The sequence below is a fragment of the Nonomuraea sp. NPDC049709 genome, assembly GCF_040674815.1.
Classification (GTDB): Bacteria; Actinomycetota; Actinomycetes; order Streptosporangiales; family Streptosporangiaceae; genus Nonomuraea.
The window spans coordinates 1-113,349 of the sequence record NZ_JBFANM010000007.1; the positions used below are offsets into that span (position 1 = coordinate 1).

General features: G+C 70.2%; 105 protein-coding genes. 67 read left to right on the plus strand and 38 right to left on the minus strand.

From position 1 onward, the window contains the following. Window positions 1-468 (minus strand): helix-turn-helix domain-containing protein (locus AB0J69_RS08440; protein ID WP_364114305.1); only part of this gene is annotated, 468 nt, incomplete at its 3' end. A 62-nt stretch (window positions 469-530) separates the two neighbouring features. Between AB0J69_RS08440 and AB0J69_RS08445 the strand changes: the two genes are divergently transcribed. The 5 genes from AB0J69_RS08445 to AB0J69_RS08465 all read left to right on the plus strand — a co-directional run bounded on the left by AB0J69_RS08445 (window position 531) and on the right by AB0J69_RS08465 (window position 3,963). Further along, entirely contained in the window at window positions 531-1,328 is a 798-nt protein-coding gene (locus tag AB0J69_RS08445; RefSeq protein WP_364114307.1) for an ABC transporter permease, read from the plus strand. Further along, window positions 1,328-2,260 carry an ABC transporter ATP-binding protein gene (locus AB0J69_RS08450; RefSeq protein WP_364114309.1) on the plus strand — a complete coding sequence of 311 codons (933 nt, stop codon included), beginning with the start codon at window positions 1,328-1,330 and terminating at the stop codon, window positions 2,258-2,260. Before AB0J69_RS08445 ends, AB0J69_RS08450 begins: the two co-directional genes overlap by 1 nt. Then, window positions 2,257-2,388, plus strand: a complete 132-nt coding sequence (locus tag AB0J69_RS08455) for a hypothetical protein (protein ID WP_364114311.1) — start codon at window positions 2,257-2,259, stop codon at window positions 2,386-2,388. The genes AB0J69_RS08450 and AB0J69_RS08455 overlap by 4 nt, the downstream gene beginning before the upstream one ends. Beyond that, window positions 2,385-3,206 carry an ABC transporter permease gene (locus tag AB0J69_RS08460; protein ID WP_364114313.1) on the plus strand — a complete coding sequence of 274 codons (822 nt, stop codon included), beginning with the start codon at window positions 2,385-2,387 and terminating at the stop codon, window positions 3,204-3,206. The genes AB0J69_RS08455 and AB0J69_RS08460 overlap by 4 nt, the downstream gene beginning before the upstream one ends. An 82-nt stretch (window positions 3,207-3,288) precedes the next feature. Next, complete coding sequence (locus AB0J69_RS08465; protein WP_364114315.1) at window positions 3,289-3,963, plus strand: hypothetical protein; 675 nt, start codon at window positions 3,289-3,291, stop codon at window positions 3,961-3,963. Between the two features lie 151 nt (window positions 3,964-4,114). On the opposite strand, the gene AB0J69_RS08470 is transcribed toward AB0J69_RS08465, so the two are convergent. The 9 genes from AB0J69_RS08470 to AB0J69_RS08510 form a co-directional block, all read right to left on the minus strand. After that, complete coding sequence (locus AB0J69_RS08470; protein ID WP_364114317.1) at window positions 4,115-5,710, minus strand: FAD-dependent monooxygenase; 1,596 nt, start codon at window positions 5,708-5,710, stop codon at window positions 4,115-4,117. Window positions 5,711-5,832: 122 nt separating this feature from the next. After that, window positions 5,833-6,123 (minus strand): MTH1187 family thiamine-binding protein, encoded by a 291-nt coding sequence (locus AB0J69_RS08475; protein WP_364114319.1) that lies wholly within the window; start codon window positions 6,121-6,123, stop codon window positions 5,833-5,835. 134 nt (window positions 6,124-6,257) lie between these two features. Further along, on the minus strand, window positions 6,258-6,578 hold the full coding sequence (locus AB0J69_RS08480) for a hypothetical protein (RefSeq protein ID WP_364114321.1): 321 nt from the start codon (window positions 6,576-6,578) through the stop codon (window positions 6,258-6,260). Between the two features lie 10 nt (window positions 6,579-6,588). Further along, window positions 6,589-7,266, minus strand: a complete 678-nt coding sequence (locus tag AB0J69_RS08485; RefSeq protein ID WP_364114323.1) for a uracil-DNA glycosylase — start codon at window positions 7,264-7,266, stop codon at window positions 6,589-6,591. Between the two features lie 69 nt (window positions 7,267-7,335). Beyond that, window positions 7,336-8,739: a M1 family metallopeptidase gene (locus tag AB0J69_RS08490; RefSeq protein ID WP_364114325.1), complete on the minus strand. Its 1,404-nt coding sequence runs from the start codon at window positions 8,737-8,739 to the stop codon at window positions 7,336-7,338. An 84-nt stretch (window positions 8,740-8,823) separates the two neighbouring features. Beyond that, window positions 8,824-9,723 (minus strand): carbohydrate ABC transporter permease, encoded by a 900-nt coding sequence (locus AB0J69_RS08495; protein ID WP_364114327.1) that lies wholly within the window; start codon window positions 9,721-9,723, stop codon window positions 8,824-8,826. Further along, window positions 9,720-11,096 carry an ABC transporter permease subunit gene (locus AB0J69_RS08500; protein WP_364114329.1) on the minus strand — a complete coding sequence of 459 codons (1,377 nt, stop codon included), beginning with the start codon at window positions 11,094-11,096 and terminating at the stop codon, window positions 9,720-9,722. Before AB0J69_RS08500 ends, AB0J69_RS08495 begins: the two co-directional genes overlap by 4 nt. 12 nt (window positions 11,097-11,108) lie before the next feature. Beyond that, window positions 11,109-12,431: an ABC transporter substrate-binding protein gene (locus AB0J69_RS08505; protein ID WP_364114331.1), complete on the minus strand. Its 1,323-nt coding sequence runs from the start codon at window positions 12,429-12,431 to the stop codon at window positions 11,109-11,111. A gap of 7 nt (window positions 12,432-12,438) precedes the next feature. Next, complete coding sequence (locus AB0J69_RS08510) at window positions 12,439-13,686, minus strand: ABC transporter substrate-binding protein (protein WP_364114333.1); 1,248 nt, start codon at window positions 13,684-13,686, stop codon at window positions 12,439-12,441. A 131-nt stretch (window positions 13,687-13,817) separates the two neighbouring features. On the opposite strand from AB0J69_RS08510, the gene AB0J69_RS08515 reads away from it, so the two are divergent. Genes AB0J69_RS08515 through AB0J69_RS08525 form a run of 3 tightly spaced genes read left to right on the plus strand, consistent with a single transcriptional unit; the run spans window position 13,818 to window position 17,313 of the window. Continuing rightward, window positions 13,818-14,324, plus strand: coding sequence for a PadR family transcriptional regulator (locus tag AB0J69_RS08515; protein WP_364114335.1), 507 nt, complete (start codon window positions 13,818-13,820; stop codon window positions 14,322-14,324). Further along, a complete protein-coding gene (locus tag AB0J69_RS08520) occupies window positions 14,321-15,049 on the plus strand; it encodes an ABC transporter ATP-binding protein (RefSeq protein WP_364114337.1) in 729 nt (242 codons plus the stop codon). Before AB0J69_RS08515 ends, AB0J69_RS08520 begins: the two co-directional genes overlap by 4 nt. Beyond that, on the plus strand, window positions 15,046-17,313 hold the full coding sequence (locus tag AB0J69_RS08525) for an FtsX-like permease family protein (RefSeq protein WP_364114339.1): 2,268 nt from the start codon (window positions 15,046-15,048) through the stop codon (window positions 17,311-17,313). The genes AB0J69_RS08520 and AB0J69_RS08525 overlap by 4 nt, the downstream gene beginning before the upstream one ends. Here the strand turns inward: AB0J69_RS08525 and treS are convergent. Then, window positions 17,300-19,015: a maltose alpha-D-glucosyltransferase gene (treS, locus tag AB0J69_RS08530; protein WP_364114341.1), complete on the minus strand. Its 1,716-nt coding sequence runs from the start codon at window positions 19,013-19,015 to the stop codon at window positions 17,300-17,302. The genes AB0J69_RS08525 and treS overlap by 14 nt on opposite strands. A gap of 263 nt (window positions 19,016-19,278) precedes the next feature. After that, a complete protein-coding gene (locus AB0J69_RS08535) occupies window positions 19,279-20,913 on the minus strand; it encodes an asparagine synthetase B family protein (RefSeq protein WP_364114343.1) in 1,635 nt (544 codons plus the stop codon). Between the two features lie 71 nt (window positions 20,914-20,984). Between AB0J69_RS08535 and AB0J69_RS08540 the strand changes: the two genes are divergently transcribed. The 5 genes from AB0J69_RS08540 to AB0J69_RS08560 all read left to right on the plus strand — a co-directional run bounded on the left by AB0J69_RS08540 (window position 20,985) and on the right by AB0J69_RS08560 (window position 26,759). Beyond that, complete coding sequence (locus AB0J69_RS08540) at window positions 20,985-22,829, plus strand: hypothetical protein (RefSeq protein ID WP_364114345.1); 1,845 nt, start codon at window positions 20,985-20,987, stop codon at window positions 22,827-22,829. Between the two features lie 10 nt (window positions 22,830-22,839). Continuing rightward, a complete protein-coding gene (locus AB0J69_RS08545; RefSeq protein ID WP_364114347.1) occupies window positions 22,840-23,463 on the plus strand; it encodes an anticodon-binding protein in 624 nt (207 codons plus the stop codon). A 124-nt stretch (window positions 23,464-23,587) separates the two neighbouring features. After that, window positions 23,588-24,970, plus strand: a complete 1,383-nt coding sequence (lysA, locus tag AB0J69_RS08550; protein ID WP_364114349.1) for a diaminopimelate decarboxylase — start codon at window positions 23,588-23,590, stop codon at window positions 24,968-24,970. After that, on the plus strand, window positions 24,967-26,256 hold the full coding sequence (locus tag AB0J69_RS08555; protein ID WP_364114351.1) for a homoserine dehydrogenase: 1,290 nt from the start codon (window positions 24,967-24,969) through the stop codon (window positions 26,254-26,256). The genes lysA and AB0J69_RS08555 overlap by 4 nt, the downstream gene beginning before the upstream one ends. Window positions 26,257-26,297: 41 nt before the next feature. Further along, a complete protein-coding gene (locus AB0J69_RS08560; RefSeq protein ID WP_364114353.1) occupies window positions 26,298-26,759 on the plus strand; it encodes a hypothetical protein in 462 nt (153 codons plus the stop codon). 355 nt (window positions 26,760-27,114) lie between these two features. Here the strand turns inward: AB0J69_RS08560 and AB0J69_RS08565 are convergent, their stop codons facing one another. The 4 genes from AB0J69_RS08565 to AB0J69_RS08580 are packed head-to-tail and all read right to left on the minus strand — an operon-like array spanning window position 27,115 to window position 32,724. Continuing rightward, on the minus strand, window positions 27,115-28,794 hold the full coding sequence (locus AB0J69_RS08565) for a glycosyltransferase (protein WP_364114355.1): 1,680 nt from the start codon (window positions 28,792-28,794) through the stop codon (window positions 27,115-27,117). A 5-nt stretch (window positions 28,795-28,799) separates the two neighbouring features. Further along, the gene (locus AB0J69_RS08570; protein WP_364114357.1) at window positions 28,800-30,767 is read right to left on the minus strand and encodes a glycosyltransferase; all 1,968 of its coding nucleotides are present in this window, start codon (window positions 30,765-30,767) and stop codon (window positions 28,800-28,802) included. Continuing rightward, on the minus strand, window positions 30,764-32,266 hold the full coding sequence (locus AB0J69_RS08575; protein ID WP_364114359.1) for a glycosyltransferase: 1,503 nt from the start codon (window positions 32,264-32,266) through the stop codon (window positions 30,764-30,766). The genes AB0J69_RS08570 and AB0J69_RS08575 overlap by 4 nt, the downstream gene beginning before the upstream one ends. Further along, window positions 32,263-32,724, minus strand: a complete 462-nt coding sequence (locus tag AB0J69_RS08580) for a hypothetical protein (protein ID WP_364114361.1) — start codon at window positions 32,722-32,724, stop codon at window positions 32,263-32,265. The genes AB0J69_RS08575 and AB0J69_RS08580 overlap by 4 nt, the downstream gene beginning before the upstream one ends. A gap of 226 nt (window positions 32,725-32,950) precedes the next feature. On the opposite strand from AB0J69_RS08580, the gene AB0J69_RS08585 reads away from it, so the two are divergent. Together AB0J69_RS08585 and AB0J69_RS08590 are read left to right on the plus strand one after the other, a co-directional pair. Next, window positions 32,951-34,024 (plus strand): family 2 glycosyl transferase, encoded by a 1,074-nt coding sequence (locus AB0J69_RS08585; RefSeq protein ID WP_364114363.1) that lies wholly within the window; start codon window positions 32,951-32,953, stop codon window positions 34,022-34,024. Next, window positions 34,021-35,673 (plus strand): glycosyltransferase, encoded by a 1,653-nt coding sequence (locus AB0J69_RS08590; protein ID WP_364114365.1) that lies wholly within the window; start codon window positions 34,021-34,023, stop codon window positions 35,671-35,673. Before AB0J69_RS08585 ends, AB0J69_RS08590 begins: the two co-directional genes overlap by 4 nt. 55 nt (window positions 35,674-35,728) lie before the next feature. Here the strand turns inward: AB0J69_RS08590 and AB0J69_RS08595 are convergent, their stop codons facing one another. Next, on the minus strand, window positions 35,729-37,129 hold the full coding sequence (locus AB0J69_RS08595; protein WP_364114367.1) for a glycosyltransferase: 1,401 nt from the start codon (window positions 37,127-37,129) through the stop codon (window positions 35,729-35,731). A gap of 240 nt (window positions 37,130-37,369) precedes the next feature. Here AB0J69_RS08595 and thrC point away from each other — a divergent pair, with 240 nt between their 5' ends. The 5 genes from thrC to AB0J69_RS08620 all read left to right on the plus strand — a co-directional run bounded on the left by thrC (window position 37,370) and on the right by AB0J69_RS08620 (window position 44,009). Further along, a complete protein-coding gene (thrC, locus tag AB0J69_RS08600) occupies window positions 37,370-38,428 on the plus strand; it encodes a threonine synthase (RefSeq protein WP_364114369.1) in 1,059 nt (352 codons plus the stop codon). Between the two features lie 28 nt (window positions 38,429-38,456). Then, a complete protein-coding gene (gene thrB, locus AB0J69_RS08605; protein WP_364114371.1) occupies window positions 38,457-39,359 on the plus strand; it encodes a homoserine kinase in 903 nt (300 codons plus the stop codon). A gap of 456 nt (window positions 39,360-39,815) precedes the next feature. Next, on the plus strand, window positions 39,816-41,897 hold the full coding sequence (gene rho / locus AB0J69_RS08610; RefSeq protein ID WP_364114373.1) for a transcription termination factor Rho: 2,082 nt from the start codon (window positions 39,816-39,818) through the stop codon (window positions 41,895-41,897). 153 nt (window positions 41,898-42,050) lie between these two features. Then, window positions 42,051-43,316, plus strand: a complete 1,266-nt coding sequence (locus AB0J69_RS08615) for a sensor domain-containing protein (protein ID WP_364114375.1) — start codon at window positions 42,051-42,053, stop codon at window positions 43,314-43,316. 57 nt (window positions 43,317-43,373) lie between these two features. After that, on the plus strand, window positions 43,374-44,009 hold the full coding sequence (locus AB0J69_RS08620; protein WP_364114377.1) for a response regulator transcription factor: 636 nt from the start codon (window positions 43,374-43,376) through the stop codon (window positions 44,007-44,009). A 3-nt stretch (window positions 44,010-44,012) separates the two neighbouring features. On the opposite strand, the gene AB0J69_RS08625 is transcribed toward AB0J69_RS08620, so the two are convergent. Further along, entirely contained in the window at window positions 44,013-45,050 is a 1,038-nt protein-coding gene (locus AB0J69_RS08625) for a hypothetical protein (protein WP_364114379.1), read from the minus strand. 208 nt (window positions 45,051-45,258) lie between these two features. Between AB0J69_RS08625 and rpmE the strand changes: the two genes are divergently transcribed. The 19 genes from rpmE to AB0J69_RS08720 all read left to right on the plus strand — a co-directional run bounded on the left by rpmE (window position 45,259) and on the right by AB0J69_RS08720 (window position 61,959). After that, on the plus strand, window positions 45,259-45,477 hold the full coding sequence (gene rpmE / locus AB0J69_RS08630; protein ID WP_106248153.1) for a 50S ribosomal protein L31: 219 nt from the start codon (window positions 45,259-45,261) through the stop codon (window positions 45,475-45,477). Between the two features lie 86 nt (window positions 45,478-45,563). After that, the gene (gene prfA / locus AB0J69_RS08635) at window positions 45,564-46,616 is read left to right on the plus strand and encodes a peptide chain release factor 1 (protein ID WP_364114381.1); all 1,053 of its coding nucleotides are present in this window, start codon (window positions 45,564-45,566) and stop codon (window positions 46,614-46,616) included. Further along, entirely contained in the window at window positions 46,613-47,467 is an 855-nt protein-coding gene (gene prmC, locus AB0J69_RS08640) for a peptide chain release factor N(5)-glutamine methyltransferase (RefSeq protein ID WP_364114383.1), read from the plus strand. Before prfA ends, prmC begins: the two co-directional genes overlap by 4 nt. Before the next feature lie 123 nt (window positions 47,468-47,590). Beyond that, window positions 47,591-48,238: an L-threonylcarbamoyladenylate synthase gene (locus tag AB0J69_RS08645; RefSeq protein WP_364114385.1), complete on the plus strand. Its 648-nt coding sequence runs from the start codon at window positions 47,591-47,593 to the stop codon at window positions 48,236-48,238. 88 nt (window positions 48,239-48,326) lie between these two features. After that, a complete protein-coding gene (locus AB0J69_RS08650) occupies window positions 48,327-50,597 on the plus strand; it encodes a hypothetical protein (protein ID WP_364114387.1) in 2,271 nt (756 codons plus the stop codon). Beyond that, window positions 50,597-50,974: a hypothetical protein gene (locus tag AB0J69_RS08655; protein WP_364114389.1), complete on the plus strand. Its 378-nt coding sequence runs from the start codon at window positions 50,597-50,599 to the stop codon at window positions 50,972-50,974. The genes AB0J69_RS08650 and AB0J69_RS08655 overlap by 1 nt, the downstream gene beginning before the upstream one ends. Before the next feature lie 63 nt (window positions 50,975-51,037). Beyond that, on the plus strand, window positions 51,038-52,303 hold the full coding sequence (gene glyA / locus AB0J69_RS08660) for a serine hydroxymethyltransferase (RefSeq protein ID WP_364114391.1): 1,266 nt from the start codon (window positions 51,038-51,040) through the stop codon (window positions 52,301-52,303). Window positions 52,304-52,360: 57 nt separating this feature from the next. Beyond that, a complete protein-coding gene (locus AB0J69_RS08665) occupies window positions 52,361-53,653 on the plus strand; it encodes an MraY family glycosyltransferase (protein WP_364114393.1) in 1,293 nt (430 codons plus the stop codon). A 130-nt stretch (window positions 53,654-53,783) separates the two neighbouring features. Then, window positions 53,784-54,206, plus strand: coding sequence for a hypothetical protein (locus tag AB0J69_RS08670; RefSeq protein ID WP_364114395.1), 423 nt, complete (start codon window positions 53,784-53,786; stop codon window positions 54,204-54,206). A gap of 65 nt (window positions 54,207-54,271) precedes the next feature. Further along, a complete protein-coding gene (locus AB0J69_RS08675; protein ID WP_364114397.1) occupies window positions 54,272-54,487 on the plus strand; it encodes an AtpZ/AtpI family protein in 216 nt (71 codons plus the stop codon). Between the two features lie 67 nt (window positions 54,488-54,554). Further along, window positions 54,555-55,349, plus strand: a complete 795-nt coding sequence (gene atpB / locus AB0J69_RS08680; protein ID WP_364114399.1) for a F0F1 ATP synthase subunit A — start codon at window positions 54,555-54,557, stop codon at window positions 55,347-55,349. 72 nt (window positions 55,350-55,421) lie between these two features. Continuing rightward, window positions 55,422-55,652 carry an ATP synthase F0 subunit C gene (gene atpE / locus AB0J69_RS08685; protein ID WP_103955992.1) on the plus strand — a complete coding sequence of 77 codons (231 nt, stop codon included), beginning with the start codon at window positions 55,422-55,424 and terminating at the stop codon, window positions 55,650-55,652. 34 nt (window positions 55,653-55,686) lie between these two features. Further along, window positions 55,687-56,241, plus strand: a complete 555-nt coding sequence (locus AB0J69_RS08690; protein ID WP_364114401.1) for a F0F1 ATP synthase subunit B — start codon at window positions 55,687-55,689, stop codon at window positions 56,239-56,241. After that, entirely contained in the window at window positions 56,241-57,050 is an 810-nt protein-coding gene (locus AB0J69_RS08695; protein ID WP_364114403.1) for a F0F1 ATP synthase subunit delta, read from the plus strand. Before AB0J69_RS08690 ends, AB0J69_RS08695 begins: the two co-directional genes overlap by 1 nt. A 23-nt stretch (window positions 57,051-57,073) precedes the next feature. After that, window positions 57,074-58,723 (plus strand): F0F1 ATP synthase subunit alpha, encoded by a 1,650-nt coding sequence (gene atpA / locus AB0J69_RS08700; protein ID WP_364114405.1) that lies wholly within the window; start codon window positions 57,074-57,076, stop codon window positions 58,721-58,723. 3 nt (window positions 58,724-58,726) lie between these two features. Beyond that, entirely contained in the window at window positions 58,727-59,629 is a 903-nt protein-coding gene (locus AB0J69_RS08705) for a F0F1 ATP synthase subunit gamma (RefSeq protein WP_364114407.1), read from the plus strand. A 1-nt stretch (window position 59,630) separates the two neighbouring features. Next, the gene (gene atpD, locus AB0J69_RS08710; protein WP_364114409.1) at window positions 59,631-61,079 is read left to right on the plus strand and encodes a F0F1 ATP synthase subunit beta; all 1,449 of its coding nucleotides are present in this window, start codon (window positions 59,631-59,633) and stop codon (window positions 61,077-61,079) included. Window positions 61,080-61,148: 69 nt separating this feature from the next. Next, window positions 61,149-61,550, plus strand: coding sequence for a F0F1 ATP synthase subunit epsilon (locus AB0J69_RS08715; RefSeq protein ID WP_364114411.1), 402 nt, complete (start codon window positions 61,149-61,151; stop codon window positions 61,548-61,550). A 28-nt stretch (window positions 61,551-61,578) separates the two neighbouring features. Further along, entirely contained in the window at window positions 61,579-61,959 is a 381-nt protein-coding gene (locus tag AB0J69_RS08720; RefSeq protein WP_364114413.1) for a DUF2550 domain-containing protein, read from the plus strand. Between the two features lie 46 nt (window positions 61,960-62,005). On the opposite strand, the gene AB0J69_RS08725 is transcribed toward AB0J69_RS08720, so the two are convergent. After that, window positions 62,006-62,596 (minus strand): cob(I)yrinic acid a,c-diamide adenosyltransferase, encoded by a 591-nt coding sequence (locus AB0J69_RS08725; protein ID WP_364114415.1) that lies wholly within the window; start codon window positions 62,594-62,596, stop codon window positions 62,006-62,008. A gap of 127 nt (window positions 62,597-62,723) precedes the next feature. Here AB0J69_RS08725 and AB0J69_RS08730 point away from each other — a divergent pair, with 127 nt between their 5' ends. The 4 genes from AB0J69_RS08730 (at window position 62,724) to AB0J69_RS08745 (ending at window position 66,311) form a co-directional block, all read left to right on the plus strand. Further along, window positions 62,724-63,620, plus strand: a complete 897-nt coding sequence (locus AB0J69_RS08730) for an ATP-binding cassette domain-containing protein (RefSeq protein WP_364114417.1) — start codon at window positions 62,724-62,726, stop codon at window positions 63,618-63,620. Next, window positions 63,617-64,726: an ABC transporter permease gene (locus AB0J69_RS08735; RefSeq protein ID WP_364114419.1), complete on the plus strand. Its 1,110-nt coding sequence runs from the start codon at window positions 63,617-63,619 to the stop codon at window positions 64,724-64,726. The genes AB0J69_RS08730 and AB0J69_RS08735 overlap by 4 nt, the downstream gene beginning before the upstream one ends. A 15-nt stretch (window positions 64,727-64,741) precedes the next feature. Next, window positions 64,742-65,914, plus strand: coding sequence for a histidine kinase (locus tag AB0J69_RS08740; protein ID WP_364114421.1), 1,173 nt, complete (start codon window positions 64,742-64,744; stop codon window positions 65,912-65,914). A gap of 79 nt (window positions 65,915-65,993) precedes the next feature. Continuing rightward, the gene (locus AB0J69_RS08745; protein WP_138666574.1) at window positions 65,994-66,311 is read left to right on the plus strand and encodes an STAS domain-containing protein; all 318 of its coding nucleotides are present in this window, start codon (window positions 65,994-65,996) and stop codon (window positions 66,309-66,311) included. A gap of 127 nt (window positions 66,312-66,438) precedes the next feature. Here AB0J69_RS08745 and AB0J69_RS08750 read toward each other — a convergent pair whose 3' ends face one another. From AB0J69_RS08750 to nucS, 3 genes are all read right to left on the minus strand, one after another. Further along, complete coding sequence (locus AB0J69_RS08750; RefSeq protein ID WP_364114423.1) at window positions 66,439-66,981, minus strand: TetR/AcrR family transcriptional regulator; 543 nt, start codon at window positions 66,979-66,981, stop codon at window positions 66,439-66,441. A 144-nt stretch (window positions 66,982-67,125) separates the two neighbouring features. After that, a complete protein-coding gene (locus tag AB0J69_RS08755; protein ID WP_364114425.1) occupies window positions 67,126-68,598 on the minus strand; it encodes an aldehyde dehydrogenase family protein in 1,473 nt (490 codons plus the stop codon). Window positions 68,599-68,825: 227 nt separating this feature from the next. Next, complete coding sequence (gene nucS, locus AB0J69_RS08760; RefSeq protein ID WP_364114427.1) at window positions 68,826-69,488, minus strand: endonuclease NucS; 663 nt, start codon at window positions 69,486-69,488, stop codon at window positions 68,826-68,828. A 36-nt stretch (window positions 69,489-69,524) separates the two neighbouring features. On the opposite strand from nucS, the gene AB0J69_RS08765 reads away from it, so the two are divergent. The 6 genes from AB0J69_RS08765 (at window position 69,525) to AB0J69_RS08790 (ending at window position 76,683) form a co-directional block, all read left to right on the plus strand. After that, complete coding sequence (locus AB0J69_RS08765; RefSeq protein ID WP_364114429.1) at window positions 69,525-70,979, plus strand: 3-hydroxybutyryl-CoA dehydrogenase; 1,455 nt, start codon at window positions 69,525-69,527, stop codon at window positions 70,977-70,979. Further along, window positions 70,976-71,266 (plus strand): ATP/GTP-binding protein, encoded by a 291-nt coding sequence (locus tag AB0J69_RS08770; RefSeq protein WP_364114431.1) that lies wholly within the window; start codon window positions 70,976-70,978, stop codon window positions 71,264-71,266. Before AB0J69_RS08765 ends, AB0J69_RS08770 begins: the two co-directional genes overlap by 4 nt. 11 nt (window positions 71,267-71,277) lie before the next feature. Further along, window positions 71,278-71,982: an alpha/beta fold hydrolase gene (locus AB0J69_RS08775; protein WP_364114730.1), complete on the plus strand. Its 705-nt coding sequence runs from the start codon at window positions 71,278-71,280 to the stop codon at window positions 71,980-71,982. A gap of 263 nt (window positions 71,983-72,245) precedes the next feature. Continuing rightward, complete coding sequence (locus tag AB0J69_RS08780; RefSeq protein WP_364114433.1) at window positions 72,246-75,422, plus strand: LamG-like jellyroll fold domain-containing protein; 3,177 nt, start codon at window positions 72,246-72,248, stop codon at window positions 75,420-75,422. Between the two features lie 202 nt (window positions 75,423-75,624). Further along, window positions 75,625-75,813, plus strand: coding sequence for a hypothetical protein (locus tag AB0J69_RS08785; protein WP_364114435.1), 189 nt, complete (start codon window positions 75,625-75,627; stop codon window positions 75,811-75,813). Between the two features lie 111 nt (window positions 75,814-75,924). Next, window positions 75,925-76,683 carry an SDR family NAD(P)-dependent oxidoreductase gene (locus AB0J69_RS08790; protein WP_364114437.1) on the plus strand — a complete coding sequence of 253 codons (759 nt, stop codon included), beginning with the start codon at window positions 75,925-75,927 and terminating at the stop codon, window positions 76,681-76,683. Here AB0J69_RS08790 and AB0J69_RS08795 read toward each other — a convergent pair whose 3' ends face one another. Next, entirely contained in the window at window positions 76,684-77,109 is a 426-nt protein-coding gene (locus AB0J69_RS08795) for a CAP domain-containing protein (RefSeq protein ID WP_364114439.1), read from the minus strand. A gap of 188 nt (window positions 77,110-77,297) precedes the next feature. Here AB0J69_RS08795 and AB0J69_RS08800 point away from each other — a divergent pair, with 188 nt between their 5' ends. After that, window positions 77,298-78,092, plus strand: coding sequence for an alpha/beta fold hydrolase (locus tag AB0J69_RS08800; protein ID WP_364114441.1), 795 nt, complete (start codon window positions 77,298-77,300; stop codon window positions 78,090-78,092). Between the two features lie 5 nt (window positions 78,093-78,097). On the opposite strand, the gene AB0J69_RS08805 is transcribed toward AB0J69_RS08800, so the two are convergent. From AB0J69_RS08805 to mce, 3 genes are all read right to left on the minus strand, one after another. Next, window positions 78,098-79,336 (minus strand): AI-2E family transporter, encoded by a 1,239-nt coding sequence (locus tag AB0J69_RS08805; RefSeq protein ID WP_364114443.1) that lies wholly within the window; start codon window positions 79,334-79,336, stop codon window positions 78,098-78,100. Between the two features lie 144 nt (window positions 79,337-79,480). Further along, window positions 79,481-80,776 carry a DivIVA domain-containing protein gene (locus AB0J69_RS08810; RefSeq protein ID WP_364114445.1) on the minus strand — a complete coding sequence of 432 codons (1,296 nt, stop codon included), beginning with the start codon at window positions 80,774-80,776 and terminating at the stop codon, window positions 79,481-79,483. Between the two features lie 204 nt (window positions 80,777-80,980). Continuing rightward, complete coding sequence (gene mce / locus AB0J69_RS08815) at window positions 80,981-81,403, minus strand: methylmalonyl-CoA epimerase (RefSeq protein WP_364114447.1); 423 nt, start codon at window positions 81,401-81,403, stop codon at window positions 80,981-80,983. Window positions 81,404-81,488: 85 nt separating this feature from the next. On the opposite strand from mce, the gene AB0J69_RS08820 reads away from it, so the two are divergent. Continuing rightward, the gene (locus AB0J69_RS08820; RefSeq protein WP_364114449.1) at window positions 81,489-82,676 is read left to right on the plus strand and encodes an acetyl-CoA C-acetyltransferase; all 1,188 of its coding nucleotides are present in this window, start codon (window positions 81,489-81,491) and stop codon (window positions 82,674-82,676) included. A 250-nt stretch (window positions 82,677-82,926) separates the two neighbouring features. Here AB0J69_RS08820 and AB0J69_RS08825 read toward each other — a convergent pair whose 3' ends face one another. After that, on the minus strand, window positions 82,927-83,307 hold the full coding sequence (locus AB0J69_RS08825) for a hypothetical protein (protein ID WP_364114452.1): 381 nt from the start codon (window positions 83,305-83,307) through the stop codon (window positions 82,927-82,929). Window positions 83,308-84,129: 822 nt separating this feature from the next. Between AB0J69_RS08825 and AB0J69_RS08830 the strand changes: the two genes are divergently transcribed. The 4 genes from AB0J69_RS08830 (at window position 84,130) to AB0J69_RS08845 (ending at window position 88,847) form a co-directional block, all read left to right on the plus strand. Further along, window positions 84,130-85,545, plus strand: coding sequence for a 5'-nucleotidase (locus tag AB0J69_RS08830; RefSeq protein ID WP_364114454.1), 1,416 nt, complete (start codon window positions 84,130-84,132; stop codon window positions 85,543-85,545). Between the two features lie 439 nt (window positions 85,546-85,984). Next, window positions 85,985-88,162, plus strand: a complete 2,178-nt coding sequence (locus tag AB0J69_RS08835; protein WP_364114456.1) for a germacradienol/geosmin synthase — start codon at window positions 85,985-85,987, stop codon at window positions 88,160-88,162. 44 nt (window positions 88,163-88,206) lie between these two features. Continuing rightward, window positions 88,207-88,635 (plus strand): hypothetical protein, encoded by a 429-nt coding sequence (locus AB0J69_RS08840; RefSeq protein ID WP_364114458.1) that lies wholly within the window; start codon window positions 88,207-88,209, stop codon window positions 88,633-88,635. Continuing rightward, entirely contained in the window at window positions 88,629-88,847 is a 219-nt protein-coding gene (locus AB0J69_RS08845) for a helix-turn-helix transcriptional regulator (protein ID WP_364114460.1), read from the plus strand. Before AB0J69_RS08840 ends, AB0J69_RS08845 begins: the two co-directional genes overlap by 7 nt. Before the next feature lie 172 nt (window positions 88,848-89,019). Here AB0J69_RS08845 and AB0J69_RS08850 read toward each other — a convergent pair whose 3' ends face one another. From AB0J69_RS08850 to AB0J69_RS08860, 3 genes are all read right to left on the minus strand, one after another. After that, window positions 89,020-89,172: a hypothetical protein gene (locus AB0J69_RS08850; RefSeq protein WP_364114462.1), complete on the minus strand. Its 153-nt coding sequence runs from the start codon at window positions 89,170-89,172 to the stop codon at window positions 89,020-89,022. 161 nt (window positions 89,173-89,333) lie between these two features. Continuing rightward, the gene (locus AB0J69_RS08855) at window positions 89,334-90,005 is read right to left on the minus strand and encodes a DUF4230 domain-containing protein (RefSeq protein WP_364114464.1); all 672 of its coding nucleotides are present in this window, start codon (window positions 90,003-90,005) and stop codon (window positions 89,334-89,336) included. A 28-nt stretch (window positions 90,006-90,033) separates the two neighbouring features. Beyond that, the gene (locus AB0J69_RS08860; protein ID WP_364114466.1) at window positions 90,034-91,803 is read right to left on the minus strand and encodes a hypothetical protein; all 1,770 of its coding nucleotides are present in this window, start codon (window positions 91,801-91,803) and stop codon (window positions 90,034-90,036) included. A 281-nt stretch (window positions 91,804-92,084) separates the two neighbouring features. Between AB0J69_RS08860 and AB0J69_RS08865 the strand changes: the two genes are divergently transcribed. From AB0J69_RS08865 to AB0J69_RS08880, 4 genes are read left to right on the plus strand one after another with little or no spacing between them, the layout of a single operon-like run. Continuing rightward, window positions 92,085-92,636: a MarR family transcriptional regulator gene (locus tag AB0J69_RS08865; RefSeq protein WP_364114468.1), complete on the plus strand. Its 552-nt coding sequence runs from the start codon at window positions 92,085-92,087 to the stop codon at window positions 92,634-92,636. Continuing rightward, on the plus strand, window positions 92,620-93,558 hold the full coding sequence (locus AB0J69_RS08870; RefSeq protein WP_364114470.1) for a tetratricopeptide repeat protein: 939 nt from the start codon (window positions 92,620-92,622) through the stop codon (window positions 93,556-93,558). The genes AB0J69_RS08865 and AB0J69_RS08870 overlap by 17 nt, the downstream gene beginning before the upstream one ends. Before the next feature lie 9 nt (window positions 93,559-93,567). Continuing rightward, the gene (locus tag AB0J69_RS08875; RefSeq protein WP_364114472.1) at window positions 93,568-94,197 is read left to right on the plus strand and encodes a cytidylate kinase-like family protein; all 630 of its coding nucleotides are present in this window, start codon (window positions 93,568-93,570) and stop codon (window positions 94,195-94,197) included. Between the two features lie 56 nt (window positions 94,198-94,253). Then, window positions 94,254-95,663 (plus strand): NAD-dependent malic enzyme, encoded by a 1,410-nt coding sequence (locus tag AB0J69_RS08880; protein WP_364114474.1) that lies wholly within the window; start codon window positions 94,254-94,256, stop codon window positions 95,661-95,663. A 97-nt stretch (window positions 95,664-95,760) separates the two neighbouring features. Here AB0J69_RS08880 and AB0J69_RS08885 read toward each other — a convergent pair whose 3' ends face one another. From AB0J69_RS08885 to AB0J69_RS08900, 4 genes are all read right to left on the minus strand, one after another. Beyond that, window positions 95,761-96,270, minus strand: coding sequence for a hypothetical protein (locus AB0J69_RS08885; RefSeq protein WP_364114476.1), 510 nt, complete (start codon window positions 96,268-96,270; stop codon window positions 95,761-95,763). A gap of 24 nt (window positions 96,271-96,294) precedes the next feature. Beyond that, on the minus strand, window positions 96,295-97,845 hold the full coding sequence (locus AB0J69_RS08890) for a glycerol-3-phosphate dehydrogenase/oxidase (protein ID WP_364114478.1): 1,551 nt from the start codon (window positions 97,843-97,845) through the stop codon (window positions 96,295-96,297). An 11-nt stretch (window positions 97,846-97,856) separates the two neighbouring features. Further along, window positions 97,857-99,329, minus strand: coding sequence for a glycerol kinase GlpK (glpK, locus tag AB0J69_RS08895; RefSeq protein ID WP_364114480.1), 1,473 nt, complete (start codon window positions 99,327-99,329; stop codon window positions 97,857-97,859). Window positions 99,330-99,404: 75 nt separating this feature from the next. Then, a complete protein-coding gene (locus AB0J69_RS08900) occupies window positions 99,405-100,154 on the minus strand; it encodes an IclR family transcriptional regulator (RefSeq protein WP_364114482.1) in 750 nt (249 codons plus the stop codon). A gap of 391 nt (window positions 100,155-100,545) precedes the next feature. Between AB0J69_RS08900 and AB0J69_RS08905 the strand changes: the two genes are divergently transcribed. Continuing rightward, window positions 100,546-101,172: a TetR/AcrR family transcriptional regulator gene (locus AB0J69_RS08905; protein ID WP_364114484.1), complete on the plus strand. Its 627-nt coding sequence runs from the start codon at window positions 100,546-100,548 to the stop codon at window positions 101,170-101,172. Between the two features lie 86 nt (window positions 101,173-101,258). Next, window positions 101,259-101,837, plus strand: a complete 579-nt coding sequence (locus AB0J69_RS08910) for a YqgE/AlgH family protein (RefSeq protein ID WP_364114486.1) — start codon at window positions 101,259-101,261, stop codon at window positions 101,835-101,837. Between the two features lie 23 nt (window positions 101,838-101,860). Here the strand turns inward: AB0J69_RS08910 and AB0J69_RS08915 are convergent, their stop codons facing one another. Continuing rightward, window positions 101,861-102,475: a TetR family transcriptional regulator gene (locus AB0J69_RS08915; RefSeq protein ID WP_364114488.1), complete on the minus strand. Its 615-nt coding sequence runs from the start codon at window positions 102,473-102,475 to the stop codon at window positions 101,861-101,863. Window positions 102,476-102,634: 159 nt separating this feature from the next. Here AB0J69_RS08915 and AB0J69_RS08920 point away from each other — a divergent pair, with 159 nt between their 5' ends. The 6 genes from AB0J69_RS08920 to AB0J69_RS08945 all read left to right on the plus strand — a co-directional run bounded on the left by AB0J69_RS08920 (window position 102,635) and on the right by AB0J69_RS08945 (window position 109,962). Then, window positions 102,635-104,230 (plus strand): MFS transporter, encoded by a 1,596-nt coding sequence (locus AB0J69_RS08920; protein ID WP_364114490.1) that lies wholly within the window; start codon window positions 102,635-102,637, stop codon window positions 104,228-104,230. An 83-nt stretch (window positions 104,231-104,313) separates the two neighbouring features. Further along, window positions 104,314-104,571, plus strand: a complete 258-nt coding sequence (locus tag AB0J69_RS08925) for a DUF3039 domain-containing protein (RefSeq protein ID WP_043616197.1) — start codon at window positions 104,314-104,316, stop codon at window positions 104,569-104,571. A 228-nt stretch (window positions 104,572-104,799) separates the two neighbouring features. After that, window positions 104,800-105,534, plus strand: a complete 735-nt coding sequence (locus tag AB0J69_RS08930; RefSeq protein WP_364114493.1) for a zinc metalloprotease — start codon at window positions 104,800-104,802, stop codon at window positions 105,532-105,534. A gap of 25 nt (window positions 105,535-105,559) precedes the next feature. Beyond that, a complete protein-coding gene (locus tag AB0J69_RS08935) occupies window positions 105,560-106,945 on the plus strand; it encodes an MFS transporter (RefSeq protein WP_364114495.1) in 1,386 nt (461 codons plus the stop codon). 400 nt (window positions 106,946-107,345) lie between these two features. Continuing rightward, window positions 107,346-108,086: a hypothetical protein gene (locus AB0J69_RS08940; RefSeq protein WP_364114497.1), complete on the plus strand. Its 741-nt coding sequence runs from the start codon at window positions 107,346-107,348 to the stop codon at window positions 108,084-108,086. 124 nt (window positions 108,087-108,210) lie between these two features. Further along, complete coding sequence (locus tag AB0J69_RS08945; protein WP_364114499.1) at window positions 108,211-109,962, plus strand: DEAD/DEAH box helicase; 1,752 nt, start codon at window positions 108,211-108,213, stop codon at window positions 109,960-109,962. A gap of 231 nt (window positions 109,963-110,193) precedes the next feature. On the opposite strand, the gene AB0J69_RS08950 is transcribed toward AB0J69_RS08945, so the two are convergent. From AB0J69_RS08950 to AB0J69_RS08960, 3 genes are all read right to left on the minus strand, one after another. After that, window positions 110,194-110,682: a GNAT family N-acetyltransferase gene (locus tag AB0J69_RS08950; RefSeq protein WP_364114501.1), complete on the minus strand. Its 489-nt coding sequence runs from the start codon at window positions 110,680-110,682 to the stop codon at window positions 110,194-110,196. An 82-nt stretch (window positions 110,683-110,764) separates the two neighbouring features. Beyond that, window positions 110,765-111,931, minus strand: coding sequence for a hypothetical protein (locus tag AB0J69_RS08955; protein WP_364114503.1), 1,167 nt, complete (start codon window positions 111,929-111,931; stop codon window positions 110,765-110,767). Then, window positions 111,921-113,030, minus strand: a complete 1,110-nt coding sequence (locus AB0J69_RS08960; protein ID WP_364114505.1) for a helix-turn-helix transcriptional regulator — start codon at window positions 113,028-113,030, stop codon at window positions 111,921-111,923. The genes AB0J69_RS08955 and AB0J69_RS08960 overlap by 11 nt, the downstream gene beginning before the upstream one ends. Window positions 113,031-113,349 lie beyond the last annotated feature (319 nt).

A 113,349-nucleotide genomic window follows, 5' to 3' on the forward strand; every position in this document is an offset into this window, starting at 1 on the left:
CTGTGGGTGGGCAGGAGCGCCTGCCTCCTGTGGGTGGGGTGGGGTGGTGGGGAGGGGGAGGGGGGTGGGGATCCGGGTGTGGAGGAGGGCGTGTACGCGGGCCGTCTCCGTGCCCCCCGAGCTCGGGATGCCCGTCAACGTGCCGTCCCCCAGCAGCCAGCGGTCCGCCCAGTCCTGCATGCTGATCAACGTCGGCGCCAGGGCCCAGCCCGTGTCCGTCAGGACGTATTCGTGGCGCACCGGCCCCACCTGGTACGGCTCCCGCGCCAGGATCCCGTGCTCCACCAGGTGCTTCAGGCGTTCCGTCAGGACCTTCCTGGAGATGCCCAGCTCCCGCAGCAGGTCGTCGAAGCGGCGGTGGCCGCGCGTCACCTCCCGCACGATGAGCAGGCTCCACCAGTCGCCGATGACCGAGGCCGCCTGGGCGATCGAGCACTGGGCGTCCTGTTCGCGTAGCTCCCTGACCATGGGCGGACTTTACCGCATTGTGAGTCTCTGATAGAAACTCAGTCAGTTCCCAAAGGAGACTTATGGTGGTGACATGGGCGACATTACGACGGTCGTGGCTGGTGACGAGGCGGGCCTACCCCTGGACGTACTTCATCGGCAACCTCCTGCTCGGCGTGTTCACGGTGAGCCTGGCCTACCTCGGGCTGCAGATCCTGGGCCGGGGTGAGGTGTCGGCGGAGTTCCGCGGGAAGTCCGGCACGGCCGACTACCTGGGCTACGTCGCCGTAGGCGCGGCGGCGCTCATGTTCGTCAAGCACTGCATCCTGTGGACCGGCAAGGCCATGATCCAGGAGCAGCGCGAGGGCACGATGGGCGCGCTGATCGTGGCCCCGGCGCGGCGCATGCCGTACCTGCTGGGCTTCTCGCTGTTCTCCTTCAGCGCCGTGGCGCTGGAGGTGGTGGCGCTGCTCGGCTGCGCGGCGCTGTTCGGGGTGCGGCTGGAGCCCACCGGGTGGGGTGACGGCGTGCTGGCCGTGGCGGGGCTGGGGCTGGCCGTGTTCGGGATGTCCGTGGTGCTGAGCAACGTGATGATCGTCGCCGGGGAGGCGCACATCACGCAGAACTCGGTGTTCTACGCGATCGCCCTGCTGTCCGGGTTCACGTTCCCGAGGGAGTACCTCCCCGAGGTGCTCCAGTGGCTCGGCGAGGTGGTGCCGGTGACGGCGGCCATGGACGTCGTACGCGGGGTGTTCACCGTCGGCACCGGCGTCGACGCCGGGCGGTTCACCACCGCCGTCCTGATCGGCCTCCTCTACACGACCGCCGGATTCCTCGCGATGCCATGGGCGGAGCGCAGGGCCATGGAACGGAGTTACTGATGATCGAAACCGTGAACCTGCGCAAGCAGTTCGGCACGAAGGTGGCCGTCGACGGGCTGAACCTGGCCATCCCGACCGGCCGCGTCACGGGACTGCTCGGGCTGAACGGTGCCGGGAAGACCACCACCATCAAGATCCTCACCACGCTGCTCAGGCAGACGTCGGGGACCGTGCGGATCGGCGGGCTCGATCCGGTCAGACGGCCGCACGCCGTGCGGAAGAGGATCAACCTGATCGCGGGTGGCGAGCGGATGGTGTACGCCCGGATGACCGGCCGCGAAAACCTCTGGTACTTCGGGCAGCTGTACGACATTCCCGGAAAGGTGTTGCAGCCCCGCATCGGAGAGCTGCTCGAACTCGTCGGCCTGACCAAGGCGGCCGACACAAGGGTCGAACAGTACTCCCGGGGCATGACCCAGCGCCTGTCGATCGCCCGCGGTCTGGTGAACGACCCCGACTACCTGCTGCTCGACGAGCCCACCCTCGGCCTCGACGCCCCGATCGCCCGCGACCTGCGCAAGGTGGTGGCCGAGCTGGCCGAGCGCGGCAAGGGCGTGCTGCTGACCAGCCACTACCTGGCCGAGGTGGAGCAGCTCTGCAAGCACGTGTACGTGATCGGCGACGGCCGCCACCTCGCCGCGGGCACCCCCGCCGAGCTCATGGCCCTCACCGGCTGCCACCGCACCGTACGCGTGACGGTGACCGGACTGACGCCGGAGGTCGAGGCCGCCGCGCTGGCGTTCGACCCGGCCGTACGGGTGCGCCCCGGCGGGGTGATCGAGCTCAGCCACCCCGGCGACGTGGCCGGAGCGCTGACCACGACGATCATCGAGGCGGGCGGCACGCTGGGCGGCCTGGAGATCGCCGAGCCGTCGCTGGAGGACGCCATCCTGGCCCTGAGCGACCGCCCGGCCCTGGCGGTGGTCGCATGAGGTGGCGGATATTCGGCCGCTGGTCGGAGCGCCGCCACACGGGCGCCGGCCCGATGTGCCCGGCGTGCGCCATGGACCTGCACACCCTGTGCCCCTGCCTGATCGTCCCGTGGCAGGTGACCAGGTGAGGCACGCGGTGAAGGTCCTCCGGGCCGAGGCGCTCAAGCAGCACCGGCAGATCTTCGGCAGCAAGCTCGTCATCCTGTCGATGCTGATCTGGCCCCTGTTGCAGCTCGCCGAGACCTACTACATGCTCCAGCCGCTCGCCGCCACCCCCGGCATCGCCGATCGCTGGCCCCTGGCCGCCGATCCGCAGCGCCTGCTGGCCTTCCTGGCCACCGGCGCGCTCGGGTTCACGTTCTTCTTCTCGCTGGTGCAGTCGGCCTGGCACTTCTCCATGGAACGGCAGACGGGGACGCTGGAGCTGCTGTTCCTGTCCCCGGCCAACCGGCTGGTGATGGTGGTCGCGAACGGGTTCGGGGCCCTGGTGCAGAACGTCTGGTTGTTCGCCTGCTTCTCGGCGGCCATGCTCACGCTGCTCGACGTGGTGCACGTGGCCCACCCCGCCATGTACGCGGTCGTCTTCCTGGCCCTGCTCCTGCCTGCCGTCGCCTGGGGCGCGTTCCTCAACAGCCTGCTGATCTTCTCCAGGGACTCGGCGTTCCTCTACACCCTGCTCGACGATCCGATGTGGTTCGCGAGCGGAGTGCGGCTGCCGACGTTCGCGCTGCCGGGGATCGTCCGGGCCTTCGGGTCCGTGCTGCCGCTCACGGGGAGCCTGGCGATCGTGCGGGGCGCGCTGCTTGGCGGGCAGGGGATCGGCGAGCTGGCCGGGGAGCTGGCGGCGCTGGCCCTGCTGTCCGCGGTGCTGTTGCTGGCGGCCGTCGTGGCGCTCAGGGCCGGTGAGGCGAAGGCGCAACGCACGGGACAGCTGAGACTGTTCTGACCTGGTTTGATGGGAAAAGTCCATGGTCGTCCTGAACCAAATGAGGTCGTAATCCCGTCAAAGGGACGTGATCCCGTTTGAGATGATCGACGAAGATCTGCGCACGGCACGCCGGCGGGCGCGTCGCTGGGATGAGCTGAACGAGCGCCGCACGGCGATCACCGGCCTGATGTGGGAGGCCCGGCGGGAGCTCGACGCGGCCGGGGTGTGGGATCAGGAGCACGTGGCCCTGGAGGAGGCCCGGCTGGGGGCGTACACGATCGTGCTCGCGGCGGTGGAGCGGGAGCTGGCCGAGGTGGGGCCGGCCAAGGAGCTCTACGAGGAACTTCTGGTACGCGAGGAGCGCCGGCTGACCGGCTCGGCCGATCCGCGGGGCGCCGAGCTGCTGGAGATCGGGCGGCTGCTGGCCGAGCTCGACGTGGAGCTGCCGGCCAGGGAGCGCGCGACGGCGGCCGGGCTCGCGATCCTGGACGGCCCCGGGCGCCAGGAGGCGGCGGCCGGAGGCCGGGAAGGGGCCGCGGCCAGGGACCGGGAAGAGGCGGCGGCCGGAGGCCGGGAGGAGGCCGCGGTCGGGTTCGCCCGGGAGGTCCGCGCGCTCGGCATGACCGTGCCGCCGGGAGCCACGGGCGGCGTGGCCGGCGGTGACAGCGGTGGCGAGGTCGCCGAGGTGGTGGAGCGGCTGGAGGAGCGCCGCCGGGAGCTGGGCCGGATGCGGGACAGGTTGTGCGCCCGGCGCGAGGAACTGCTGCTCGGCTGAGAAACCGCAGACGGGAGGGGACGGGGCGGGGCAGTGGCCGAGTGCCTGCCGCCCCGCCCCCTGCCGGTCAGCATGCCGCCCCCGCCCCCAGCCGGTCAGCATTGCCGCCCCGCCCCCTGCCGGTCAGCATTGCCGCCCCGCCCCCTGCCGGTCAGCGGCTGAGGATCCGGCGCATGACGCGGTCCAGCGTCTCCACCGGGTCCGGGTCCGGCTCGGGTGAGCGCCAGGCCACGTACCCGTCCGGCCGCACCAGTACGGCGCCGCCCCCGCTGACGCCGTACCGCTCCAGGAACCGCCCCTCCACGTCCAGCAGCTCGTCGTCCACCAGCAGCCGCGTGAGCTCCACCCCGAGCCGCTCCTTGACCAGTCGCCCAGCATCCATCCACACCTGACCCGACTGCTTGGCCGCCATCAGCACGAAGCCGGTGCCGAACAGGTCGATGGTGGAGATGCGCTGCCCGTCCCAGTCGAGCACCACGTGCGGGGCCCGGCTGCCGGGACGTCCGGTCGGCACGCGGGGATCCTCCAGGATCGACCCGTCGTCGCCGGGTTCGTCGAGGATCGCCGTGGAGTGGTACCGGTGCCCGAGCAGCGCCCCCACCTGGTCCTCGAGCGGCTCCGGATAGCCGACCCGGGCCGCGGGCGGCATGCGCGCCCCGAGGTTGGCGAGCTGCGCGTCGGCCGTCAGCGCCCCGATCGGCCGGCGCTCGGCGTCGTACGTGTCCAGGAAGTCCGGCCCGGCCTGCCCCGTGAGCACCAGCCACAGCCGCCAGGCCAGGTCGCACCCGTCCTGGAGCGCCGTGCTCCCGCCCTGCCCGCCGGTGGGCGGCATGGTGTGGGCCGCGTCCCCCGCGAAGAACACCCGCCCCGCCCGGTACGACCCCGCGAGCACGTGCGCGATCCCGAACGTCGCCTTGTCGAGCACCCGCACGTCCAGGTCGGGCCGGCCCGTCCCCCGGCGTACGAGCTCGACGCAGCGCTCACCGGTGAAGTCGGCCGCGCTCTGGCCCGCCGCGAGGTTGACGCCGAGCACGTGCGCCCCGACCCCGGTGCCGGTCACGATCACGCCGGTGAAGGACTCGTTCTGCAGGTACCAGAGCGTGACCTCGCGCTCCCGGACCAGCCCGGACAGGTCGGCGTCGAACATGATCGAGCACATCTGGCCCACCTCGCCCACGCCCGAGGTGGGCACGCCGAGGGACTGCCGCAGCGGGCTGCGGTAGCCGTCGGCGGCCACCACGTAGTCGGCCCGCACGAGCCGGTCGCCGTCCTTGCCGCGGATCCACGCCGTCACGCCGTCCTCGTCCTGCTCCAGCGAGACCAGCTCGGTGGAGAAGTGCAGGTCGGCGCCCAGCTCCTCGGCCTTGACCCGCAGCACCCGCTCGATCTCGGCCTGGGGCGCGCCGACCATCGCGGCGGGCGTGAGGCCGGCCAGGAAGGCGAACTCCTCCTTCTCGTCACTGATGATCATGTGTGGATCGGGGTCGGCCAGGTCCTTGGCGATCGCGATGCGCATGTTCTCGCCGATGCCCGCCCAGATGCCCGCGAGCTGATCCTCGATCCCCGGCACCGGCCGCAGCAGCTCGACCGCCCGCGGGCCGACCCCGAACGCCTTGGGCTGGACGGAGGTGCTCGGGTGCCGCTCGACCAGCATGACGGGCACCTCGCGCCAGGCCAGCAGGGTCGCGGCGCTCAGCCCCGCGTAACCGCCGCCGACCACCAGGACCGGCACTCGCTCTTGCTCCATTGGACCCCACCTCCGAGAACGCGTACTATCGCGTCAGTGACGATAGACACGATATGTCGCGTCCTCGGAGACGGTCAAGATATATCTCGAATTTGGCGAGAGAGCCCCCGGGGGCAGAGGGTTCAGGGGAGGTGGCGCTCCAGGGATTCGAGCTTGGACGTCATGCCGTCGGTGACGCCCTGCCGCAGGTCGGCCTTCAGCACCAGGCTCACCCGGGGAGCGACCTCCGCCACGGCGTCCACGGCCCGCTTGACCACGTCCATCACCTCGTCCCACTCGCCCTCGACCGTGGTGAACATGGCGTCCGTCCGGTTCGGCAGCCCGCTCTCGCGGACGACCTTGACGGCGCGGGCGACGGGCTCGGCGACCCCTTCGCCGACGCCCAGCGGGGTGATGGAAAATGCGACGATCATCGGATGTCCTCTCGCGTTGGCCGGAGGGTTCCGATCCTAACCAGCGCGATCTTCACCGGCGCGAGGTGTACGGCACCGGGGTCAGGACAGCGAAAAGCCACGACGTAGGAGAACGCCGTGGCCGTCGCCGTATGTCAGTGGTGCTCGTGCTCGTCGTCCTCTTCCTCGCTCGGCCCCTCGGAGGGCTCCACACCGAGCACGGCCTCGCGAGGCTCGATCTCGGTGATGTGGTCGACGAGCTGCAGCACGTGGTCGGGCTCGATCAGCCACTGCAGCGCGGAGGCGCCGCTGTCGTCGGAGGCGACCAGCTCGGCCTGCTCCGTGCGCTCCTCTTCGGTGAGATCGGCGTCGGGGTGCCTGATCTCAGCCAGCGCCGCCGCCTGCAGCGCGTCCATGTCGAGCACCTCGACGGTCAGCTCGACCGTGAGACGCAGGAACTTCGGTTCATCACTCATGGCGACGATGCTAGGGCAGCTTCCACTCGACAGGTGCGGCGCCTTGCTGGATCAGCAGTTCATTGGCGCGGCTGAACGGCCGTGAGCCGAAGAAGCCGCTGCGCGCCGACAGCGGGGAGGGGTGGGCGGACTCGATGCGCGGCACGCTGCCCAGCATGGGCGCCAGGTTGCGGGCGTCGCGGCCCCACAGGATCGCCACCATCGGCTTGTCACGCGCCACGAGGGCGTGAATGGCCTGCTCGGTGACCTGCTCCCAGCCCTTGCCACGGTGGGAGGCCGGCTTGCCGGGCATCACGGTGAGCACCCTGTTGAGCAGCAGGACGCCCTGCTCGGCCCACGGCGTCAGGTCGCCGTTGGCGGGCCGGGGCAGGCCGAGGTCGCTCTCCATCTCCTTGTAGATGTTGACCAGGCTGCCCGGCAGCGGGCGCACGTCGGGGGCGACGGAGAACGACAGCCCGACGGGGTGCCCCGGGGTGGGGTAGGGGTCCTGGCCCACGATGAGCACCTTGACCTCGTCGAAGGGCTGGTTGAACGCACGCAGGACGTGCGCGCCGGCCGGCAGGTATTGCCTGCCTTCGGCGATTTCCTTGCGCAGGAAGTCGCCCATCTGGGAGATCTGCTCGGAGACGGGCTCCAGTGCACGGGCCCATCCGGCTTCGACGACTTCGTTCAGTGGAAGACCGGCCATGGCCGTTGAGCTTAGCCAGGTCTGGTACGGCTTGCGGCCGAAACGTCGGTCCAAGCCGTACCAGAATGATCACAACGACGGCTTGCCGGGCTTGAAGAGCCAGGCGTCGAAGAGGGCGTCGAGCTGCCTGCCCGACACGCGCTCCGACAGGGCGATGAAGGCGGCGGTGTCGGCGTTGCCGTACTTGTGCTCGCCCGCCCACGCCCGCAGGATCGCGAAGAACGCGTCGTCGCCCACCTCGCGCCGCAGCACGTGCAGGGTCATCGCGCCGCGGTCGTAGACGGGGTCGTGGAAGAGGTTCTCCGGGCCGCCCGGGTCGGCGGTCGGGGTCTGCCAGAACTCGTCCTCGGCCGCCGTCGCGTACGCCTGGTCGAAGGCTGCCTGCACGGTACGGGTGCCGAGCTTGTCGGCCCACAGCCACTCGGCGTACGTGGCGAAGCCCTCGTTGAGCCAGATGTCGCGCCACAACGTCGGCGTCACCGAGTCGCCGAACCACTGGTGGGCCAGCTCGTGCGCGAGCAGCGACTCGCTGGGCACCCGCGGGTAGATGGGCCGGGTCTGCGTCTCCAGCGCGTAGCCGACCTCCGGCGCGTGGTCCACGATGCCGCCGGTCGAGGAGAACGGGTACGGGCCGAAGATCGAGCTGAAGTAGTCGAGCACCGGAGGATGCCGATCGGGGAAGCCCGCGGCGTCGCCGGCCAGCTTGGGATCCACGGCGGTGGTCACCCGGTAGCCGCCGATCCGGGAGTCGGCGAGCTCGAACTTCCCGATCGACACCGTGGCCAGGTAGCTGGCCATCGGTTCACGGGAGTCCCACACGTACGTCGTCCGCCCGCCCTTCGGCACCTTGGCCACCAGGTCGCCGTTGGCCACCGCGACCCGGGTGCTCGGCACGGTCACCGTGAACCGGTGGGTGGCCTTGTCCGTCATGTGGTGGTTGCCGGGGAACCAGGTCATCGCGCCCTGGGGCTCGTTGGCGTTGTACACGCCGTCGCTGGTCTTGATCCACCCGTCCACGGAGCCGTCGGGGTCGACGACGTGGACGGGGCGGCCGTCGTACCTGATCACGACCGAGAAGCCGCGTCCCGCGCCGAGCGCCCTGGCGGGGGTGACCACCAGCTCGGAGCCGCCCTGCGTGTAGGAGGCGGTCCGGCCGTCCACCGTCACCGACCGCACGGACAGCGTGCTGACGAGGTCGAGGTTGAAGCGGCTCAGCTCCTGCGTGGCCCGGGCGGAGATCCGCGCGACGCCGGACAGGCGCCCGGAGGAGGGCTCGTAGTCGAGCGAGAGGTCGTAGTGGCCGGCGTCGTAGCCGCCGTTGCCCTGGTCGGGGAAGTACGGGTCACCGGCGCCCGGGGCGCCCGGCGTGCCGTGCGACTGGATGGCGGGGTCGGTGCCAGTGGCGATGGCTGGGGCAGGAGTGAGGGGTAACGAGATGAAGGCTGCTGCGGTGAGGGCGAGGAGACGCTTCATGAAGAATCATCGAATACACGTGACCAGGCGTTACGGCGGGCGCCCGCATGCCCCCCTCGGGAAGGCGGGCGCCCGTCAGCTCACCTACTTCACGGAGCCGGACATCATGCCCTGCACGAAGTACCGCTGGAACGCGAAGAACAGGATCAGCGGGATGATCAGCGACATGAACGCGCCGGACGACAGGATGTCGACGTTCGACCCGAACTGCCGCATCTGAGACTGCAGATACTTGGTCATCGGCTGGTTGCCGGTGTCGGCGAAGACCAGCGCGATGAGCATGTCGTTCCACACCCACAGGAACTGGAAGATGCCCAGCGAGGCGATGGCGGGCTTGCCCAGCGGGAAGACCACCGACACGAAGATTTTCCACTCCGACGCCCCGTCCATGCGCGCCGCCTCCAGCAGCGAGGACGGGATGCCGACGAAGAAGTTCCGCAGCAGGAAGATCGCGAACGGCAGGCCGAACGCCACGTGGAACAGCACCACCCCGGGGATCGAGCCGAAGATCCCGGCCCCTCCGTAGAGGGAGGCGACGGGGATCAGCGCGATCTGGATCGGCACGATCAGCAGCCCGACGACGACCAGGAAGGACAGGTCCCGGCCGGGGAAGTCCATCCAGGCGAACGCGTAGCCCGCCATCGCCGCGATGCCGATCACCAGGAGCGTGGTCGGCACCGTGATCAGCACGGTGTTCCAGAAGGACGCGGAGAAGCCGCTGCCCAGCAGGTTGGCGTAGTTCTGGATGGTCAGCTCGGCCGGTTTGGTGAAGACCGTCCACCAGCCCTCGGCGTTGTTGACCTGCGTGGTGCGCATGGAGACGACCAGCAGGCCCAGCGTGGGCACCAGCCAGAACAGGCCGAGCAGCACCATGATCACCTGGACCGCGCCGCTGCCGATGCGATCGACGATCCTGCTCGCCAGGCCCCTGCGCGGCGTTCCGGACTCCAGCCCGGTCGGCGCCGTAGCCGTTGCCGTGGTCATGTGTCTTCCCTCCTGAACCTGCGGATGTTCATGATCATGAAGGGGAGGACCAGTATGAGCAGGAAGATGGCCAGCGCGCTGCCCAGGCCCTGGTTGTTCCCGCCGCCGAACGACACGCGCCACATTTCCAGCGCGACCACGTTCGCCTGCGGCTGGACCGAGGCCGGCGCGATGATGAAGACCAGGTCGAACACCTTCAGCGTATTGATGATCATCGTCACGAAGACGACGAGCAGCACCGGCGACAGCAGCGGCACCGTGATCCTGCGGAACACCTGCCACTCCGTGGCGCCGTCGATGCGGGCCGCCTCCAGCGCGTCCCGCGGGATCGCCGCGAGACCGGCTGCGATCAGCACCATGGCGAACCCGGCCCACACCCAGACGAACGCGCCGATGATCGCGGGGGTGATGAGCGTCGGGCCGAGCCAGGTCAGCCCGCCGTACGAGGCCTCGAAGTTGGCCTGCGGGAGCCGTACGACGTAGGAGCCCGCGGGCAGGCCGTCGAAGCGGAACGAGCCGTCGTCGGCCGTCGTGGTCGTCTCGGCGACCTGGCCGTTCTGGACCGCCTCGACGGTCATGCCGGGCAGGCCCTTCTCGGTGCCGTCCACCGCGCCGCTCTGCCCGCCGCCTCCCGGTGTGAAGTCGAACCACACGGTCCCGGACAGACCGGCCCCCGTCGCCGGGGGCCGCGCCGTCTGGGCGTTGGGCGGCATGACCTCCGGCTTGACGCCCACGATCGGGATCAGCACCGGCTGGCCCGCCTGGGCGGGTTGCTTGGTGACGACCGCGCCGTCCTGGGCGGCGACCGGCGACTGATCGCCCTCGCGCGGCCGGGCCTCCGGGTAGCCCTGAGAGGAGGAGAACGTGTCGTGGACGGTGGTGAGGACGGCGTTGGCCAGGCCCCGGTCCGGGTTCTCCTCGTAGACGAGGCGGAAGATCACGCCGGCCGCCATCAGCGAGACGGCCATCGGCATGAACACGATCAGCTTGAACGCCGTCGCCCATTTGATGCGCTCGGTGAGCACCGCGAAAATCAGGCCCAGCGTGGTGACCACGATCGGCGCGACGACCACCCAGATGAGGTTGTTGCGGATCGTGGTGAGCATGCCCTGATCGGTGAAGATCGAGATGTAGTTGCCCAGCCCCACGAATCCGTCGCCCGCAGAGTCGAACAGGCTCCGGAAGATGGAGTAGACGATCGGATAGACCACCCAGATGCCCAGCAGCAGCGCCGCCGGGAGGAGGAAGGCGATGGCGACCGCCGGCGAGGGGCCGAGGCGTCTTCTCGTACGGGGGGTATCAGCCGGTCCGGTCGAGGGCCCGCCCGCGGTCTCCGCGGGCGGATCCTGCCGGCCGTCCAACCGTTCGGTCACGGCCTTACCTCTTTACTTCCAGGCCTTCTTGGCCTCGGCTTCGAGAGCGGTCTGGGTGCCCTTGACGTCACTCGGGTCGCGCAGGAAGTCCTGCAGTACCTTCCACTCGCCCTTGCCGTCGGTGCCGCCGAACGCGCTCGGCGCCAGGTCGGACATGTCGTAGCGGACAGCGTCGCCGGCCGAGACGATCGTCTGGCCGAGCTGCTTGGTCAGCTCGTCCGGGTAGTTGTCAGGGGAGACGTTCTTGTTGGGCGACAGGTAGCCGGGGAGCTTGGCCCAGATCTCGCCGCCCTCCTTGGAGGCCAGGAACTGCACCAGCGCCATGGCGCCGGGGGAGTCCTTCATGGCCACGGCCACGTCGCCGCCGAGCACGACCGGAGCGGTGTCACCGGCCTTGGGGAACGGGAAGTACTTCGCCTCTTCGCCGAGCTTGGCGCCCGACTGGTCGGCCTCGACGGCCACGAAGTCGGCCTCGATGACCATGGCGGCCTTGTCCGTGCCGTAGACCTTGCTCACGCAGCTGGGGAAGTCGGTCTGCATGGTGCCCGAGGTGCCGTCGACCAGGAACTCCGGCTTGGCCGCGATCTGCTGGATCTTCTCCAGCGCCGTGGCCACGGTGGGGTCGGTCCACGGGATCTCGTGCTTGGAGAGCTTGTCGTAGTTCTCCGGCCCCGCGGTGGACAGGTAGACGTTCTCGAAGAGGTCGGTCAGCGTCCAGCCGGAGGCGCCGCAGAACGAGAACGGCGGCGTGCCGGAGTCGGCGATCGTCTGCGCGGCCTTGACCAGCTCGTCCCAGTTCGTCGGGGGCTGCACGCCCGCGTCCTCGAACGCCTGTGACCGGTACCAGACCAGCGACTTGTGCGCGGCCTTGACCAGCACGCCGTACACCTGGCCCTCGACGGAGCCGAGCTCCTTCCAGTACGGCGTGTAGTTGGCGTCGATCTCCTTGATCACGTCGGGGGTCAGCGGCTTGAGCGCGTCCTGGTCGACGTACTGCTGCACCAGGCCCGGCTGCGGCAGGATCGCGACGTCCGGCGGGTTCTTGCCCTGGATGCGCGGGCCGAGGTAGGCACCGGTGTCCTCACCGGTGGAGGCGTACGTGACCTCGGCACCCGTCTTGTCGGAGAAAGCCTTGAGCACCTGCTCGAAGTTCTTCTGCTCGGCGCCGGTCCACTTGGCGGCTACCTCGAGCTTCACGCCCTGGAGCGTCTTCGCGGCACCGGACGCCGGCGCCGACTGCGACGCGGTGGGCTCGGTCGTCGTCGGCGCGTTACCGCAGGCGGCGACGGCTACCGCGAGCCCGGCCAGGATCGCTGCTGCACTGCCTTTTCGCATGGCTGCCTCACTGGGTTCTGATGATTTCTTCGAGTTCGGATTTCATGGAGGCCGCGACATCGGCGGCGGCCTCGGGGGTGGGACTGCCGAGCGCCTTGGCGACCGAACTGGCGATCACCAGGCTCAGCTGGTTGTAGTTGGCGCTCACCGGCCGTGCCTTGGCGGCGAGGATGCTCTCCTTGAGCACGGGCAGGTAGGGGAAGCGCTTGATGAGGTCGGGGTCGTCGTAGAGCTCGGTCCACACGGGCGGGAACGAGCCCTCGGTGAGGACCCGGCGCTCGTTCTCCAGGCTCGTGAAATAGCGGATGAACTCCTGGGCGGTGTGCTGGTGCTTGGAGTAGGCGCTGATCGCCAGGTTCGCGCCGCCCAGCGTGCTGGAGCCGGGCCCGTCGAGGCCGGGCAGCCGGGTCACGCCCAGCTTGTCGCCCAGCTCGGCCTTGGCCGGTCCGTACGCGTGCGGCCAGTTGCGGGCGAAGGCCAGCTCGCCCTCCTGGAAGGCCAGGCGAGACTCTTCCTCCTTGTAGCTCAGCGACTCCTTGGGGATCCAGCCCTCGCGCAGCCCCTGGAGCAGGAAGTCGAGCGCGATCTCGGCCTTGGCGGGGTCGAGGGCCACCTCGGTGCCGTCGTGGCTGACGATCTGCCCCCCGGCCGACTGCACGGCCTCGGAGAAGTTGACCGTGAGCCCCTCGTAGGCCAAGAACTGCCCGGCATAGCCTCCTATGTTGTGCTTTTTCCGTATTTCGCGTGACTGGTCGCGAAGCTCGGCCCACGTCTGTGGCGGCTTCCTGACCAGGTCGGTCCGGTAGTAGAGCAGCCCCGCGTTGCTCGTGTACGGGACGGCCCAGAGCTTGCCCTTGTAGATCGCCGTCTCCACGACCGGCGGCAGGAACCTGTCGAGCGGGAACAACCCGCGCTCCAGGGGGATGATCCAGCCGTTCTCCGCGAATTCGGCGGTCCACACCACGTCGAGCCCGAGCACGTCGTAGCGGTTGCTCCGGGCCTGCAGGTTGGCCGCGATCTGAGCGCGTTGCTCGTCCGCGGCCTCGGGCAGCTCCAGCAGCGTCACCTTCTCGGCCGGGTGGGCCTGGTTCCAGCGATCCAGCAGGGGTTGCAGGTACGCCGTGGTGTCGCGTCCGGTGGCGAACGTGATGGGCCCGGTTCCGCCCGTTCCCGTCTCGCCGCCGCCCTCGTCGCCCGCCGCCGCGCATCCGGCCGCCAGGGTTACGGCCAGAAGGACCGGCAACAGGCGAAGCACCCTGTTTCCTCCGTGTTCAGCTCGGTTTACATACGTGTTAGGTAGATGCATTCATGTTATGCACACCTGTAATGTGAAGGTCAACGGAAAACTGCGTAACGCCTACGTAACATGAGCGGGGAGGTGGGGCGGTGCGGCTTCACCTGCTGGCGCTCCTGGCGAAGGAGCCGGCCCACGGCTACGAGCTCAAGCAGGCGCTGGAGCAGACCTTCGGCAGCGCCTATCCCTCGCCCAACATCGGGCAGATCTACGTCACGCTCGGCAGGCTGGAGAAGGACGGCCTGGTCAGGGCCGTGGACGTGGAGCAGTCCAACCGGCCCAACAAGAAGGTCTACTACCTGACCGCCAAGGGCCGCGACGTGCTCATGACCTGGGTCGACGAGCCGACCGAGGGTCCCAGGGTGCGCGACGAGTTCTTCATGAAGCTGGTGCTCGCGCCGCTGACCGGCATCGCCGACCGGATGGCGCTGATCAGCCGGCAGCGCCGCCACTACCTGTCGCTCATGGGCGATCTCAACGACCTCCTCGCCCGCACGCCGCCGACCGACCGGGTCGCGATGCTGCTCATCGAGGGAGCCATGCTGCACCTGCAGGCGGATCTTGACTGGCTCGAGCGATGCCAGGAGGATCTGGCATGAGCGCGGTTGTGAAAACGGTCAATCTGGTCAAAATCTACCAGGATGGTGCGGTCCCCGTGCCTGCCGTGCGCGGCGTGGACCTGCAGGTCGAGCCGGGCGAGTTCGTCGCGATCATGGGGCCGTCCGGCTCGGGGAAGTCCACGCTCGTCCACATGCTGGGCGGTCTCGACGCCCGGACCAGCGGCGAGATCTGGCTCGACGACAAGCGGGTGGACACGCTCTCCGAGAGCGCGTGGGCGCTGCTGCGGCGCAAGAAGATCGGGTTCGTCTTCCAGTTCTTCAACCTGGTCGCCAACATGACCGTCGGCGACAACGTCGAGCTACCTGCGCTCTTGGGCGGGGCCTCGCCCAAGGTGGCCCGCGAGCGGCGGGAGAGCCTGCTGGCGGCGCTCAACCTGACCGACCGGGCCGACGCCGCCCCCGCCCAGCTCTCCGGCGGCGAGCAGCAGCGGGTCGCGCTGGCCAGGGCGCTGGCCAACCAGCCCAGCCTGCTGCTGGCCGACGAGCCCACGGGCAACCTCGACAGCCGCAACACGCGCGATGTGCTGAGCCTGCTCGGCAAGGTCCACAAGGAGGGTCAGACGATCGTCATGGTCACCCACGACGCCCGCGTGGCGAGCCTGGCCGACCGGCTGGTGTCGCTGTTCGACGGGCAGATCGTGGACGACGGGCGCATCGCGCGCCGCCGCACCCGTACGGCCGGCGAGGTGATCGACCTCCGATGAGCGCTTCGCTGGCCGGGAGCCGGTGGATCAAGGCCGATCTGCGGGCCAGGAAGGGCCAGGCGGTGCTGACCGTGCTGGCCGTGGCCGGGATCGTGGCCGCGCTCATCACCGCGGCGACCCTGCTGGAAGACGGCACCAACCCGTGGCGGAGCCTGTCCGCCCAGACCGACGGCGCCCACGTCTGGCTGCACACCAACCACAGCCCCCAGGTGGCCCTGGGCGACATCGACGGCGTGACGCAGACCGCGGGCCCCTACCGGTCGGCGCCCGTGACCGTGGCCCAGAACGGCCGGAAGGACCCGGCCGCGCTGCGCGCGATGCCGGCCGCGCCGCCGCAGGTGGCGCATCCCGTGGTGGCCGAGGGCCGGTGGCTCGACCCCGCCCAGCCCGACGGGGTGGTCGTCGAGCGCTCCTTCGCAGCCGCCCTGGGGCTCAGGATCGGCGCGCCGTTCACGATCATCGCGCTCAGCGGCGAGCGCCACACCCTCTACGTACGCGGCATCGCCGACACCGCCGACCAGGGCTTCTACCCCGAATGGACACCGGGCCTGGCCTACGTGCTGCCCGCCATGCTCGACCGCGTCGAGCCCATGCTAGGCCGCAGCGAGTGGGTGACCGGGCTGCGCCTGGCCGACCCGGAGGCCTCGCAGGTCGTCTCCCAGCGCGTGGTCGTGATGCTGGAGGACCGGCTCCAGCGTGTCTACACCTGGCGCGAGGTCAGGGCCGCCATGGAGCTGGACAACCGGCTGCTGGGCACGCTGCTGGCGCTGTTCGGCGTGGTCGGGCTCGTGGCCGCCGCACTCGCGCTGGCCAACGCGGCCGGCGGCCGGGTGCTCGGCCAGCTCCGCGACCTGGCCACGCTCAAGTCCATGGGCTTCACCAGGGGCCAGGTCGCGCTGCTGCTGCTGGTCGAGCACGGCGCGCTCGGGCTGCTGGGCGTCGCGATCGGCGCCCTGGCCGGGTGGAGCGTGATGGCGGCGATGCTCGGCGCGACCTCGGTGGCGCCGATCCCGGTGCTGGCCATCGTCGCGGGCACGGCCCTGGTGGTGCTGGCCGCCGTCGGGATCCCCGCCTGGCGGGGCGGCCGCACGCCGCCGATCCCCGACGTGCCCTCCGCGCCACCGCGCGGACACCTGTCCAGGCTGGCCCGGCTGGCCCTCCTCGTACGCCTCCCGCCCGCCCTCGTCCTGGGCACCAGAGACGCCTTCACCCGCCGGGTGCCGGCGTTCCTGACGGCGTTCGGCCTGGCCGTGCCGATGATGATGATCACCATCGGGCTCGGCGTGTGGGCCACGCTGGACAACTTCCTGGCCCACCCCGAGCAGGTGGGCCAGCACGCCGCCCTCTACGTCCGGCCGGGCAAGCTGGACGCCGTGGAGGCGGAGCGGGCCGTCCGGCGGGACAGGGACGTGGCCTCCGTCTACCCGGGCACCGACGTGAACGCGCTGGCACCGGGCGAGGCCCGCTCGGTCAGGGTGCGGGCGCTCGGCAGCTCGACGCAGCCGTACCCGTTCCCCGTGGTCGAGGGCCGCATGTACACCCGCCAGGGCGAGGCGGTCGCCGGCCAGGGGCTGCTCGACCTGCTCGGGCTCAAGATCGGCGACCGGGTGCGGCTCACCGTGGGCGGCACCCCGCTGATCGTCCGGATCGTCGGCAGGACCGTCGAGCCCGAGCAGGACGGCGAGGTGCTCTCGGTGGGGCTCGACAGCCTGGCGGCCAAGGACTCGGTGCCGCCGGAGTTCTACGCGCTGGCGCTCAAGCCGGGCGCCGACCGGGCCGAGGTGAGCGGCCGGCTGCTGGCCGAGTCGCGCGAGGGCCTGGACGTGCAGGCCGCGGTCAACCCGGCCGACCGGCTGGCGGTCATCAGGGTGGTGATCGTGGCGCTGATCGTCGTACTGACCCTGATCGGCCTGGCCAACCTGCTCACCGCCAGCGCGCTCGGCCTGCGCGACCACGCCTTCGACCTGGCCGTGCTCAAGGCCATGGGGCTGACCCCGCGCCAGGTCATGGCCACGCTCGTGACCGGCACGGGGCTGCTGGTGGTGCTGGGTGTGGGGGTGGGCGCCGCGGTGGGCGTGTCCGTCGTCACCTGGCTGATCGACCTGCAGGGTCACACCAGCGGCGTCGGCACGGGCATCGGCCGCGCGCCGTCGCCGATGACGCTCACGGTGGCCGTGCTGGTGGCCGTGGGCACGGCCCTCGCCGTCGCGCTCATCCCGGCGCGCCGCGCGGCCCGTGCCCAGGTGCCCGTCACCTCTCGCTGAGGCTCTCCGGCTCCGGCTTCTTCAGCGCGAACCAGTAGAAGCCGTGCCCCGGCAGCGTGAGCAGGTAGGGCAGCTCCCCGATCGACGGGAAGGGCACCCCGCCCCGCGCCTCGACCGGGGTCATGCCCTCGAAGCGGCGCAGGTCCAGCTCCACCGGCTGCGGGAACTTCGACAGGTTGTTCACGCACAGCATCACGTCGTCGCGGTCCTCGCGCACGTACGTGAGCACGCTGGGGTTCGACGACCACATTTCCGTGTACGCCCCGATGCCGAACACCGGGTGCCTGCGCCGGATCTCCAGCATCTTGCGGGTGAAGTGGAGCAGCGACCCCTCGTGGCGCTGCTGGGCCTCCACGTTGACCGCCTGGTAGCCGTAGATCGGGTCCATGACCGCCGGCAGGTAGAGGCGGCCCGGGTCCGCCGAGGAGAACCCGGCGTTGCGGTCGGGGCTCCACTGCATCGGCGTGCGGACCGAGTCGCGGTCCTCCAGCCAGATGTTGTCGCCCATGCCGATCTCGTCGCCGTAGTAGATCACCGGCGAGCCCGGCAGCGACAGCAGCAGCGCCGTGAACAGCTCGATCCGGTCCCGGTCGTTGTCCAGCAGCGGGGCCAGGCGCCGGCGGATGCCCAGGTACGCCCGCATGCGCGGGTCCTTGGCATATTCCTTGTGCATGTAGTCGCGCTCTTCCTCGGTCACCGTCTCGAGCGTGAGCTCGTCGTGGTTACGCAGGAAGATGCCCCACTGCGCGGTCTCCGGCAGCTTGGGCGTGAGCGACATGATCTCGGAGATCGGCTCGCGGGTCTCCTTCTTGACCGCCATGTAGATGCGCGGCATCAGCGGGAAGTGGAAGGCCATGTGGCACTCGTCGCCGCCCGTGGTGGGGTCGCCGAAGTATTCGACCACGTCCTCCGGCCAGCCGTTGGCCTCGGCCAGCAGCACCCGGTCCGGGTAGAGGCGGTCCACCTCCGCGCGGATCTTCTTCAGGTACGCGTGCGTCTCCGGCAGCCCGGCGCACGCGGTGCCCTCGCGCTCGAACAGGTAGGGGACCGCGTCCAGCCGGAAGCCGTCGATGCCCAGGTCCAGCCAGAACCGCAGCACCTCCAGCATGGCCTCCTGCACCGCCGGGTTGTCATAGTTCAGGTCCGGCTGGTGATGGAAGAAACGGTGCCAGTAGTACTGCTTGCGCACCGGGTCGTAGGTCCAGTTGGACTCCTCGGCGCCGATGAAGATGATCGGCGCGTCGGGATAGCCACCGGGGTGGTCGGACCACACGTAGAAGTCGCCGAACGGCCCCTCGGGGTCGTGCCGGGACGCCTGGAACCAGGGGTGCCGGTCACTGGTGTGGTTCATCACGAGATCGGTGATGATCCGCAGGCCACGCTCGTGCGCCGCCTCGATCAGCTGGACGAAGTCTCCCAAATCCCCAAAATCCGGGAGGATCTTCATGTAGTCCGAAATATCGTATCCGCCGTCGCGCAGCGGCGACTCGTACAAGGGCAGCAGCCACAGGCAGTCCACGCCGAGCCACTCGAGGTACCCGAGCTTCTCGATGAGACCGCGCAGGTCGCCGGTGCCGTCGCCGTTGGAGTCCTTGAACCCCCGGACGAGAACCTCGTAGAACACCGCCCGCTTGTACCAGGCCGGGTCTTCCGAGACGAAGGCCTCGGAGATCGGCTCCGGCGTTGGGGATGCGTTGATCATGATGTCGCTCACAGGAAGAGATGTGGGCAGGACGAAGTCACCGGTTGCCCCGGCGTTGTTATCTGGTGACCGCGCCGCGTGGAGTCGTCATCCCTGCGAACTCCATGCCCTCGAACGAGACCGGATTTGTGATCTGGTGCCCGTTTGTGCGGCGCTTACGGGCCGAACACTACCAGCCCGTTGGCTTTCCGGAACCCGCTTCTGCTGTGCGACGGTTAATACCCGCGAGATCCGTATGTAATCGCCCTGTTACCCAGAGTTCACTAAAAAGGTGTGGCCAGGTCCGAGAGGTCGTTCTCGAAGTCGCTCAGCCAGAGCCCGAACAGCACCAGACCGCGCACCCAGAAGCGGTCGTTCCACCCGTTGAACCTGGTCAGCGCGTCCGGCCCGCCGGCGACCACCTCATGCAACTCGTCCGACAACAACCCCGGCACGCGGTTCACCAAGGTCTCCAGCATGCGGTGCGAATAATTTCGGGCAGGCCCCGCAGTTGACCGCAGCGGCACGCGCTGAAGGGGCTGCTTGATGACATTCGTGGACGGCAGCGCGGCGACGCGGGGATTGGCCGCGTGCAGCACCTCGCGGTAGAAGCGGCCCTTGTCCTTGCGCGCCACACCGACGGAAAGCGCGGCGTCGAAGAACTCCGGATGGATGAACGGCGCCGCGAACGACGCCTCCGGCCCCACCAGGTTGACCGCCGAGCGCGCGATGCCCCGCACGGTCCTGGTGTGCAGCACCGACAGCGACAGCTCGGCCCGGTGTCCGTGGAGCATGGAGGTGGCGGCCGCGAACTGCTCGCGTACGGTCTCCTCCATCCACTGCGCCGCGGCCTTGGACAGGAACGGCTGCGCGGGCTGCCCGAGCGACAGCGAGGCCAGCACGGCCGCGGAGCGCTCGGCCTGCGTCCTGGCCTCCAGCGCGGCCCCGCTGACCATGAAGTTCTTCAGCAGCGGCCCGCCGGCCAGCCCGTCCACCAGGATCCGGCCCGCGCCGTGCACCTCCTTTGCGAAGGGGGCGTACCAGGCGTGGTGCGGTGTCAGGTATTCGAGCCGGCGCGCCACCTCCACCGCGTCGGCCGGGTAGTCGGCGGCGTCCTGGGTGATCACCCGGTGCGGGATGCCCAGCTCTCTGGTGATCGACCTGGCGAACGCGATGTCGGTGTCGGTGCCGTCGTCGGGGCTGGTCGTCCACGACTCCACGTCCGCCCCGCGCGCCTTGGCGACGCTCGCCAGCAGCCGCGAGTCGTAGCCGCCGCTGACCGGCACCAGCAGCTTGCGCCCGTCGTAGTCCTCGTAGACGCGGTGCAGCAGCTCGACGATCTCCCCGGGGCTGATCCACGCCTCGTAGGGCTCGGTACGCAGCCAGCGCGGCAGCCTGCGCTCGGTGGCCACCCGGTCGTGCTCGAACACCAGCGCGCTCGATCCCGGCAGCCGCTTGACCCCGGTGTACGGGGTCGCCTCGCCCAGCGGGAACGTCACCTGCAGGATCGAGGCCCACGCCGACCAGTCGATCTCGATGGGCACGAGGCTCAGCAGGGGCTGGATCAGGGACGAGAAGTAGACCGCGTCGCCGTGGTGCACGTAGTAGACGTCCACCAGGCCCAGCGCGCCCGTGTGCAGCGTCACCCGCCGACCGTCGCCGATCAGCCCCGGCGTCTCGTACGTCTCCGCGATCGAGATCCACTCGTCGGCGGCCTTGGGCCTGCGCTCGCCCCAGGCGAACGCGAACGACCCGTCGGCCCGCTGGTAGGGCGGCAGCGGCGTGGAGCTGAACAGCGCCGCCTCGGCCGTCTGCAGCGCCGGCCGGACCTTTGGCCCGGCGGCCGTCAGCTTGCCGAGCATGGCGGTGTCGATCCGGCCGAGAGCGCCACAGATGTAGGGCCTTACGTTGAACTGCACCGGATCTCATCCCTTCGAGACGCTTCCCGCAAAAGAGTATCCTTTGCCGGGCTGAGAGAGCGGAGGTCCACTTGTCTACAGAGCTTGAGAGCACGCGTCGGGCGTTGCGGGAGGCTATCTCCCAGGCCGGGCGTGCCGCGGAGCTGGCCAGGCTGCTGGACGCCGCGCAGGCCAAGCTGGCCGCGGCCGAGCAGAGCGCGGAGGAGGCCAGGACCCTGGCCGAGCAGCTCAGCGAGGCCGAGGAGCGGCTCGAGGCCGAGCAGGCCGCCGCCGACAGGCTGCGCAAGGAGCTGGCCGAGCAGCGCTTCCAGGCCGAGGTGGCCAACTGGAAGCTGTCCTCCATCAAGGTCGCCCGCTGGAACCGCCTCGGCGACGCCATCAAGAGCGGCAAGAGCAACCCGGTGCGGCTGGCCAGGGGCCTCAGGGGCGCCGCCAAGCCGGTCAAGCGACCCACCGCGCCCAAGCGCAGGCCCGTGGCCGCCGCCAAGGCCAAGGAGGAGCGCCCCGGGGCGGCGTTCCAGGCCACCAGTACCACCAGGACGCTCGGGGGCGCCTCGTTCAAGCTCAAGCCGTTCCGGGTGCCGACCGGCCCCAACACGCGCCCGCACCTGACGGCCGCGGTGATCGCCGACCCGCACGTCGAGGCGCTGCTGCGCTACGAGTGGCGGCAGACGACCGGCTTCACGCCCCGCGACTTCTTCAGGGTGCTCCCTCTTGAGGTGCCCCACCTGCTGGTCGTCGAGTCCGTCACGCAGGGCCCGTGGGCCGAGGAGATCACCGGTGAGCCGGGCGAGGGCCTCAGGGCGCTGCTGGCCTGGTGCGCCGAGCGCGGCATCCGCACGGTCTTCTGGCACACGCAGGGCGACGTGGCCGCGTACGCCGCGGCGGCCGAGCTGTTCGAGCACCGCTTCACCACGGACATGACCGTGGCCTGGCCGCGGCTGCAGTTCGGGGTGCAGCCCCGGGTGCACAACCCGCTGCCGCTGGCCGGGGGGCGCATCGACCGGGTCCTCACGCTCGACCAGCTCCTGCCCGGCCACCTGTCCTACCCCGACGTGCTGACCTCCTACCGCTGGCCCGCCGCCGCCGACTGCCCGCCGGGCACGCCCCAGTGGCGGCTGACCGAGATCGCCGCCTGCGGCACGCCCATCGGCACCGAGGCGGACTCGCGGCGGGCGCACGTGGCGCTGCGGCGGGCGTACTCGATCGGGACGATGAGCGAGCGCATCGACGAGCTGCTCGACGCGATCGGCCTGCCCAGCGCGCGCGCCACCCTCAACACCTCCGTCATGCTGCCGATCCTCGACCCCTACCTGATGGAGCACGCGCTCGCGCAGGTCGCCAGGCAGTCGGGCGTCGACCAGCTCATCGTCATCGGGCCGCCGGAGGCGGAGCTGCGCGCCCGCGACGTGCTGCCGGACGTGGAGGTCGTCTACCGCCGCCCGCCGGCCGGGATGACCGAGGGCGCGATGCTCAACGCGGGCATCGACCTGTGCGAGGCCGACCTCGTGGCGGTCATGGACCCGCGCGACGTCTACGGCCCCCACTACCTGTCGGACCTGCGCCGGGCGTTCCTGTTCAGCACCGCCGACATCGTCGGCAAGGCCGCCTTCTACGCCCACCTGCGCAAGCCGCAGGCCACGCTGCTCAAGCAGCCGGACGCCGAGTACGCCTACCTCCCGGAGATCGCCGGGGCGACCCTGCTGGCCAGGCGTAACGCCCTGCGGGAGCTCGGCTTCGCCGACCTCACCGAGGGCTGGGACGAGGTGCTCATGCGGCAGTGCCGCACGGACGGCATCAAGGTCTTCTCGGCGGACCGGTTCGGCTACGTACGGGTGCGCGACGAGGACCGCTGGCTCCTGGGCGCGGCCCACCTGGTCGAATACGGTTCCGCGGAGCCGCACGCGCTCATCTAGGGTCGTCTCCGTGACGCCTGGGGAGCTGGCCGAGGTGCTGGGGGAGCCGCCCGCGCCCGACGGGACGTGGGAGCGGGAGGCCCGGTACGTGTCGGCGGTCCCCCTGCGGCGGCGCGTCCCCGCCGAGCCGCTCGCCGAACGGCTGCGGGCGCTCGACGGGGTGGCCTCCGTTGAGGTGCGGGGCAAGGGGTTCCTGCGGATCGTGGTGACCGAGCCCGGGGACCTCCTGGAGGAAGAGCCCGTACGCGTCCCCTTCGAGCCCGGGTGGCCGGACTTCCCGCGCACCTGGGACAACCCCGGGTTCGTGGTGCGCTACGGGCACGCGCGGGCCCGCGCCGTGCGGCGGTGGGCGCGGCAGCTGGGGGTGCCGGAGGCCGGGTTCCGGCCCGGGTTGCTGGACGATCCGTGCCACCGGCGGGTGCTCAGGGTGCTGGCCGAGCTGCCGGGGCGGCTGGGCAGCAGGGAGCCCGGCTGGGAGAGTTACCTCCTGCGGCTGGCGCTGGCGTACCACGACGCCCATGAGCGGGCCTCCGCCGTGCCGGTCGGGGACGAGGAGCCGGGGCCCGTGCACACCGCGCGCGTGCGGCTGGCGCAGGTGGTGGGCGACGTGCTGCCAGGGCCCGATCGCTTGTGATAGATCACAAAATATTCGGCCAAACGGCGAAAAAGCGTAAAAATATCCCTTCGCGGGCTTGATCGCGTCTCGATACGTGGGCACGCGGTCATGGCGTACTGGCGCTTCCGATAGCCTCGATCGGGTGAGTCGATTCGCCCATCCCGCCGGGGACCGGCACGCCGAGATGCTGCCCCACGAGCGCCCGCCGCTGGCGCCCGCCGACCTCAACCGGATCAACCCCGCGATCTGGCCCCGAACGTCGACCCGGACCGATGGCTCGCTCACGGTCGGCGGCGTGGACGTGCGCGACCTGGCCCGCGACCACGGCACGCCGCTCTACGTCGTCGACGAGGACGACGTGCGCTCGCGCATGCGCGACTACGCCACGGCGTTCGCCGGCTCCGAGGTCCACTACGCCGGCAAGGCGTTCCTGTGCAAGGAGATCGTGCGCTGGCTGCAGGACGAGGGCCTCGGGCTCGACGTGGCCAGCAGCGGCGAGCTGGCGGTCGCGCTGAGCGTCGGGTTCCCGCCCGAGCGCATCACCATGCACGGCAACAACAAGTCGGCGGCCGAGCTCCGCAGGGCGCTGGAGGCCGGCGTCGGGCACATCGTGGTCGACTCGTACGACGAGATCGCCAGGCTGGGCTACCTCGCCGAGGAGCACGGCAAGCGGCCCAAGGTCATGATCAGGGTGACCACAGGGGTCGAGGCGCACACGCACGAGTTCATCGCCACGGCTCACGACGACCAGAAGTTCGGGCTGTCGCTGAGCGCGGGGGCGGCGGCGGAGGCCGTGCGCCGGATCCTGGCCCTGCCGCAGCTCGAGCTCGTCGGCCTGCACTCGCACATCGGCTCCCAGATCGTCGACACGGCCGGGTTCGAGGTGGCCGCGCGGCGGCTGGCCACGCTGCTCGTCCAGATCAAGCAGGAGCACGGCGTGGTGCTGCCCGAGCTGGACCTCGGGGGCGGCTACGGCATCGCCTACGTCGAGGGCGACGAGGCGCCCGACATCAAGGAGCTGGCCGACGGCCTGCGCGAGATCGTCACCAAGGTGTGCCAGGACGAGGGCCTGCCCGTGCCCCGCCTGACCGTCGAGCCGGGCCGCACGATCGTCGGCACCGGCGGCATCACCCTCTACGAGGTCGGCACGATCAAGGACGTCGAGGGCCTGCGCACCTACGTGAGCGTCGACGGCGGCATGAGCGACAACGTGCGCACGGCGCTCTACGGCGCCGAATACACCGCCGTGCTGGCCAGCCGCGCCAGCGACGCGGCGCCCATGCTCAGCCGCCTGGTCGGCAAGCACTGCGAGAGCGGCGACATCATCGTGCGGGACTTCCACCTGCCCGCCGACCTGGCCCCCGGCGATCTCATCGCCGTGGCCGCGACCGGCGCCTACTGCCGCTCGCTGGCCAACAACTACAACTACCTGCCCAGGCCCGCCGTGGTCGCCGTCTCCGGCGGCGTCTCGCGCGTGATCGTGCAGGGTGAGACCGAGGACGACTTGTTGAGGGGGCAGCTGTGAAACCGCTGAAAGTGGCCCTGCTGGGCTGCGGCGTCGTCGGCTCGCAGGTCATCAGGCTCATGCACGAGCAGGCCGACGACCTGGCCGCCCGCGTCGGCGCTCCCCTGGAGCTGGCCGGGGTGGCCGTGCGACGGCTGGGCCGCAAGCGCGACGTCGAGGTCGACCCCGCGCTCCTGACCACCGACGCCGAGTCCCTGGTCACCCGCGACGACATCGACATCGTGATCGAGGTCATCGGCGGCATCGAGCCCGCCCGCACGCTCATCGTCGCCGCCCTGTCCAGGGGCAAGTCGGTGGTCACCGCCAACAAGGCGCTGCTGGCCGAGGACGGCGCCACCCTGCACGAGGCGGCCAGGAACGGCAAGGGCGACCTCTACTTCGAGGCCAGCGTGGCCGGGGCCATCCCGCTCCTGCGTCCCCTGCGCGAGTCGCTGGCCGGCGACCGCGTCAAGCGGGTGCTCGGCATCGTCAACGGCACCACCAACTACATCCTCGACAAGATGGACTCCACGGGCGCGTCCTTCACCGACGCCCTGGAGGAGGCCCAGACGCTCGGCTACGCGGAGGCCGACCCGACGGCCGACATCGAGGGCTTCGACGCCGCCGCCAAGGCCGCCATTCTCGCCGGGCTCGCCTTCCACAGCCGCGTGCGCGCCGAGGAGGTGCACCGGGAGGGCATCACCGAGATCACCGCCACCGACGTGGCCTCGGCCAAGGCCATGGGCTACGTCATCAAGCTGCTGGCCATCTGCGCCCGCTCCGACGACGGCCGCTCGTTCGGGGTGCGGGTGCACCCGGCGATGATCCCGCGCTCCCATCCGTTGGCGGGGGTGCGCGAGGCGTACAACGCGGTCTTCGTGGAGGCGGAGTCGGCGGGCCAGCTGATGTTCTACGGCAAGGGCGCCGGCGGCGCCCCAACGGCCTCGGCCGTGCTCGGCGACCTGGTGGCCGTCGGCCGCAACCGCCTGGCCGGGACGCGCGGTCCCGAGGAGTCGACCTACGCGGACCTGGCGGTGCACCCCATGGGCGAGACCGTCACGCGCTGCCACGTGGCCCTGGACGTGACCGACAAGCCGGGCGTGCTGGCCCGGGTGGCCGACCTGTTCGCCAAGCACGACGTGTCGATCCAGACCGTCCGCCAGGAGGGCCACGGCGACGACGCCCAGCTCGTCATCGTCTCCCACCGCGCCACGGACGCCGCGCTGTCGGCGACCATGGAGGGCCTGCGCGAGCTGGACATCGTCCGCGCGGTGGCGAGCGTGATGCGCGTGGAGGGCGACGAATAGCCGATTGACTTCGGAATTAGTTCCGAAGTAACGTTTGCCGCGTGACTACGCCGACGGTTCCCTTCAGCGATCTCTCCAAGCATTCCAAAGAAGTCGCCGAGACCGTCTCGCGCGTGCATCGGGTGCACATCAGGCGGCGTGACGGCGAGGACCTCTACCTCACGACCGCCCAGCACGACCGGGAGAGGGAAGAGACCGCGAGCGTCGTGGCTCACCTGCTTTCGGCGCTCGTCATGAGCGACGAAGGAGCGCGGACGGTGGAGCGCGCGCTCCCCGCCGTGTTCTCGTGGACCCGGCACCTCTCGGCCGAGGAACGACGGGAGTTCGTCCAGGATCTCGTGGACGCCACGAGGGACGCCGTGGATCTGGACGTCCATGCCACCCTGCACAGGGTCGTCGCGGAATGGCGGGCCACCGCCCGCATCCTGGCCGATCCCGCGCTGACCGCCCGGCTCACCCGGCCGCTGCCGGACGAGGACCACGGCGAGGTGCTCGCGCCGTGAGCCCGAAGCGAGGTGACGATGTGGCGCCTCCTTCGATCGGTGACGAATGGCGTCTCCGATTCGCCACGAACGAGGCGGCCAAAGGCTGGGCGGCGCTGTGCGCGGAGGCCTCCGGAAACACCCGCCGGTGTTTCGAGGCTCTGCGGAGCGACCCCCTCTCCACGGACAATCCGGACCGGCAACATCGGCTCCGCGGCCGGCTGGCCGTGGCGAACCTCGGCGGACGCGATCTTCCGCAATGGGAGTACGAGGTGACCTCCGGCGGGCGTGTGAGGTATCTGGTCGATGCTCAACGGCGAACCGTGCATCTCGTCCATGCGTCCACCCGGCACCCGAGGGACACCGACGTGTCGGGCTAGTTGTCGGGGAAGGCCAGGTTGCGGACGCGGCGGACGGCTCGTCTGAGCACCGTGCGGTTCTGCTCCCTGGCCAGCCGCACCGCCTCCCGGCGCCAGGACTCGGCCTTCTCGCGCCACCGAGCCGCGTCCCGGCCGTTCTTGCCCGCCTCCCGGCGCAGTTGCGCGAGCTCGGCCCTGAGCGCGGCCGTGCGCTTGCGGTAGAGGGCGATCTCCTTCTGGTGCGCGGCGGTGAGCTGGGCCAGCTCTGAGGGGGGCCGCTTGCGCGGCGGGTACAGGGCCGGGCGGCGCTTGACGCCCCAGGTCTCCCCGTCCACCCATTCCAGCCCGAACACGGCGTCGATGACGTCGTCCGGGTGGTCGCCGGGCCCGGAGACCAGTGCGGCCCGGGAGAGGGCCGCCGTGCGGTCCAGGCGGGCCGCGGTCACGCCGGCTTCGGCCGTCTCCTCCAGGGCGACGCGGAGCGTGCCCAGGTCGTGCTCCTCCATGTGCTCCACCAGTCGCTCCACCGTGTCCTTCGCCACGACCCAGCCGGGCGGGACCGACAGGCGGAACGGGGCCGTGCCGGGGAGGGGGCCGGGGGATGTGCGGAGGTGGACGCGGGGGTCGTGGTCGAAGGAGGCGTGGACGAGGCGCAGGTCCAGGAGGGGGTCGGCGAGCGGGGAGCGGCGGGCGGCGGTCAGCGAGTCCCACGGGCCGATGACGGTGACCCGGACGTCCGGGAGCGAGCCGGCCAGCAGGGAGTCCACCGTCGCCCGCACGTCCTCGTACGAGCCCGCGGGCACCGTCACGTCCACGTACGGCACCAGCCACTGCCGCCCCGGGTCCGTACGCAGGTAGCGCCGGTACGGCACCCGGTCGGCCACGTACGGATCGTTGTACCGCTTCAGCGCCTGGAAGTCGCGCATCGCCGTGGGCAGTCCCACGTGCCACGCCCTGGACTCCGGGTCGGGGACGTACACCGCGCCCGCCTGCGTGAGCCGATACCCCAGCTCGGTGTCCTCGGCCAGCACCAGGGACGTGTCCATGCCGCCGATCGAGCGCAGCAACGCCGCCGGGTACGACACCGTGGCCCCCACGTGGATCCGCGTGGCCAGGGAGCTCGGGGCGGTGCGCAGGCCGTCGTGGTCGTGGATGATCTGCTCGGCCCAGTCGTGGCGGTGCGGTGCCAGGGGGAAGAGCTCGCCCTCGGTGCCCGACTCCAGCGCCCGCACGACCCGCTCCTGCGTGGGGAGGGGCCCGTCGGCCGCGGTGAAGTCGATCCAGCCGAGCGCCACCACGTACGGGGCCAGGTGGTGCCACCGGAGCTGGGCCTCGACGTGCTGCCGGTGCGGCACCATGTCGGCGTCCAGCACGAAGACGACCTCGCCGGTCGCCGCGTCGAGCCCCGCCTGCACCGCCCAGGCGCGCCCCCATCCGCCCGGCGGGCTGGAGATCAGCTTCGTCCGGGCGGGGACGATCTCGGGCAGGCGCAGCGGCGTGGTGCTGCCGTCGTCCACGACGATGACGTCGAGGAGGTGCTCGGGATAGCTCTGCGCCGACAGCGCCGCCAGCGTCAGGTCCAGGGTCTCCTGGCGGTCGTGGGCGGGGATGACGACGGTGACCGTGAGCGTGGGCTCCCAGCCGCCGAGGGCGGGCGGGATGAGGATGCCGTAGTCCTGGCGGCGGATGCGTGGCATGCCGGTCATGCTCGCCGGCTCCCGTCCAGGGCCATCAGGGCGTTGGGCCGGAAGCCGCGCCACTGCCGCCTGTTGCGCTGCAGGAACGTCCCGATCGGCTCCTGCCAGGTGTGGTTGGCCGCCGGCCCCCTGCGCAGGATGTAACCCAGCCCGTGCGTACGGTAGATCTGCCCGCCAGCCGCCTGCAGCGCCTCCTGGAACTGCGTGTCCACCGAGCGCCGCAGCGGCCGGAACCCGCCCACCGCCTGGAACGCCGAGCGCTCGACCAGGATCGTCCCGCCGGCCACGAAGCTGGTGATCTGCTCGGTGACCTGGCTGCGGTGCACGGTGACGTCGATGGAGGACAGGTAGACGAACTCCGGCACCGTGCCGACCACCTGGGCCCCCGAGTATGAATGCGCCAGCAGCAGATCGGCCAGGAAGTCGGGCCCGTACCAGTCGTCGTCGTCCATCTTCAGCAGGAACGACCCCGAGGCCTTGGCGGCGGCGAGGTTCAGCACCTCGCCGAAGACGTCCTGGCGGTCGGCCTCGAACACGGTCAGCGGGCCGTCGTGGGCGGCGATCGCCGCCGCCACGTCCGGATGCCCCTTCGGCACGCCGTGCAGGGCGAGGATGACCTCAAGACGGGCGTCGCGCTGCCGGGCGACCTGCTCCAGCGCGAACGACACCATGTCGGTGCGCCGGGTGGCCAGCAGCACGGAGGTGAGCGGGGGAGCGGGGGCCGGGGCGCCGAGCTGTTCCCAGCGGGCCGCAACCCCGTGGGTGCGCAGGGCCGCGCGGCGCAGGCGGATGCTGTGCTCCTCGCGCCGGAGCTCGTCGGAGAGGTCGGGGGTGAGCGTGAGCAGCTTGACCAGGTCCTCCCCGAGCGCGCCCGCCCATCGCGGCACCTCGTCCGCCACCAGCGGCACCCCGGCGGCGGCCAGCCCGGTCAGCACCCGTACGGCCGCCAGCGGGCCGCTGTGCGCGTGCCGCCAGTCCACCTCGACGCCGCGGATCTGCCGCAGCCTGGCCACGTCCGCGTCGGTGACACCGCCCGACTCGGCGAACGACGTCACGACCTTCCCCTCCAGCAGCACCGACCAGCGGCCGTCACGCTCGGCCAGGGACGCCATGCCCCGGGAGGGCGTGGTCACGAAGCCCTGGGGGTTCACCAGCCGCTCGTCCACGGGAGGGATCATGGAGGGTTCGCCGAGCACGTCGGGATCGGCCAGCGGCGAGCCGGCCATCCCGGGCCGCCCGAGGCGTTCCCAGCTCGCGGCCTGCAACGTCGGCCGCTCGATGGGCGTCTCGTCCCCGGCCCACTCGACGTCCCCGTCGGCCGGCTCGCCGCCGGTGGACTCCCCGGCGTCCGGCGGGACGGGCAGAGCGTCAGGGGAGGACGCGAGGGTACGCAGGACCATGTCGCTGCCCGGCGCGCCCACCCGCTCGGGAACGGGCCCGCCCACCTCCGAGGGCGTCGCGTTCGGGTCACCCGGCCGCCAGTCGGCCGCCCCCACGCCCGCGATCGCCGCGGCCGGGGCCGCGATGACGTCCAGGCGGTGCCCGGCGAACGCCCGGGCCGTGGCGGTCACCGTACGCCCGGCGGGCGTTTCCGCGGAGAAGCGCGCGTCCACCACCCAGACCCGGTTCTTCGGCCGGTACACCCGCAGATCCGTCAGCGACCGCCACCGGTGCGCCGGGGTGGGCGTGGGCACGGGCGCCGGGTGCGAGGCCGGCGTGTCGAGCACGGCCACCACCACCCGCTCGGCCTGCGGCAGCAGCTTGTGCAGCGTGGCGATCCTGCGTAGGTCGGCGGGGGTCTTGGCGAGGACGAGGACCTCGCGGGAGCGCTCGGGCTCGGCCGGCGGCTCCAGCAGGTCGCGGTCCAGGTCCACCACGTCGGCCCGGTCGCCGGAGTACAGGGGCGCGACGTCGTCGATCCCGGCGAAGAACACGCGCGCCGCGGGCAGCTCCGCCAGCAACCGGCTGATCACCCGGTGCTCCGGAGATGGCGGATGATCGAGCTCAGGGCGCCGCCGCGGTCCTGGTCGTCCGGCTGCTCGGAGGCGGCGGTGAGCCGTTCGACCTCGGCCGTCAGCTGTTCCACCCGGGCCCGCAGCTCCTTGACCTCGCCCAGCCGTTGCCCGGCCAGCGCCCGCCACTTGGCGGGCTCGCCGGCCAGCGGCTCGGCCTCCTCCGCCACCGCGAACTCGTACTCGGCGCCGCTCACCCACTCCGACCCGAACAGCTCGTCCACCAGGTCGTCGGCGCTCCCGGGGAACAGCGCGGCGCGGGCGAAGGCGGCCGTGCGCTCCAGGCGGGCGGTCTCGACGCCGCCCGGGCCCTCGGCGAGCGCCACGGAGACCAGGCCGAGCAGGTCCTTGTCGGCGTGCCGGACGAGCTTGGCGAGCGTGTCGGCGCCCAGCACCCATCCGGCGGGCACGGTCAGCAGGAAGGGGGCGGGCGCGGCGGAGACGGGTACGCTCTCCGCGAACTCGACCCGGGGCTCGTGAACGTAGTGATTGTGCAGGAGCCGCAGCTCCAGCATGGGATCGTCGAGGTTGGCGCGGCGCTCGCCGGTCAGCTTGCCCCAGGGGCCCACGAGCGTGACGGCCGCGTCGGTGAGCGTGCCCGCGAGCGCGGAGTCCACGGTCGCGCGTGTCTCCTCGTACGTGGTGGCGGCCACCGCGACCCGCACGTACGGGACGAGCCAGGTGCGGCGGGGATGCCTGCGCAGCCAGCGCAGATCCGGGATCAGGTCACCGAGGTAGGACCAGTTGTGCCGGTGCACCTCCTTCTCCCGCAGCATCACGGTGGAGGGCCCGACGTGCCACGCCCTGGCCTCCGCGTCGGGGATGAACACCGCCCCCGCCTGGGCCAGCCGGTATCCGAGCTCGGTGTCCTCGGCCATGTTGAGCGAGGTGTCCACGCCTCCGGCCGCGCGCAGCAGGTCGGCGCGCACGGAGGAGGAGGCTCCCGTGTGCTGCAGGTACGCGCTCGTCCCGGCGTCCTTGAGCCTCCTGGTGGACTCCAGGGTCTTCCTCGTGTACTCGGACTGGACGCCGTCCTCACCCGGCGCGTCCACGAACCGGGTGTCGCCGATCACCACCGCGTGGTCGATCAGGTGGTGCCAGCGCATGTGCGCCTCGAGGTGGTCGTCGGCCAGGATCATGTCGGAGTCGAGCCAGTGGATCACGTCCCCGGTGGCCGCGAGCTGGCCGGTCTGCCGGGCCGCGCCGCGCCCCCATCCGTCGGTCACCCGTACGACCCGCGCCCCCGCGATCTCGATCGGCGGCTCGCTGCCGTCGTCGGCGACGATCACTTCGACCAGCTCGGCCGGGTACGTCTGCCGGGCCAGCGCCGGAACCGTACGCCGCAGCGCGTCCGCGCAGTCGTAGGCCGGGATGACCACGGACACGCGCAGCGAGGGCTGCCACGCGCCCAGCGCGGGCGGTCGCAGCACGCCGTAGTCGTTGTGCCTGACCCGCGTCATACGCGGTCCTTGGCCAGGGCGCGGACCTCCTCGCGCAGCTCCTCCACCTCGCGCGCCCGGGCCATGGCGTTCACCCGGTCCTCACCGAGGGAGGCCAGGATGGCGCCGAGGTCGTCGGCCCGCCGCGCGGCGGACTCCTCGACGGCCTGCACCAGCACGTCCAGCCGGGTCTCGATGTTCTTGAGCACGGTGGTGGTCCGGACCAGCTCGGCCTCGTGCTTCTTGATCCGCAGGTCGATCCGCTGGGTCTTCCCGTCGAGGCGGCGCACGGTGAGGAAGAGCAGGGCCAGTGCAGCCAGCGAGACCAGGAACGCCACCGCGGTCGCCGCCGCGCCGAACGTGATCAGGTCGGCGAGCACGAGGAGCGCGAGCACGCCGAGGGCCAGTGCTGCGAGGGGTGCGGCGGTCGCTGCCAGTCGGCGGGGCGAGAGCATCCGCGCATACCTTTCGTAGATCACGACGAGTAGGACATTGGAGGCGTCACGGACATCTGGGGATTATTGACAGCTTAATAAACATCGGCAACTACCGTGCCATAAGTTCCTGAAGGATCGCCGGGAATCTTGAGCCCCGCGACCTGCATTGCCGGGCCTGCCGAATCTGGCGCCCGCGCCTACCAGTCAGTAAAACGGGCGTAAGGTAGGCGCCGGTCGAGTCCCAAGCGATCGAGGAGCGCACCCACCCATGTCCGTCACCCCTTGCGGCTTCGCGCGCACGCCGGGGAAGGGGCTGGCCCGGCTGCACTGGGCCGGCGCCGGCTGGGCGGTCGACGGCCGGCCGCCGGACGTGTCCGAGCTGCGCCCGCTGCGCGGCCTGGAGATCGAGTGGCCCGACGCCCGCGTGCCGCTCGACGGCCTGCTGGCCCTGGCCGCCGCCGGAGTGCCGATGACGGCCGACCGCGCCGCGCCCTGGGTGCCCGGCGACCTCGCCGCGGTGCTCACCGACCGCGACTGGCTCGGCCACGCCGCCGACGGCACCGCGCGTTCGGTGGCCGACTTGCGCCGCGAGGAGCACAGCGTACGGCTGCGCCGCCTGGCCCACCCCGCCGCCACTCCGCAGGTCAGCATCGTCATGGCCAGCAAGCGGCCGGGCCTCGTCGGCACGGCCCTGGCCCAGATGGAGCGCCAGCGGGACGTCGCGGCCGAGGTGCTGCTGGGGCTGCACGGGGTGGCGTTCGAGCAGGTACGCGCGGCGGTCGAGTCCTGTTCGCTGCCCGTGAGGTGGGTCGAGGCGCCCGCGTCGGTGCCGTTCGGCGAGGTGCTCAACCGGGCCGCGGGGCTCGCGAGCGGCGACTGCCTGGTGAAGTGGGACGACGACGACTGGTACGGCCCGCGCCACCTGGCCGACCTGTTCATGGCCCTGTCGTACGCCGGGGCCGACGTGGTGGGCACGACCGCCGAGTTCTTCTACCTGGAGCCGCTGAAGGCGACGATCAGGCGGACGACGTTCGCGAGCGGGGCGAGCTATCCGAGCGAGGTCTGGGCTGATCACGTGGCCGGCGGAACGATCATGATTCCCTTGGCGAAATTTCGTGAAATAGGCGGATTTCCTGGGTTGCCGCGGGCAGTCGATCTCGAATTCCTGAAAGCGGCGAAAAAGGCGGAGGCCCGCATCTACCGGACCCACGGACTCGGCTACGTCCTGCGCAGAGGGCTCAGCGGCGACCACACCTGGCAGCTGCCCCTGGCCCACTTCGTCAAGGTGGCCGCCAACCAGTGGCGCGGCTTCCGCCCGAGCCTGCTCATGGAAGCCGCATGACCACAGGCGGCGGCCACCCCAGGGTGCGCGGCAACGACTACCGGCCGCTCGCACCCGAGGAGCGCTTCACCCCGCGGCTGACGGTCAGCGTCGTCATCCCCGCCTACGGGGGCCAGGACAAGCTCGACCTGGTGCTCGCCGCGCTGGCCAGGCAGACGTACCCGGCCGAGCTGGTCGAGGCGATCGTCGTCGACAACGGCACCGAGCCCCCGCTGCGCCTGCCCTCCACCCGCCCGGCCGCCACCCGGCTGATCGTCTGCCCCGTGCCGGGCCGCGCCGCCGCCCGCAACGCCGGCCTGGCCGAGGCCACCGGCGACGTCATCCACTGGCTCGACTCCGACGTGGTCCTCACCCCCGGCGCGATCGAGGCCCACATGCGCTGGCACCACGCGGCCCCGTACCTGGTGGTGACCGGCTGGATCCGCTTCACCGACGCCGACGTGCCCGCCGAGCTGCCCGGCGACCTGGAGAAGGCGTTCGAGCCGGCCGAGCCGCACTCCTGGATCGTGGACCTGGTCGAGCGCACCGACGGGCTCACCGACAACCCCCAGCGCCCCTTCAGCCTGCACGTCGGGGGCGCGACCTCGGTCAACGCGCGGCTCGTCGAGGCCGCCGGGCCGATGGACGACGAGCTCATCCTCGGCCAGGACACCGAGATGGGCTATCGGCTGTGGCAGGCGGGGGCGGTCTTCGTGCCCGAGCCGTCGGCCCGCGCCTACCACCTCGGGCCGACGATGCGCATGCGCGACAAGCAGCCCATCGACCGGGTGAGCCACGCGTTCGTGGCCGACCGCATCCCGGCCTACCGCTGGCTCCGCGGGCATCCCGGGCGGCAGTGGAAGGTCCCGTACGTCACGGTGGTCGTGGACGGCACGACCGGCTACGACGGCGTGCGCGCGACGGTGGACGCCGTGCTGGCCTGCACCGTCCCCGACCTGGACGTGCTCCTCCTCGGCCCCTGGGACGCCCTCGACCGCGACCGCCGGGCCCCGCTCAAGGACCCGGCCCTCGACCTGGCGCTGGTCCAGGGCCACTACCGGCACGAGGGCCGGGTGCGCCTGGCCGGAGCGGAGGACGTGGACCCGGCCGTGCCGTTCGTGCTACGCCTGCCGGCCGGCTGGATCCCCGGCGAGGACAGCCTGGCCCGCCTGCTCGACCTGGCCCGCGACGAGGGGCTGGGCCTGGTCAACGTGCTGCTCGACGAGACGCCGAAGGGCGTGGTCGCGGCCCGCCTGGAGCGCGCGTCCGCCTTCGCCAGGGCGCGCGTCGTGGTGGACCCGGGTGAGGACCTGGACGACGTGGTGGACGCGGTGTCGGGCGTGTCGTGGGTGGAGGCCGAGACCTACGACTTCACCGCGTTCACCGGCGGCCCGGCGGCACCGCTGCTGGGGCGGCGCGGCGCGTACCGGGCGCGGGTGGAGGCGCAGGCCGAGGCGGCCAGGCTGGCCAAGGAGGCCGAGCGGCTGCGCGCGCAGGTGGCCAAGTGGCGCGAGGAGGCGGGTCGCTGGCGCAAGTCGACCGTGGAGCTGCGCCGCGAGGTCGGCACGCTCCGCCGCCAGCTCGCCGCCGCCGGCCGCGCCCAGCAAAGCCTGCGCACCCTGATGTCCGCCACCATGAAACGCGCCCTCCGCAAACGCCTGCGCGACTGACGGCGCCTCCTGCGCCTCCCGACCGGCGGCCGGCGCGCCGTCAGTTGGGGCGCCGTCAGTTGGGGCGCAGGGCCGACTTCAGGCGTCGGAGCAGCGTCTTCTCGGGCGCCTCCACCGAGGCGTCCGCCGGCACCACGACCGGCGCCGGGATGGTGACCGGCTCCGGTTGCGCGGGCGCGGGCCAGAAGCGATCCGGCGGCTCGTGGCGTACCCCGTGCGTGGCGTCGATGACGTCGTCCAGGTCGTCGCCCGCGTCGGCGAGCAGGGCGGCGCGGCCCAGGGCCGAGGTGCGTTCGAGGCGGGCCGTGCGCCCGTCCGGCAGGTCCACGACCAGGACGCCCGCGAGATCCTTCTGCACCGACTCGATCATCCGCTCCAGCGTCGCCCGGTGCAGCGGCACGTCCACCGGTCCCCGGTAACGGAACGGCGTGGGCGCGGGCGTCGGCGCGGCCTCGTCGATGAGGCGGATGCGTTCGTCGTGCGCGAACAGGTCACGCATGAGACGCAGCTCGAAACACGGGTCCGACAGGCCGAAACGGCGCGAGGAGTCCAGCAGCGACCACGGCCCCACCAGCGTCACCACGACGTCCTGCAGCTTGCCGTCCAGCGCCGCCGCCACCGCCTGCCGCACCACCGACTCGGAGGTGTCCGTGACGTCGAGCACCACCTCCACGTACGGCACCAGCCACCGCCGTCCCCGGTCCTTGCGCAGGTCCCGGCGCAGCGGGATCCGGTGCGCCAGGTACGGCTCCACGGCCCGCACGGCCCGCTCCCGGTCACGGTGTTGAGCCGGCAGCCCCAGGTGCACGGCCTGGGCAGCCATGTCGGGCACGAACACGACCCCGTGCATGGCCAGCCGGTAGGAGAACTCGGTGTCCTCCCCCCGCGCCACGTTCGGGTCGAGCCCGCCCACGGCGTGGAAGACCTCCCGGGGAAGGGCGAAGGTCGGGCCGGTGCACACGTGGTACGGATTGCGGCTCTTGCGCAGCCCGTCGGTCTTGGCGATCGTCGCCTCGGTCGAGCTCGACACGGCCGCTTCCAGGTCGAACAGCTCTCCCAGGTGTTCGGCCCGGTAGACCTGCTCGGCGGTGACCGGCGGCGCGTCGACGAACTTCTTCATCCCGATCGTGACCAGGTAGTCGGTCACGTGGTGCCAGCGCGCCAGGGCCTCGATGTGCTCCCGGCAGGCCACCATGTCGGCGTCGAGCCGCTGGATGATCTCGCCGTCGGCGGCCTTGGCGCCGGTGTTGACGGCGTTGGAGATGCCCCACCCGTCCCGTACGGGTACGAGGCGCGTGTTGACCGGCCGGATCTCCGGCAGCCTGATCGGCGGCCGGCTCCCGTCGTCGACGACCAGGACCTCCATGAGATGGTCCGGGTACGTCTGCGCGGCCAGCGCCGCCAGCGTCAGGTCGAGCTTGTCCTGCCCGCCGTGCGCGGGTATCACCACGCTCACGGAAAGGGCGGGTGACCAGGCGCCGAGCTGCGGTGCCGCTACTGGTGAAAAGTCGTTCTGCCTCAAAGCAGGACGCGCGTTCATGGTCGTGACCCCCTTCCGCGACCTTATCGGGAGATGCTGAGAATTTCCTGAATAGTGCCCCTGTCCAATGGATGAGTCCGACCTGTGGACGCGGCTCCTCGCCGGTCGCCCGCACCCCGTACACTCGGTGCCCAAGAGCGCAGGTAGGGAGTCATCATGAGCAGGTCGTGGCGTGGCCTCATCGAGGAATACCGCGAGCGTCTTCCGGTAACCACGAAGACGCCTGTCATCACGCTGCTCGAAGGCGGCACGCCGCTGGTGCCCGCGCATCGCGTCTCGGCCCTGACGGGGTGCGACGTCTACCTGAAGGTCGAGGGGGCCAACCCGACGGGCAGCTTCAAGGACCGCGGGATGACCATGGCCATCAGCAAGGCGGTGGAGGAGGGGGCCAAGGCGGTCATCTGCGCCTCCACCGGCAACACCTCGGCGTCGGCCGCGGCCTACGCCGTCCGCGCTGGGCTGACCTGCGCCGTGCTGGTGCCGCGGGGGAAGATCGCCATGGGCAAGCTGGCCCAGGCGCTCGTTCACGGGGCCACGCTGCTGCAGGTCGAGGGGTCGTTCGACGACTGCCTGGAGATGACCCGCAAGCTGTCGTCCAGCTATCCGATCGCGCTCGTCAACTCGGTCAACCCGTTCAGGTTGCAGGGGCAGAAGACGGCGGCGTTCGAGATCGTGGACACGCTTGGTGACGCGCCCGACATCCACTGCATCCCGGTGGGCAACGCGGGCAACATCTCGGCCTACTGGATGGGTTACCAGGAATACTTCGACGACGGTGTGTCGGCGAAGCGACCGCGCATGTTCGGCTTCCAGGCCAGCGGTGCGGCGCCCATCGTCGAGGGCGCGCCCGTCGCCCATCCGCACACGATCGCCACCGCGATCCGCATCGGCAACCCGGCCTCCTGGTCGCTGGCCACCACGGCCCGCGACGAGTCGGGCGGGACCATCCAGGCGGTGACCGACCGGCAGATCGCGGCGGCGTACAAACTGCTGGCGCAGGAAGAGGGCGTGTTCGTCGAGCTCGCCTCGGCCGCCAGCGTCGCGGGGTTGCTGCAGGCCCACGCACAGGGCATGGTGGAGGCGGGGCAGCGCATCGTCTGTACGGTCACGGGCAATGGGCTGAAGGATCCTGACTGGGCCATCTCGGGGGCACCGGCGCCAGTGGTCATCCCCATCGACGTACACGCCGCCGCGGCGGCGCTCAACCTCGCCTGACGGGGAGTGACGAGGGAAAAGTGAACGAATGAGGACCGTTGACATTCGCGTGCCCGCGACGTCGGCGAACCTTGGGCCGGGGTTCGACGCGCTCGGGCTCGCGCTGAGCCTCCACGACGAGGTCGAGGCCACGCTCACCGGGGAGCGCGTGCACGTCACGGTGGAGGGCGAGGGCGCGGGGGAGGTGGATCTCGGCGAAAGGCATCTCGTCGTCAAGGCGATGCGTGCGGCGTTCGACCGCATCGGTGTGCCTCAGCCGGAGGGCATACGCCTGCGCTGCCGCAACAGGATCCCGCACGCACGTGGTCTCGGATCGTCGGCGGCGGCTGTGTGCGCGGGCATTCTCGCCGCGCGCGCTTTGGCCGAGAGCGAACTCACCGACGACGACGTGCTCGCCCTGGCCACCGAGATGGAAGGCCATCCCGACAACGTCGCCCCCTGCCTGGCGGGCGGGCTGACCGTGGCGTGGTCCGACCACACCGGTGCGCCACATATGGTGAAACTGGCTCCCGACCAGCGCATCCGTCCAGTCGTCGTCATCCCATCGACGCGGCTGTCCACGGAGGCCGCACGGGGGCTCTTGCCGAAGGACGTGCCCCACAAGGACGCCTCCTTCAACGCCGGCCGGGCCGCGTTGCTGATCGCCGCGCTGACCCAGCGGCCCGAGCGAGGGCTTCTGCTCGCCGCCACCGAAGATCGGCTCCATCAGCATTACCGCGCGCCTGCCATGAGGGAGAGCGCGAGTCTGGTAGAACGTCTCCGTGCAGTGGGCGTGCCCGCGGTCGTTTCGGGAGCGGGTCCCACGGTTCTTGCGTTTTCGACATCGGATACGCAGGATTTGATCGCGCCAGAAGTGGGTAATGACTGGCACATCCAGCTAATGGACGTCGACCCGGTTGGTGCGAACGTTCAGTTCCCCGAGACACGCTGATGCCTCTTTAGACCTTCAGGGAATAGCCGTGTGCGCTGGTGATGTTAGGCTGATAGCCGCACCAGATGCCCCCTTGGTGGGTGCGTGCTTGTCAGCCATACATCGCTGCATCATGCTTCACGTCGCGAGGCGTGGGCAGCGCGGCTGTCTCCCCGGAATCCGTTGCCTCCGGTTGGCCCACACCCGGTTGGCTCAACGCGAGGTGGCGACGACGGGGACCTGCGCGTTCGAATCATCTCGACATCTGGTTGGCGACAGCAATCTGGGGGGTGTCAGCCACGCGCCAAGGGCCATCGGCGGCGTGACGAACCCCTCCCCAAGAGTGGCGGCCGTCTCCAGCGACAGCCGAAGATCGCAAAGTGCACCCCGACCCGGTCTGTCCCGCCGGATCGCAAGCACCTCCGGGACGCCCGGAAGAACAAAACCGGCGCCCGACCCCTGGGAAGGACCTTTTAGTTGAGCGACACCACCGAACTCCTCTCCGACGCATCAGGCGCTGAGCCGGCGTCCGGCGACACCCCCACCCGCGCCGCGGCCAAGCCGCGTGCGCGTCGCTCCGGCACCGGCCTCTCCGCCAAGGTGCTGCCCGAGCTGCAGAAGATGGCAGCTGAGCTGGGCATCAGCGGGACCGGGCGCATGCGGAAGAGCCAGCTCATCGCGGCCATCCAGGAGAAGCAGGGTGGCGGTTCCGGAGACGGCGCAGCAGCTGCCGCACCCGTGGCGGAGGCGCCCGCCCCGGCCACGACGGAGGCGGCCCCCGCAGCCGAGCGGCCCACCCGTGTACGCAGGGAACGTTCCCGCGCCAAGACCACCGAGGAGCCCGCCCCGCAGCCCGTCGCGGCACAGCCCGCCGAGCCCGTGGCCGCAGCGCCCGAGCCGGTCGTGGCCGCCGCGGAGCCGGTCGTGGAGCAGCAGGCCCAGCCGGTCGAGGCCGGGCAGGGCGAATCGCGCTCCGACCGCGGCGAGAGCCGGCGCGAGCGCCGCAGCCGCGGCGAGCGCCGCGAGCGTGGCGACCGCGGTGACCGCGGTGACCGTACCGGCGACCGCTCCGGCGACCGCGGTGAGGGCGGCCGCGCCGAGAGCAGCCGCGACGGCGGCCGTGACAGCGGTCGTGACAGTGGCCGCGACGGCGGTCGTGACGGCGGCCGCGACAGTGGTCGTGACGGCGGTCGTGACGGCGGTCGTGACGGCGGTCGTGACGGCGGTCGTGACGGTGGCCGCGGCGAGCAGCGCGATCGCGCTGCCGACCTCGGCAGCCGTGGTGACCAGCGGGGCGACCAGCGGGGCGGCGTCGACGACGACGACCGCGGCGGGCGCAGCCGCAGGGGCCGCTTCAGGGAGCGCAACCGTGGCCGCGGCCGCGAGCGCTTCGAGAGCGGCGAGCCCGTCATCGGCGACGACGACGTGCTCATCCCGATCGCCGGCATCCTCGACATCCTCGACAACTACGCGTTCGTCAGGACCAGCGGCTACCTGCCGGGCAGCAACGACGTCTACGTCTCGCTGGCCCAGATCCGCCGCAACGGCCTGCGCAAGGGCGACGTCATCACCGGCGCCGTCCGGCAGCCGCGCGACGGCGAGCGGCGCGAGAAGTTCAACGCCCTGGTCCGCCTCGACACCGTCAACGGCATGGACCCGGAGCAGGCCCGCAACCGGCCCGACTTCAACAAGCTGACGCCGCTCTACCCGCAGGAGCGTCTGCGCCTCGAGACCGAGCACAACATCCTCACCACGCGGATCATCGACCTCGTGTCGCCGATCGGCAAGGGTCAGCGCGGCCTCATCGTCTCGCCGCCCAAGGCCGGTAAGACGATGGTGCTGCAGGCGATCGCCAACGCGATCACCCACAACAACCCCGAGTGCCACCTGATGGTCGTGCTCGTGGACGAGCGGCCGGAAGAGGTCACCGACATGCAGCGGTCGGTGAAGGGCGAGGTCATCCACTCGACCTTCGACCGTCCTGCCGAGGACCACACCACGGTCGCCGAGCTCGCCATCGAGCGGGCCAAGCGCCTCGTGGAGCTGGGTCACGACGTCGTCGTGCTGCTCGACTCGATCACCCGCCTCGGTCGCGCCTACAACCTGGCGGCCCCGGCCTCCGGCCGCATCCTGTCGGGTGGTGTCGACTCCACGGCGCTCTACCCGCCGAAGCGGTTCTTCGGCGCCGCCCGCAACATCGAGAACGGCGGCTCGCTGACGATCCTCGCCACGGCCCTGGTCGAGACCGGGTCCAAGATGGACGAGGTCATCTTCGAGGAGTTCAAGGGCACCGGCAACATGGAGCTCAAGCTCAACCGCTCCCTGGCCGACAAGCGGATCTTCCCCGCGGTGGACGTCGACGCGTCCGGCACGCGTAAGGAAGAGATCCTCATGGCCAAGGAAGAGCTCCAGATCGTCTGGAAGCTGCGGCGCGTCCTGCACGCGCTCGACATGCAGCAGGCGCTCGAGCTGCTCCTGGAGAAGATGAAGGAGACCAAGTCGAACGCGGAGTTCCTCATGCAGGTCCAGAAGACCACGGTGAGCAACGACCGCGACTAGCGGCTCCCTTCGGAAGGGGCGGCAGGGTTCTCTCCCTGCCGCCCCTTTCGCATGGCTGGGGCTCACGGGTGGGACGGGCGGGGGTTATCCCCACCCCGGCGACGGCCGCCTTCCGTATTCACCGCGGGGCCTCGCGCGTGCAGTCTTGAGGGCATGCGATCAGTGGCGTTGAAGGACCGCGTGCCGCTCGGGCCCAAGGGCCCGCTGGGTGTTCTGGTGGATCCGATGACCTGGCGGGCGGCCCCGTACCTGCTGGTCACCGGGTTTCTCGGGTTCGGCTGGTTCTTCGTGCTGGGCGTCGCGGTGCCGGTCTCGCTCACCCTGTCGGTGATCTGGGTGGGCGTGCCGCTCATGATGGCCACCGTGCTGATGTGGCGCGGCGGGGCGATGCTGGAGCGGCGGCTGATGTACGCGGCGTTCGGGCTGAAGATCGCCGACCCGTACCGTCCCAGACCGGAACGCGGGCTCGGCGCGCACCTGCGCTGGCTCCTGTCCGACCCGGCCACCTGGCAGGACCTGGGTTACCTGCTGATGCTGCTCCCACTCGGCGCGGTCGAGGTGATCCTGTCGTTCGTCGCGTGGTTCATGTCGATCGCGCTGCTCATCCAGCCCCTGCTGATGACCATGTACGAGCTCGGGGGCGTCCACAGCGAGCTGATGATCGGCGACTGGGTGGGCTCCTGCGTCGCGGCCGTCTTCGGCGCCCTGGCGCTCGTGCTGACGGCGTACCTCGCGCGGGGCATGGCCTGGTTGCACGGCACGCTGGCCACGGTGCTGCTCGGCGGCAGCGAGGAGGAGCGGCTGCGGGCCAGCAGGGCCAGGGGGATCGACGCCGCGGAGGCCGAGCGGCGCAGGATCGAGCGCGACCTGCACGACGGAGCCCAGCAGCGGCTGCTGTCGGTGGCGGTGGACCTCGGGCGGGCGCAGGCGAAGTTCGACACCGAGCCCGAGGTGGTCAGGACGCTGATCGCCCAGGCCCACGCGGGCACGAAGGCCGCCATCGCCGAGCTGCGCAACCTCGCCAGGGGCATCCATCCGGCCATCCTCACCGACCGTGGGCTGGACGCCGCGCTGTCAGGACTGGCCGCGCGGGCGCCGATCCGGGTGGACGTGTCCGTCGAGCTGGAGGAGCGGCCGCCGCCTGCGGTGGAGAGCATCGCGTACTTCATCGTGGCCGAGACGCTGGCCAACATGGCCAAGCACTCCGGCGCCACCGAGGCGTCGGTCACGGTGATGAGGGACCATCGCGGCGTGGTGGTGGACGTGTGGGACAACGGCATCGGCGGCGCGGTCGTCACCCCCGGCGGTGGCCTGTCCGGGCTGGCCGACCGGGCGGCGACCATCGACGGCGTGCTGGTCCTGCACAGCCCCGTGGGCGGCTCCACTCTCGTACGCGCCGAACTGCCCTGCGAGTGGTGACCCACGTACGCTGCCTGCAGTGGACAGCTGGACGCTGTCCACTGTAGTGATGTGGCCATGCGTGTCGTCATCGCCGAGGACTCCGTACTGCTGCGCGAAGGGCTCGCGCGGCTGCTCGCCGACGGCGGCATCGAGACGGTCGCGAGCGTCGCCGACGGGCCCGGGCTGGTGGCGGCGGTGGCGGAGCACGAGCCCGACCTGGCGATCGTCGACGTGCGCATGCCGCCGACCCACACCGACGAGGGGCTGAGGGCGGCGCTGCAGGTCCGTTCGGCCCGGCCGGACTTCCCGATCCTGGTGCTGTCGCAGTACGTCGAGGAGCAGTACGCCGGTGACCTCATCGGCAGGGCCGTCGGCTACCTGCTGAAGGAGCGGGTGGCCGACGTGGCCGAGTTCCTGGAGACGGTGCGGCAGGTGGCGGCCGGGGGCACGGTCATCGACCCCGAGGTCGTCGTGCAGTTACTCAGCCGCCAGCGGCGCGGCGCGCCGCTGGACTCCCTGTCCCCCCGCGAGCGCGAGGTCCTCGCGCTCATGGCCGAGGGCCGCTCCAACACCGCCATCGCCGCCCGGCTGGTCGTCACGGAGGGCGCGGTGGAGAAGCACATCTCCGGCATCTTCGCCAAGCTGGCCCTCGGGCCGGCGCCCGAGGACCATCGGCGGGTGCTCGCCGTGCTGACCTACCTGGGCCGATGAGCCCTACCGCACGTCCACGAACTCCTGCGGCGACAGCGCGCTGCGCGTCTTGCTCGTGCCCGGCACCTTGACCTGGAAGTAGCCGTCCTTCCTGGCCTTGAACGACTTCGTGTACTTGCCGGTCGAGGTGGCCTTGGCGAAGCCCATGAACTGGTACGACTTGGTGCCCTTGGCCTTGAAGTAGACCTCGACCTTCTTGCCCGGATACGCCTTCGAGCCGCGGTAGACCTTGCCGTACACCTTGAACGTCTTGCCCTTGCGCACCTTGTTCACCGCGGCGATCGTCACCCGGCTCTTGGCCTTCTTGGTCGACCCGCCCGCCGCCGCCTCGACGGTGAACGCCGCCTCGGCCTTGAGCGTCTGCCCGCCCTTGTGGGCGTAGACCTCGAGGGTCCAGTCGCCGGCGGGGGTGTCGTCGGCGAAGTATGTGACGCCGCGGTAGTAGCCGTCGGACTCCTTGGCCAGGTCGCCGAGGTCGTAGTACTCGCGGCTGGTGTCGCTGACGAGCTTGGCCGACACCGTGGTGGCGTCCTTCACCGACGCCTCGACCGAGACCTTGACGTCCTTGCCCTTGACGAGCTTGACGGGGTCGGGGGTGACCTTCGCACCGGAGATGCCCTGCTTGCCGGAGACCTTGACCACGAACGGGGTGGTGCTCGCGCCGGTGTCGCGGGTGACGACGACGTTCATCTTCCAGTCGCCGGCCGGGTCGTCCTTGGTGATCGGCCACCGGCCGGTGATGGTCTGCTCGGCGGCCGTGTCGCCCGTCCTGAAGTTGAACGTCACCGTCTTGGCCGCCTGGCCGGGCGGCTCGATGGTGGCGGTGACGCTCGAGACGTTCGACGGGTTCCTGAGCGTTAGCGTGACGGTGCCCTCGACGTCGCTCTGCAGGGGGACGAAGGCGTTGGCGGAGCCGCTGCCGGTGAAGTCGTCGGCCATGACGTGGGCGTACCGGGCGGCGTGCGCGGCCGTACCGGTGCCACCGAGGAGAACGGCGGCCCCCGTGGCGGCCGCCAGGAGCAACCGCGCGCTTCTCTTCATGTGAATCGGGTCATCCTTATCGGAAAAGTGACGGCTGGTGTGATCGGAGCCTAATGTGGCAGGAGTCGCGACGTCACGAAGATCTGCGGGAATGCCCGATGGCCTGGGATGGTTGCACGATCTGGCACACTGGTAGCTGACCATTTTGCGGTTCCGGTTCACGCCATGCGTGAAGGCGACCCGGCGGCCGCACCCCGAAAGGACAGCGATGAAGCGCGACATCCACCCTGACTACAACGTGACGCAGGTGTCCTGCTCCTGCGGTAACACGTTCACCACTCGTAGCACCGCCAAGAACGGCGTGATCCACGCCGACGTGTGCTCTGCCTGCCACCCGTTCTACACGGGCAAGCAGAAGATCCTCGACACGGGCGGCCGGGTGGCTCGCTTCGAGAAGCGCTTCGGCAAGAAGGCCACGGGCAAGTAGCTCCACCCACGCCGGCCCGGACGCACCCCGGTGCGCCGGGTCGGCGTTGTTGGTGAAACGGCCATACTTCTGGAAAAGGACCCACGGTGAATCTCGACGAGTTGCTCAAGGAGTATTCCGAGCTGGAGCTGCAGCTCGCCGATCCCGCCGTGCACGCTGACCAGAACAAGGCACGCACGCTCGGCCGCCGCTATTCCCAGCTCACCCCGATCGTCGGCACCTACCGCGAGCTGGAGTCGGCCCGCGAGGACCTGACGGCCGCCAAGGAGCTGGGCGGCGAGGACGAGGCGTTCGCGGCCGAGGCCGTCGAGATCGAGGAGCGCATCCCCCAGCTGGAGGAGAAGCTCAGGCACCTGCTCATCCCGCGCGATCCCAACGATGACAAGGACATCATCATGGAGATCAAGGCGGGCGAGGGCGGTGAGGAGTCCGCCCTGTTCGCGGGCGACCTGCTGCGGATGTACCTGCGCTACGCCGAGCGGCTCGGCTGGAAGACCGAGGTCATCGACAGCCAGCCCTCCGACCTGGGCGGATACAAGGACGTCACGGTCGGCATCAGGGCCAAGGGCGACGAGGGCGTGTGGTCCAGGCTCAAATACGAGGGCGGCGTGCACCGCGTGCAGCGGGTGCCCGTCACCGAGTCGCAGGGCCGCATCCACACCAGCGCCGCGGGCGTGCTCGTCTACCCGGAGGCGGAGGAGGTCGAGGTCCAGATCGACCCCAACGACCTGCGCATCGACGTCTACCGCTCCAGCGGCCCAGGCGGCCAGAGCGTCAACACCACCGACTCCGCGGTCCGCATCACCCACCTGCCCACCGGCGTCGTGGTCTCGTGCCAGAACGAGAAGAGCCAGCTCCAGAACAAGGAGTCGGCCATGCGCATCCTGCGCGCCCGGCTGCTGGCCGTGGCCCAGGAGCAGGCCGACGCGGCGGCGCAGGCCGAGCGCAAGTCGCAGGTGCGCACCGTCGACCGCTCCGAGCGCGTACGCACCTACAACTTCCCGGAAAACCGCATCTCCGACCACCGCGTCGGCTTCAAGGCGTATAACCTCGACCAGGTTCTCGACGGTGAGCTCAGCGCCGTCACCCAGGCACTCATCGACGCCGAGATGGCGGAGAAGCTCGCACAACACTCATGACATTTCTGCTGGACGAGATCGCGCTCGCCACCGCCCGGCTGGCCGAGGCAGGTGTTCCTTCACCGCGCACGGACGCGGAGGAGATCGCGGCGTTCGTCCACGGCGTGCGCAGGAGCGAGCTCCACACGGTCAAGGACTCCGACTTCGACGCCCTGTTCTGGGAGGGTGTCGCCCGCCGCGAGGCCCGCGAGCCGTTGCAGCACATCACCGGCCACGCCTACTTCCGCTATCTGGAGCTCGCGGTCGGGCCCGGCGTCTTCGTGCCGCGGCCGGAGACCGAGGTGATGGCCGGCTGGGCCATCGAGACGCTGCGGGAGATGGACGTCACCGCCCCGCTCGTGGTCGACCTCGGCACCGGCTCGGGCGCGATCGCGCTCTCGATCGCCCAGGAGGTGGCCCTGGCCGAGGTGCACGCCGTGGAGGTCGATCCGGAGGCGTACACCTGGGCCAAGCGCAACATCTCCGAGCTCGGCCAGGGCCGCACCCACCTGCACCCGGAGGACCTCGCCGAGGCGTTGCCCGAGCTCAACGGCAAGGTCGACCTGGTCATCTCCAACCCGCCCTACATCCCGCCCGGCGCGATCCCGCGCGACCCCGAGGTGCGCGACTACGACCCCTCAAGGGCTCTGTTCGGCTCGGGCGACGACGGGCTCGGCGAGGTGCGCGCGGTGGAGCGCACGGCCCGCCGCCTGCTGCGGCCCGGCGGCTGGGTGGCCGTGGAGCACGCCGACGAGCAGGGCAGGGCCGTCTACCTGACCTTTCCCGAGGACAGCGGCTGGCGGGACGTGCGCCTGCGCCAGGACCTCACCAGAAGAGACCGCTTCGTCACGGCCAGGCTGGGCCAGGACTAGGATGCACGCGAGCGGCGCGGCCTTCTCCTGATGACGAAAGTGGGAGCGCGGCGACCGTACGAGGAGGAAGGAGGAGGCCTCAGCAGCGCCGCTCGCCGCCGAGCGGAGTGAGGCAACGAGATCGTGGGAAGAGTTTTTGACTGCTCCGACGCCGCACAGCGGGCCGAGGGCCTGACGGAGGCCGCGGCCGCCGTACGCCGTGGGGAGCTCGTCGTCCTGCCGACCGACACCGTCTACGGCATCGGCGCCGACGCCTTCATGCCGGCCGCCGTCACCGGGCTGCTCGACGCCAAGGGCCGGGGCCGCGACATGCCGCCGCCCGTCCTGGTGGGGACCGTCAGAGCCGCCACAGCGCTCGTGGACGACCTGGGGCCGTACGGGCAGGACCTGATAGACGCCTTCTGGCCTGGGCCGCTCACGCTCGTCTGCAAGGCCAACAGGGCCCTTTCCTGGGACCTGGGGGACACCAAGGGCACGGTGGCCGTACGCATGCCGCTCCATCCGGTCGCGCTCGACCTGCTCAAGGAGACCGGGCCGATGGCCGTCTCCAGCGCCAACCGCTCGGGCGCGCCCGCCGCGACCACGGCGCAGGACGCCGAGGAGCAGCTCGGCGAGTCGATCGCGGTCTACCTCGACGGCGGCAAGACCACCGACAACACGCCCTCCACCATCCTCGACCTGACCACGGCCGTGCCCCGGATGCTGCGGCGCGGGGCCATCCCGGTGGAGAAGCTGCGCGGCATCATCGGCTACGTCGCCACCGACGACTGACGTATACCGGCTGCTTATTCCGGCTGCGATCGCGCTCGGGCCAAGATTACGGTGAGGCCCGGAGCGGCGATACGTCCGGGAGTGGCCCATGGGCAAGTACGACGGCATGGATCCCAAGCTGGTCCGTGACCTGCTGACCGAGGTGAAACACGCGGCCACGCAGATGCGCGCGGTCGAGGACCGGGTCAGGGCCGCCATGCACCAGGCCGGGCTGCCCACCCAGGCCACCCACCGGCCCGTCCAGATCGCCGACGCGGTGGACGAGATGGTCAGGGACGTCAACGTCCGGCTCGGGGTGCTGGAGAAACGCGTCGACCCGCCCAGAGCGGGTGGCGGCGGGGCCGGGGACGAGTCCAAGGAAGTGCGCGGGGATCACGACCGGTACGACAATCCGCGGGCCGGCGAGGAGACCCCCCGGGATGACGGGGGCGGGACCGGCGGCGACGGGACGAAGACCGGCACCGACGGGGAAACGGGGTCGGACGGCAAGACGGGGTCGGACGGCAAGACGGGGTCCGACGGTCAGACCGGTTCGGAGGGCAAGACGGGCTCGGAGGGCAAGACCGGCTCGGAGGGCAAGACCGGCTCGGAGGGTCGGACGGGGTCCGATGGGACCACCGGCTCGGACGGGAAGACCTGCGACGACGGCGACGACACGGGGACCGGCAAGGACACAGGGACCGGCAAGGACACAGGGACCGGCAAGGACACAGGGACCGGCAAGGACACAGGGACCGGGACGGGGACGGACACAGGTACTGGTCGGGACGGTGGGACCGGTTCTGGTACGGGGACGGACACCGGGACCGGGACCGGGGTCGATGGCGGGGCCGGGGAGCAGCCGGTTGACCAGCCCAAGGACGACGACCTGGACAGCAGGCGCGATCGAGGCACCGAGCCGGACGGCGGGGCGGCGGACACACCGGTCAAGGACGGGCAGGACGCCACCAAGCCGCAGGTCGTGGTGGTCGATGGCGTCAAGGTCCTGCAGGTGCCGCTGGACCCGCCCACGGCCGCGGCGCTGGAGGACATGCTCGAGAACAGCGACGACGTGCAACCGGCAGAGATGCCGAAGCTTCCCGCCGACGGCAGCAGCGCTACCGGCGTCAACGCCTGGGCCAACGACGGCAGCGACGTCGTCTCTTCAGAGGCGAATCCTCCCGACCTGGACGCGCTGAAGACGGTGATCGAGGACCATCGGGAGATCGCGCCCCAGGACATGCCCGGTGTGGAGGTCCCGAAGGGCGAGTACGGCAAGGGCGAGTGGGCCGAGCGCGACATCCGGCCGGACGGTCCGGCCGGCTCGATCGACGCGGGCAGGCCGGGCACGGGCGGGAGCGAGTCGGTGACGCTCCCGCCGACGGACGCCACCTCAGGCGGCGTCTCGAACGGCGTCTCGAACGGTGCCCCGGACAGTATCTCGGACGGCGGTCTGGGCGCGGGCTCCACGGCGGAGGTCTCGGGCGCCGCCACGACCACGACGCCGACGGACGACACGGGCGCCGATGCGGCTTGCGGCTCGGACAAGGACACGACGCCGGGCGACACCACTCCGCGCGACCCCGCACCGGGCGGCAAGGACACGACGCCGGATCAGCCCACGGGCGACCGGCCAGGCCAGGACGCCGGCGACGGCCAAGGCACCGGCGACCGGGGAACGGGCGAGCAGGGCACGGGCGACCGGGGAACGGGCGAGCAGGGCACGGGCGAGCAGGGCACGGGCGACCGGGGAACGGGCGAGCAGGGCACGGGTGACCGGGGAACCGGGACCGGCGACCAAGGTGCCGGGGACCAAGGCACCGGGGACCGGGGAACTGGAGACCGGGGAACTGGAGACCGGGGAGTTGGTGAGCAGGGGGCGGGTGGCCAAGGGAAGCCGGTCACGATCCCGCCGACCAACCCTTCCGCCGAGACCCCCAACGGCACCGCCGCCGGCGCGCCAGGCCCGGCGACGGGAGCCGAGGCCGCCCCCGGAGCTCAGGGTGGCGGCGGATCCGGGGCGGACGACGGTTATGGGACGGGTCCTGGGAGCCAGGGCGCCGGGGCTGGGGGCCAGGGCGCCGGGGCGGTGCCCGGGTTGCTGATCGCGTACGACGTGGAGCCCGGTTACCAGGCGACGGCCGGCCCGGACGGGTGGGCGGACGACGGGAGCGACGTGGTCTCCGCCGAGACGGATCCGCCCGGCCTGGAGGCGCTCGGGACCGTGATCGAGCACCACCGCGACATCCAGCCCCAGGACATGCCCTCCGTCCAGATCCCGCCCGGCGAGTACGGCAAGGGCGCCTGGGCACCGGAGGACGTCGGGCCGGACGGTCCGCCGGGTGCGGTCGATCCCGGCCGGCCGGAAAGGAGCTCGTGATGTACGTCGACCCGCCGGCCCCCCGCCCCAAGGGACGCAACGAGGAACCGCCCCACAGCACCCCAGGAGCCCTGGAGACCCCGCAGCGTGCCTGGGAGTTCAACCCCGACTACGAGCGCCTGGTGGTCGCCTGGAAGACCGTCATGCTCCAGCTGGACACCCTCAGAACGGTCCTCGACAAGGCGTACGGCCTGGCCAAGAGCCCTCAGACGTGGGACGCCCCCGTGGGGGAGCGCTACGTGGAGGACATCCGCGAATGGCGCACCAGGCTGGCCCTCTACCGCCATTCCGTGCTCACCGCGATCAGCGACGAGGCGGCCGACACGCCCCGGTGGGTGCAGACGACGGCCAACGCGCCGCACGCCTTCCCAGGTTGAGATGAAATTTCTGGGAACTGGCGGTGTATGGGAGAAACGGACACTGGGTCGTACAGTGGGGAAATGGGTGCGGAACCCTACTACGGACCGGACTTCGGGCTGCTGCAGCGGCGGGATCCCGAGATCGCGCAGGTCCTGATCGACGAACTCGACCGGGTGCGCGGCGGGATCCAGCTGATCGCGAGCGAGAACTTCACCTCGCCGGCCGTCATGGCGGCCCTGGGCTCCACGCTGACCAACAAGTACGCCGAGGGCTACCCGGGCAGGCGCTACTACGGGGGCTGCGAGGTCGTGGACCGGGCCGAGCGGCTGGCGGTCGAGCGGGCGCGCGAGCTGTTCGGGGCCGAGCACGCGAACGTCCAGCCCCACTCCGGCGCCTCGGCGAACCTGGCCGCGTACGCCGCCCTCCTCCAGCCCGGCGACACCATGCTCGCCATGGCGCTCCCGCACGGCGGTCACCTGACCCACGGCTCCAAGGTGAACTTCTCGGGAAGATGGTTCGACGTCGTCTCGTACGGCGTGCGTCGTGACACCGAGCTCATCGACTACGACGAGGTGCGCGACCTGGCGCTGCGGCACCAGCCGAAGCTCATCGTGTGCGGCGCCACGGCGTACCCGAGGCTGATCGACTACTCCGTCTTCCGCGGCATCGCGGACGAGGTGGGGGCGTGGCTGCTGGCCGACGCGGCGCACCCGATCGGGCTGATGGCGGGCGGCGCGATCCCGTCGGCGGTGCCGTACGCGGACGTCGTGACGTTCACCACCCACAAGGCGCTGCGCGGCCCGCGCGGCGGCGCGATCCTGTGCACCGGCGAACTGGCCAGGAGGATCGACCGGGCGGTGTTCCCGTTCGTCCAGGGCGGGCCGCTGATGCACGTGGTGGCGGCGAAGGCGGTGGCGTTCGCCGAGGCGATGCGGCCGGAGTTCGCCGGCTACGCCAGGCGGGTGATCGTGAACGCGCGGGCGCTGGCGGAGGCGCTGGCGGTGGAGGGGATGCGGGCGGTGTCCGGCGGGACCGACACCCACCTGGCGCTGGTCGACCTGCGCGGAGTGGGCGTGTCAGGGGCGGAGGCGGAGCGCAGGTGCGCGGCCGCCGGGATCACGCTCAACCGCAACGTCATCCCGTACGATCCCGAGCCCGCCGCGATCACGTCCGGGATCCGGGTCGGGACGCCGTGCGTGACCACCCAGGGGATGGGGCCCCAGGAACTCAAGGAGGTGGGCACGCTCGTGACCCGGGCGGTGCGGCATCCGGGCAGCGCAGGGGAGGTTCGGGAAAGAGTCTCGGCGCTTCTTGCCATCCATCAGCCATATCTCAGCGAATATTAAGCTGGTCTGTGTCGTTTTCCGGTCACAGCTGGCCGGAGCATCCGGGAAACTAGGTCCGTGCGCGAATACCTGTTCATGGCGCTCATCTCAGCGGCGGTGACCTATTTGCTGGTCCCGCTGGTGCGTCGCTTCGCCATCCGCATCGGCGCCATGCCCGAGGTTCGCGAGCGCGACGTGCACACCACGCCGACGCCCAGGCTCGGCGGCCTGGCGATGTACGGCGGCCTGGTCGTGGGCCTGCTGACCGCCGGCCAGCTCACCCACACCGGTGAGGCGCTGGCCGCCTCCGACGCCAACGCGGTCACCGCGCTGATCGTCGCTGGCGGGCTCATCACGCTGACCGGGTTCCTCGACGACTGGTGGGGCATGGACGCCTTCATCAAGCTCGGCGGGCAGATCGCGGCGGCGGGTGTGCTGGTCTTCTTCGACCTCCGGTTGCTCTACATCCCGCTGCCGAAAGACTGGGGCGGCTCCACCAGCCTCGACTACACCCTCAGCACGATCATCACCATCCTGATCGTGGTGGTGACCATCAACGCGGTCAACTTCGTCGACGGGCTCGACGGTCTCGCGGCCGGCATCGTGGGCATCGCCGCCATGGCCACCTGGGCCTACTCCATCTTCCTGGCCCAGAGCATGAGCGTCGGCAACATCACCACGACCGCCGCCATCGCCGCCGTCCTCATCGGCACGTGCCTGGGGTTCCTGCCGCACAACTTCCATCCGGCGAAGATCTTCATGGGTGACACGGGCGCGATGCTGATCGGGCTGGTGCTCGCCTCCTCGATCGTGACCGTGACCCCGCTCGACCCGGCGGCCATCGAGGACATGAACAAGGTCCCCGTGCTGCTCCCGCTGATGCTGCCCGCCGCGGTGCTGGTCCTGCCGTTGATCGACCTGATCACCGCCGTGGTGCGGCGCACCTCCCAGGGCATGTCGCCGTTCGCGCCCGACCGCGGCCACCTGCACCACCGGCTGCTGGACATCGGCCACTCGCACCGGCGCTCGGTGCTGATCATGTACGCGTGGGCGTTCCTGTTCGCCTTCGGCATGGTGCTGATGTCCCGGCAGGGTGTGCCGGTGCTGATGTTCCCCGTCGTCATCGTGCTGGCGGTGGGCGTGCTCGTGCTGATGGCCGCCCCGCGCTGGCGCGGCCGGGGTGGGGCGCACTCCGCGCCCCGGGGCAAGCAGCCCGACAACGACGACGGCCCCCCGACCGGCCCGATGCCGCCGATCCTGCCGGACACCCAGGTCAGGCGGCAGATGCCGCCGGCCGCGGACGGGCCTTCGCAGGAGCGCGCCACGGCCGAGGGCAATCCGGTCATACCTGTCTTTCCGAGCCGTTCTTGATCGGGAACTAGAAAGGGCAGGTAAAAGCGGTCTTCCGTGAGCTTGTGATATCTTTCACGAGCAAGGACTCCAGACGCACCGGTTCTGGAGGTAGCAAACGCTCGCTTGATAACACGCTGATGGAGCACCGATGCAGGCCAACGACGTGCGCGTACTCAAGAGCGCCGCGATTCCGACCTTCGCGGTTGGAGTGGCCGCCGTGATCGTGGCGCTTCTGATGGCAGGTGGCAAGGGAGCATTGGGTGCGGGCATCGGCACCTTGCTGGTCGGGGTTTTCTTCAGTATCAGCGTGGTAGCGGTGTCCTATGCCGCACGCGTCTCACCGCAGATGATGGCGATCGCCGCGATGCTCAGCTACCTCGTCAAGGTCGTCGCCATCATGATCGTGCTGAGCGTTTTCGGCGACACCACGGCCTGGAATCCCAAGGCCTTCGCCTGGACGGTCGTGGTCTGCACGCTGGTGTGGACGGGCTTTGAAGTGCGCGCCTTCATCAAGACCAAGATGCTTTACGTCGACCCCGAGGCCAGGGTCCCCGGAAAGGGTGACTCATGAGGCTGGTTCTCGGACGGGGTCCGATATGACTAGTCCTCTACTCGCCTGCTATCGTCGGGGCCGCGATGAGCGCACAGGAACGCCGACCGGAAGAAGACGGTCGCGACTTCGCCGACGCCATGTGGTCGATCCCCAGCTATCTGCTCGCTGGGATGGCGATCTACGGAGGCGCCGGGTGGTTGCTGGACCGCTGGCTCGACATGTCCGCGTTCTTTCCCATAGGCACCGTCCTGGGGCTGGTGCTTGCCGGATATCTGGCCTACCGGAAGTTCTCTCGCTAGCCCGACGTAGCGAAAACTTCGCCGAGGAAACCCTTGTGATCTACTACGACGTTGAAGGGAACGCCGCGTGATTACGCTGACGGCCCCAGCCCCTGGCGGAGAGTTCCAGGCGCCGACGCCAAACGAACTCTTCGACCTGCCCCCGATTATCGCGGGGGTCGAATGGTTCACCAAGCCGGTTCTGCTGGCGGCACTCAGCGCGATCCTCGTGATCGGCCTGACCTGGGCGGCATTCTCCAAGCCCAAGCTCGTGCCCCGAGGCATGCAGAACGTCGTCGAATACGGCTACATGTTCGTCCGTGACCAGGTCGCCCGCCCGTTCCTGGGCAAGGACGCTGACCGGTTCATGGGCCTGCTGGTGACCCTGTTCTTCCTGGTCCTCGTCTGGAACCTGGCCGGCGTCGTCCCGTTCGTCCAGTTCCCCGTGGCCTCGCACATCGCCTTCCCGGCGGTGCTCGCGATCTCGATCTACCTGCTCAAGATCTACCTCGGTATCAAGCACCAGGGCGCGGGCGGCTACTTCAAGAACATGATGTTCCCGCCGGGGCTGCCGAAGCCCATCTACGTGCTGCTGTCGCCGATCGAGTTCCTCTCGAACATGATCATCGCGCCGTTCACGCACGCGGTCCGACTGTTCGCGAACATGTTCGCGGGGCACATGCTGCTCGCCTTCTTCAGCATGGTCGGGTTCTGGTTCCTGTTCGAGAAGCTCACCCCCCTGGGCGCCGGCGTCGGCGTCGTCGGTGTGATCATGACGATCGTCTTCACCGGCTTCGAGATCTTCATCCAGTTCCTGCAGGCATTCCTCTTCGCGATGCTGGCATCGATGTACATCGGTGGCTCCTTGCACGCAGAGCACTGAGAACCACATACCGGAATATCCATGACCGGTGAGACTCCACGTCACCGGCCGTCCAGTAAAGGAATAACAGCAATGAGCGTTCTCGCTGAGGTCTCCGGCAACGTCACCGCCATCGGTTACGGTCTCGCCGCCATCGGCCCCGGCATCGGCGTCGGCATCATCTTCGGTCAGGGCGTGCAGGCCATCGCGCGCCAGCCCGAGGCCTACGGCCTGATCCGCCAGAACATGCTCCTCGGCTTCGTCCTCACCGAGGCCCTCGCCCTGATCGGTCTGGTCGCGCCGTTCCTCTTCGCGAACCTCTAAAGGCCAGAAGAATCCCTGACGAAAGGCTGCACCCATGAAGTTGGCAGCTACGCTCCTCGCGGCGGAGGAGGGTGAGTTCAACCCCCTCATGCCGCACATGTACGAGCTCGTCGTCGGTATCTTCTCCTTCCTCGTCGTCTTCTTCGTCGTCGGCAGAATGCTCGTCCCGCGTATCCAGAAGACGCTGGCCGAGCGGACCGACGCGATCGAGGGCGGCATCAAGAGGGCGGAGGAAGCGCAGGCGGAGGCTCAGGTCCTGCAGAAGCAGTACGCCGAGCAGCTCGAAGTGGCCCGTCGCGACGCGGCCCGGCTGCGCGAGGAAGCTCGCGAGCAGGCCGCGCAGATCAAGGCCGAGCTTCGCGAGGAGGCGCAGGCCGAGGCCCGCCGTCTCGTCGAGGCCGCGCACGCCCAGATCGAGGCGGACCGCCAGGCGGCGTTCGCCCAGCTCCGCACGGAGATCGGTCGCCTGTCGACCGAGCTGGCCGGTCGCATCGTCGGCGAATCCCTCGAGGACGAAGTCCGCCAGACCCGCATCGTCGACAGGTTCCTCGACGAGCTGGAGAGCTCGAACGCGCAGGCGGTGCGCTGATGCGCGGTCTGAGCAGGGCCTCGCTGGCCGAAGTCGAAGAGCGGTTCAACGCGGTCGCCGGTAGCGCCGACCTCGGTGAGCTCTCCGACGAGTTGTTCGCGGTCGCGGATCTGCTCGACCGTGAGCACGGCCTGCGCCGCGCCCTGTCCGACCCGGCCAGGGCGACCGAGCAGAAGGCGGGCGCCGTGCGCTCGCTGCTGCAGGGCAAGGTCAGCGAGTCGGCCCTGGCCACCGCCGAGGCCGCGGTCTCGGCGAAGTGGTCGCGTGCCGGTGACCTGGCCGACGTGCTCGAACGGCTCGGCGTCGTCGCCGCGGCGGCGGAGGCGGAGAGCCAGTCCAGGCTCGACGAGGTGGAGGACGAGCTCTTCCGCTTCGGCCGCATCGTCGCCGCCAACCCCGAGCTGCGTCGTGCGCTCGCCGACGCGGCCGCGCCCGAGGCGGGCAAGCGCGACCTGCTGCGCGACCTGCTCGAGGGCAAGGTCGGCCCGACCAGCCTGCGCTTGATCGCGCAGCTGGTGGTGCACCCGCGTGGGCGTAGCCTGGAAACAGGTCTGGATGAGGTCGGCCAGCTCGTGGCCCAGCAGCGCCAGCGCCTGGTGGCGGTGGTCCGCAGCGCGGTCGAGCTGACCGAGGCGCAGAAGGAGCGCCTGGCGGCGTGGCTGCGCACCTCCTACGGCCGTGACGTGCACCTGAACGTCGAGGTGGACAAGCGAGTGCTCGGTGGGTTCTCGGTCCGCATCGGCGACGAGATCATCGACACCACCATTGTGGGACGAATCGAAGAAGTCCGCCGCCGGTTGGCCGGCTAGGCGAATAGGGAGACAGAGTAGAGATGGCGGAGCTTACGATCCGGCCGGACGAGATCCGGGACGCGCTTGAGCGCTTCGTCCAGGCGTACGAACCGGAAGGCGCCGCGCGCGAGGAGATCGGGACCGTCGTCGACGCCGGCGACGGCATTGCCCATGTCTCCGGCCTTCCCTCGGCGATGGCGAACGAGCTGCTCGAGTTCGAGAACGGCACGCGCGGCCTGGCACTTAACCTCGACACCCGCGAGATCGGTGTCGTTGTCCTGGGCGAGTTCAGCGGCATCGAGGAGGGCCAGACGGTCCGCCGGACGGGCGAGGTCCTGTCCGTGCCCGTCGGCGACAACTTCCTCGGCCGCGTGGTCGACCCCCTGGGCAACCCGCTCGACGGCAAGGGCGCCATCGAGGCCGAGGGCGTTCGCGCCCTCGAGCTGCAGGCCCCCTCGGTCGTCCAGCGGCAGCCCGTGAAGGAATCGCTGGCCACGGGCATCAAGGCGATCGACGCCATGACGGCGATCGGCCGCGGCCAGCGTCAGCTCATCATCGGCGACCGCGGCACCGGCAAGACCGCGATCGCCGTGGACACGATCCTCAACCAGCGCGAAAACTGGGCCTCTGGCGACCCCGCCAGGCAGGTGCGCTGCGTCTACGTCGCGATCGGCCAGAAGGGCTCGACCGTCGCGCAGGTGCGTGCCCGCCTGGAGGAGGCCGGCGCGATGGAGTACACCACCATCGTCGCCGCTCCCGCCTCCGAGGCCGCCGGCTTCAAGTACATCGCGCCCTACGCCGGCTCGGCGATCGGTCAGCACTGGATGTACCAGGGCAAGCACGTTCTGATCGTCTTCGACGACCTGACCAAGCAGGCGGACGCCTACCGCGCCGTCTCTCTGCTGCTGCGCCGTCCCCCGGGCCGTGAGGCGTTCCCCGGTGACGTCTTCTACCTCCACTCCCGGCTGCTGGAGCGCTGCGCCAAGCTCTCCGACGACATGGGCGGTGGCTCGATGACGGGTCTGCCGGTCATCGAGACCAAGGGCAACGACGTCTCGGCCTTCATCCCGACCAACGTCATCTCCATCACCGACGGCCAGGTCTTCCTCGAGACGGACCTGTTCAACGCGGGCGTGCGCCCGGCCATCAACGTCGGTGTCTCGGTGTCCCGAGTCGGTGGCTCCGCTCAGTCCAAGGCCATGCGGAAGGTCGCGGGCACGCTGCGTCTGTCGCTGTCGCAGTACCGCGACCTCGAGGCCTTCGCGGCCTTCGCCTCCGACCTGGACGCCGCCTCCAAGGCCCAGCTCGAGCGCGGGCAGCGTCTGGTCGAGCTGCTCAAGCAGGCCCAGTACAGCCCGTTCTCGCTCGAGCGCGAGGTCGCCTCGATCTGGGCGGGCACGACGGGCGAGCTGGACGAGGTGCCGATCGAGGACATCCGTCGCTTCGAGCTCGAGTTCCTGGACTACATCCAGTCCTCGCACAAGGGCATCTTCGACACGATCCGTGAGACCAGGGAACTGGTCGACGACACGGTGACCGCTCTCAAGGACGCCATCACGGAGTTCAAGAAGGGCTTCACCACCTCCTCCGGCGAACTGCTGGTCAAGGACGAGCCGGTGGCGCCCCTGGGCGCGGACGAGGTCGGCCAGGAGAAGATCAAGAAGGTCGTCCGTCCGGCGGCGGAGAAGTAGGACATGGGTGCCCAGCTAAGGCTGCTGCGGCGGCGGATCAACTCGGTCAAGTCGACCGCGAAGATCACGCGCGCCCAGGAGCTCATCGCCTCTTCACGGATCGTGAAGGCGCAGCAGCGGATGCAGGCGGCGCTGCCGTACGAGCGTGAGATCACTCGCGCCGTCACCGGCGTCGTCAGCAACGCGGCCAGCGTCGACCATCCGCTGACCGTGGCGAAGGAGAACCCCGCCAAGGCGGGCGTCCTCATCGTCACCAGCGACAGCGGGTTCTGCGGCGGCTTCAACGCCAACGTCCTGCGCGAGGCCGAGGCCCTGCGCGGGCTGCTGGAGAGCCGCGGGCTGACCGTGGTGCCGTTCGTCACCGGGCGGAAGGGTGTCACCTGGCACACCTTCCGCAACCGGGAGATGGGCGGCAGCTGGGTCGGTTTCTCGCGGAAGCCGGCCTACGCCGACGCCAAGGAGATCGCGACCACGCTGATCGACTCGTTCAAGGACGACAACGGGATCGACGAGATCCACATCGTGTCGACCGAGTTCGTCTCGATGCTCACGCAGAACGTCGTGGTCAAGCGGGTCCTGCCGCTGGAGGTCGAGGAGACCGAGGCGACAGAGACGACCGTGATCCCGCCGTACTTCGAGTTCGAGCCGACGGCGGGTGACGTCCTGGAGTCGCTGCTGCCGCGTTACGTGGAGTCGCGCATCTTCACCGCGTTGCTGCAGTCGGCGGCCTCCGAGGAGGCGGCCCGACGGCGCGCGATGAAGTCCGCGACCGACAACGCCAACGAGCTGATGCGGGTGCTCACCCAGCAGATGAACCAGGCTCGCCAGGCCGAGATCACCCAGGAAATCAGCGAGATCGTCGGTGGCGCCAACGCGCTCGCTGACGCCGCAGCGGGGAAAGAGTGAAATGACTGCAGAGGCTGTTGAAACTGTAGAAGCCCCCGCGGCCGGCACTGGCCGCGTGGCACGTGTCACCGGCGCCGTCGTCGACGTGGAGTTCCCCGTCGAGGCGATGCCGGAGATCTATAACGCGCTCAAGGTCGAGGTGACCCTCGGCGGCGAGACCAAGACCCTGACGCTCGAGGTCGCCCAGCACCTGGGTGACAACCTCGTCCGGGCCATCTCCATGCAGCCCACCGACGGCCTGGTCCGTGGCCAGGCGGTGGCCGACACGGGTGCGCCGATCTCGGTGCCGGTCGGCGACGTCGTCAAGGGCCACGTGTGGAACGCGCTGGGCGAGACGCTCGATGTCCCGACCTCCTCGCTCAAGATCGAGGAGCGGTGGGGCATCCACCGGCCGTCCCCGGCCTTCGACCAGCTCGAGTCGCGCACCGAGCTGCTGGTCACCGGCATCAAGGTCATCGACCTGCTCACCCCGTACGTGCAGGGTGGGAAGATCGGCCTGTTCGGTGGCGCCGGTGTCGGCAAGACCGTTCTGATCCAGGAGATGATCCGCCGGGTCGCCCGTAACTTCGGTGGCACCTCGTGCTTCGCCGGTGTGGGCGAGCGCACCCGTGAGGGCAACGACCTCTGGCTGGAGATGGAGGAGGCGGACGTCCTCAAGGACACCGCGCTCGTCTTCGGCCAGATGGACGAGCCGCCGGGCACCCGTCTGCGGGTCGCCCTGTCGGCGCTGACGATGGCGGAATACTTCCGCGATGTGCAGAAGCAGGACGTGCTGCTGTTCATCGACAACATCTTCCGCTTCACGCAGGCCGGTTCCGAGGTCTCCACCCTGCTCGGCCGTATGCCGTCGGCCGTGGGTTACCAGCCCACGCTGGCCGACGAGATGGGTGTGCTCCAGGAGCGCATCACCTCGACGCGTGGTCACTCGATCACCTCCATGCAGGCGATCTACGTGCCCGCCGACGACATCACCGACCCGGCCCCGCACAACGCGTTCGCGCACCTCGACGCGCAGACCGTTCTGTCGCGGCCGATCTCGGAGAAGGGCATCTACCCGGCGGTGGACCCGCTCGACTCCTCCTCCCGGATCCTCGACCCGCAGATCGTGGGCGAGGAGCACTACCGGGTGGCCCAGGAGACCAAGCGGATCCTGCAGAAGTACCGCGAGCTCCAGGACATCATCGCGATCCTCGGTATCGACGAGCTCTCCGAGGAGGACAAGGTCACCGTCCAGCGGGCCCGCCGCATCGAGCGCTTCCTGTCGCACCCGATGTACGCGGCCGAGGCCTTCACCGGCCAGCCGGGCGAGACCGTCCCGCTCGACGAGACCATCGCCTCCTTCAAGGGCCTCTGCGCGGGTGAGTACGACCACCTGCCCGAGCAGGCGTTCTTCATGGTCGGTGGCATCGAGCAGGCCATCGCGAAGGCCAAGGAACTCGAGCGTCGCTAATCGCCTTATGGTGGTGGTACGGCTCTTCGCGGGTCGTACCACTACCTGATCGGAAAGGAACCTACACAAGTGGCGAAGCTACGCGTAGGGGTTGTCTCACCCGAGCGTGAGATCTGGTCGGGCGAGGCCGACATGGTGATTGCCAAGACCGTGGACGGCGAGATCGGTATTATGCCGCAACACGCACCTGTGCTCGGCGTCCTCGTCGAGGGCGGCGTGCTGCGCGTGAAGCGGGAGGGTGAGCCGGAGCTGGTGGCGGCGGTGCACGGGGGCTTCATCTCCGTGGCCGACGACGAGGTGTCCGTGCTCGCCGAGGTGGCCGAGCTCGGTTCCGAGGTCGACGTCTCGGCTGCCCGTGACGCTCTCGACCGGGCCCAGGCCTCGATCGAGGCCAACCAGGAAGACGCCGACGCGGCGGTCGAGGCCAAGCGTGCCAGGGCCCGGCTGCGTGCGGCGGGCGAAGAGGTTTAATACCGGTAAGCGGGGCTCAGGGGGCGGCATGGTAGCAACGGTAGTGATTGTCCTGGTGCTGCTGGCCGCCCTCATCGTGGTCCGGGGGGTGACGCTGACCCGCTCGCGCGGGAGCGTACCCTGTCGGCTGCGGGTGGGTGACCGTGGCTGGCAGAGCGGGGTGGCCCGCTATGCCGACGGGGAGCTCCACTGGATCCCGCTCTTGGGCGTCCGACTCAGGCCGCGCCACGCGATCGCGAGGCGCGGCCTTGTCGTATCCGCTCGTCGGGAGATCGACGGCGGGCTGTACGCGGTCGACTGCGAGGGGAGCACGCGGGGGATCTCCCTGGCGATGAGCGCTGACGCGCTGACGGGGTTCCTGGCGTGGCTGGAGTCGGCGCCGCCCAGCGCCTACCTTGACGTCGCCTAGGGCCCTTCCGGAAGTAGGAGGCGCTGTGGGGGCCCTGCTGAGCTAGCTAGCGGGTGCCGCCGGGCTTCCAGACGATCTCGTTACCGTCGTGGGCCACGCGGCAGGCGATGAAGAGCAGGTCTGACAGGCGATTGAGGTATTTCGCGGTCAGCGGGTTCATGTCCTCGTGGGCCTGCAGGGCCGCCCAGGTCGTGCGTTCGGCCCTGCGGACCGTGACGCGGGCCACGTGGAGGGCGGCCGTCGCCGGGTCGCCACCGGGCAGGATGAAGCTGCGTAGCGGTTCGAGGCCCGCGTTGAGGCGGTCGCACTGCTCTTCGAGGCGGTCGATGTACGACTGCTCCACCCGCAGCGGCGGGAACTCCGGGCTCTCGACGACCGGCGTGGCCAGGTCGGCGCCCAGGTCGAACAGCTCGTTCTGGATCCGGATCAGCAGCGCCACGAGATCGGCGGGCAGCGTGCCGTGCGCGAGCGCGACGCCCAGGTGGGCGTTGGCCTCCTCCACATCGGCGTAGGCGGCCAGCCGGGGATCGGTCTTCGAGGTGCGGCTCATGTCGACCAGCGCTGTGGTGCCGTCGTCGCCGGCCCGGGTGTAGATGTGGGAAAGGACGACCGGCTTGTCCTTGTCGGCGCGCGTCATGGCCTCAGCGTAATGACAAATGTCATCCGGATCGTACGCGGGATCCACATCGGGCCGATGATTTCCACGACTACCTGGGTGAACGCGGCTAAAGCCACTATTGACCCATGACGAAGGAGATGACCTGATGCTCGAGATCAACGAGCTGCGCAAGCGCTTCGCGGGTGGCCCCGACGCCCCCGGCGGGAAGGTGGCGCTGGACGGGATCAGCTTCGCCGTGCGGCCGGGTGAGATGTTCGGTTTCGTAGGGGCGAACGGCGCCGGCAAGACCACGACGATGCGCATCGTGATGGGCGTGCTCCAGGCGGACTCCGGCTCGGTGAGCTGGCAGGGCGAGTCCCTCGGCTACGACGCCCGGAAGCGGTTCGGGTACATGCCCGAAGAGCGGGGGCTCTACCAGAAGATGCGGGTCGCCGAGCAGATCGAATACTTCGGCCGCCTGCACGGCATGAGCACCCCGGCCGCGAAGAAGGCCACCGACGACCTGCTGCAGCGGCTCGGGCTGACCGAGCGGCGGAGCGACGCCGTGCAGGCGCTCTCCCTGGGCAACCAGCAGCGCGTCCAGCTCGCCGTGGCGCTGGTGCACGACCCCGAGGTCCTGGTCCTGGACGAGCCGTTCTCCGGGCTCGACCCGATCGCGGTGGACGCGCTGGCCACGGCGCTGCAGGAGCGGTGCAGGGGCGGCGTACCGGTGATCTTCTCCAGCCACCAGCTGGAGCTGGTCGAGCGCCTGTGCGACTCCGTGGGCATCGTCTCGGCCGGCCGGATGGTGGCCGCCGGCACCGTGGGGGACCTGCGGGCCGCCGAGGGCAACACGCTGCGCGTGGTCGTCCGCGAGCCGTCCCCCGGCTGGGCCGACGGCCTGCCCGGCACGGTCACCGTGCAGGGCGGCCGGCACATTCTGCGTACGACCGACGGCGACGACCAGGAGATCCTGCGTCGCGCCATGAAGGCGGGCCACGTCGAGCACTTCGGCGTCGAGCAGCCGACCCTCACCGAGATCTTCAAGGAGGCCGTGGCGTGAACGGACTGATGCTGATAGCCCGGCGCGAGGTCACCACGCAGATCCGGACCCGGGCCTTCGTGATCGGCCTGCTGGTCACGGCCGCGCTGGTCGCGGCGGTGTCCTTCCTGCCCAAGATCATGGGCGGCGGCGACTCGTACACGATCGGCACCGTCAACTCCCAGCAGCTCCCGTTGCACACGGCGGCGCCCGAGGTGGAGTTCGAGTGGCGCAAGTTCGCCGACGAGGCGGCGGCCAGGCAGGCCGTGCTCGCCGGGGACGTGGACGCGGTGCTGGTCAACGACAGCAAGGTGCTCACCGACGGTGAGATCGAAACCGAGCTCGGCGTGCTCATGCAGAGCGTCAACCGGGAGTTCAAGCTCGGCGCCGCCGGTGTGGCCATCCCGCCGCTGGAGATGCAGTCCGTGGGGGCGGACACCCGGTACGAGTCCTCGCGCCAGGCGATCGCGACCGTGCTCGTCCTCGTGCTCTTCATGCTGATCATGGGACAGGTCGTCATGGTCGCCATGGGCGTGGTGGAGGAGAAGGGCAGCCGGATCGTGGAGATTCTGCTCGCCTCCGTACGGCCGTGGCAACTGCTCGGCGGCAAGATCCTCGGGCTGGGCGTGCTCGGCCTGATCAACCTGGTCACGATCGCGGTGGTCGGGCTCGGCGCGGCGGTGGCCTCCGGCGCCGCCTCGGACTTCCCGCCCGGCATCCCGGGGCTGGTGGCGGCGGTGCTGGTGTGGTTCGTGCTCGGCTACGCCTTCTTCGCCACGCTGGCGGCCGCGCTGGCCTCCCTGGTCTCGCGCCAGGAGGAGGTCAACAGCGTGCTGACCCCGCTGACCATGGGCATCATGGCCACGTACTTCGTGTCCTTCTACGTGACCAACGAGCCCACGGGCACGCTGGCCATGGTGGCGTCCTACATCCCGCCGTTCTCCTCCATGATCATGCCGGTGCGGATGGCCGCGACGGACGTGCCGATGTGGCAGGTGGGCGTCTCCATGGTGGTGATGGTGGCGGCCGTGGCCGCGGTGCTGGCCTTCGGGGCCAAGGTGTACGAGCGGGCCGTGCTGCGGACCGGGGCCAGGGTGAAGCTCGGCGACGTGCTGCGTACCCGATAGGCGAGAAACAGACGGATGGCGATGGAACCGGTCGAGCGGGCGCGGCGCACCACCTGGAAGATCCTGGTCTTCAACCTCGTCGCCATGTGGCTGCTGATCCTCATGATGACCGTGGGCGCGGTCGGCGAGGGGAAGCTCGGCTGGTGGCGGGCCGCTCCCGCGTTCGCCGCCGCGGTCTGCTTCACCTGGGTCAGCCTGAGAGTCATCAACGCGGTGCTGGACCGCCGTTACCCCACCAGGCAGGTGGTGGTGGCGGCGGTCTTCGCTGTGGTCGCGGCGGGCCTGGGCGGTGCCGAACCGTTCGGCTGGGGCTGGGTGCTGGTCTGCTGGCTGTCGATCGCCTCGCTGGAGATCCCCAGGCGCACGGTCGTGCTGCTGCAGGTGGGTACGTGGCTGGCCGGCGTCTCCCTCAGCGCCCTGGGCGGGGAGGCCGGCGTGGGCGCCTGGAGCCTCGACCTGTCGGTGGATCAGGCGCTGGTGCTCAACATGGTGAGCTACGCGGTCTTCTGCGCGCTCGTGCCGCCGTCCAACAGGGTCTGGATATGGATCTGGACGCTGGCCGTGGAGGCGCACAAGGGCCGTGAGGCGCACACGCGGCTGGCGCTGGCCGAGGAGCGGCTGCGCTTCGCCAGGGACCTGCACGACCTCGTGGGGCACCAGCTCTCGGCCATCGCGGTCAAGACCGAGCTGGCCGTACGGCTGTCGGACGTGGACGCGGCGCGGGCCAAGGCCGAGATGACCGAGGTGAACCGGCTGACCAGGCAGGCGCTCAAGGAGCTGCGTCAGGCCGTGCGCGGCTACCGCGAACTTGACTTGCCCGCTGAGCTGAATAGCGTGAAAGGTGTGCTCGAAGCGGCGGGGGTCCGCTGCGAGGTTCACCTGCCCTACCGCGAGCTGCCGGACGGGGTGGCGCCGGTGTTCGCCTACGCGGTACGCGAGGCGGTGACGAACGTGCTCAAGCACAGCGCCGCGACCTTCTGCGACATCACGCTCCGCTTCACCGCGCAGGAGGCGGAGCTGACGGTGCGCAACGACGGGGCGGTCCGGCGGGGGGCCGACGACCTGGGCAGTGGCCTGGCGGGGCTGGCGGAGCGGCTGGCCGTCGTGGGCGGCGTCATGACGGCCCGTCCGACGGCGGACGGAGAGTTCCTGCTCAACGCGGTCGTGTCATTGCCGATAGATGGGTAGGGGAGTTGTGCGAGGGTCACCTCGGCGAGCACTTCGCGCAGGGGAATGACTACGCTACGTGCGTGACTGAGGAGGTGGCATGCGCGTCCGGGGCAATCCGAGAGCCCAGGTGGTACGGATCGGTGCCCGGCTCGACGCCGGCACGTCCGCGGGAGTGCGTGAGCGGCTGCACAAGGCTCTCGACTCCGGTGAGGGCGACCTGATCCTCGATCTCTCGAAGCTGGAGATGATCGACGCCACCGGTCTCGGGGTGCTCGTGGGTGCGCATCGGCGCGCGCTGAGCGTGCAACGCCGTCTCGTTCTTCGGGGGGTGCCACCGAGGATCATGCGGATACTCGCGGTCACCCGGCTGAATCGGGTGCTGCACGTGGAGGTTCCGGCGGCCGCGGTGGCCTGATGACATATCGAGCGGGTGACGATCAGCCGTCACCCGCTCTTTCCTTGCTTAGACAAAATGTAGATTTCGGTTGTCCGTCTACCGGCCCCGAAAAGATCGCGTTTTCACCGGCGTTTGCATATCGCGATCAACCCGGGGCGAGGCTCCGGCTGAAGATGTGCACCGCCACCGCGACGAGTTCGTCGATCGCCGGCTGCTCTTCGGCGAGCAGCCATTCGATCAGCAACTCTTGTAGCGCTCCAATTACACCGAGTGCCACCAGTCGCCGATTCAACGGGGTGGCCTGCGGGAAATCCGCGGAGGCCTCCTCCACGAGCCGCGCGAACGCGTCCACCGCCCGCTGACGGGACAGTGTCAGGACGTCCCCTGATCTGCGGACCTCGACGTGCATGATGCGGGCCCGCCGCCAGTCCGCCGTTGTGAACTCGATATAGGCGCGAATCCCGGCCTTGACTCTTCCGTCAAGCGTCTCAGGCGCCTCCTGTAACGCTTTGGCCACAACCGCAAGGCTTTCCTCCACGCAGCGCTCGTGTAACGCCTGCAGGAGCTCCTCGCGGCCGCCGAAACATTCGTAGAAGGCCCGGTTGGAGATCCTGGCCTCCGAGCACAGCCTTTCGATGGTCGTCGCTACGAACCCCGGTTTCGCGTATAGCGAGTACGCGGCCGTCATCAGCCGCTCACGTCTGTCCGCCAGCCTTTGCTCAGCCGACATTCCCCGGTAAGACCGGTTCACATTCCACCCGTCCAACATGATCGTGGCCCCCAGAGCACACAATTATGGACGGGTGATCGGATTTGGGAAAGGGCAAGAAGATTATCTTTTACGTCGTCCGTGCAAGAACGTGACAAGCCTGAGCAGTCGCTCAAGTTCGGCGGGGCCCCTGGTGAACGACGTGAGGTTCATCCCGGGTATCGCGAAGCGCTGTCGGGAGATGGCTTTCGGCCTGGCGAACTCGCGCAGGCCGTCGGCTCCGTGGATCCTGCCGAATCCCGAGTCGCCGACTCCGCCGAACGGCAGGGCGGGGACTCCGGCGAAGGAGATGACCGAGTTGATGGCGGTCATGCCGGAGCGCATGAGGCGGGCCAGCTCCGTCGCGCGGCGGGCGTTGCGGCTGAAAATCGTGCCGCCCAGGCCGTACGCCGAGGCGTTGGCCAGCTCCAACGCCTCCCGGGCGTCCCGGGTGCGGCGCACGGTGATGGTCGGGCCGAACGTCTCCTCGCGCACGGCCGGCGAGTCCTCCGGCACGTCCTCGACGATCACCGGGTCCACGTACGGGGCGCGTACCGAGGCGGCGCCGCCGGTCACCGTCCTGCCCGCCTTGACGGCGTCGTCGATGTGCCGCTTGATGATGTCCACCTGGCCGGGCATCGTGATCGGGCCGTAGTCTTCACCGGCCTTCACTTTTGTCACCCGATCGGACAGCTCGCGCATGAAACTTTCATAGACGGCGTCCACGACGTAGACCCGCTCGACTCCCACGCAGGTCTGGCCGGCGTTGGACAGGGCGCCCCAGAGGCAGGCGTCGGCGGCCGCCGGAAGGTCGGCGTCGGCGTCCACGATGAACGCGTCCTTGCCGCCGCACTCGGCCACGATCGGCGTGAGGTTCTCGGAGCAGGCGGCCATGACCCGCTTGGCCGTGGCGGTGGAGCCGGTGAAGGCGACCTTCTTCACCCTGGGGTCGGCCGCCAGCGCCGCGCCGGTCTCGCCCAGACCCGTCACGGTCTGGAACACCTTGTGCTCGGGGACGGACTCCTCGAAGAGCTCGGCGAGGCGGACCCCGATGCCGGGGGTGAGCTCGCTCGGCTTGAACACGACGGCGTTGCCGGCCGCCAGGGCGTAGGCGATGGAGCCCATGGGGGTGAAGACCGGGTAGTTCCACGGGCCGATGACGGCGACGACGCCGAGGGGGAGGTATTCGAGGGTGGCGGTCAGGTTGAGGCCGATCATGCCGGTGGCCACGCGGCGGCGGCCGAGCACCTTCTGGGCGTTGCGGGCGGCCCAGTCGATGTGGGTGACGGCCAGCACGATCTCCAGCGTGGCGTCGCCCACCGGCTTGCCCGTCTCCTGGTGGACGAGGGCGGCCAGCTCGCGGATGTGCTGGGTGAGCACCGCCTTGTAGTCCAGCAGGCGGCGCCGGCGCTCCGCCGCGGGCAGCGCGGCCCACCACGCGGCCGCCTCCTCCGCCCGGCCTACGGCCTCGTGGACGGCGGCGGGAGTGTGCTTGGGATGACTGCCGACGACCTCGCCGGTAGCCGGATTGAGTGAATCGAAGGTCAGCGTCGTCATGGCGTCACGATAAACCGGTAAGCCATCGCTTACTAGAGTCGGGGCGCCGGTGCCGGGCAGGCAGGGCCTCAGAGCGCGCTGAACGCGCCCTGGGCCGCCGGAGGACCACTCAGGGGGCCCAGCGGGCGCTCCGTGACGGCGGGCCACCACTGAAGGGTCAGAGGCCGTTTCCCTGGAGGGCCCTCAGCCGGAGTGCGGCGGGTGGGGAGCCACGGCAGCGCGTAAACCTAGAAAAGGGTCGGGTTCTCCGGCTCGATGCCGCGCAGAGCGTCGTAGTCGAGGGTGACGCAGTTGATGCCGCGGTCGGTGGCCAGGACGCGGGCCTGGGGCTTGATCTCCTGAGCCGCGAACACCCCGCGCACCGGAGCCAGCAGCGGGTCGCGGTTGAGCAACTCCAGGTAGCGCGTCAGCTGCTCCACCCCGTCGATCTCCCCGCGGCGCTTGATCTCCACCGCCACCGTCGACCCCGCCGCGTCCCTGCACAGGATGTCCACGGGCCCGATCGCCGTCATGTATTCGCGGCGGATCAGCGAATAGCCGTCGCCCAGCGTCGTGATGTGCTCGGCGAGCAGCTCCTGCAGGTGGGCCTCCACGCCGTCCTTGATCAGCCCGGGGTCCACCCCGAGCTCGTGGCTGGAGTCGTGGAGGATCTCCTCCATGGTCAGGACCAGCTTCTCGCCGGTCTTGCCGTGGGTGACCGTCCAGGTCTCGCCGTCCTCTTTGAGCTTGCACGGCGGGTTCATCCAGTTGAGCGGCTTGAAGGCGCGGTCGTCGGCGTGGATGCTCACGCTGCCGTCCGCCTTGATGAGCACGAGTCTCGGCGCCATCGGCAGGTGCGCCGTGAGCCGTCCGATGTAATCCACGCTGCATCGCGCGATGACCAGCCGCATGACCGTCCACCTTAGTGCCTCTGGAAAACTGGACGCATGGCGTTCGAACGGGTGGGAGTGGTCGGTCTCGGCACGATGGGTGCCGGGATCGCTGAGGTGTTCGCGCGGGCGGGGCTGCGCGTGATCGGGGTCGAGGCCGACGCCGAGATGCTGGCCAGGGGGCGCGGGCTCATGGAGAGATCCACCGGCCGCGCCGTCGACAAAGGCAAGCTGACCGGCGCGGAGCGGGACGAGATCCTCGGCCGCGTGACGCTGACCACCTCGCGCGCCGACCTGCGCGACGCCGACCTGGTGATCGAGGCCATCCCGGAGATCCTCGACTACAAGGTCTCCCTGTTCGAGGACCTCGACGGCATCTGCAAGCCCGAGACCGTCCTGGCCACCAACACCTCCTCCCTGTCCGTCACCGCCATCGCCGCCGCCACCGGGCGTCCGGGACGCGTGGTCGGCCTGCACTTCTTCAATCCGGCGCCGGTGATGCGGCTGGTCGAGGTCGTGAGCACGGTCGTGACCGAGCCCGGGGTCGTCGGTGCGGTTTCGGAGCTGGCGGGCCGGCTGGGGAAGACGGCCGTGACGGTGGGCGACCGGGCCGGATTCGTGGTCAACCGGCTGCTGCTGCCCTACCTCAACCACGCGGTGGCGCTCATGGAGCAGGGCGTGGCCGGGCGCGACGACATCGACCTGGCCATGAAGCTGGGCGTCGGGCTGCCGATGGGGCCGTTCACGCTGCTGGACCTGATCGGGCTCGACACCTCCTACGAGGTGATGGAGGTGCTGTTCGACGAGACGCGCGAGCGCCGGCACGCGCCGTCGCCGCTGCTGCGGGAGCTGGTCACCGCCGGGTTGCTCGGGCGCAAGTCGGGGCGGGGCTTCTACGGTGAGGAGCGGGTTCACCCCTCGGAGGCCGGACGCTCCGGGGCGATCACGTTCGACGTGGCGGGGCCGGGCTCCGAGGAGCTGGTAGCGCGGCTGGCGGCGGCCGGGTTCGAGCGGTCCGGCGAGGGCGCCGACGTCGTGCTGCGGCTCGCCGACCGCCCGGTGGTCGAGCACGCCGTACGCCTGCGCGACCCCGCCACGATGGTCGGCGTGCACCTCGTCGGCGACCAGGTGGCCGAGCTGGCGAGCACGGCGCTGACCTCCGACGCGGCCGCCGCCGCGGCCGCGGACCTGATGAAGGTCGTGGGCCTGTCGCCGGTGCCGTGCAAGGACCGGGCGGGCTTCGTGGTGGACGCGCTGCTCTACCCCTACCTGAACGACGCCGTCCGCATGCACGACGCCGGCTACGCCTCGATCGACGACATCGACGCCGCCATGCGCCTGGGCTGCGGCTACCCGGCCGGCCCCTTCCAGATGCTGGAGTCCCTGGGCCTGGCGCGCGTACGCGACGGCCTGAGGGCCCTCTACGCCGAATACCGTGAGCCGGCCTTCGCCCCCGCCCCCCTGCTCGACCAGCTCGTCACCGCGGGCGCGAGCGAGTTCCCCCGTCGATGAGCCCCCGCCGCGCCCGCCGCAGGGAGTCCTCCCGCCCTTTCGGCTTCCCGACCGGCCTGGACAAGGTGGAGGAGTGGCCCGACGGCGAGTGGAAGGTCCGCATGCTCACCGGCGCCTCCTCGGCCAAGAACTACCGGTGCCCGGGCTGCGACCAGGAGATCGCCGGCGGCCGGCCGCACCTCGTGGCCTGGCCCAACTGGCCGGGCGGCGACGAGGAACGCCGCCACTGGCATTCCGCCTGCTGGCGTAAGAGACTCGACCGCGGCCCCGGCCGCAGCCGTTACTGAAGGGACCCATGGTGGACATTCGCGCGGCGACGGTGCTGCCCGCCCGGCGGGAGCCGATCGAGCTGCACACCGGCGACGGCCTGACCCTGGTCGGCGAGCTGGCCCAGCCTCTCGACCGGCCCCCCGTGGCGACGCTGGTCACGCTGCACCCGCTGCCCACCCACGGCGGGTTCATGGACAGCCACGTCTACAAGAAGGCCGCCAACCGGCTGCCCGCGCTCGCCGACCTGGCCGTGCTGCGCTTCAACACCCGGGGCACCTCCTCCGACCGCGGCACCTCGGAGGGGACGTTCGACGGGGGCGAGGGGGAGCGGTTCGACGTGGCCGCGGCGCTGGAATACGCCGAATACCACGACCTGCCGCACGTGTGGGTGGTCGGCTGGTCGTTCGGCACCGAGCTGACGCTCAAGTGGGCGCACGATCCGCTGGTGGAGGGCGCCATTCTGCTCTCGCCGCCGCTGCACAGGGCCACCGACGCCGATCTGGACGCCTGGGTGCGGTTCGGGCGGCCGCTGGTGGCGCTGGTGCCGGAGTTCGACGACTACCTGCGGCCGGAGGAGGCCCGGTCCCGGTTCGCGCGGGTGCCGCAGGCGGAGGTCATCGGGGTCGACGGGGCCAAGCACCTGTGGGTGGGGGAGCCGTACGTACGCATCGTGCTGGACGAGATCGTCAAGCGCGTGAACCCGGCGGCCTGGCCGCTGCCGGTGGAGGTATGACGGATATTTCCGGATATTTTCCTGCTCTGAAGGTTTTTTTGAGCAGAATGAGCAGAACTCTGGACCTTCTGATTGGCGAGGATGAGAATCCGATCGTCAACCGAAGATCGTGGAGACGCCGGGCGATCGCTGTCCGCGCGTAATCCCTGCTCTGCATGGGCGAGGCACGTATGCGGGTAGTGCATGGACTGGTCGCGGCGGCGTTAACGATCTCGACTCTGGGGGTCCCGCAGCAAGCGGCCGCACAGGAGTCTCCACGGGAGGTGCACACCGTCGCGCCGCCCTCGGAGGCGGAGACGGAGCGGGCCGCCCTCGCACTCGCCCGCAGCGCGGGCAAGCCGGTCGAGGTCGAGTCGATGCGCAGCGAGACCCGCCAGGTCTTCGCCAAGCCCGACGGCACGCTGACCATGGAGCTGAACGTCCGCCCCGTACGCGTGCGCCAGGCCGGCCGCTGGGTCCCCGTGGACACCACGCTGCGCGTGCGCCCCGACGGCGCGGTCGAGCCGGTCGCCGCGGCGATCGGCCTCACGCTGTCGGGCGGCGGCAGCGCCCCGCTCGCCCGCCTGTCGCGCGGCGCCAAGACCCTGGAGCTCGGCTGGCAGGGCACGCTGCCCAAGCCGGTGCTGAGCGGCGACACCGCCACCTACGCCGAGGTCATGCCGGGCGTGGACCTCCAGGTCACCGCGGACGTGGACGGCTTCTCCCACATCCTGGTGGTCAAGTCGTGGGCCGCCGCGGCGCAGCTGACCGAGCTGTCGTACCCGCTCACCGCCGGCGGCGTCGGGTTGAAGTCGGACAAGGCCGGCAACCTGGAGGCCGTGGACGAGGCCGGCGGCACGATCTTCGTCGCGCCCACCCCGAAGATGTGGGACTCCGAGGGCATCACGAGCCCGCAGGCGCTCAAGGAAGGCCGCTCGCCCGAGGCCCGCGAGGCCACCATGGGGGTGGAGCTGGCGGGCGGGAAGCTGCGGCTGCGGCCGGACCGGAAGATGCTGGCGGACCGGAAGACGAAGTACCCCGTCTATCTGGACCCGTACTTCTCGGCCGCGCGCGGCTCGTGGACGGCCGTCTGGAGCAACTGGCCCAACTCCAACTACCTCAACTCCAGCGACGTCGCCCGGGTGGGACACGTCGAGTCGCAGAAGAACCGCTCGTTCTTCCAGATGAGCACCGGCTCGACCATCCACGGCAAGCAGATCATCAAGGGCACGCTGCGCACGTACGAGACGTGGTCGTACTCGTGCAGCGCCCGCCAGGTCGAGGCCTGGGGGACCGGGGCGATCAGCAAGAGCACCACCTGGAACAGCCAGCCGTCGTGGACGAGGAAGCTCGCCACGGTGAACGTGGCCAAGGGCTGGGGCTCGTCCTGCCTGCCCGGCGGGGTGGAGTTCGACGTCACGACCTGGGTGGCCGACGCCGCCGCCAAGAAGTGGTCGCAGGCCACCATCGGCCTGCGCGCCACCAGCGAGACCGACGTCTACGCCTGGAAGAAGTTCAAGAACAACCCGAGCCTGGTCATCGAGTACAACTCCATCCCCACCGACCCCGTGGCCGCCGACGTGTGGTCGGACCCGGGCGGCCCGTGCGTCTCCGGTGACGGCCGCCCGGTCATCAGCACCGCCACGCCCAAGCTGTGGGCCAAGCTGAAGGACACCGACAACTCGGTCAAGGGCCGCTTCGAGTGGTACAACGCCGCCGGCACGAAGACCGGCGAGTACGTCACCGCGCTCGGCTCCTCCGGCACCGCGTTCTACGCCACGATCCCGCAGAGCCTGTACGCAGACGGCGCGCTCGTCCGCTGGCGGGTGCGAGGCGAGGACGGCAAGGCCACCAGCGCGTGGAGCCCCTTCTGCGAGGCCACCGTGGACGCCACCGCCCCCGGCAGGGAACCGGTCGTGACCTCGCCCCAGTTCACGGAGAACGCCTGGAGCGACGGCGTCGGCCTGGAGGGCACGTTCACGTTCGACCCCAACGGGGTCACCGACGTCGCCGCCTACGTCTACGGCCTCGACACCACGCCCAAGACGGAGGTCCCGCCCGGCCCGGACGGCAGGGCCACGATCCGGCTCACCCCGCGCCACGACGGCCCGAACGTGCTGTCGGTCCGCAGCAAGGACCGCGCGGGCCAGCTCGGCCCGATCCGCACGTACGTCTTCAACGTCAACGGCGGCTCCGCCCCGGCGGGCCACTGGACGCTGGACGACGGCCAGGGCGGCACGGCCGCCGACGCGGCCGCCGCTCACCCGGCGACGCTGTACGGCGCCACGTGGACGACCGGCAGGACCGGCAGCGGCCTGCGTCTGGCCAGTGCGTACGCCCAGACCACGGGCCCGGTCGTGGACACCGGCCGCAACTTCACCGTCACCGCCTGGGCCCGCCTGACCGGCAACGCCGCCACCGCCACGGTCGTCACCCAGGAAGGCACGAGGACCGGCGGGTTCGCCCTGCAGTACTCGAAGGCCGACGACCGCTGGGCGCTCACCCGTCCGGGCACGGACGCCGACAACACGGCCACCGTGCGCGCCCTGTCCGCCGCCGCCCCGAGGCTGAATGAGTGGACCCACCTGACCGGTGTGTACGACTCGGCGGCCGGCCAGATCTCGCTCTACGTGAACGGGCGGCTGGAGGGCACGGCCGCCGTCACGCAACCGTGGAACGCCACCGGCCCCCTGACGATCGGCCGCGGAAGGGTCAACGGGGCGGCTTCGGACTACTGGCCCGGGGACGTCGACGAGGTGCGGGTCTACGGCCGCGCCATGTTCGCCGACGAGGTCGCCGACCTGGTCAACAGCGCTGCCACGCTGGTCGGCCACTGGAAGCTGGACGAGGAGTCCGGCTTGTCGGCCGCCGACTCCTCGGGCCGGGCGACCGCCGGGACGCTGTCCGGAGCCGCCTCGTGGACGTCCGGCTGGCTGGACGGCGCCCTCGCGCTCGACGGCGTCAACGGCCACGCCCAGACGGCCGCCCCCGCGGTCAACACCAGGACGGGCTTCACCGTCGCCGCCTGGACCCAGCTCGACTACCTGCCCACCCGTGACACGGCGGCCGTGGCCCAGCCGGGCAGCCGGGCGGCGGGCCTCCAGCTCGGCTTCGACAAGGAGCAGGGCCGGTGGACCCTGGGCATGGCGGCCGCCGACACCGACACCGCCGCCCTCGTACGGACCCGGTCGGACGCCATCCCCAACCCGCTGGAGTGGACCCACATCGCCGGTGTGTACGACGCGCTGGCCGGCCAGCTCCGGATCTACGTCAACGGCCGCCTGTCCACCACCACCGTCACCGATCACCTGAGCGCCTGGAATGCCACAGGCCCGCTGCAACTGGGCCGGACCAAGAGCGCGGGCGCGTTCACCGGCTACTGGCCGGGGAGCGTGGACGACGTCCGCACCTACGACGGCGTGCTGAGCGCCGAGCAGATCGCCCAGCTGGCCGCCCAATGAGTCCGCAGCCGTAAGTCCACCGAGTAAGATCCAGCGGGCACGGCAGCGCCCGGCGCAGCGGCCGACCAGCCACCGCGCGCAGCAGCGGCGGACCCCGCCCAGGGACAGCCGGCAGCCGACGCAGCCGCGGCCCGGCCAGGTCTACCGGAACGACGGCAGCATCCAGCCGACCCAGTCCTACACCGTCTACCGGGACGGCCGGATGTACCCGGACGGCCCGCCGCCGCAGATCCGGCCCGGCGGGTCCGGCCAGGGTGAGAAGCAGATCTTCCGGCCGGAGAAGATCGAGCCGGAGAGCACGCGGACGGGCACGGTCGCCGAGGCCGGCGCGCGTGTCACCCGATGGATCGACCAGAGCGGGCTGGACGACTTCTTCGGATTCCTCTTCTGATCCCCCAGGTGGGCACTCGGCGCGGGGCCCTCGTGGTCCCGCGCCGGTGGCGTTCCCGGGCCTCCAGTCCATAGAATCTTGTTCGGTTCCAGGGTCGTCAGAGGAGGCGGTGTGGGCGCGTTCGATCTCACGGGGAAGCAGGCTCTGGTCACGGGGGCGTCGAAGGGCATCGGGCGGGCCATCGCGCTCGCGTACGCCGAGGCCGGGGCCGACGTGGCGCTCGTGTCCCGCTCGGCCGAGACGCTCGCCGAAGTCGGCAAGGAGATCGAGGCCCTGGGCCGGCGGGCGGTCGTCATCCCCGCCGACCTCACCGACCGCGAGGCCGCCGCCTCCGCCGTGGCCGCCGCCATCGACGGGCTCGGGCACGTCGACATCGTGGTCAACAACGCCGGCGGGTCGAACTTCCTGGTCGAGTTCAAGGACCTGCGGCTGTCGGGGTGGGACAAGCTGATGCGGCTCAACCTCGACTCCGCCATGGCCGTCTGCCACGCCGTCGCTCCCCACCTGCTCGGCCGGGGCGAGGGCGTGGTCATCAACGTGGCGTCGGTGGCCGCGCTCGGCGCGCCGCTGCTCGCCCCCTACGCCGCCGCCAAGGCCGGGCTGGTCGCGCTGACCAAGACGCTGGCCGTGGAATGGGCGGGGGCCGGGGTGCGCGTCAACGCCCTGTGCCCGGGGTGGACGGCCACCGAGCTCAACCGCAACCTCTGGGAGGACGAGGCGTCGAACGCCGCCACGGTGGCGAGCGTCCCCATGCGGCGCTGGGGGAGCGCGGCGGAGATGGCGCAGCCGGCCGTGTTCCTGGCCAGCCCGGCCTCGGCGTACATGACGGGTCAGGTGCTGTTCATCGACGGGGGAGCCACCGCCATCTGATCAGGCGGGCGGCACGTCGTCGGCCGGGGGCTCGAAGACGAAGACGATGTACGTCTCGTACTTCTTCGAGCCCAGCCCGGCCACGCGGGCGGCGCCCATCGCCGTGGTGCTCTTCCCGATGAGCCGGCTGTGATCGGCGCGCCCGGCGTACCAGGAGGCCACCGCCCGCGCGGCGTCGCTCATGTCCTCGCCCTCGCTCCAGAACAGGTTCTCGCCGGTGCCCGCGCGCAGGCCGTCGTGCCCGCCGCCCAGCCCTTCGTACCGGGAGAGGGCGGCCGCCCTGGTCCTGGCGTACTCGACCAGGAGCGGATCCATCGCCAGGGGTGGCACGTGGTGCTCGGCCCGGCGGGCGTTGACCTCCTGCAACGCCTGGAGGAGGAAGTCGCCGTTGGTGGCGTCGGGGAGTGCGGGGCGGGTTCCTGCCATTCCTGTCACCTCACGGTGCACGGGTCGCTGTGCCTGGATTGTGCGCGGGAATTATTCGTCGGGCAATGTCAGACTTATGGTGGATATTGGCGAAGTGAGGCTTTTGTAGAAGTCGTCAGGCCTGTCCGGGGATATTCGGCATAAGCCATCGAGTGATTGTCGGCGTGAACCGCGTTACCGTGTGGTCCGTGCAGCTCTACACGAGATCTGCCGGGACCGGGATCCCGGTTGTCCTGCTTCATGCGTTCCCGCTGTCCTCGGCGATGTGGCTGGCGCAGCGGGAAGGGCTGGCCAAGGTCTGCCGGGTCATCACCCCTGACCTGCGCGGCTTCGGCGGGTCGCGGCTCGGCGAGGACGATCCGTCGCTCGACCTGATGGCCGACGACGTCGCCAGGCTGCTCGACGAGGAGGGCATCGACAGGGCGGTGGTCGGCGGGCTGTCCATGGGCGGCTACGTGACGATGGCGTTCTGCCGCCGGCACCCTGACCGGGTGCTCGGCGTGATCCTGGCCGACACCAAGGCCAGCCCGGACCCGCCCCCGGCGAGGGAGAACAGAGAGCGCATCGCGCAGGCCGTCCTGTCCGACGGCAGCGAGGTGCTGGTCAGCGAGGTGCTTCCGGCGCTCATCGGGCCGACGACCAAGGAACGCCGGGCCATGGTGTTCGGCCGCGTCAAGGGCCTGGTGCAGTCCGCCCCGCCGGGCGCGGTCGCCTGGGCGCAACGGGCGATGGCCGCGCGGCCCGACTCGTTCGGGACGCTGAGCGGGCTCAAGGTGCCGCTGCTGATCCTCGTGGGGGAGGAGGACGAGCTGTCGCCGCCCTCCGACGCCGAGGCCATGTCGCGGGCCGTGCCCGAAGGCAGGCTCGAGATCATCCCCAAGGCCGGCCATCTCAGCGCGGTCGAGCAGCCGGAGGCGTTCAACGCGGCGGTGACGGAGTTCCTCCGGACGGAGCTGGGCGGGCTCAGGGCCGAGCGACCCTGAGCCCTTCAGGCTCGATCTTGGCGGGGCAGCACCAGCTCGCGGATGATCAGTGAGATCGCGGCCGCCACCGGGATGGCCAGCAGGGCGCCGACGATGCCGAGCAGCGCGCCGCCGAACAACGCGGCGATCACCGTCACGGCCGGCGTCACGTCCACCGAGCGCTTCATCACCCTGGGATAGATGAAGTAGTTCTCGACCTGCTGGTAGAGCACGAAGAAGATCGCGCACGCGATCCCGGCGGGCACCGAGTCCAGCAGCGCCACGCCGGTCACGAGCACCGCGCCGATGGTGGCGCCCACCAGCGGGATCAGGTCCGTCAGGGCCACGACCAGGGCGAGCGCGAGGGCGTACTGGACACCGGCGATCGACAGGAAAATCCACGTCAGCACGCCCGCGATGATCGAGATGAGCACGTTGCCCGCCACGTACCCGCCGATGCCGGTGAGGATCTGCTCGCTGATCACGCGCGTCCGCGGCCTGCGCGAGGCCGGTACGAGCTTGAGCAGGTAGTCCTTGATCGTGTGCAGCGAGCCCAGGAAGTACAGCATGAGCACCAGCAGCGTCACCGTGGTGAAGACGCTGTTCAGCACCACCAGCCCCGCGCCCATGATCCCGGTCGCCAGCGACGGCCCCAGCGTGCCCGTCACGAACGTGCGGATCTGCGGGAGGATCTGGTAGTCGGCGTCGAGCTGGCGGAGCGTCGGATGGTTGCTCAGCTCCGTGATGTAGCCCGGCACCGCGTCGATGAACTCGGTGAGCTGCTTGCTGACCGGCGGCACGATGGCCAGCCCGAACAGCACGAACGCCACGATGACCCCGGCGAACACGATCGAGATCGCGCCCCGCCTGGCCAGGCCGCGCCGCTGCAGGGCTTCGACGGCCGGATTGAGCCCGACGGCCAGGAACATCGCGACGACGACCAGGATGATCGTGCTCAGGGACGCGACGATCATCTGGGCGAGCGCGATCGCCGTCAGCACCCCGAGGCCGCCGACCAGGCCGAAGAGGAAGGGGCCGCGGGCCAGCGGCTTGCCCGGCAGCCCGTACGACGTCCAGCTGGCCTCACCCTTCGGCTGCGGCGCGCCCGCCGGCGGCGGATCCTCGCTCGCCGGCTCTGTCGTCGCCTGCCCTGTCGTCGCCGGCCCTGTCGTCGTCTGCTCGGTCGTCTCCGGCTGTGTCTCCGGTTGTATCTTCTCCGGCTCTGTCTTTTCCGGCCCGGTCGCGGGCTCGACGTCTGCGGACACGGAGGGCTCCAGGGGGATCGGCGACAGAGCATGACAGACCGGCATCGGTTCGTACACGCCCGACAACAAAGAGAGAGCCTAGCGACCATTTGATCGCCAGGCTCTCCCCAGCCGTCATTCAGCCCCCGTGTGCCAGCTTCGTGACTACTCCTGCCACCACTCCGCGTCGTCCTCCGACTTGGCCTCCACCTTCGGAGCGGGCGTCGTGACCGGGGCCGGAGGCTCGGCCACCGGCGCGGGCGCGGCGAGCGCCGGCTTCGGCGGGGCCGCGGTGACCGCGGGCTCCGGCTCCATGCCCGGCAGGGCGGCGCCGCCGAGCAGCTGGCGCAGCTGGGCCAGGTGGCTGGTGATGCTGTCGCGCTGGCGGGTGAGCTCGTCGACCTGGCGCTGCATCGCCGAACGGGTGCGCTCGGCGTCGTTCTTCGCCTCGGTGACGATCGTGTCGGCGCTCGACTTGGCCTCGGCCACGATGGTCTCGGCGCTCTTGCGCGCGTTCGCGACGAGCTGCTTGGCGTGCAGGTCGGCCTCGCGGCGGGTCTGGTCGGCCTGCTGCGTGGCCTTCGTGGCCCGCGACTCGGCCGTGGCGGCGCGCTGTTCGGCCTCGGCGACCAGCTTCTGCGTGGCGGCCTGCGCGGTGGCGTGGCGCTCGGCCTCCTGGCGCTCGGCCTCCTCGCGGCGGGAGGCGAGCTGGATCTCGAACTCCGCCTCGTCCTGCGCCCGCTTGGCCTCCGACTCCTCCAGCACCCGCTGAGCCTGCGCGCGCATCTCGTCGGCCTGCCGCTTGGCGGTGGTCAGCACCTCGTCGCGCTCGCGCTTGGTCGAGGCGCGCAGCTGCGCCACCTCGCGCTCGGTGGTGGTGCGGAGCTTGGCGATCTCCCGCTCGGCGTCGGCGCGCTTCTCCGCGACCTCGTGGTCGGCCGTCGCGCGCAGCTTGGCGGCCTCGCGCTCGGTGGTGTTGGTCAGCTCGTCGGACTCGCGGCGGGCGGTGGAACGGATGTCCTCGGCGTCGCGCTCGGCGCTCGTGCGCATCTCGTCGGTCTCGCGCGTGGCCTGGGCGCGCTTCTCAGCGGCCTCGGCCTCGGCGGCGGCCCGCAGGTCGGCGGCCTCGACCTTGGCGGCCGCCTTGATCTCGTTGGCCTCGGACCTGGCGGCCTGGACGAGCTCGGTCGCCTGCTCCTCGGCCAGCCGGAGCAACTGCTCGATGCGGGCGCCGAGACCGGAGTAGGTGGGGCGCTCCTGCTCCTGTAGCTGGCGCTGGGAGTCGGACAGGTCGCGCTGGAGACCGGTGACCTGCTCGCGGGCCTGGCGCAGCTCCCCGTCGAGCTGCTTCAGATGATCGTGGACCTGGTGCCGGTCGTAGCCGCGCAGCACCACGTCGAACTCGCGTGCTGGGGCGTCCTCGAAGAAGTTGTTGAGCTGGGCGTCGATGTCGGACTGCATGGAGGCTCGATCCTGGGTTGTCGAGACGGCTACACGGGCCGGACGGGGGGTTCGGGGCATCCGTACCAGGAGCCTGTGCCTCGCGGCAGGCCCCATGTCCGGTGGAAGGTCAAGCGTACTCCGCTGGTGCCACCTGCGAAGCCCCGTCCAACTTTCTGCGTGACTAGTTACATATGAACGTTTTTTACGTTTTGTGGCGGTTTGCTAGTGCTTGGCTGCTTGGACCAGCTCTGTCAGCATTCCTCCCACATCCTTGGGATGCAGGAACGCGATTTCCGAGCCCATCGATCCATGCCTGGGACGCTCGTCCAGCAGTCTCACACCCCTCTCGTTGATCTTGGCCATGGCGTCCGCGACGTCGGCCACCCCGAATGCCACGTGATGGACGCCTTCGCCCCGCCTAGCGAGGAATTTTCCCACAGGCGAGTCCTCGGAGAGAGGCTCCAGGAGCTGAATGTAGGAGCCCCCACCTTCGCCGTCGGCGATGTGCAGCATGGCCTCCTTCACGCCCTGTTCCTCGTTCACCTCCCTGGCCACGACGGTCAGCTCGAACGTCCTCGAGAAGAACTCGATCTTCTCCTCGAGGTCGCGGCAGGCGATCCCGATGTGATCGATCCGCATGAACATGTGTGGCCTACCTCCATGGCGAGCGACGTCGTACTCGTGGGTATGGTGTCAAAGACCCGACGCGCGAGCACAGGAGGCCGTTGTCATGTCCAGTTCCGTCATCGTGGCCGGAGCTCGCACCCCCATCGGCAAGCTCCTCGGATCCCTCTCCGGCCTCCCGGCCGTCGAGCTCGGGGGCATCGCCATCAAGGCCGCCCTGCAGCGGGCCGGGGTCGCTCCGGAGGCGGTCGAGTACGTCATCATGGGCCAGGTCCTCCAGGCGGGCGCCGGCCAGATCCCCTCCCGCCAGGCCGCCGTCAAGGCCGGCATCCCGATGACCGTCCCCTCCATCACCATCAACAAGGTCTGCCTGTCGGGCCTCGACGCCATCGCCCTGGCCGACCAGCTCATCAGGGCGGGCGAGTTCGACATCGTGGTGGCCGGCGGCATGGAGTCCATGACCAACGCCCCCCACCTGCTGCCCGGCCTGCGCAAGGGCGTCAAGTACGGCGGCTCCGAGGTCGTCGACTCGATGGCCCACGACGGCCTGTTCTGCGCGTTCGACCAGTGCGCGATGGGCGAGTCGACGGAACGCTACAACGCCCGGCTCGGCATCGGGCGCGAGGAGCAGGACGCCCTGTCGGCCCGCTCCCACCAGCTCGCCGCCGCCGCCATCAAGAACGGCGTCTTCGAGGAGGAGATCGTCCCGGTGGAGATCCCGCAGCGCCGCGGGGAGCCGGTGGTCGTCAAGGAGGACGAGGGCGTGCGCGGGGACACCACGGCCGAGACCCTCGCCAAGCTCCGCCCGGCCTTCGCCGCCGACGGCACGATCACCGCCGGCTCGGCCTCCCAGATCTCCGACGGGGCCTGCGCCGTGGTCGTCATGTCGAAGGCGAAGGCGGAGGAGCTGGGCCTTCCGTGGCTGGCCGAGATCGGCCGCCACGGCAACGTGGCGGGCCCGGACGCGTCCCTGCAGTCGCAGCCCGCCAACGCCATCAAGCACGCCCTGGCCAAGCAGGGCGTCACGGCCGACGCCCTGGACCTCGTGGAGATCAACGAAGCCTTCGCCAGCGTGGTGCTCCAGTCGGCCAAGGAGCTCGGGATCCCGCTGGACAAGGTCAACGTCAACGGCGGCGGCATCGCCCTGGGACACCCGATCGGCGCGTCGGGGGCCCGGATCGTGCTGACTTTGGCGTACGAGCTGAAGCGCCGGGGCGGCGGGCTGGGCGCGGCCGGGCTCTGCGGCGGCGGTGGCCAGGGCGACGCCCTCCTCATCACCGTCCCCAAGCCCTGACCACAAGGGACGCTTCGCACCACGGGATTCCTTCGCCCCCCCGAACCCCGCGCCCACCCGTTGCCCGGGTTACCGGCACGCCCCTACGCCTGCCCTGATCGGGCCTCGCCCTGATCGGGGCGCGTCCTCGGGGGCTCGCGGCGTCGCCATGAGCCCCTCGGGCGACTGGGCTTCGAGCCTCCTCACGCTCCCCGGACGCTGACCGGCGTCACCTGTTCCCGACCCCTCGCCGGAACCGGCCGTCGCCCGGTCATTCCTCATTGATCGTCTGATCACCACCGGCCTGATAGATCCGTCCCTGCCCCGACGCCTCAGCCCGCATCTGCACGTTGGTCGCCCCGTCCCCCGTCGAGATGACGCCCGAATTGTCACCCCCGATGGCCACGGACCTCGACCCCGACGCCGAAACGTCCGGCTTGACCTCGGCCTCCTGGACAGGCTGGTCGCCCGCCCGCTCGCCGACCACCCCGTAGACGGCGATGACCAGCCCGATCAGAGCGACGAACACCCCGATCACACTCGCGAGCTTGTCGGCATGCTCCAGCCCCACCCGCACGAAGTAGACGCCCAGTCCCGCCATGGCCACCACGGCGACCACGACCCCGCCCCACACCAGCCTGCGCTTGCGCATATCCGCATCATCGACCGCACGATGAGCGCGCACAACGCGAACGGCGATGTGCGCATCGCCGGCCCGGCCGCCGGACCTCGCACGTGCCCCCCATCGAGCCATAAACCAAGCTCAGAGCCCTACACCCCGCCACAATCGGAAACCGCCCCCAGAAACCGGGCAGTCGATCGCGGCCGTCTTCGGCCGCCGCTTCCATGGGATGACATGACCGTCACCCGGGAGAATGAACAGGCTCGCCCTCCTCGGGGCGCGCCGAGTTCCGTCAGTTCACGTACGGAAGCGTTGAATGCTTCCGTACGCACGATGCTCAACGAGCGAGTTTTCGGCGTCGTTGCGAAACTGGCAGCGCACCGACAGTCACGTGCGGCGAAAAGCCCGCCGCGAGGCGAAATCTCCCCCGTGACAAAGGAGCCGAACCGGCCCAGCCAGCAGTTCGGCCTCGCCCGGGTAGAGCTCAGGCAGGCGGAAAGCGTGCTCAAGAGAGGAAGGTGGTCGGAGGCTTATAGCACCATGGCCACGTATGGGCGGGGAGACTGGTCACGCTTCACATGCACGGACACGGCGATGACGGCGGTGAAGGACGTTGCATCGCGCCACCGCTTCGGCCCGCATAGGCGTGCACCATAGAAAGGGACGCCGTGCGTCCGGAGGCACGATGGCACGCCTTCGCGGGGCCATTACGGAAACGCCCATTTCCCCTTTTATGTCGCACAATATTGTTATTTTGCGGTGATAAAACTCTGCCAGGATCCTTCAGTCAAGATCAATGAGAGGAATCCTGTGAGACTGTTAACTAGGGCCGGGCACCGGATCAGTGCGCTGGTGGCCGTTGTCGCCCTGGCTTCCGGCGCGTTCGCCTCGGGTGCACAGGCCGCCCCGAAATCGATAGTTTTCGGGGCCGCTTCCGCGTCGCCGAAAACACACACGGGCGCCTGCCCGGTGACCGTGACGCTGTCCACCACGGTGAAGGTGAAGGCGCCTGTCGCGCTGAAGTACCAGTGGACCTTCAGTGACGGTGACAAGAGCAAGATCAAGACGTATCGGATCGGCGGCAAGGGCGTTAAAACCATCCGTCTGTCCACGTCGCTCAAGGTCGGTGGCGATGCCACCGGCTGGGGTGCCGTCCGTGTGGTCAGCCCGGCGAAGAAGACCTCCCAGAAGGCGTCGTTCGCCATCACCTGTAACGGTGGCGACGAGAACACCGGCGACGTCTGGGACAGCGTGAACACCTCCATCGAGTACGTCGAGGCCAACGCCACGCCCACGCCCACGCCGACGCCCACGTCGAGCCCGAGCCCGACCTCGAGCCCGTCTCCGACTCCGACCGAGACCGAGACCCCGCTCCCGAACCTGGTGCAGAAGGCCCGCATCGCCTTCGAGCGCACCACCGCGTCGAAGTGCCCGTTGACCTTCAAGCTCCACGGCCGGCTTGAAGGGATCCCCGCGGGCGCGCAGTCGATTCAGTACCGCCTCGTCGGCGCCAAGGACTGGAAGACGCTCAACGTGCCGGCCGAACACGGCCCCGTCTACAACGCCGTGCTTGAGACGCTGAGCTGGGACCAGGAGTCGACCACGTACTCGGTGCAGATCGAGTTCAACCAGGCCAGCAGGCTCAAGACCAACATCATCTACTACTTCGAATGCGCCGGGCCGAAGGCGAGCACGCAGATCGGCGTCGCCGCCGCCGACATCAAGCGCGACAGCTGGGGCAACGGCCCGCTGGCCGAGCTGGTGGCCGACGCCATGCTGGAATCGGTCCAGCCCGTGTCCGGCGCGCAGATCGCCCTGGTCAGCAAGTACGCGGTCCGCTCGCCGAACGCCGAGATCAAGAAGGGTCCCGTCACGTACGAGCAGTTGTATGCCACGCAGCCGAACGGGCTCCACGTCGATACCTGGTCCATGAACGGCTCCCAGCTCAAGTGGCTGCTGGGGCACGCGACCAAGGAGCGGGGTGTGCTGACCCCGTCCGCCGGGCTGCGCTACACCCTGGCGAACGGAGAGGTCACGAAGATAACGCTGAACGGTGCGCCGGTGACCGACACCCAGGTGATCAAGGTCGCCGCGAACTACATCCTGGCCGGCGGCTGGGAGGGTTTCCCGCAGTGGAAGTGGCCCAACAACAGTGTGGCGCACAGTGGGCCTGATGACCGGGGTGCGCTGGGGTCGTACTTCGCGGACCACTCGCCGGTCAACGCTCCCAAGGGAGACCGCGTCACGGTTCTCGGATGGATTTCCTAGTCCGACAGCCGCCAATCGCAGTGCGAGCTGGTAACGGGAAGTCAGCACGATAAGAGCAGCCGCTCATGATCATGTCTGTGTGAAGGATGCGAGATCAGGAGCGGCTGCCGCCCTCGACGTAGAGGCCGCGCGAGTACAGCGGAACGAGGAGGTGGCCGCGTTCGCCTGACGTGAACCGGCCGACCTGCAGACCACGCGCCTCGGGGAGCGGGTCTCCGCGATCTGACGCCGCTGGACCTGTGCACTGTGGCTCAGCGGCGTACGGCTCCTGACAAGGCCGTCATCACTCGGCGTAAACGAAGTGTTGCCATATCATCACTCTGCGTGTGCATAATGGAATCACACCCACCAGAAAGGCCCATCCGCCACACAAACATCGTCAACTCCATATGCCTCGTCTCCCCTCCGGAAGCACCGGTTCGAGCGGAGGATCAAGTCGATGTCCCCCGACCCCGGCCGCAACGTCCCCTCGCGGTCGTTCGAGATGCCCACCCCCTACCAGCCCACCCCCGCCCGCCTGAGCCCCCATGCGGACGCCGCCCACGTGCACTCCCTCGCGTGGGCCCGGGGGATGGGGTTGTTCGACTCCAAGGACCGGCGGGGGGAGGGGGTCTGGGACGAGGAGCGGTTCGACTCCATGCGGATCCCGCTGATGGCGGCGTACTGCCATCCGGACGCCGGCCCCGAGAAGCTGAATCTGGTCTCCGACTGGTACGTCTGGACGTTCTGGTTCGACGACCACTTCGCCAGAACCTTCAAGCGGCCGGGCGCCCGGCAGCAGGCGAAGGAGTACCTGGACAGGCTGCTGCGGTTCACGCCGGTCGGCTCCGCGGTCACGCCGTCCCCGGCGAATCCCGCCGAGCGCGGGCTGGCCGACCTCTGGGCGCGTACCTTCCCCGGCACGTCGACCGGCTGGCGGCGCAGGTTCGCCGGGAGCACGCAGAGCCTCGTCCAGGGCTGCCTGCGCGACCTGGAGAACATGCGGGACGGGCGGGTGCCCAACCCCATCGAGTACTTCGGGCTGCGCCGCGCCTCCGGTGGCGCCCCCTGGTCGGCGGACCTGGTCGAGTACGCGATCGACGCCGAGGTGCCGGACCGGATCGCCGCTACGCGGCCGGTCCGGGTGCTGCGGGACGCCTTCTCCGACGGCGTGCACCTGCTCAACGACCTCTACTCCTACCGGCGGGAGATCGAGGAGGAGGGCGCGGTCGACAACGGCGTGCTGGTGCTGGAGCGGTTCCTGCGCTGCGGCACCCAGGAGGCCGCCGACCGGGTGAACGACCTGCGCACGTCGCGGTTGCGGCAGTTCGAGAACACGGCGCTGACGGAGCTGCCACCGGTGGTGGAGGAGTGCGGGGCGGATCCGGGCGAGAGGGGGAGGATCGTCCGGTATGTGCAGGGGCTGCAGGACTGGCAGTCCGGGTCGTGCGAGTGGCATCGGCGGTCCAGCCGGTACGCGGCGTCCGAGCGGGCGCCGGTCGGCCGGGCGCCGGGCGTACCGGCGGAGCTCGGGGCGCCGGCCTCCGCGCTGCGGTCCCCGAACGGGGTGACGCCGGGTTACCCCTTCCGGCTTCCCGCGTTCGACATGCCGTGGAAAGTGAGCGTGAATCCGCATCACGCGGGAGCCCGGGCGGCGGGAAAGGCGTGGGCGTGCGAGATGGGGTTCGTCGGGCCGCCGGGCGGGCTCTGGTCGGGCGAGAAGTACGACGCCATGGAATTCGCCAAGTGGTGTGCGATGACCAGCCCGTCCGCCGCGCCCGAATATCTGGAGCTGATGGCGCTCTGGTTCACCTGGGTGGTGGCGCTCGACGACTATTTCATCGCCGAATACGGTGCGCGCCGGGATGTCGCGGGCGCCCGGGTCTTCGTCGAGCGGCTGGCCTGTTTCATGCCGTTGGAAGGGGACGAGCCGGTCCCGGGGAACTGTGTCGAGCGGGGGCTGGCCGACCTGTGGGGCAGGACGGCGGAACGGCTGCCGGCGGCGCGGCGGGAGGCGATCCGGCGCGAGGTGCTGCTGCTCGCCGCGGGCAATCTCTGGGAAATGGGCAACAGCGTGCTGCACCGGGTCCCCGACCCGATCGACTACATCGAGATGTCACGAATGGCGAAGGGGGTGGCGGGTCTCGGGGCCCGGCTGGTGCTGCTGGTCCAGCAGCTGGACATCTCCGAGGAATTGCTGGACAGCCGGTTGATGCGCGAGCTCGTGAACGCCTATGCCGACCATATCGACCTCACGAACGACATCATTTCCTACCGGCTGGAGACCGAGGCGGAAAGGCACTTCAACAACGGCGTCCTGGCCGTACGGAACTTTCTGCGCTGTGGCCTCCAGGAGGCCGTCGACATCGTCAACGACCAGCTCACGGCATGCGTGCACAATTTCGAGCGCATCGCCGGGGAGGAGCTGCCGGGGGACGCGGCCGACGTGGCGGCGTACGTCGAGAACCTGCGCCACTGGATGAGCGGCAACCTGGCCTGGCACGTCGGCAACAGCCGCTACGTCGACCTCGATCCCGTCGCCGGCGTCATGCCCCTCCCCAGAGTGTTGTCGACCGGGCACGCCAGTGCGGCGCCCCCGCCCAGCGACCAGGGCATGCAGCGGCTCGCCGGGATGTAAAGAATTATTGACATGGTGTCTGGATTACTTTACATTATGCAGGCATGGCACCCGAAGAGAAACGCGCATGGGTCATGGTCGTGGTCTCCGCGGTCGCGTACGTGACGTACGTGGCGATCATCCTCGGCCGGGCGGGGGCCGTCCCGCTCGCCGAGGTGCCCTATGCGGCGATCCTGCTGTGGACCGTCGGCGCGGCGATCGTGGCGGGGATCGTGCTGCACATCGCGGTCACGCTGATCTGGCGCGACCAGATCGGCAAGAAGGACCGGCGCGACAAGGAGATCAACCGGTACGGCGAGTACGCCGGGCAGTGGTTCCTCGTCGCGGGCGGGGTGGCGGCCATGGTCATGGCGATGGCCGAGCTGGACCACTTCTGGATCGCCAATGTGCTCTACCTGGCGTTCGTCCTGTCGTCCGTCCTGGGTTCCGTGCTGAAGATCATCGCCTACCGCCGGGGTCTGCCGTCATGGTGAAGCCCACGAAGGTCACGAACTCGATCCGCGCCCTGCGTTTCGCGCACGGCGAGATGACGCAGGCGGAGCTGGCCGACCGCATCGGCGTGACCCGGCAGACGGTCATCGCGATCGAGCAGGGCCGCTACTCGCCCTCCCTGGAGATGGCGTTCCAGATCGCCAGGGTCTTCGGGGTGCCGCTCGACGACGTGTTCCAGTACCCGGACGGCTGAGGGAAGCCCCACGCCCGGGTACGACGATGCCCCGGCCCACCAGGAATGGGCCGGGGCTTCGTCACGCCACACTTCGGCCCGACCAGGAATTCGGGCCTGAGTGTCGCCGCCCCCTAAGGGGGCATTTCAGCCCGGCCGCGAGGGAGGTTGCGGCCGGGCTGCTTGTGGACGGTCATGAGGCGAGGAAGCGGGCGAACACCGAGCGGTGGCGGCGCTCGGAAGGCCGGTTCTTGCTCGCCTCGCGGACGCGCCGCTGCTCGGCGGCGGCCTGCCGCAGCTCGGCGGCGTGGTGTTGCATGACGCTGTATTCGAGTTCGGCGTTCATCCGAGTGCTCCTTGGAGTCCTTGTGCGTTTCCCTGCACTCTCAAGACTCCGCCTAAGGCCCCCTCCGGCACATCGGGCGTATGCCTTATCTCCGGGCATAGGCGCAGATAGGGAGGTACTTAGGAGGGTGCACATGGCGCCTAAGGCGCAGGTGAGCACGCCTAAGGCTCGTCGGTGAACTTCACCGTGACCTTCGTGAAGCCGAGCGACCTCAGCATGCCCGACAGCATCGCCTTGGTGTTGGTGTCGGCCCGCGCGCGCAGGTCGCTCGCCACGGCCGCCTCGGTGATCTTCTTCTCGGCCAGGAGATAGAGCTCCCGCTGGTCCCCGGGCGAGCCCGACAGGAAGTCCTGCACCCGGTCGAGCAGGCCGCGCTGCTGCGCGAACACGTAGGAGCGGCTGTTGTCCAGGTTCGGCTTCTCCAGCTGGGCCCGCGGCAGGCGTACGGTGGCCTCGGTGCGGTCCTCCGAGACCGTCACCCCGTTCGTCGCCATCGCGGAGAAGTCGACATAGGCGTCCACCCCGCCCGCCCCGACGAACAGCGTGCGCGTGCCCTTGACCGCGTCGGGCAGGAAGTTGGCGTCCTTCTCCAGGTCAACGACCACCTGGAAGTTCCCCGTCGCCGCCTCGAACCTGCTCAGGTCCTTGATGGACTGCAGGAGCACCGGCTGGCTGCGGTCGAGGGTCTGCTCGCCGAGCGGGTTGAGCCAGGACCAGGCCAGGCGGCCGCCCACCACGAGCAGGACCGCCAGGACCAGGAAACCCGCCACATATCGCCACCTGCGACGCCGCCCGGGAGTCACCTCGGGCAGCGTCGTTCGGGAAGTCGTCATGCGAGCATGACTACCCGGTGGTCGATCATCAGTGCCAGCCGTTTGGTGACATCTTCGGTCCCGGGCCGCCGCCGTGGCCGTGCGGCGCGGCCCCGCGCGAGTGCCCGCGCGGGGCGGCGGGCCCGCTCGCCGACATATGCGCTGCCGGCGCAGAGCCCTTGGCCGCGACAGAGCCCTTGGATGCGACAGGCCCCTTGGCCGCGACAGTCCCCTTCGACGTCCCGGAACTGGCAGCCGTCCCGGTGCCCTCGACGGACCCGGGAGCGGCCGAGGCCCCGGAATGACGGGCAGGGGCGCCGGGCTCCGCCGGCCTCCCTGCGCCACCCTGAGCTCCGGCGGCGCCGGGCGCGACCGAAGCGTTCGACGTGTCGGAGACCAGCACCGGCCAGCTCCTCCCCGACGTGTCGGGCGCCCAGCCCTCCGCCGGGTCGGCCGGAGCCCACCCGGCGACCGGCGCGTCCGTGGTCCAGCCGGTCTCGGGCGTCCGCGGCGCGGACCCCGATCCGGGCACGTCCGGCGCCGAGTTGGCCGACGTGGTGGCGCTCGGGTCCGGATACACCGGGTAGACGTGGCTCGACTCCGGGGTCGGCCGCGCGGACGGCGCCACCTGGGAGTGCCCGGGCCCGCCGCCGAAGTGCGTGCTCGACAGCCTGCAGCCCTGGAAGTCGCTGTAGAACATGCGCAGCCACTCCCTGCGCTGGTGCTCGCTTAGCGAGGAGAACCACGCCGTCGCGTACTGGTGCTCGGGCAGCGGCGTCCCGGGCAGCGGCTCGCCGCGCAGCCAGGCCACCACGATCTGCCGGTAACCCTCCGCGACCGTGCTCTGGCACCTGGGGGCCAGCGACTCGATGTACTCGTACGCGGCCTCCTCCGCGAACCCGGCCGACAGGTCGGGCACGTGCACCGGCGCCAGCCCGTTCGACGGCTTCAACGCGTCGTCGAGCGGCCGCTGCTCCACCCGCGTGAACGCGGCGGGCGTGCCCGCCAGCCGGGAGGCGATCTGCGTGAACGCCGCCCCGAGCTCGGTCAGCCCGGCCCGCATCCCCGGATGCACGCACACCGTGATCGGCCACTCCTGGCAGCTGTACGCGATGTCCACGGCCGCGGCCGGCTTCGCCTGCGTCAGCACCCGCGACACGCCCATGCCCGCGGCCAGCACCGCCAGCAGCGCGCACGCCAGCACCAGGGCCTGCCTGGTCACCAGCGCCGCCCACCCGAGCAGCAGCGCCGCCGTGATGCCGAGCAGCCAGATCGTCTGGTCGAAGAACGGCGCCCCGTTCAACCCCTGGAACAGGTCGTACGGCTCCCCGGTCCCCGGCGCCAGCTTGTCGGCCCACCCGCGGTCGTCGGCCAGCCAGGAGAACAGCCCGTAGCAGGCCAGCCCGGCGATCGGCGGTGTGTACGGCCGCGGCAGCACCCAGCCGGCCACCCACCCGATCACCGAGTACAGCGCCAGCCCCGCCATGCCCATCCCCAGCCCCGACAGGCTGAGCCGGCCCGCCTGGTCGGTGAGCACCGTCTTGACGGCGAGCACCAGCACCGTGGCCCCGAACGACCCCAGCACCACCACCACGATCGCCAGCGGCGCCTTGAGCGCCCGCCACGTCGTGAGCGAACGGCCGCGCAGCGCCCGGCGTTTGCGCAGGGCCACCCAGGCGGCGAAGGCGGCCGCCACCGGCCCGGTCAGCCGGAGCGAGCCGATGACCGCGGCCACGATGTTCTCCCACGCGTCTACGCCAGGGATCAGGACGTTCCACGCCGCGACCAGGCCGACAGCCAGCAGTACGGCAACCGTCACGGCCGCGCTGTGCTTCAGCTCCTCTCGTGAAACGCCCGCGTGCTCACGCACCCTTTTTCCCGTTGAAGTTCATCAAGCACCCCCCGTGCCCCTCGGCAAGGCGGAAGCCGATCGGTCCGAACCCGTCCCCACAGGCCCTTGGACTTGGCATCCGCGTCACCATACGTACGAGAACCATAACTGAGCGTGATGATTGATGTCCGTATTCTTGGTCAAGCGAAGAGGCCTGTCGCTGAGAGTAATCAGACGAACCGGGACGACCGGCGCGCTACCGTAGCGCTGTGTCGCAGCCGAAGCCGCTCAACCTGCCGTTCGATCCCATCGACCGCGCCGCGGAGAGCTGGCGCGCTCACTTCGGACCTTCCGCCGCCATGGCCGCCGTTACCTCGATCATGAGAGCGCATCAGATCCTGCTGTCGCAACTTGACTCGCTCCTGAAGCCATACGACTTGACCTTCGCCAGATACGAGGCCCTGGTCCTGTTGACCTTCAGCAAGACCGGCGCGCTCCCGCTGTCCAAGATCGGCGAACGGCTCATGGTCCACCCCACCAGCGTCACGAACACGGTGGACAGGCTGGAGAAGTCCGGGTTCGTCTGCCGGCTGCCGAATCCCCGCGACGGCCGCGGCGTGCTGGCCGAGATCACCCCGGCGGGCAGAGACGTCGTGCGCCGCGCCACCGCCGACCTGATGGCGGCAGAATTCGGCCTCACGATGTACGCCGAGGACGAACTCCACCAGATGTTCGACCAGTTGCGCACCCTTCGCGTGGCGGCGGGTGACTTCCCGGCCTCGTCCATGCGGCAAGATGAAGGGCATGGCGGACTTCTCTAGGCCCGGGTCACTCTACGGAGCTATCGACCTGGGCGCGCGCAAGCAGGCACTGGAGGCGCAGGCCCGGCGGGACGCGGCAGGTCCCCAGGCGGCCTCCTCGGCCTCGGTCGTCGACGTGACCGAGGAGACGTTCACTACCGACGTCATCGACCGGTCCATGACGATGCCCGTCGTCCTCGACCTCTGGTCTCCACGGGCGCCGGGCAGCGCCCAGCTCAGCCCGGTGCTGGAGAAGGTGGTCGGCGACCTGGGCGGCAAGGCGATCCTGGCCAAGGTCAACGTCGACGCCAGCCCGCAGATCGCCCAGGCGCTGCGGGTGCAGGCGGTGCCGACCGTGCTGGCGATCTTCCAGGGCCAGGCCGTGACCGGCTTCCAGCAGGTGCTGCCCGAGCAGGAGGTGCGCCGGTGGCTCGACGAGCTCATGGGCGCGGTCGAGCAGTTCTACCAGGCCAACCCCGACGCCCGGCCGCAGGCGGGGCCCGATGAGCCGGAGGCGCCCGCGGGGCCGCCGGCCGACCCCGACCTGGTGGCGGCCGAGCAGGCCATCGAGGCCGGCGACCTGGACGCGGCGATCGAGGCCTACCAGCGGCTGCTGGCCCGCGCGCCGGGCGACGAGGACGCCAAGATGGGGCTCGCGGGCGTCAACCTGATCAAGCGCACGGCCGACGCCGACCCCGCCGACGTGCAGCGGCGCCTGCAGGACCCGGCCGACATCGACGCCCAGCTCCTCGCGGCCGACCTCGAGATGATGTCCGGCTCGGTGGACGAGGCGTTCGCCCGGGTCATCGCCGTGGTCAAGCGAACCTCGGGTGACGAACGAGATCGGGTCAGGCGACACCTGCTCGGACTTTTCGACGCGTTGCCCGCCGAAGACCCATCTTTGGCGAAAGCACGTAGAGCATTGGCGAGCGCCCTGTTCTAGCCTGGGAATATGCGGGTCGTCACAATATCGGCGACATACGGCACGGCCGGCAGCCAGATCGGCCCGGCCGTGGCCGAGCGACTCGGCGTGCCCTTCGTCGACCGCGCCATCCCCAGCGCCGTGGCCCAGGAGCTGGGCTGCACGCTGGAGGAGGCGCTGGCCCACGACGACCGCGCCGAACACGGCCTCGGGCGGCTGTTCTCGGGCGCCATGCGGCTGCCGACGGTCACGTTCGGGGGCGTGGACATGTACGTCCCGGGTGCGCTGCCGCTCGCGCCCGAGGAGTTCGTCCGCCGTACCGAGCGCATGCTCAAGGACATGGCCCGCAACCAGGGCGGCGTGTTCCTGGGCCGGGCGGGGGCGGTGGTGCTGGCCGACCACCCCGGCGCGCTGCACGTCAGGCTCGACGCCCCGGTCAAGCGCAGGATCCGGCAGACGGCCACGCTGGGGGAGCTCAGCGAGCGTGAGGCCCGCCGGATCATCGAGGACAACGACCGGGCCAGGACCGCCTACGTACGCCACTTCTACCGCGCCGATCCCGGGGATCCCTGTCAATATCATCTGGTCCTCGACAGCACCACGATTCCGGTCGTCACCTGCGTCGAGCTGATCGTCCTGGCAGCCGAGGCACTGGATTGACCAAACGCCCCCTAACATGGGAGGCATTCTTGGTCAGTCCCGAAGGAGCGATTGACGTGGCGACCGTCCCGAGTGTGTCGTACTCCATCACCGTGCGTCTCGAGGTGCCGGCCGGCGGCAAGGCCGTCAGCCAGCTCACCCACGCCGTAGAGTCGGCAGGGGGCGTCGTGACCGCCCTCGACGTCACGAACGCGGGGCACGAGAAGCTCCGCATCGACGTCACGTGCGCGGCCAGGGACACCGACCACGCCCAGGCCATCGTCGACCAGCTCGAGGCCGTCGAGGGCGTCGTCATCCACAAGGTGTCCGACCGCACGTTCCTCATGCATCTCGGTGGCAAGATCGAGATGAAGTCCAAGGTGCCGCTGCGCAACCGTGACGAGCTGTCCATGGCCTACACGCCGGGCGTGGCGCGGGTGTCGATGGCGATCGCGCGCAACAAGGAGGACGCGCGGCGCCTGACCATCAAGCGCAACACCGTGGCCGTCGTCACCGACGGCTCGGCGGTGCTGGGGCTGGGCAACATCGGGCCGGAGGCGGCGCTGCCGGTCATGGAGGGCAAGGCGGCGCTGTTCAAGCGGTTCGCGGGCATCGACGCCTGGCCGATCTGCCTGGACACGCAGGACGTCGACGAGATCGTGCGCACGGTGCAGGTGATCGCGCCCGGGTTCGGCGGGATCAACCTGGAGGACATCGGCGCGCCGCGCTGCTTCGAGGTGGAGCGGCGGCTGCGCGAGCTGCTCGACATCCCGGTCTTCCACGACGACCAGCACGGCACCGCGATCTGCGTGCTGGCCGCGCTCACCAACGCCCTGCGCGTGGTGAACAAGAACATCGAGAACGTCAAGATCACCATGGCGGGTGCGGGCGCGGCGGGCAACGCCGTGCTGCGGCTGCTGCTGGCGGCCGGGGCGCGCAACGTGATCGTGTGCGACTACCTGGGGGCCGTGCACAAGGGCCGCGACGACCTGGACGAGTCGCTGCAGTGGATCGCCGACCACACCAACACCGAGGGCTACTCCGGCGACCTGCGCGGGGCGGTCAAGGGCGCCGACGTGTTCGTGGGGGTCTCCGCGCCGGGCATCCTGGTCGGTGACGACATCGCCACGATGGCCGACGACGCGGTGGTGTTCGCGCTGGCCAACCCCGAGCCCGAGGTGTCGCCCGACGACGCCCGCGAGCACGCGGCCGTGGTGGCCACGGGGCGCTCCGACTACCCCAACCAGATCAACAACGTGCTGGCCTTCCCCGGGGTGTTCCGCGGGCTGCTGGACGCGCAGGCCGGTGGGGTGACGCAGGAGATGCTGCTGGCCGCCGCCGGTGCGCTGGCAGCGGTCGTCACGCCCGAGGAGCTGGGCCCCAACTACATCGTCCCGAGCGTGTTCCACCCCGACGTGGCCACCGCCGTGGCGGCGGCGGTCCGCGAGTCCGCCGGTGGCCGGGCACGCGGCTTCACCGAGGCGTAGAAGTCCGAGGCGTAGAAGTCCAGGACGTAGAAGTCCGGGACGTAGTGGCCCGGGACGTAGTGGCCCGGGGCGTAGAAGTCCGGGGCCCGGGAGTCTCTTACGGCGTCGAGTTCGGCGCCGGGGTGGTGATCGCGGGCATCAGGCGATAGCTCTCCTGGAAGACCAGGTTGTGGGCGTCACCTGCCGCGATCACCCGCAGCGTGTCGAGCTGGCCGGCCGCGTCCGCCTCGTCGAAGACGTTGAGCGGCCAGTCGCCGACCGTGTTGCCCCGCAGGTGCGGATGGTGGAAGTCGCGGCCGTAGTGGGCGACCACCGCGATCGGCTGGACGTGGCTGGCCCGCTGCTCGGGCCAGGTCAGCGACCACATCGCGTTGAGGCCGCCCTCCTGCGACCTGGTGACCCCGCTGGCCACCACCTCCCCGGTGCCGAGCAGCAGATCGGCGTTGGCCTCGTCGAGCGCCGTGCGCGCCACCGGGTCCAGCAACTCGACGGCCCGGACGAACACGCGCTCCTTGTCGTCGCGCGTGACGGCCTGGCCGTGGTCGCCGTCGCGCAGGTCACAGAAGTGCCTGAGCAGGGCTTCGTTCATCGGAGTTGGAGTACGCATGCCTACCCCCTTCCCCGATCAGGGTCAGGTGAGCAGGCCCTCTATCCGGGTTCGGATCTCGGGCGTGTCGAGGCCGCGTACGGTGAGGGTCGTGCGGCGGCGTACGACGTCGTCCACCGTGGCCGCCCACTCGTGGTCGCGGGCGTAGACCGCCTGCGCCCAGATGTCCGGCCCGTCCGGATGGATGCGCTCCCCGAGCGCGGGATCCTCGCGGATGAGCCGGGCCAGGTCGAACGCGATCGAGCCGTAGTGCGTGGCCAGGTGCCGGGCGATCAGGGGGTCCATGCGCGTGCCCGGGTCGCGGTCGGTCCACAGCCGCATGGCCACCGCGTCTGGGCTGGCCAGGCCGGGCAGCGGCACCGCGGGCAGGATGTCGGCCAGGTCGTCGCCCAGGGGCAGCCCCGGCAGGTGGGCCAGGGTGTCGAGGACGTGCTTGCCGATGTGGCGGTAGGTCGTCCACTTCCCGCCGGCCACCGACAACATGCCGCCCGAGCCGCTGGTCAGCACCGTCTCCCGCTTGGCCGCCGTCACCTGCCCGGGGCCGCCGGGCAGCACCCGCAGGCCGGCGAAGGCGTAGGTGATGTCCTCGCGCCTGAGCTGGGAGTCGCGCACGGCGTGCCCGGCCTCGTCGAGGATCTGCGTGATGTCGGCCTCGGTGGCGGCCACCGCGCCCGGATCGCCCTCGTACGCCTCATCCGTCGTCCCCAGCAGCAGGTGGTCCTCCCACGGGATGGCGAACGACACCCGGTACTTGTCGATCGGCGTGGTCAGGGCCGCCTTCCACGGCTCGTGCCGGCGCAGGACCAGGTGGGCGCCCTTGGACAGGCGGATGCTCGGGGCCGCGTCCGGGTCCTCCATGCGCCGCAGGTGGTCCACCCACGGGCCGGTGGCGTTCAGGACGAGCCGGGCGGACACGCCGAACTCGGTGCCGTCGAGCCGGTCGCGCAGCTCGGCGCCCGTCACGCTGCCGGCCGTCTTGCGCAGCCCGACGACCTCGGCGTGGTTGAGCACGATCGCGCCCGCGTCCACGGCGGCGCGTACGGTCATGACCGCGACGCGGCTGTCGTTCATCTGGTGGTCGCCGTAGACGGCGGCGGCCCGCAGGCCCTCCGTGCGCAGCGCGGGCACCTTGGCCAGCGCCTGGTGCGGCGTGATCACTTTGCCCATGCCGTCGCCGAACACCGACAGCGCCGAGTACAGGAACACGCCCGCGCCCAGCTTGGCGGCCCCGTGCGGCCCGCCCTTGTAGATCGGCACCAGGAACGTCAGCGGCTTGACCAGGTGCGGCGCGATGTCGCCGGCCAGGGCGCGGCGCTCGCGGTGGTTCTCCGCCACCAGCCTGACGTTGCCGGTCTGCAAGTAGCGCAGGCCGCCGTGGACGAGCTTGGAGGAGGCGCTGGAGGTCGCGCCGGCGAAGTCGCCCGCGTCGACCATCGCCACCCGCAGCCCCGCCTGGGCGGCCATCCAGGTCACCGACGTGCCGAGGATGCCGCCGCCGATCACGAGCAGGTCGTAGGTGGTGCCGGCCAGCTCGTGGCGGATCTCCGCCCGATCGGCGCCGATCGTGGTCCTCATTGCCACACTCCCTACTGCTCGACCCAGTCGAGGGTCCGGGCCACGGCCTTCTTCCAGTTGCGGTATTCGCGCTCGCGTACGGACTCGTCGATCGCGGGGCGCCACTCGGCGGCCTTGTGCCAGTTGACGCGCAGGCTGTCGAGGTCGGGCCAGTAGCCGGTCGCCAGCCCGGCGGCGTACGCGGCGCCCAGCGCGGTGGTCTCGGCCACCATCGGCCTGATCACCGGTACGGCGAGCACGTCGGCCAGCGTCTGCATGAGCAGGTTGTCGGCGGTCATGCCGCCGTCGGCGCGCAGCGTCGTCAGGTCGAGCCCCGAGTCGGCGTTCATCGCGTCGACCACCTCGCGCGTCTGCCAGGCCGTGGCCTCCAGCACGGCGCGCGCGATGTGCCCCTTGTTCACGAACCCGGTCAGCCCCGCGATCACCCCGCGCGCGTCCGACCGCCAGTGCGGCGCGAACAACCCCGAGAAGGCCGGTACGAAGTAGCAGCCGCCGTTGTCGTCCACCGTCTTGGCCAGCGTCTCGATCTCGGCGGCGCTGGAGATCAGGCCCAGGTTGTCGCGCAGCCACTGCACCAGGGAGCCGGTGACCGCGATGGCGCCCTCCAGCGCGTACGTGGCCGGTCCGGCGCCGATCTGGTAGCCGACGGTGGTCAGCAGGCCGTGCTTGGAGACGACGGGCTCCTGGCCGGTGTTCATCAGCAGGAAGCTGCCCGAGCCGTAGGTGCTCTTGGTCTCGCCGGGCGCGAAGCAGGTCTGCCCGAACAGCGCCGCCTGCTGGTCGCCGAGCGCCGAGGCCACCGGGACGCCGGCGGAGGTGCGGCCGTAGACCTCGGCGGACGGGCGGATCTCGGGGAGCATCGCCCGAGGCACGCCCATCGCGGCCAGCAGCTCGTCGTCCCAGGCCAGCGTGTGGATGTTCATGAGCATCGTGCGGCTGGCGTTGGTCACGTCGGTGATGTGGCGGCCCGTGAGGTTCCACAGCAGCCAGCTGTCCATCGTCCCGAACAGCACCTCACCGCGCTCGGCCCGCTCGCGCAGCTCGTACGCGTCCAGCAGCCAGCGGATCTTCGGCCCGGAGAAGTAGGTCGCCAGCGGCAGCCCGGCCCGCTCCTTGAACAGCCCCTCGTGCTCGGCCAGCGCGTGGGTGAGCGCGTCGGTGCGGGTGTCCTGCCACACGACGGCCGGGCAGACCGGGCGGCCGGTGGCCCGGTCCCACAGCACGGTGGTCTCGCGCTGGTTGGTGATGCCCAGCGCGGCGATCTGGCCGTTCTCGATGCCGGCGCCGCTCACCGCCTCGGCCAGCACGCCCTGCACGGCCTGCCAGATCTCGTCGGCGTCGTGCTCCACCCAGCCCGGCTTGGGGAAGATCTGGCGGTGCTCGCGCTGGGCGACGGAGATGATGTTGCCGGCCTGGTCGAAGACGATGCACCGGCTGGACGTGGTGCCCTGGTCGATGGCTGCGACGTAGTGCGGTCGAGGCACTGGGGTTCCTCGCAAGGGCTCATGGTTCGACAATGCCGAACGAATGGTATTTGGTCGCCGGGTGCTGTTCAAGTGTCATCTGGCGAGGTCGCGGGTGATGGCGCGGGCCGCGTCGCGTACGTAGGAGACGAACTCCATGTGCAGGTCGCCGCCGGGAGCCAGGCGCTCGACGGCGCCCCGGATGCCGATGGCGCCCACCACGAGGCCGCGCGGGTCCTTGATGGGTGCGGCGATGGCCACCTCGCCCTCCGTCAGCTCCTCCATCTCCGCCGCCCACCCGCGCACCCTGACCTGGTCGAGCTCCGCCTCCAGCTCCACCGGGTCGACGAGCGTGCGCTTGGTGTGCGGCTGCAGCGGCGTGGCGAGCGACTCCCCGTAGGGGTCGAAGGCGAGCAGGACCTTGCCCAGCGCGCTGGCGTGCGTCGGCAGGTATGTGCCCACCTGCAGCGTCTGCATGCTGTCGTCCGGCCGGAACACGTGGTGGATCACCAGGACGTGGCCCTCGTGCAGGGTCCCGATCCAGGCGCTCTCCCTGCTGCGCCCGGCCAGCGCGTCCGCCCAGTTGATCGAGCGGGTGCGCAGCTCGTTGACGTCGAGGTAGCTGCTGCCCAGGTGGAGCAGCGTGGCGCCGAGGCGGTACTTCCCCGTGGTCTGGTCCTGCTCGACGAACCCCACGTGGACCAGGGTGCGCAGGATGCCGTGCAGCGTGCCCTTGGGCAGGCCCAGCGCCCTGGCCAGCTCGGCGACCCCGAGCAGGCGGGGACCGGAGGCGAGCAGCCGCAGGATCGCGGCCGCCCGTTCGACCGATTGAATCGTCTCTCCCACAACGGGCACCCTAGCGCAGTCCGGTTCGGTATTGCCGAACACTGCCGGACCAAAGCCACAATCGGCCCGGCGGCGTTGTGAGCGGTCCCCCTACAATGGCGCCAGAGGTGAACCCGGCAGGCACCAACGCCCCCGTTCGACCCCAGCGCACGAGTCCGGAGCGGCACTTCCGCGAGCAGCGGGAGCCCCGGCAGGCATGACGATGGCGGCGGCGAGTCCCCCGGATCACCCCTGCCCACGCAACACACCCCCCGGCGAGGCCGCGAGGCTCTCCCGCGAGCGAGGAGAGCCCGAGCAGCGCCCCCACGACCGGCACTGACCGCTGGGCCGGCGGCACGCCGTTATTTAATGGAACCTATGTTTCGTTAAGATGCAGCGACGAGGAGACTAGATGGACCAACCTTCCCGTTCGGCGGGAACCGTGCGGCCCGGAGGCCGCACTGCCAGGGTGCGCGCGGCCGTCCTGGAGGCCACCCAGGACGAGCTGGTCGAGCACGGCTTCCACGGCCTGACCATGGATCAGGTCGCGGCCAGGGCGGGCGTCGGCAAGACGACGGTCTACCGGCGCTGGGGGAGCAGGGCCGGCCTGGTGGCCGACCTCATGACCGAGCTGGCCAACCAGTCCACGCCCTACGCCGACACGGGCGGCATCGAGGGTGACCTGCGGGCCAACGCGTTCTCCGTGCTGGAGGCGCTCAACGACGGCCGCCTCGGATCCACCTTCCAGGCAGTGATCGCCGCGGCCACCAGCGACGAGCAGGCCGCCCAGGCGCTGCGCGCCTTCTACCTGCGGCGCATCGAGGAATGGGCCAACGTCGTGGACCTGGCCGTCAAGCGGGGCGAGCTGCCCGAGGGCACCGACGGCGGGGAGGTGATCCGGGCGATCTCCGCGCCGCTCTACTACCGGCTCGTGGTCACCAGGGAGCCGGTGACGAGGGAGGCCGCCGAGCGGTCCGTCGCGCGTACGCTGGCCGCCGCCCGGGCGGGAGCGTTCGTCGTACCGGATTCGGCTGGTTGACCGCGCCCAGTTCCCGAACGGGTGCGAAAAGTAACATCGGGGCACTGGGGGAGCGCGCACCCCTACTGAGCCTTCATGATGGAGGTATGGCGGAAGCGATCTACGTCGGCGGTTTGTTGGTGGCGACGCCGCTTCTCGACGACCCCAACTTCCGGCGTAGCGTCGTGCTGATTCTCGAACACGACCACGACGGCGGCACCCTGGGCGTCGTGCTCAACCGGCCGAGCGACATCTCGGTGACCCAGGTGCTGCCCGTGTGGGACCCGCTGGTCACGGGGCCGTCGGTGCTGTTCGAGGGCGGGCCCGTACAGACGGACAGCGCGCTGGCGCTGGCGGCGGTCCCGAGCGGCGAGGAGCCGCTCGGCTGGCGCCGGCTGCACGCGGGCACCGACGCGGTGGCCCGGCTGGGCACGGTGGATCTGGACGCACCGCCCGAGATCCTGCAGGGGGAGATCGCGCAGATGCGCATCTTCGCGGGCTACGCGGGGTGGACGTCGGGACAGCTGGAGAGCGAGATAGCTGAGGGCGCCTGGTACGTCGTCGACTCCGAGGTGGGCGACACCTTCCACGCGGACCCGGCCTCGCTGTGGCGGCACGTGCTCCGACGCCAGCGCGGCGAGTTGGCGTTCGTGGCGACCTGCCCGGACGATCCGACGATGAACTGACGCTGGAGATCCCAGCCCGCGAGCTAGTGCCGGAGGTCCCAGCCCGGCCGCAGCGAGCGCTCGGCCAGCTCGATGCTCTCCGCCACCCGGTGCGTGACCTCGCTCATCGTGCCGTCGCGGCGCGGGCACTCGAAGCCGACGCGCATGGTGGACATCGCGAACCCCACGATCAGGTGGGACAGCTGGTCCTGGTCGGGGTCCACGCCCCTGCGGGCGGCGATCACCTCGGCCACCTCGCGCTCGGTCTCCGCGCCCTTGGCCACCGACAGGCCGACCAGGCGAGGGTGCTCGTCCATCAACCGGCGCAACTTCAGGAACCTCTCCGCGTCCTCGGGCGCCGAACCCGCGACATCGGCCAGGACGGCACGCAGCGCGTGCATGAGTGAGGTGAACGGCGGCTCGTCCTGCGGGCGGCTCGCCAGGGTCTCCAGCATGATCGCCTTGCCGTGCTCGTGGAACCACAGCACCAGGTGATCCTTGTTGGCGAAGTAACGGAAGAAGGTGCGGGGGGAGATCTCGACGGCCCCCGCTATCTGCTCGACCGTGGTCGACTCGTATCCTTGTTCGACGAACAGGTCGAGCGCCGCGTCGAGGATCGCCAGGCGCGTCTTCTCCTTCTTGCGTTCCCGCAGACCCACTGTGGACACTCCCTCGAAACCCTTCTGGCACAGTGTGCCATAAGTCATAGGACGACGATTAAAAGTCGGTTGTCATATGGCATCGACTGTCATAGATTACCGGAGGCTTACGAGGTCTATGCCCCGGTGTGGGGCTGTATGTGTATTTAGGGGGACTACATGGTTCACGCGAAGGCGGTCGACGCGCCGTCATCGCCCGACCCGATCAAGCCGGGGACCGGGGGCAACCCGTGGCTTGTGCTGCTCGCGGTCAGTCTCGGCGTCATCATGGTGATGCTCGACGGCACCGTGGTGGGCATCGCCAACCCGGTCATCCAGATGGACCTGAAGGCTTCGCTGTCGGACCTGCAGTGGGTGACCAGTGGTTATCTCCTGGCGCTGGCGGTCTTCCTGATCACCGCGGGCAAGCTGGGTGACCTGTTCGGGCACAAGCGCGTCTTTCTCATCGGTGTGGCCGGCTTCGCGGTCTCCTCGGTGGGCATCGGTCTCAGCGCCGAGCTGGCCGACATCATTCCCGGTGTCTCGCCGGTCGGCGCGCTGATCGGCCTGCGCGTGCTGCAGGGCCTGTTCGGCGCGTTGCTGCAGCCCGCCGCGCTGGCGCTGCTGCGTGCGGCGTTCCCCGGCGAGAAGCTGAACCAGGCGATGGGCGCGTGGGGTGCGATCATCGGTCTGTCCAGCGCCGCCGGCCCGATCGTGGGCGGCGTGCTGGTCGAGAAGGTGAGCTGGGAGTCGGTCTTCTTCATCAACGCGCCCGTCGGCGTCATCGCCCTGGTCATGGGCATCCTCCTGATCAAGGAGAACCGCTCGCAGACGCTGGCGCGCATCGACTGGCTCGGCGTGGTGCTGCTGTCCGGCGCGATGTTCTCGCTGGTCTGGACGATCATCAAGGCTCCCGAGTGGGGCTGGGGCGACAGCACGACGCTGACCTTCGTGGCCGCGTTCGTGGTGCTGATCGGCGCGTTCATCTTCTGGCAGAGCAGGGCCAGGCAGCCGCTGGTGCCGCTGTCGCTGTTCGCGAACCGCTCCATCTCCATCGGCACCTTCCTGATGATGATGGTCGCGTTCGCCATGTTCGGCGCGATGTTCTTCCTGGGCTTCTTCTTCCAGGGCGTGCACGGGCTGACCCCGCTGGAGGCCGGTCTGCGCATGCTGCCGATGAGCGCCGGCATGATCGTCGCCTCGCCGCTGGCGGGCATGGCGATCGGCAGGCTCGGACCGAAGATCACGATGGCCGCAGGTCTGCTGATCACCGCGCTGGCGATGTTCCTCATGTCCCAGCTGAGCATCGACGCCTCGTTCATCGAGAGCGGCATCCCGTTCGTGCTGCTGGCCTTCGGCCTCTCGCCGGTCTTCGTGGGCGCCACGGAGATCATCGTGGGCAACGCGCCGGTGGAGCTGAGCGGTGTCGCGGGTGGCCTGCAGCAGTCGGCCATGCAGGTCGGCGGCGCGCTCGGCACCGCGATCCTGGGCGCCGTGATGGCCGCCGAGATCTCCAGCAAGCTGCCCGGCTACCTCGGCCCGGCGGCGCAGGCGATCCCGCCCGCCCAGAGGGCCGGGCTGGAGGAGGCCGCCTCCTTCGGTGTGGCGCCTCCCGGGCTGCCGCAGCAGATCACCGACGCCGTGCACAACTCGTTCATGGACGGCATGCACCTCGCCTTCCTGGTGAGCACCTGCATCGCGGTGCTGACCGCCGCGCTGACGTTGTTCGTCAAGTCGGGGCGCAAGACCGAGGGCGCGCCGGTCCACATGGGCTGACCAGGGCTCTCCGTACGGCCTCCGCTCACCGGGCGGGGGCCGTACCGCTGTTCGGGGTCGCGGGCGGGCATAAACTCAATGGGGTGAGCACGAAGATCCTCCCAGAGCAGGAGACCACTCCGCGGACGTCGCACGGCGATGGCGATCACGAGCGGTTCGCCCACTACGCGGACAAGCACAAGATCACCGAGAGCATGGTGACGGGCACGCCCATCCGCGCCCTGTGCGGCAAGGTCTGGGTGCCCAGCCGCGACCCCAAGAAATATCCGGTCTGCCCGGAGTGCAAGGAGATCTACGAGGGCTTGCCCCAGGGCGGCGACGGTGACGGCGACAAGCAGTGAGTGTTGCTGAGCGGTAATCCCGCTGCGTGGAGCTACGGTCTGTAGCCAGACCAGCTCAAATCGTAGTGAGGGGACCGCATGGCCCGGCGTGTGACCGCCGTCTCGTTGGCATGCCTGCTCGCGGCCGGGTTCCTCCCGCCGCTCCGGGCCGGCGCCGACCAGCTTGCGGCAGGCTGTGCGAGACACGCGCCACGGACACCCGGGCCACGCTCGCCCAAGCCGGAAGACGTGTCCAAGGTCATGGCCGAGCTCGACAAGCGGCTCGCCGGGGTCACGCCGCCGACTCGGATCACCGTGCCCACCCGGGTGCACGTCCTCTCCCGCGGCTCTGACGGCAAGGTCTCCGACGAGGCGGTCAGGGCTCAGATCGACGCGCTCAACTCCGCGTACGGCGGCGTCTTCGGCGGCGTCGACACCGGCGTGCGCTTCCGGCTCGACGCCATCTCGGTCAAGGAGGAGTCCTCCTGGTTCGCCGACCCCGTCGGCCACGAGAAGGCCATGAAGAACGCGCTGCACGAGGGCGGGGCCGGCACGCTCAACCTGTACATCGCCCAGCTCAGCGAGCTCATGCTGGGCTTCGCCAGCTACCCCTACTGGTACGCGGACGCGCCGGGCCTCGACGGCGTGGTGATCGACTGGCGCAGCCTGCCCGGCGGCGCGATGACCAACTACAACCGCGGATTCACCGGCGTGCACGAGATCGGGCACTGGCTGGGGTTGTTCCACACGTTCGAGAACGGCTGCGCGGCCCCCGGCGACGGCATCGACGACACGCCGGCCGAGGCCAGGCCGACCGAGGCGTGCCCGCAGGACAAGGACACCTGCACCGCGCACAAGGGCAAGGACCCGGCGCACAACTACATGGACTACGCCCACGACCGGTGCATGTGGGAGTTCACGCAGGGGCAGGCAGATCGCATGCACGAGATGTGGGCGGCCTACCGGGACACGGCGGCTGCCTAGATTTCCGGCAAATTACGATGTGTGGGTGACAGCACCAAAGGCACTCGACGCTCCGCACCGAACGCCCGGGATCCTCGGCCCCGAATACCGGACGGCCACGTTAGGGATCCTGCTCGTCGTCACGCTGATCGCCTTCGAGGGGATGTCGGTCGGCGTCGTCATGCCGGTCATCGCCAAGGAGCTGAACGCGCTCGACCTGTACGGCCTCAGCTTCTCCGCCTTCCTCATCGCCAGCCTGTTCATGAACGTGGTGGCCGGGCTCTGGTCGGACCGGCGCGGGTACCGGCTGCCGTTCCTGGCCGGGGTGGTGCTGTTCGTGATCGGGATGGGGCTGGCCGGGGCGGCCGTCTCCCCCGCGATGTTCCTGGTGTCGCGGGCCGTGCAGGGTCTGGGCGCCGGCGCCTCCATCGTGGCGCTGTACGTGATGATCGCCCGGGTCTATCCGGTGGACGTACGGCCCAAGGCGTTCGCCGCCGTCTCCGCCGCCTGGGTCGTGCCGGCCATGGTCGGGCCGGCCGTGGCCGGGACCGTCGGTGAGCATCTGGGCTGGCGCTACGTCTTCTACGGGATCATCCCGCTGGTCGTGCCCGCGCTCGCGATGCTCGTACCCGCGTTGCGGATGGGGTCGCCGTCCGACGCCGAGCCCGGCACCGGGCCCCGCTCCAGGCCGGTGGCGATGACGCTGGCCGCCACCGCCACGGCGGGCGGGGCCGGGCTCCTGCTGCACGGGGCGGACCGGCTGCACACGAATCTCGCGCCCGCGGCCGTGGAGACGGTGGCCGGGCTGGCCCTGCTGTTCTACGGCCTGCACCGGCTCCTGCCGCCGGGCGCGCTGCGGTTCGGGCGCGGGCTGCCCACGACCGTCCTGATGCGCGGGTTCTACTCGGCCGCCTTCTTCGGCGTCAACCAGTTCATCCCGCTGGCGCTGCACGAGGTGAAGGCGTTCGATCCGACGGCCGCGGGCATCGCGCTGACGACCGGGGCGCTCGGCTGGTCCGCGGGGTCGTACCTGCAGAGCAGGCGCCCCGGCGCGGCGCACAAGAGGATCAGGCTGGGTGCCGGGTGCCTCACCGCCTCGATCCTGATCTGCGCGCTCTGCGTCCTTCCGGGGGTGACGGGGTGGATCGCGGTGCCGGCCTGGATCGTGGCGGGCTTCGGGATGGGCTTCGGCATCACCACGGTCAGCGTCCTGGCGATGAGGCAGTCCCCGGTCAACGAGCAGGGGGCCAACTCGGCGGCGCTGTCGGTGTCCGACCAGCTCGGGTCGGCGCTGTCGGTCGGGATCGGCGGGGCGGTGGTGAACGTGATCGGGCACGCCCCGTCGGAGATCGCCAGCGGGTTCCTGGTCATCTCGGGCCTCATGGCCGCCATCGCGCTGGCGGCCACGCTGCTCGCCGGGCGCACTCGGTGAATTCCGTCCCTCCCGTCACAGCGATCACGGTTCTCCTGATCCCCGTGGCGAGGAGTGATAGGACAGCGGGCAAGGAGGTGCCATGGAGGGTGATCATCGAGTCTGGCCTCCCGGGCCGGGGGCCAGGCATCGCCGTACTCCTCCAGAGGACACGGAGCCCGCGTGGGGTGCGGACCGTGACGAGGAGCCGCGACGGGGCCGCGCCGGCCTCCCGTACTCCTCGGGACGGAACCCCGTCCCCTTACCTCAGGACCAGGACCCCACGGCCCGCGCGCCCGGCCCTTCGACGCCTGACCTGAACGCGCGCCGGGGGCGCTCTCCTGAGCCTCCACCCGACTGGGGCCGCCCGCCCGCGGCTCCTCCGGACCGGGGGCACCGAGGCTCGGGACGGCCGGCCGAGGTGGCGCCGGAGTGGGGGCACCGGGAGCGTCCGCATCCCCTCGACCTGGATCCGGAGGAGCGGGCGTGGAACCCCCGGATCCGCAGGACCGCCTCCCGCGCCCCCGATCACGGCTGGGGGCCGGAGGACGACCTTCCCCCGTCCGCCCGCCTCTACGGCGCCCCGGCCGACCCGGGGGTGCGCAAGAGGCGCACCGGCGGGGAGCAGGTCTGGCGGCGCGTGGTGGCCGCGCTGGTGGCGCTGGCGGCCGGTGCGGGGCTGGTGGCGGGGGCCACGGTGGTGGCGTTGCGGCTCACGGCGCCGCAGGCGGAGACGGGGCGGCTGAGCGACTCGCTGGCCGGGGTGACGGCGACGCTGCCACAGGGGTGGAGCGCGGGGGCGGTGGCTCCGGTCACGGGGTTCACCTCGGTCGTACGGGACGGGGGCGGGGGATTCGTGATGGCCAGGCCGGTACCCGGGCCGGTGCGGGACCCGAAGAAGGCCACGGCGGAGGCGGCGGAGCTGTACTCCAGGCTCCTGCTCAAGGGCGACCGCGTGACGATCGTCGAGGACAAGGCGGTGCCCGGCGGCCACACCCGTGCGCTCCGGGCGGAATATCGGGATGTGGTGAACCGGCCGGCGTTTCTCAGAGTGATGCTGCTCACCCGCCCGGACAAGCCCGTACTGCTCGTCGGGCTGCTCCAGCCCGAGGAGAACAACCGCAGGCAGGAGCTCGACACGGTGATGACGAGCGTCCGATAAGCCGCATAGCACGTGAGGAAGACCTTGGCCAGAATCCTCGGCTCACGGCACGTCTTGTCGGTGGGCCCGATTACCCTTGGGTCACTGTGAGAGAGCGAAGCACACGAACCCCAGAGGTGATGCGGTGAGCACCTTCGCCGCGTCCCACCTTTCGCCTTCCTATCCAGACCGGGCCGCGTGGGGCACCGCGCCCAAGTTGCGTGCCTGGCAGCAGGAGGCGTTCGACCTCTACTTCAGGCGCGAGCCGCGTGACTTCCTCACCGTGGCGACGCCGGGCGCGGGCAAGACGACCTACGCCCTGCGCATCGCCAGCGAGCTGCTCGCCAACGGGGTGATCAGGGCGGTCACCGTCGTGACCCCCACCGAGCACCTCAAGCGCCAGTGGGCCGACGCCGCCGGGCGGGTCGGCATCGGCATCGACCCGGAGTTCAAGAACAGCCAGGGTGCGACGTCGCGCGACTACACCGGGGTGGCGGTGACCTACGCGCAGGTTGCCATGCACCCGGCCCTGCACAGGGCGCGCACCGAAAACCGCAAGACGCTGGTCATCTTCGACGAGATCCACCACGCGGGCGACGCCAAGTCGTGGGGCGACGGCGTGCGGGAGGCGTTCGAGCCCGCCACGCGCCGCCTCCAGCTCACAGGCACACCGTTCCGGTCCGACGACAACCCGATCCCGTTCGTCGGCTACGAGGAGGACGCCGAGGGCTTCAAGCGCAGCGTCGCCGACTACTCCTACGGCTACGGCCCCGCCCTCGACGACGGGGTGGTGCGGCCGGTCATCTTCCTGGCGTACTCGGGGGAGATGAAGTGGCGCACGCGCGCGGGCGACGAGATCGCCGCGACGCTGGGCACCCCGCTCACCAAGGACCAGCTCTCCCAGGCATGGCGGGCCGCGCTCGACCCCAAGGGCGACTGGATCCGCCAGGTCATGCAGGCCGCCGACCGCCGCCTCACCGAGGTGCGCAGGGGTGTGCCCGACGCGGGCGGCCTGGTCATCGCCACCGACCACGAGACCGCCCGGGCCTACGCCCGCCACCTGCGCAACATCACCGGCGAGGGCGCCACCGTGGTGCTGTCCGACGACCCGGGCGCGTCGAAGAAGATCAAGCAGTTCGCGGCCTCGGAGGACCGCTGGCTGGTGGCCGTGCGCATGGTGTCGGAGGGCGTCGACATCCCCCGCCTGTGCGTGGGCGTCTATGCCACCTCCACCTCGACCCCGCTCTTCTTCGCCCAGGCCGTGGGCCGCTTCGTGCGGGCCCGCAAGCGCGGCGAGACCGCCTCCGTCTTCCTCCCCTCGGTGCCCACGCTCATGGGGCTGGCCAACGAGATGGAGGTGGAGCGCGACCACGTGCTCAACAAGCGGCCTCCGGAGGACGGCCTCGACGACACTCTCCTGGAGCAGGCCAACCGCCAGAAGGACAATCCCGACGTCCTGGGCGACGAGCTGCCGTTCGAGACGATGGAGACCACGGCCACCTTTGACCGGGTGCTGTTCGACGGCGGCGAGTTCGGCACCGGCGCGGAGATCGGCTCGGCCGAGGAGGAGGACTTCATCGGCCTGCCCGGCCTGCTGGAGCCCGACCAGGTGGCCACGCTGCTGCGCAAGCGGCAGTCGGATCAGCAGGCTGCGCGGCGCAAGCAGGCGGCGGAGGAGCCCCCGCAGGTGCTGGCGCCGCACGAGCAGATCGCGGATCTGAGGCGCGAGCTGAACGGTCTGGTCGGCGCGTGGAACCACCGCACGGGGCAGCCGCACGGGGTGATCCACTCGGAGCTGCGGCGAGCGTGCGGCGGCCCGCCGATCGCCCAGGCCACGGCGGAGCAGATCCAGGAGCGGATCAGCATGATCCGCCGCTGGGCCACCCAACGCCGCTAGGACAGCCGCCGGGAGGAGGCGCGCGCCTGCCCGCTGTCGCCGCCGAGGCCGGCCGGCGGGAGGAGGCGCGCGCCCGCCCGCCGTGGCCCCCGAGGCCGGCCGGCGGGGGCGTGCGCGCCATGCTGGGCGAGGTCGCGGACATCACGCGCGGGCACCGCCACCGTCGTCGGCCATCGCCGCCCGGGCCGGTTCTTGGGTGGGCGGTCCTTCGGTGAGCGGGCGGGGCGGTTTTCACCTCTGGCCGGTTGCCCGGTCGTGGGGATGGTGGTGGTTCAGGCGGCGGACCATGATGCGGCACAGCTCCGGCCGCAGCTCGCGCTCGCCGTCCGCGCGATACACCACCCGCGTGGTGCCGACCTTGCCGTGCGGCCACTCCTCGTACCCGTGGCGCCGGTACAACCGCTGCGCCGACGGATTGTCCAGCCCCACGCCGAGCGCGACCCGCTCGTGGCCCATGGCGGCGAGCCGCTCCTCGGCCGCCCGCAGCAGCTCGGTGCCGATGCCCTGGTTGCGCCGCTGCGGCACCACCTCCAGGTGGGTGAGCAGCGCGACGCCGGGCAGGTGGGTACGCAGCTCCGGCTCCTCCGCGGGGGCCAGCCAGACGTAGACGTCCCCCAGTGCCTGCTCCGCCTCCCAGGCCACCAGGAGGAACCCGTGCCCGGAGTCCTGAAGGGTCAGCCGGTCGGCGAAATAGGGCTCCTGCCCGAGCGCGCGGATCATGGCAGGAAGATCGGTATGGACGGCTTGGCGGATGTCAGGTGCCCCCACGGACGTCAAGATTCCCGGATCATACTCCTGTGAATCAATTGATGAGGTTCATGCGGTATTGACAGTTCAAGGGTGATGCGTCGCTTTTGACCAGCCGTTTCAGCGCCTCGTCGACGCCGGACGCGAGCCGCGAACGGCTCTTGAGATGCTCGATCCAGGCGTGACGATCCTCCTGCCAGCCCTTGACGTACCGTACGCAGAACTCCGGCTCGATGCTGTTGAGCCTGCCCAGCGCGGCCCGCAACGAGGCCTCCATGGCCGCCGGATCGGGATCCCGGCCGGGCGGCATCCGCCTGACCCGCCGCAGCACGTCCTTGATGAACGCCTCGCGCCGGGCCAGGAACCCCGCCCAGTGCCGGGCGTCGGTGGCGGCGCCCAGGCCCTTCCCGCCGTCGAGCAGCCAGTAGACGCCCTCGGCCAGCACGTCGCCGAACTCCTGGTCGCGCGCCCTGGCCGGCCGGTCGAACGGGTCGTACGACCGCTGCTTCACCCTCCCCGTCACCGCGAGGCTGCGCAGCGAGGTCTCCTCCAGCAGGTAGAACCAGTCCTCGTTGTAGACGTTGGGAAAGAACGAGGGATTGCGGAACGTCTCGACCGCCAGCGCGCCGCCGCCCACGAACGACTCCTGGTGCCCGCCGGCCAGCCGGTGCGCGTGGCACACCACCGAGTTGTCCGGAAAGCCGCCGATGTGCATGCCCACGGCGTCGTAGCGGTCGAGCAGCGCCGCCGCCCTCATGACGTCCTGGTGCCCGCCGACCTCGATGTCGTCGTCGAGGAAGACGACGCGTTCCCAGCCCATGAAGTGGGCCAGGAGCAGCCCGAGGTTCCGTTTCGCGCTGAGATCGGTCACCCGGACGAACTTGGTGCCCTTCACGATCGTCGTCGTCTCGAAGTCCGGCATGTCGAGCCGGCTCACGTCGTCGACGTCGATCGCGATGTACCTGATGTCGTGCGGCATCAGGGCGGCCGCGCGGTCGGCCCTGCTCCAGGGCCGGCTGTGCAGGGTCACGAGCGGGCAGCGCAGCTCGGCCGCCAGGCGGATGGCGTGGCTGAGCCAGCGTGGATGCCGGATCGTGGGGACGACGATCGCGTCCACGGTGGCCGACGGCGCGTGGCCCGGGTCCGGGTCCGGCCTGTCGACCAGATGCCTGTGGGAGCCGTGGTGGTGCTCCGTGCCGACCTGTTCTATCTCAGTCTCCATCGGCGGGCTCCGACCATTCGTGGAGCCGAACGGTGTCCAGAGTCCAGTCCGGGGTGACGACGGCCCGGCCCTCGATCCGGACCCGGGTGAGCATGCTGTAGGACGGCGCGGTGCCGAAATGTTGCCGGAGGTAGGCGGTGTTCCGGTCGCGGAACCGTTCGTCGGTCAGCGCTCGGACCGCTCCATAAACGCCTCTGCCGTACATCCCGTTGCAGATGGTCAGGGTGCGTTCGACGTTGTAGGGGTTGACCCCGCGGTAGAAGAACGCGACATCCTCCAGGAGCCGAACATTAGCGCCCGACCCGCTGCGTACGGGGTAGTGCCTGCGCGGCGTGTCGTCGCCCTCGTCGACCTCGAAGTACGGTCCGAGCTCGCCGTCCCAGTCGGCCACCTGCCGCACCGGGAGCTCGATCCGCGCCAGCATCGACCTGGTGACCTGGTTGTAGTCCACCCCGCCCAGGAGCGCCAGGTGCGTCGTGAAGTCGTCGGAGCGTAAGTCCTCGGGGGCGCGGAGGGTGACCAGGCTCCTGGGGTTCGCGGCCCGGAGGTGGCCGTGCAGCTCGAACAGGGAGTCCAGGTCCGAGTACTTGTAGTGCTCGATGTAGTCGGCGGTCTCGGGCGACGCGTACGGGATCTTGGCCCGCTGCTCCTCCGGGAGCTGGGAGCAGATGATCGTGATCGTCTCCCCGTCGGGGAAACGCCACGGGTTGAGGCGGTAGACGTCCTGCCCGGGTGCCGGCTCGGCGTTCTCGCCCGAGGCCAGGGCCCGCAGCACGGTCTGGCGCAGCCGGGTCAGCTCGGTGAGGAGCCTGCGCTGCTCCTCCAGCTCGACCGGCGTCATGTCGGCCAGCGGCAGCACGCGGGCCCGCCCGTTGCCGAGCGAGCGCCTCGTCGCGAAGAACGCGGCGTACTTCTCCAGCCTGTGCAGGGGCGGCACCTTGATCGCGTGGGTCGACTCCCACGAGGAGATCAGCGGTACGCTCACCCCGAGCGCCTCGCGCAGCTGCGCCTGGGTGATCCGCACGTCCGGCCAGTGGCCCTCGCGGAGCTCGCGCAGGCGGCGCGCCAGCGCGGTCCCCGCGGATTCATCGCCGCCCATGCCCAGCCTCACTCGATGTGAACTTCAGTGATTTCTAGTGAACATGGTCCTCCACGATGGAGTCGATAGGCGAATCCCCAGCTAGACCCCCATATCGCGCTCGACGTGGGAAAACCTGTGCACAAGAGCCACCAGTCTAGCCACCTGTCCGTGCGCGACGTGCGCGAATGGGACGCATCGGTGCGGGGTAATAATGTAAATGGGAGAAGTTCAGTTAATACAGCTGAAGTTTACTGAATAATAGGTGGAGGTGGTTCGCGACGGACATGCGATGAGCCACATTCCCCACTACGAGCGGCATCCCAGCGGAAAGACCGCG

What these genes read in the sequence shown, in the direction of transcription:
- AB0J69_RS08620 (WP_364114377.1), top strand. Translation starts at nt 43,374, where the DNA reads ATGCGTGTCGTCATCGCCGAGGACTCCGTACTGCTGCGCGAAGGGCTC.
- AB0J69_RS08875 (WP_364114472.1), top strand. Translation starts at nt 93,568, where the DNA reads ATGCGGGTCGTCACAATATCGGCGACATACGGCACGGCCGGCAGCCAG.
- prmC (WP_364114383.1), top strand. Translation starts at nt 46,613, where the DNA reads ATGACATTTCTGCTGGACGAGATCGCGCTCGCCACCGCCCGGCTGGCC.
- AB0J69_RS08885 (WP_364114476.1), bottom strand. Translation starts at nt 96,270, where the DNA reads ATGCGTACTCCAACTCCGATGAACGAAGCCCTGCTCAGGCACTTCTGT.
- AB0J69_RS08820 (WP_364114449.1), top strand. Translation starts at nt 81,489, where the DNA reads ATGTCCAGTTCCGTCATCGTGGCCGGAGCTCGCACCCCCATCGGCAAG.
- AB0J69_RS08590 (WP_364114365.1), top strand. Translation starts at nt 34,021, where the DNA reads ATGACCACAGGCGGCGGCCACCCCAGGGTGCGCGGCAACGACTACCGG.
- AB0J69_RS08740 (WP_364114421.1), top strand. Translation starts at nt 64,742, where the DNA reads ATGGCGATGGAACCGGTCGAGCGGGCGCGGCGCACCACCTGGAAGATC.
- AB0J69_RS08585 (WP_364114363.1), top strand. Translation starts at nt 32,951, where the DNA reads ATGTCCGTCACCCCTTGCGGCTTCGCGCGCACGCCGGGGAAGGGGCTG.
- AB0J69_RS08520 (WP_364114337.1), top strand. Translation starts at nt 14,321, where the DNA reads ATGAGCGCGGTTGTGAAAACGGTCAATCTGGTCAAAATCTACCAGGAT.
- AB0J69_RS08445 (WP_364114307.1), top strand. Translation starts at nt 531, where the DNA reads ATGGTGGTGACATGGGCGACATTACGACGGTCGTGGCTGGTGACGAGG.
- AB0J69_RS08575 (WP_364114359.1), bottom strand. Translation starts at nt 32,266, where the DNA reads ATGACGCGGGTCAGGCACAACGACTACGGCGTGCTGCGACCGCCCGCG.
- rpmE (WP_106248153.1), top strand. Translation starts at nt 45,259, where the DNA reads ATGAAGCGCGACATCCACCCTGACTACAACGTGACGCAGGTGTCCTGC.
- AB0J69_RS08745 (WP_138666574.1), top strand. Translation starts at nt 65,994, where the DNA reads ATGCGCGTCCGGGGCAATCCGAGAGCCCAGGTGGTACGGATCGGTGCC.
- AB0J69_RS08485 (WP_364114323.1), bottom strand. Translation starts at nt 7,266, where the DNA reads ATGGCCGGTCTTCCACTGAACGAAGTCGTCGAAGCCGGATGGGCCCGT.
- AB0J69_RS08810 (WP_364114445.1), bottom strand. Translation starts at nt 80,776, where the DNA reads ATGCAGTCCGACATCGACGCCCAGCTCAACAACTTCTTCGAGGACGCC.
- AB0J69_RS08490 (WP_364114325.1), bottom strand. Translation starts at nt 8,739, where the DNA reads ATGAAGCGTCTCCTCGCCCTCACCGCAGCAGCCTTCATCTCGTTACCC.
- atpD (WP_364114409.1), top strand. Translation starts at nt 59,631, where the DNA reads ATGACTGCAGAGGCTGTTGAAACTGTAGAAGCCCCCGCGGCCGGCACT.
- AB0J69_RS08455 (WP_364114311.1), top strand. Translation starts at nt 2,257, where the DNA reads ATGAGGTGGCGGATATTCGGCCGCTGGTCGGAGCGCCGCCACACGGGC.
- AB0J69_RS08480 (WP_364114321.1), bottom strand. Translation starts at nt 6,578, where the DNA reads ATGAGTGATGAACCGAAGTTCCTGCGTCTCACGGTCGAGCTGACCGTC.
- AB0J69_RS08450 (WP_364114309.1), top strand. Translation starts at nt 1,328, where the DNA reads ATGATCGAAACCGTGAACCTGCGCAAGCAGTTCGGCACGAAGGTGGCC.
- AB0J69_RS08855 (WP_364114464.1), bottom strand. Translation starts at nt 90,005, where the DNA reads ATGACGACTTCCCGAACGACGCTGCCCGAGGTGACTCCCGGGCGGCGT.
- thrB (WP_364114371.1), top strand. Translation starts at nt 38,457, where the DNA reads ATGAGGACCGTTGACATTCGCGTGCCCGCGACGTCGGCGAACCTTGGG.
- AB0J69_RS08615 (WP_364114375.1), top strand. Translation starts at nt 42,051, where the DNA reads ATGCGATCAGTGGCGTTGAAGGACCGCGTGCCGCTCGGGCCCAAGGGC.
- AB0J69_RS08835 (WP_364114456.1), top strand. Translation starts at nt 85,985, where the DNA reads ATGTCCCCCGACCCCGGCCGCAACGTCCCCTCGCGGTCGTTCGAGATG.
- AB0J69_RS08495 (WP_364114327.1), bottom strand. Translation starts at nt 9,723, where the DNA reads ATGACCACGGCAACGGCTACGGCGCCGACCGGGCTGGAGTCCGGAACG.
- AB0J69_RS08525 (WP_364114339.1), top strand. Translation starts at nt 15,046, where the DNA reads ATGAGCGCTTCGCTGGCCGGGAGCCGGTGGATCAAGGCCGATCTGCGG.
- AB0J69_RS08920 (WP_364114490.1), top strand. Translation starts at nt 102,635, where the DNA reads ATGGTTCACGCGAAGGCGGTCGACGCGCCGTCATCGCCCGACCCGATC.
- AB0J69_RS08470 (WP_364114317.1), bottom strand. Translation starts at nt 5,710, where the DNA reads ATGGAGCAAGAGCGAGTGCCGGTCCTGGTGGTCGGCGGCGGTTACGCG.
- AB0J69_RS08705 (WP_364114407.1), top strand. Translation starts at nt 58,727, where the DNA reads ATGGGTGCCCAGCTAAGGCTGCTGCGGCGGCGGATCAACTCGGTCAAG.
- glyA (WP_364114391.1), top strand. Translation starts at nt 51,038, where the DNA reads ATGGGTGCGGAACCCTACTACGGACCGGACTTCGGGCTGCTGCAGCGG.
- AB0J69_RS08910 (WP_364114486.1), top strand. Translation starts at nt 101,259, where the DNA reads ATGGCGGAAGCGATCTACGTCGGCGGTTTGTTGGTGGCGACGCCGCTT.
- AB0J69_RS08650 (WP_364114387.1), top strand. Translation starts at nt 48,327, where the DNA reads ATGGGCAAGTACGACGGCATGGATCCCAAGCTGGTCCGTGACCTGCTG.
- AB0J69_RS08670 (WP_364114395.1), top strand. Translation starts at nt 53,784, where the DNA reads ATGCAGGCCAACGACGTGCGCGTACTCAAGAGCGCCGCGATTCCGACC.
- treS (WP_364114341.1), bottom strand. Translation starts at nt 19,015, where the DNA reads ATGATCAACGCATCCCCAACGCCGGAGCCGATCTCCGAGGCCTTCGTC.
- AB0J69_RS08870 (WP_364114470.1), top strand. Translation starts at nt 92,620, where the DNA reads ATGGCGGACTTCTCTAGGCCCGGGTCACTCTACGGAGCTATCGACCTG.
- AB0J69_RS08955 (WP_364114503.1), bottom strand. Translation starts at nt 111,931, where the DNA reads ATGGAGACTGAGATAGAACAGGTCGGCACGGAGCACCACCACGGCTCC.
- AB0J69_RS08675 (WP_364114397.1), top strand. Translation starts at nt 54,272, where the DNA reads ATGAGCGCACAGGAACGCCGACCGGAAGAAGACGGTCGCGACTTCGCC.
- AB0J69_RS08690 (WP_364114401.1), top strand. Translation starts at nt 55,687, where the DNA reads ATGAAGTTGGCAGCTACGCTCCTCGCGGCGGAGGAGGGTGAGTTCAAC.
- mce (WP_364114447.1), bottom strand. Translation starts at nt 81,403, where the DNA reads ATGTTCATGCGGATCGATCACATCGGGATCGCCTGCCGCGACCTCGAG.
- AB0J69_RS08625 (WP_364114379.1), bottom strand. Translation starts at nt 45,050, where the DNA reads ATGAAGAGAAGCGCGCGGTTGCTCCTGGCGGCCGCCACGGGGGCCGCC.
- AB0J69_RS08905 (WP_364114484.1), top strand. Translation starts at nt 100,546, where the DNA reads ATGGACCAACCTTCCCGTTCGGCGGGAACCGTGCGGCCCGGAGGCCGC.
- AB0J69_RS08750 (WP_364114423.1), bottom strand. Translation starts at nt 66,981, where the DNA reads ATGACGGCCGCGTACTCGCTATACGCGAAACCGGGGTTCGTAGCGACG.
- AB0J69_RS08950 (WP_364114501.1), bottom strand. Translation starts at nt 110,682, where the DNA reads ATGATCCGCGCGCTCGGGCAGGAGCCCTATTTCGCCGACCGGCTGACC.
- AB0J69_RS08770 (WP_364114431.1), top strand. Translation starts at nt 70,976, where the DNA reads ATGAGCCCCCGCCGCGCCCGCCGCAGGGAGTCCTCCCGCCCTTTCGGC.
- AB0J69_RS08720 (WP_364114413.1), top strand. Translation starts at nt 61,579, where the DNA reads ATGGTAGCAACGGTAGTGATTGTCCTGGTGCTGCTGGCCGCCCTCATC.
- AB0J69_RS08845 (WP_364114460.1), top strand. Translation starts at nt 88,629, where the DNA reads ATGGTGAAGCCCACGAAGGTCACGAACTCGATCCGCGCCCTGCGTTTC.
- atpE (WP_103955992.1), top strand. Translation starts at nt 55,422, where the DNA reads ATGAGCGTTCTCGCTGAGGTCTCCGGCAACGTCACCGCCATCGGTTAC.
- nucS (WP_364114427.1), bottom strand. Translation starts at nt 69,488, where the DNA reads ATGCGGCTGGTCATCGCGCGATGCAGCGTGGATTACATCGGACGGCTC.
- AB0J69_RS08850 (WP_364114462.1), bottom strand. Translation starts at nt 89,172, where the DNA reads ATGAACGCCGAACTCGAATACAGCGTCATGCAACACCACGCCGCCGAG.
- AB0J69_RS08840 (WP_364114458.1), top strand. Translation starts at nt 88,207, where the DNA reads ATGGCACCCGAAGAGAAACGCGCATGGGTCATGGTCGTGGTCTCCGCG.
- AB0J69_RS08960 (WP_364114505.1), bottom strand. Translation starts at nt 113,030, where the DNA reads ATGGGCGGCGATGAATCCGCGGGGACCGCGCTGGCGCGCCGCCTGCGC.
- AB0J69_RS08505 (WP_364114331.1), bottom strand. Translation starts at nt 12,431, where the DNA reads ATGCGAAAAGGCAGTGCAGCAGCGATCCTGGCCGGGCTCGCGGTAGCC.
- thrC (WP_364114369.1), top strand. Translation starts at nt 37,370, where the DNA reads ATGAGCAGGTCGTGGCGTGGCCTCATCGAGGAATACCGCGAGCGTCTT.
- AB0J69_RS08655 (WP_364114389.1), top strand. Translation starts at nt 50,597, where the DNA reads ATGTACGTCGACCCGCCGGCCCCCCGCCCCAAGGGACGCAACGAGGAA.
- AB0J69_RS08765 (WP_364114429.1), top strand. Translation starts at nt 69,525, where the DNA reads ATGGCGTTCGAACGGGTGGGAGTGGTCGGTCTCGGCACGATGGGTGCC.
- AB0J69_RS08465 (WP_364114315.1), top strand. Translation starts at nt 3,289, where the DNA reads ATGATCGACGAAGATCTGCGCACGGCACGCCGGCGGGCGCGTCGCTGG.
- AB0J69_RS08730 (WP_364114417.1), top strand. Translation starts at nt 62,724, where the DNA reads ATGCTCGAGATCAACGAGCTGCGCAAGCGCTTCGCGGGTGGCCCCGAC.
- AB0J69_RS08475 (WP_364114319.1), bottom strand. Translation starts at nt 6,123, where the DNA reads ATGATCGTCGCATTTTCCATCACCCCGCTGGGCGTCGGCGAAGGGGTC.
- AB0J69_RS08795 (WP_364114439.1), bottom strand. Translation starts at nt 77,109, where the DNA reads ATGGCAGGAACCCGCCCCGCACTCCCCGACGCCACCAACGGCGACTTC.
- AB0J69_RS08755 (WP_364114425.1), bottom strand. Translation starts at nt 68,598, where the DNA reads ATGACGACGCTGACCTTCGATTCACTCAATCCGGCTACCGGCGAGGTC.
- AB0J69_RS08890 (WP_364114478.1), bottom strand. Translation starts at nt 97,845, where the DNA reads ATGAGGACCACGATCGGCGCCGATCGGGCGGAGATCCGCCACGAGCTG.
- AB0J69_RS08725 (WP_364114415.1), bottom strand. Translation starts at nt 62,596, where the DNA reads ATGACGCGCGCCGACAAGGACAAGCCGGTCGTCCTTTCCCACATCTAC.
- AB0J69_RS08825 (WP_364114452.1), bottom strand. Translation starts at nt 83,307, where the DNA reads ATGCGCAAGCGCAGGCTGGTGTGGGGCGGGGTCGTGGTCGCCGTGGTG.
- AB0J69_RS08785 (WP_364114435.1), top strand. Translation starts at nt 75,625, where the DNA reads ATGTACCCGGACGGCCCGCCGCCGCAGATCCGGCCCGGCGGGTCCGGC.
- AB0J69_RS08695 (WP_364114403.1), top strand. Translation starts at nt 56,241, where the DNA reads ATGCGCGGTCTGAGCAGGGCCTCGCTGGCCGAAGTCGAAGAGCGGTTC.
- atpA (WP_364114405.1), top strand. Translation starts at nt 57,074, where the DNA reads ATGGCGGAGCTTACGATCCGGCCGGACGAGATCCGGGACGCGCTTGAG.
- AB0J69_RS08565 (WP_364114355.1), bottom strand. Translation starts at nt 28,794, where the DNA reads ATGCCACGCATCCGCCGCCAGGACTACGGCATCCTCATCCCGCCCGCC.